General features: G+C 72.3%; 101 protein-coding genes and 4 tRNA genes (1 of these 105 running past the window's edge). 53 read left to right on the top strand and 52 right to left on the bottom strand.

What is annotated here, in order from left to right:
• From EMA17_RS29585 to EMA17_RS29575, 3 genes are all read left to right on the top strand, one after another.
• Positions 1-197 carry the 3' portion of a bacterial proteasome activator family protein gene (locus EMA17_RS29585; protein WP_078976350.1) on the top strand. The gene continues 337 nt to the left of window position 1, outside the view, so the window shows 197 of its 534 coding nt (coding positions 338-534); its start codon lies beyond the left edge, outside the window; the stop codon is at positions 195-197.
• A 217-nt stretch (positions 198-414) separates the two neighbouring features.
• Entirely contained in the window at positions 415-1554 is a 1140-nt protein-coding gene (locus EMA17_RS29580) for a protein kinase domain-containing protein (protein ID WP_126640209.1), read from the top strand.
• A gap of 405 nt (positions 1555-1959) precedes the next feature.
• Positions 1960-3525, top strand: a complete 1566-nt coding sequence (locus EMA17_RS29575; RefSeq protein WP_126640208.1) for a protein kinase domain-containing protein — start codon at positions 1960-1962, stop codon at positions 3523-3525.
• A gap of 76 nt (positions 3526-3601) precedes the next feature.
• Here EMA17_RS29575 and EMA17_RS29570 read toward each other — a convergent pair whose 3' ends face one another.
• The 5 genes from EMA17_RS29570 to EMA17_RS29550 all read right to left on the bottom strand — a co-directional run bounded on the left by EMA17_RS29570 (position 3602) and on the right by EMA17_RS29550 (position 9261).
• The gene (locus EMA17_RS29570) at positions 3602-4576 is read right to left on the bottom strand and encodes a phosphotransferase (RefSeq protein WP_126640207.1); all 975 of its coding nucleotides are present in this window, start codon (positions 4574-4576) and stop codon (positions 3602-3604) included.
• A 169-nt stretch (positions 4577-4745) separates the two neighbouring features.
• A complete protein-coding gene (locus EMA17_RS29565) occupies positions 4746-5522 on the bottom strand; it encodes an HAD family hydrolase (protein ID WP_126640325.1) in 777 nt (258 codons plus the stop codon).
• 251 nt (positions 5523-5773) lie between these two features.
• Entirely contained in the window at positions 5774-6988 is a 1215-nt protein-coding gene (locus tag EMA17_RS29560) for a CynX/NimT family MFS transporter (protein ID WP_126640206.1), read from the bottom strand.
• Positions 6985-7773, bottom strand: a complete 789-nt coding sequence (locus tag EMA17_RS29555; protein ID WP_126640205.1) for a FadR/GntR family transcriptional regulator — start codon at positions 7771-7773, stop codon at positions 6985-6987. The genes EMA17_RS29560 and EMA17_RS29555 overlap by 4 nt, the downstream gene beginning before the upstream one ends.
• A gap of 96 nt (positions 7774-7869) precedes the next feature.
• Complete coding sequence (locus tag EMA17_RS29550) at positions 7870-9261, bottom strand: MFS transporter (RefSeq protein WP_126640324.1); 1392 nt, start codon at positions 9259-9261, stop codon at positions 7870-7872.
• A 208-nt stretch (positions 9262-9469) separates the two neighbouring features.
• Between EMA17_RS29550 and EMA17_RS29545 the strand changes: the two genes are divergently transcribed.
• Together EMA17_RS29545 and EMA17_RS29540 are read left to right on the top strand one after the other, a co-directional pair.
• Entirely contained in the window at positions 9470-10066 is a 597-nt protein-coding gene (locus tag EMA17_RS29545; protein WP_371863058.1) for a TetR/AcrR family transcriptional regulator, read from the top strand.
• Between the two features lie 50 nt (positions 10067-10116).
• Positions 10117-11013, top strand: a complete 897-nt coding sequence (locus EMA17_RS29540; RefSeq protein WP_126640203.1) for an LLM class flavin-dependent oxidoreductase — start codon at positions 10117-10119, stop codon at positions 11011-11013.
• Between the two features lie 13 nt (positions 11014-11026).
• On the opposite strand, the gene EMA17_RS29535 is transcribed toward EMA17_RS29540, so the two are convergent.
• Positions 11027-11824: an HAD family hydrolase gene (locus EMA17_RS29535; RefSeq protein WP_126640202.1), complete on the bottom strand. Its 798-nt coding sequence runs from the start codon at positions 11822-11824 to the stop codon at positions 11027-11029.
• Positions 11821-13098: a serine--tRNA ligase gene (serS, locus tag EMA17_RS29530; RefSeq protein WP_126640201.1), complete on the bottom strand. Its 1278-nt coding sequence runs from the start codon at positions 13096-13098 to the stop codon at positions 11821-11823. The genes EMA17_RS29535 and serS overlap by 4 nt, the downstream gene beginning before the upstream one ends.
• Positions 13099-13228: 130 nt before the next feature.
• On the opposite strand from serS, the gene EMA17_RS29525 reads away from it, so the two are divergent.
• Positions 13229-14044: a phosphatase PAP2 family protein gene (locus tag EMA17_RS29525; protein WP_126640200.1), complete on the top strand. Its 816-nt coding sequence runs from the start codon at positions 13229-13231 to the stop codon at positions 14042-14044.
• A gap of 30 nt (positions 14045-14074) precedes the next feature.
• A complete protein-coding gene (locus tag EMA17_RS29520; RefSeq protein ID WP_160161609.1) occupies positions 14075-15742 on the top strand; it encodes a bifunctional phosphatase PAP2/diacylglycerol kinase family protein in 1668 nt (555 codons plus the stop codon).
• Positions 15743-15765: 23 nt separating this feature from the next.
• On the opposite strand, the gene pheA is transcribed toward EMA17_RS29520, so the two are convergent.
• Complete coding sequence (pheA, locus tag EMA17_RS29515; RefSeq protein ID WP_126640198.1) at positions 15766-16722, bottom strand: prephenate dehydratase; 957 nt, start codon at positions 16720-16722, stop codon at positions 15766-15768.
• A 201-nt stretch (positions 16723-16923) separates the two neighbouring features.
• Here pheA and EMA17_RS29510 point away from each other — a divergent pair, with 201 nt between their 5' ends.
• Complete coding sequence (locus EMA17_RS29510; RefSeq protein WP_246126988.1) at positions 16924-17691, top strand: ABC transporter permease; 768 nt, start codon at positions 16924-16926, stop codon at positions 17689-17691.
• Here the strand turns inward: EMA17_RS29510 and EMA17_RS29505 are convergent.
• The gene (locus EMA17_RS29505) at positions 17661-18485 is read right to left on the bottom strand and encodes a BRO family protein (protein ID WP_126640196.1); all 825 of its coding nucleotides are present in this window, start codon (positions 18483-18485) and stop codon (positions 17661-17663) included. The genes EMA17_RS29510 and EMA17_RS29505 overlap by 31 nt on opposite strands.
• 362 nt (positions 18486-18847) lie before the next feature.
• On the opposite strand from EMA17_RS29505, the gene EMA17_RS29500 reads away from it, so the two are divergent.
• Both EMA17_RS29500 and EMA17_RS29495 read left to right on the top strand, forming a co-directional pair.
• On the top strand, positions 18848-19141 hold the full coding sequence (locus tag EMA17_RS29500; protein ID WP_126640195.1) for a hypothetical protein: 294 nt from the start codon (positions 18848-18850) through the stop codon (positions 19139-19141).
• Positions 19135-20751 carry an alpha/beta hydrolase gene (locus EMA17_RS29495; protein ID WP_126640194.1) on the top strand — a complete coding sequence of 539 codons (1617 nt, stop codon included), beginning with the start codon at positions 19135-19137 and terminating at the stop codon, positions 20749-20751. Before EMA17_RS29500 ends, EMA17_RS29495 begins: the two co-directional genes overlap by 7 nt.
• A 4-nt stretch (positions 20752-20755) precedes the next feature.
• On the opposite strand, the gene EMA17_RS29490 is transcribed toward EMA17_RS29495, so the two are convergent.
• Positions 20756-22840: an FGLLP motif-containing membrane protein gene (locus EMA17_RS29490; RefSeq protein ID WP_126640193.1), complete on the bottom strand. Its 2085-nt coding sequence runs from the start codon at positions 22838-22840 to the stop codon at positions 20756-20758.
• Positions 22841-22935: 95 nt separating this feature from the next.
• A complete protein-coding gene (locus EMA17_RS29485; RefSeq protein ID WP_126640192.1) occupies positions 22936-23688 on the bottom strand; it encodes a TetR/AcrR family transcriptional regulator in 753 nt (250 codons plus the stop codon).
• 131 nt (positions 23689-23819) lie between these two features.
• On the opposite strand from EMA17_RS29485, the gene EMA17_RS29480 reads away from it, so the two are divergent.
• From EMA17_RS29480 to EMA17_RS29470, 3 genes are read left to right on the top strand one after another with little or no spacing between them, the layout of a single operon-like run.
• On the top strand, positions 23820-24899 hold the full coding sequence (locus tag EMA17_RS29480; RefSeq protein ID WP_126640191.1) for an ATP-binding cassette domain-containing protein: 1080 nt from the start codon (positions 23820-23822) through the stop codon (positions 24897-24899).
• Entirely contained in the window at positions 24896-25720 is an 825-nt protein-coding gene (locus EMA17_RS29475) for an ABC transporter permease (RefSeq protein WP_126640190.1), read from the top strand. The genes EMA17_RS29480 and EMA17_RS29475 overlap by 4 nt, the downstream gene beginning before the upstream one ends.
• Positions 25721-25778: 58 nt before the next feature.
• Positions 25779-26267: a MarR family winged helix-turn-helix transcriptional regulator gene (locus EMA17_RS29470; protein WP_126640189.1), complete on the top strand. Its 489-nt coding sequence runs from the start codon at positions 25779-25781 to the stop codon at positions 26265-26267.
• Between the two features lie 63 nt (positions 26268-26330).
• On the opposite strand, the gene EMA17_RS29465 is transcribed toward EMA17_RS29470, so the two are convergent.
• Positions 26331-26738: a winged helix-turn-helix transcriptional regulator gene (locus EMA17_RS29465; RefSeq protein ID WP_126640188.1), complete on the bottom strand. Its 408-nt coding sequence runs from the start codon at positions 26736-26738 to the stop codon at positions 26331-26333.
• A 65-nt stretch (positions 26739-26803) separates the two neighbouring features.
• Here EMA17_RS29465 and EMA17_RS29460 point away from each other — a divergent pair, with 65 nt between their 5' ends.
• On the top strand, positions 26804-27766 hold the full coding sequence (locus tag EMA17_RS29460) for an NADP-dependent oxidoreductase (RefSeq protein ID WP_246126973.1): 963 nt from the start codon (positions 26804-26806) through the stop codon (positions 27764-27766).
• Between the two features lie 106 nt (positions 27767-27872).
• On the opposite strand, the gene EMA17_RS29455 is transcribed toward EMA17_RS29460, so the two are convergent.
• From EMA17_RS29455 to EMA17_RS29425, 7 genes are all read right to left on the bottom strand, one after another.
• A complete protein-coding gene (locus EMA17_RS29455) occupies positions 27873-28325 on the bottom strand; it encodes a cupredoxin domain-containing protein (RefSeq protein ID WP_126640187.1) in 453 nt (150 codons plus the stop codon).
• Positions 28325-29647 (bottom strand): iron uptake transporter deferrochelatase/peroxidase subunit, encoded by a 1323-nt coding sequence (gene efeB / locus EMA17_RS29450; RefSeq protein ID WP_126640322.1) that lies wholly within the window; start codon positions 29645-29647, stop codon positions 28325-28327. Before efeB ends, EMA17_RS29455 begins: the two co-directional genes overlap by 1 nt.
• Before the next feature lie 1175 nt (positions 29648-30822).
• The gene (locus EMA17_RS29445) at positions 30823-32628 is read right to left on the bottom strand and encodes a copper resistance CopC/CopD family protein (protein WP_126640186.1); all 1806 of its coding nucleotides are present in this window, start codon (positions 32626-32628) and stop codon (positions 30823-30825) included.
• Positions 32615-33256, bottom strand: a complete 642-nt coding sequence (locus EMA17_RS29440; RefSeq protein ID WP_126640185.1) for a copper chaperone PCu(A)C — start codon at positions 33254-33256, stop codon at positions 32615-32617. The genes EMA17_RS29445 and EMA17_RS29440 overlap by 14 nt, the downstream gene beginning before the upstream one ends.
• Positions 33253-33972, bottom strand: a complete 720-nt coding sequence (locus EMA17_RS29435; protein ID WP_126640184.1) for an SCO family protein — start codon at positions 33970-33972, stop codon at positions 33253-33255. The genes EMA17_RS29440 and EMA17_RS29435 overlap by 4 nt, the downstream gene beginning before the upstream one ends.
• A gap of 171 nt (positions 33973-34143) precedes the next feature.
• Positions 34144-34899 carry a YcnI family copper-binding membrane protein gene (locus tag EMA17_RS29430; RefSeq protein WP_126640183.1) on the bottom strand — a complete coding sequence of 252 codons (756 nt, stop codon included), beginning with the start codon at positions 34897-34899 and terminating at the stop codon, positions 34144-34146.
• 120 nt (positions 34900-35019) lie between these two features.
• On the bottom strand, positions 35020-35733 hold the full coding sequence (locus tag EMA17_RS29425; RefSeq protein WP_126640182.1) for a hypothetical protein: 714 nt from the start codon (positions 35731-35733) through the stop codon (positions 35020-35022).
• A 298-nt stretch (positions 35734-36031) separates the two neighbouring features.
• Between EMA17_RS29425 and EMA17_RS56335 the strand changes: the two genes are divergently transcribed.
• From EMA17_RS56335 to EMA17_RS29405, 4 genes are all read left to right on the top strand, one after another.
• On the top strand, positions 36032-36472 hold the full coding sequence (locus tag EMA17_RS56335; RefSeq protein ID WP_126640321.1) for an ATP-binding protein: 441 nt from the start codon (positions 36032-36034) through the stop codon (positions 36470-36472).
• Between the two features lie 70 nt (positions 36473-36542).
• Positions 36543-37328 carry a nickel pincer cofactor biosynthesis protein LarB gene (gene larB, locus EMA17_RS29415; RefSeq protein WP_126640181.1) on the top strand — a complete coding sequence of 262 codons (786 nt, stop codon included), beginning with the start codon at positions 36543-36545 and terminating at the stop codon, positions 37326-37328.
• 165 nt (positions 37329-37493) lie between these two features.
• Positions 37494-38687 (top strand): nickel pincer cofactor biosynthesis protein LarC, encoded by a 1194-nt coding sequence (larC, locus tag EMA17_RS29410; protein WP_246126972.1) that lies wholly within the window; start codon positions 37494-37496, stop codon positions 38685-38687.
• A gap of 81 nt (positions 38688-38768) precedes the next feature.
• Positions 38769-40895, top strand: coding sequence for a hypothetical protein (locus EMA17_RS29405; protein WP_126640179.1), 2127 nt, complete (start codon positions 38769-38771; stop codon positions 40893-40895).
• On the opposite strand, the gene EMA17_RS29400 is transcribed toward EMA17_RS29405, so the two are convergent.
• On the bottom strand, positions 40828-42303 hold the full coding sequence (locus EMA17_RS29400; protein WP_126640178.1) for an MptA/MptB family glycosyltransferase: 1476 nt from the start codon (positions 42301-42303) through the stop codon (positions 40828-40830). The genes EMA17_RS29405 and EMA17_RS29400 overlap by 68 nt on opposite strands.
• Positions 42304-42352: 49 nt before the next feature.
• On the bottom strand, positions 42353-43114 hold the full coding sequence (locus tag EMA17_RS29395) for a glycosyltransferase family 2 protein (RefSeq protein WP_126640177.1): 762 nt from the start codon (positions 43112-43114) through the stop codon (positions 42353-42355).
• 414 nt (positions 43115-43528) lie between these two features.
• On the opposite strand from EMA17_RS29395, the gene EMA17_RS29390 reads away from it, so the two are divergent.
• Together EMA17_RS29390 and EMA17_RS29385 are read left to right on the top strand one after the other, a co-directional pair.
• Positions 43529-44275: a bifunctional DNA primase/polymerase gene (locus EMA17_RS29390; protein WP_371863049.1), complete on the top strand. Its 747-nt coding sequence runs from the start codon at positions 43529-43531 to the stop codon at positions 44273-44275.
• A gap of 247 nt (positions 44276-44522) precedes the next feature.
• On the top strand, positions 44523-45146 hold the full coding sequence (locus EMA17_RS29385; protein WP_126640176.1) for a hypothetical protein: 624 nt from the start codon (positions 44523-44525) through the stop codon (positions 45144-45146).
• A 348-nt stretch (positions 45147-45494) separates the two neighbouring features.
• Here the strand turns inward: EMA17_RS29385 and EMA17_RS29380 are convergent, their stop codons facing one another.
• Positions 45495-47735 carry an MMPL family transporter gene (locus tag EMA17_RS29380; RefSeq protein WP_126640175.1) on the bottom strand — a complete coding sequence of 747 codons (2241 nt, stop codon included), beginning with the start codon at positions 47733-47735 and terminating at the stop codon, positions 45495-45497.
• Between the two features lie 159 nt (positions 47736-47894).
• Here EMA17_RS29380 and EMA17_RS29375 point away from each other — a divergent pair, with 159 nt between their 5' ends.
• Both EMA17_RS29375 and EMA17_RS29370 read left to right on the top strand, forming a co-directional pair.
• On the top strand, positions 47895-48641 hold the full coding sequence (locus EMA17_RS29375; protein ID WP_126640174.1) for a response regulator transcription factor: 747 nt from the start codon (positions 47895-47897) through the stop codon (positions 48639-48641).
• Positions 48638-50449, top strand: a complete 1812-nt coding sequence (locus tag EMA17_RS29370) for a sensor histidine kinase (RefSeq protein ID WP_246126971.1) — start codon at positions 48638-48640, stop codon at positions 50447-50449. The genes EMA17_RS29375 and EMA17_RS29370 overlap by 4 nt, the downstream gene beginning before the upstream one ends.
• A 112-nt stretch (positions 50450-50561) precedes the next feature.
• On the opposite strand, the gene EMA17_RS29365 is transcribed toward EMA17_RS29370, so the two are convergent.
• The 3 genes from EMA17_RS29365 to EMA17_RS29355 form a co-directional block, all read right to left on the bottom strand.
• Positions 50562-51533, bottom strand: a complete 972-nt coding sequence (locus EMA17_RS29365; RefSeq protein WP_246126970.1) for a DUF5926 family protein — start codon at positions 51531-51533, stop codon at positions 50562-50564.
• Between the two features lie 147 nt (positions 51534-51680).
• The gene (locus tag EMA17_RS29360; RefSeq protein WP_126640318.1) at positions 51681-52154 is read right to left on the bottom strand and encodes an ATP-binding protein; all 474 of its coding nucleotides are present in this window, start codon (positions 52152-52154) and stop codon (positions 51681-51683) included.
• A gap of 202 nt (positions 52155-52356) precedes the next feature.
• Positions 52357-53196, bottom strand: coding sequence for a glycerophosphodiester phosphodiesterase (locus EMA17_RS29355; RefSeq protein WP_126640173.1), 840 nt, complete (start codon positions 53194-53196; stop codon positions 52357-52359).
• A gap of 263 nt (positions 53197-53459) precedes the next feature.
• On the opposite strand from EMA17_RS29355, the gene EMA17_RS29350 reads away from it, so the two are divergent.
• A complete protein-coding gene (locus EMA17_RS29350; RefSeq protein ID WP_126640172.1) occupies positions 53460-54983 on the top strand; it encodes a S1C family serine protease in 1524 nt (507 codons plus the stop codon).
• Positions 54984-55095: 112 nt separating this feature from the next.
• Positions 55096-55184 (top strand) — tRNA-Ser (locus EMA17_RS29345).
• Positions 55185-55410: 226 nt separating this feature from the next.
• Here EMA17_RS29345 and EMA17_RS29340 read toward each other — a convergent pair.
• Positions 55411-56163: a serine/threonine-protein kinase gene (locus EMA17_RS29340; protein ID WP_160161608.1), complete on the bottom strand. Its 753-nt coding sequence runs from the start codon at positions 56161-56163 to the stop codon at positions 55411-55413.
• Between the two features lie 280 nt (positions 56164-56443).
• Here EMA17_RS29340 and EMA17_RS29335 point away from each other — a divergent pair, with 280 nt between their 5' ends.
• Both EMA17_RS29335 and EMA17_RS55475 read left to right on the top strand, forming a co-directional pair.
• A complete protein-coding gene (locus tag EMA17_RS29335; RefSeq protein WP_126640170.1) occupies positions 56444-58264 on the top strand; it encodes a serine/threonine-protein kinase in 1821 nt (606 codons plus the stop codon).
• 975 nt (positions 58265-59239) lie between these two features.
• Positions 59240-59977, top strand: a complete 738-nt coding sequence (locus tag EMA17_RS55475; protein WP_281290547.1) for a LysM peptidoglycan-binding domain-containing protein — start codon at positions 59240-59242, stop codon at positions 59975-59977.
• A 318-nt stretch (positions 59978-60295) separates the two neighbouring features.
• Here the strand turns inward: EMA17_RS55475 and EMA17_RS52010 are convergent, their stop codons facing one another.
• On the bottom strand, positions 60296-60472 hold the full coding sequence (locus EMA17_RS52010) for a hypothetical protein (RefSeq protein ID WP_160161607.1): 177 nt from the start codon (positions 60470-60472) through the stop codon (positions 60296-60298).
• 137 nt (positions 60473-60609) lie between these two features.
• Here EMA17_RS52010 and EMA17_RS29325 point away from each other — a divergent pair, with 137 nt between their 5' ends.
• From EMA17_RS29325 to EMA17_RS29315, 3 genes are all read left to right on the top strand, one after another.
• Positions 60610-62046, top strand: coding sequence for a VWA domain-containing protein (locus tag EMA17_RS29325; RefSeq protein WP_126640168.1), 1437 nt, complete (start codon positions 60610-60612; stop codon positions 62044-62046).
• Between the two features lie 199 nt (positions 62047-62245).
• Positions 62246-63148, top strand: coding sequence for an MmgE/PrpD family protein (locus tag EMA17_RS29320; protein WP_126640167.1), 903 nt, complete (start codon positions 62246-62248; stop codon positions 63146-63148).
• 415 nt (positions 63149-63563) lie between these two features.
• Entirely contained in the window at positions 63564-64250 is a 687-nt protein-coding gene (locus EMA17_RS29315; RefSeq protein WP_174861447.1) for a hypothetical protein, read from the top strand.
• 53 nt (positions 64251-64303) lie between these two features.
• Here EMA17_RS29315 and EMA17_RS52005 read toward each other — a convergent pair whose 3' ends face one another.
• A complete protein-coding gene (locus tag EMA17_RS52005; RefSeq protein WP_160161606.1) occupies positions 64304-64975 on the bottom strand; it encodes an ATP-binding protein in 672 nt (223 codons plus the stop codon).
• Positions 64976-65148: 173 nt separating this feature from the next.
• On the opposite strand from EMA17_RS52005, the gene EMA17_RS29305 reads away from it, so the two are divergent.
• Together EMA17_RS29305 and EMA17_RS29300 are read left to right on the top strand one after the other, a co-directional pair.
• Positions 65149-66432 (top strand): helix-turn-helix domain-containing protein, encoded by a 1284-nt coding sequence (locus EMA17_RS29305; protein WP_160161605.1) that lies wholly within the window; start codon positions 65149-65151, stop codon positions 66430-66432.
• Positions 66433-66448: 16 nt separating this feature from the next.
• Complete coding sequence (locus EMA17_RS29300; RefSeq protein WP_160161604.1) at positions 66449-67000, top strand: GNAT family N-acetyltransferase; 552 nt, start codon at positions 66449-66451, stop codon at positions 66998-67000.
• Positions 67001-67113: 113 nt separating this feature from the next.
• On the opposite strand, the gene EMA17_RS29295 is transcribed toward EMA17_RS29300, so the two are convergent.
• Positions 67114-67186 (bottom strand) — tRNA-Arg (locus EMA17_RS29295).
• 470 nt (positions 67187-67656) lie between these two features.
• Positions 67657-67745, bottom strand: a tRNA-Ser gene (locus EMA17_RS29290).
• A 144-nt stretch (positions 67746-67889) separates the two neighbouring features.
• On the opposite strand from EMA17_RS29290, the gene EMA17_RS29285 reads away from it, so the two are divergent.
• Positions 67890-71252 (top strand): PAS domain-containing protein, encoded by a 3363-nt coding sequence (locus EMA17_RS29285; protein ID WP_246126969.1) that lies wholly within the window; start codon positions 67890-67892, stop codon positions 71250-71252.
• Positions 71253-71427: 175 nt separating this feature from the next.
• Here the strand turns inward: EMA17_RS29285 and EMA17_RS29280 are convergent, their stop codons facing one another.
• On the bottom strand, positions 71428-71745 hold the full coding sequence (locus EMA17_RS29280; protein WP_126640163.1) for a hypothetical protein: 318 nt from the start codon (positions 71743-71745) through the stop codon (positions 71428-71430).
• A 371-nt stretch (positions 71746-72116) separates the two neighbouring features.
• On the opposite strand from EMA17_RS29280, the gene EMA17_RS29275 reads away from it, so the two are divergent.
• Positions 72117-73772 (top strand): long-chain fatty acid--CoA ligase, encoded by a 1656-nt coding sequence (locus EMA17_RS29275; protein ID WP_126640162.1) that lies wholly within the window; start codon positions 72117-72119, stop codon positions 73770-73772.
• 103 nt (positions 73773-73875) lie between these two features.
• On the opposite strand, the gene EMA17_RS29270 is transcribed toward EMA17_RS29275, so the two are convergent.
• The 6 genes from EMA17_RS29270 to EMA17_RS29245 all read right to left on the bottom strand — a co-directional run bounded on the left by EMA17_RS29270 (position 73876) and on the right by EMA17_RS29245 (position 79724).
• Positions 73876-74682 (bottom strand): DUF1906 domain-containing protein, encoded by an 807-nt coding sequence (locus tag EMA17_RS29270; RefSeq protein ID WP_126640161.1) that lies wholly within the window; start codon positions 74680-74682, stop codon positions 73876-73878.
• A 129-nt stretch (positions 74683-74811) separates the two neighbouring features.
• Positions 74812-75993, bottom strand: a complete 1182-nt coding sequence (locus EMA17_RS29265) for a lipid-transfer protein (RefSeq protein ID WP_126640160.1) — start codon at positions 75991-75993, stop codon at positions 74812-74814.
• Entirely contained in the window at positions 75990-76439 is a 450-nt protein-coding gene (locus EMA17_RS29260) for a MaoC family dehydratase (RefSeq protein WP_126640159.1), read from the bottom strand. The genes EMA17_RS29265 and EMA17_RS29260 overlap by 4 nt, the downstream gene beginning before the upstream one ends.
• Complete coding sequence (locus tag EMA17_RS29255) at positions 76436-77563, bottom strand: acyl-CoA dehydrogenase family protein (RefSeq protein WP_126640158.1); 1128 nt, start codon at positions 77561-77563, stop codon at positions 76436-76438. Before EMA17_RS29255 ends, EMA17_RS29260 begins: the two co-directional genes overlap by 4 nt.
• Positions 77563-78534, bottom strand: a complete 972-nt coding sequence (locus EMA17_RS29250) for a bifunctional MaoC family dehydratase N-terminal/OB-fold nucleic acid binding domain-containing protein (RefSeq protein ID WP_246126968.1) — start codon at positions 78532-78534, stop codon at positions 77563-77565. Before EMA17_RS29250 ends, EMA17_RS29255 begins: the two co-directional genes overlap by 1 nt.
• Positions 78535-78542: 8 nt before the next feature.
• Positions 78543-79724, bottom strand: a complete 1182-nt coding sequence (locus EMA17_RS29245; RefSeq protein WP_126640156.1) for an acyl-CoA dehydrogenase family protein — start codon at positions 79722-79724, stop codon at positions 78543-78545.
• A 246-nt stretch (positions 79725-79970) separates the two neighbouring features.
• Between EMA17_RS29245 and EMA17_RS29240 the strand changes: the two genes are divergently transcribed.
• Positions 79971-80576 (top strand): DUF4291 domain-containing protein, encoded by a 606-nt coding sequence (locus EMA17_RS29240; protein WP_126640155.1) that lies wholly within the window; start codon positions 79971-79973, stop codon positions 80574-80576.
• Between the two features lie 45 nt (positions 80577-80621).
• Here the strand turns inward: EMA17_RS29240 and EMA17_RS29235 are convergent, their stop codons facing one another.
• Complete coding sequence (locus EMA17_RS29235) at positions 80622-81407, bottom strand: SDR family NAD(P)-dependent oxidoreductase (protein ID WP_126640154.1); 786 nt, start codon at positions 81405-81407, stop codon at positions 80622-80624.
• Between the two features lie 145 nt (positions 81408-81552).
• Here EMA17_RS29235 and EMA17_RS29230 point away from each other — a divergent pair, with 145 nt between their 5' ends.
• The 4 genes from EMA17_RS29230 (at position 81553) to EMA17_RS29215 (ending at position 86159) form a co-directional block, all read left to right on the top strand.
• Positions 81553-82098, top strand: a complete 546-nt coding sequence (locus tag EMA17_RS29230; protein WP_160161603.1) for a nuclear transport factor 2 family protein — start codon at positions 81553-81555, stop codon at positions 82096-82098.
• 556 nt (positions 82099-82654) lie between these two features.
• Positions 82655-83641 carry a GlxA family transcriptional regulator gene (locus tag EMA17_RS29225; RefSeq protein ID WP_170222264.1) on the top strand — a complete coding sequence of 329 codons (987 nt, stop codon included), beginning with the start codon at positions 82655-82657 and terminating at the stop codon, positions 83639-83641.
• Positions 83642-83778: 137 nt separating this feature from the next.
• The gene (locus tag EMA17_RS29220; RefSeq protein WP_170222263.1) at positions 83779-85233 is read left to right on the top strand and encodes an amino acid permease; all 1455 of its coding nucleotides are present in this window, start codon (positions 83779-83781) and stop codon (positions 85231-85233) included.
• On the top strand, positions 85230-86159 hold the full coding sequence (locus tag EMA17_RS29215) for a universal stress protein (RefSeq protein ID WP_126640152.1): 930 nt from the start codon (positions 85230-85232) through the stop codon (positions 86157-86159). The genes EMA17_RS29220 and EMA17_RS29215 overlap by 4 nt, the downstream gene beginning before the upstream one ends.
• A gap of 46 nt (positions 86160-86205) precedes the next feature.
• Here EMA17_RS29215 and EMA17_RS29210 read toward each other — a convergent pair whose 3' ends face one another.
• Positions 86206-87390, bottom strand: a complete 1185-nt coding sequence (locus EMA17_RS29210; RefSeq protein ID WP_126640151.1) for an MBL fold metallo-hydrolase — start codon at positions 87388-87390, stop codon at positions 86206-86208.
• A gap of 427 nt (positions 87391-87817) precedes the next feature.
• Between EMA17_RS29210 and EMA17_RS29205 the strand changes: the two genes are divergently transcribed.
• Positions 87818-89248, top strand: a complete 1431-nt coding sequence (locus tag EMA17_RS29205) for a WGR domain-containing protein (RefSeq protein WP_126640150.1) — start codon at positions 87818-87820, stop codon at positions 89246-89248.
• 115 nt (positions 89249-89363) lie between these two features.
• Here EMA17_RS29205 and EMA17_RS29200 read toward each other — a convergent pair whose 3' ends face one another.
• The 3 genes from EMA17_RS29200 to EMA17_RS29190 form a co-directional block, all read right to left on the bottom strand.
• Positions 89364-91328 carry a phosphatidylglycerol lysyltransferase domain-containing protein gene (locus tag EMA17_RS29200; protein ID WP_126640149.1) on the bottom strand — a complete coding sequence of 655 codons (1965 nt, stop codon included), beginning with the start codon at positions 91326-91328 and terminating at the stop codon, positions 89364-89366.
• A 285-nt stretch (positions 91329-91613) separates the two neighbouring features.
• Positions 91614-92045, bottom strand: a complete 432-nt coding sequence (locus EMA17_RS29195) for an ATP-binding protein (RefSeq protein ID WP_126640148.1) — start codon at positions 92043-92045, stop codon at positions 91614-91616.
• Positions 92046-92172: 127 nt separating this feature from the next.
• Positions 92173-94329, bottom strand: a complete 2157-nt coding sequence (locus EMA17_RS29190; protein WP_126640147.1) for a bifunctional glycosyltransferase 87/phosphatase PAP2 family protein — start codon at positions 94327-94329, stop codon at positions 92173-92175.
• Between the two features lie 227 nt (positions 94330-94556).
• Here EMA17_RS29190 and EMA17_RS29185 point away from each other — a divergent pair, with 227 nt between their 5' ends.
• The 3 genes from EMA17_RS29185 (at position 94557) to EMA17_RS29175 (ending at position 96345) form a co-directional block, all read left to right on the top strand.
• Positions 94557-95132 carry a GNAT family N-acetyltransferase gene (locus EMA17_RS29185; protein ID WP_126640146.1) on the top strand — a complete coding sequence of 192 codons (576 nt, stop codon included), beginning with the start codon at positions 94557-94559 and terminating at the stop codon, positions 95130-95132.
• Between the two features lie 208 nt (positions 95133-95340).
• The gene (locus EMA17_RS29180) at positions 95341-95637 is read left to right on the top strand and encodes a hypothetical protein (RefSeq protein ID WP_126640145.1); all 297 of its coding nucleotides are present in this window, start codon (positions 95341-95343) and stop codon (positions 95635-95637) included.
• 159 nt (positions 95638-95796) lie between these two features.
• Positions 95797-96345 carry a transglycosylase family protein gene (locus EMA17_RS29175; protein ID WP_126640144.1) on the top strand — a complete coding sequence of 183 codons (549 nt, stop codon included), beginning with the start codon at positions 95797-95799 and terminating at the stop codon, positions 96343-96345.
• A gap of 4 nt (positions 96346-96349) precedes the next feature.
• On the opposite strand, the gene EMA17_RS29170 is transcribed toward EMA17_RS29175, so the two are convergent.
• Together EMA17_RS29170 and EMA17_RS29165 are read right to left on the bottom strand one after the other, a co-directional pair.
• Positions 96350-96421, bottom strand: a tRNA-Val gene (locus EMA17_RS29170).
• A gap of 43 nt (positions 96422-96464) precedes the next feature.
• Positions 96465-96812, bottom strand: coding sequence for a hypothetical protein (locus tag EMA17_RS29165; RefSeq protein ID WP_126640143.1), 348 nt, complete (start codon positions 96810-96812; stop codon positions 96465-96467).
• A 194-nt stretch (positions 96813-97006) separates the two neighbouring features.
• Between EMA17_RS29165 and EMA17_RS29160 the strand changes: the two genes are divergently transcribed.
• On the top strand, positions 97007-98260 hold the full coding sequence (locus EMA17_RS29160) for a metallophosphoesterase family protein (RefSeq protein ID WP_126640142.1): 1254 nt from the start codon (positions 97007-97009) through the stop codon (positions 98258-98260).
• Positions 98257-101766: a YhaN family protein gene (locus EMA17_RS55470; protein WP_160161602.1), complete on the top strand. Its 3510-nt coding sequence runs from the start codon at positions 98257-98259 to the stop codon at positions 101764-101766. Before EMA17_RS29160 ends, EMA17_RS55470 begins: the two co-directional genes overlap by 4 nt.
• 37 nt (positions 101767-101803) lie before the next feature.
• On the opposite strand, the gene EMA17_RS29150 is transcribed toward EMA17_RS55470, so the two are convergent.
• Positions 101804-102241, bottom strand: a complete 438-nt coding sequence (locus EMA17_RS29150; protein ID WP_126640140.1) for an ATP-binding protein — start codon at positions 102239-102241, stop codon at positions 101804-101806.
• A gap of 185 nt (positions 102242-102426) precedes the next feature.
• On the opposite strand from EMA17_RS29150, the gene EMA17_RS29145 reads away from it, so the two are divergent.
• Positions 102427-102729, top strand: a complete 303-nt coding sequence (locus EMA17_RS29145) for a DUF397 domain-containing protein (RefSeq protein WP_307721567.1) — start codon at positions 102427-102429, stop codon at positions 102727-102729.
• Between the two features lie 3 nt (positions 102730-102732).
• Here EMA17_RS29145 and EMA17_RS29140 read toward each other — a convergent pair whose 3' ends face one another.
• The 4 genes from EMA17_RS29140 to EMA17_RS29125 all read right to left on the bottom strand — a co-directional run bounded on the left by EMA17_RS29140 (position 102733) and on the right by EMA17_RS29125 (position 105033).
• A complete protein-coding gene (locus EMA17_RS29140) occupies positions 102733-103314 on the bottom strand; it encodes a Dabb family protein (protein ID WP_160161601.1) in 582 nt (193 codons plus the stop codon).
• Positions 103311-103664 (bottom strand): NIPSNAP family protein, encoded by a 354-nt coding sequence (locus EMA17_RS29135; protein WP_160161600.1) that lies wholly within the window; start codon positions 103662-103664, stop codon positions 103311-103313. The genes EMA17_RS29140 and EMA17_RS29135 overlap by 4 nt, the downstream gene beginning before the upstream one ends.
• On the bottom strand, positions 103661-104569 hold the full coding sequence (locus tag EMA17_RS29130) for an LLM class F420-dependent oxidoreductase (RefSeq protein WP_126640136.1): 909 nt from the start codon (positions 104567-104569) through the stop codon (positions 103661-103663). Before EMA17_RS29130 ends, EMA17_RS29135 begins: the two co-directional genes overlap by 4 nt.
• A gap of 215 nt (positions 104570-104784) precedes the next feature.
• Positions 104785-105033 (bottom strand): hypothetical protein, encoded by a 249-nt coding sequence (locus tag EMA17_RS29125; protein WP_126640135.1) that lies wholly within the window; start codon positions 105031-105033, stop codon positions 104785-104787.
• Positions 105034-105201: 168 nt separating this feature from the next.
• On the opposite strand from EMA17_RS29125, the gene EMA17_RS29120 reads away from it, so the two are divergent.
• The 8 genes from EMA17_RS29120 to EMA17_RS29085 all read left to right on the top strand — a co-directional run bounded on the left by EMA17_RS29120 (position 105202) and on the right by EMA17_RS29085 (position 113144).
• Complete coding sequence (locus EMA17_RS29120; protein WP_126640134.1) at positions 105202-106368, top strand: glycosyltransferase; 1167 nt, start codon at positions 105202-105204, stop codon at positions 106366-106368.
• Positions 106369-106455: 87 nt separating this feature from the next.
• The gene (locus EMA17_RS29115; RefSeq protein ID WP_371863057.1) at positions 106456-107133 is read left to right on the top strand and encodes a GntR family transcriptional regulator; all 678 of its coding nucleotides are present in this window, start codon (positions 106456-106458) and stop codon (positions 107131-107133) included.
• Positions 107134-107273: 140 nt separating this feature from the next.
• Positions 107274-108398 carry a TIGR03364 family FAD-dependent oxidoreductase gene (locus tag EMA17_RS29110; RefSeq protein WP_126640133.1) on the top strand — a complete coding sequence of 375 codons (1125 nt, stop codon included), beginning with the start codon at positions 107274-107276 and terminating at the stop codon, positions 108396-108398.
• Between the two features lie 55 nt (positions 108399-108453).
• Entirely contained in the window at positions 108454-109131 is a 678-nt protein-coding gene (locus EMA17_RS29105) for a phosphonatase-like hydrolase (RefSeq protein ID WP_126640132.1), read from the top strand.
• Positions 109132-109158: 27 nt separating this feature from the next.
• Positions 109159-110247 carry a 2-aminoethylphosphonate ABC transporter substrate-binding protein gene (locus EMA17_RS29100; protein WP_126640131.1) on the top strand — a complete coding sequence of 363 codons (1089 nt, stop codon included), beginning with the start codon at positions 109159-109161 and terminating at the stop codon, positions 110245-110247.
• A gap of 50 nt (positions 110248-110297) precedes the next feature.
• Entirely contained in the window at positions 110298-111443 is a 1146-nt protein-coding gene (locus EMA17_RS29095; protein ID WP_126640130.1) for an ABC transporter ATP-binding protein, read from the top strand.
• Positions 111440-112354 carry a 2-aminoethylphosphonate ABC transporter permease subunit gene (locus EMA17_RS29090; protein WP_126640129.1) on the top strand — a complete coding sequence of 305 codons (915 nt, stop codon included), beginning with the start codon at positions 111440-111442 and terminating at the stop codon, positions 112352-112354. Before EMA17_RS29095 ends, EMA17_RS29090 begins: the two co-directional genes overlap by 4 nt.
• On the top strand, positions 112335-113144 hold the full coding sequence (locus EMA17_RS29085) for an ABC transporter permease (protein WP_126640128.1): 810 nt from the start codon (positions 112335-112337) through the stop codon (positions 113142-113144). Before EMA17_RS29090 ends, EMA17_RS29085 begins: the two co-directional genes overlap by 20 nt.
• Before the next feature lie 21 nt (positions 113145-113165).
• Here the strand turns inward: EMA17_RS29085 and EMA17_RS29080 are convergent, their stop codons facing one another.
• From EMA17_RS29080 to EMA17_RS29070, 3 genes are all read right to left on the bottom strand, one after another.
• Positions 113166-114035 carry a spermidine synthase gene (locus tag EMA17_RS29080; protein WP_126640127.1) on the bottom strand — a complete coding sequence of 290 codons (870 nt, stop codon included), beginning with the start codon at positions 114033-114035 and terminating at the stop codon, positions 113166-113168.
• Between the two features lie 31 nt (positions 114036-114066).
• Positions 114067-114519, bottom strand: coding sequence for a hypothetical protein (locus tag EMA17_RS29075; protein WP_126640126.1), 453 nt, complete (start codon positions 114517-114519; stop codon positions 114067-114069).
• A 101-nt stretch (positions 114520-114620) separates the two neighbouring features.
• A complete protein-coding gene (locus tag EMA17_RS29070; protein WP_126640125.1) occupies positions 114621-114914 on the bottom strand; it encodes a hypothetical protein in 294 nt (97 codons plus the stop codon).
• Between the last annotated feature and the right edge of the window lie 429 nt (positions 114915-115343).

Raw genomic sequence — 115343 nt, 5'->3', positions numbered from 1 at the left:
AGTCCGAGCTGCGGATCGCGCAGGCACAATTGGTGGGATGGCTCGAAGGGCTGTTCCACGGCATCCAGACCGCGCTGTTCGCCCAGCAGATGGCGGCGCGCGCGCAGCTGGAGACGATGCGTCGGGCGCTGCCGCCCGGCGTGGGACCCGGGGGACAGGGCGAGCCGCCGCACACCCAGTCGGGCCCGTATCTGTAGCCTCCGGCCCCGTCCGGAGTCCTCGGGATCGTCCGGACGACGGGTCCGGACCCCCGCCGTCGCGGGGCGGACCGGGGCGGCGCCTGCCCGGCGCCGCCCCGGTGCGCTCGCGTCGGGTCTCTGACAGGCTGTCGGCGGTACGACGGGAGCGCTGTTCGGTAGGTCGACTCGCGGGGCCGTCGTGCCCGAGTCGTGAAGCGTGGAGGGCGGCCTGACGGTGACCGTTTCGGGGGACCCGGCTCGGGCGAGCGGGCGCGTCTTCGGTGGCGGGCGGTATCGCACCGGACGGCGGATCGGCGGCGGCGGGATGGCCGTGGTGCACGAGGCGCACGACCTGATGCTCGACCGGCTCGTCGCGGTCAAACGGCTGCGCAGCGACCTGGCCGAGGACACCGTCGCGCGTTCGCGCTTCGCCCGAGAGGCCGAGCACGCGGCCGCGCTCGACCATCCCACCATCGTGCGCGTGTTCGACACCGGTGCCGATCCCGGCGAGGACGGGGTCCTGGTGCCGTGGATCGTGATGGAGCTGGTGCGCGGGATCACCCTGCGCGACCTGCTGGAGGCGCACGGCCCGGTGCCCTGGCCGCGTGCGCTCGCGATCACCGCCAAGGTGCTCGACGCGCTGGAGTACAGCCACGATCGCGGCCTGGTGCATCGCGACATCAAGCCGGTCAACGTGATGATCACCCCGGACGGCGCGGTCAAGGTGATGGACTTCGGCATCGCCCGCGCCCTGTTCGTCACCGACGGCGCGCTGACCGACCCCGGTCGGATCATGGGCACCCCGCAGTACTTCTCGCCCGAGCAGGCGTTCGGGCATCCCGCCTCCACCCGCAGCGACCTGTACTCGGTGGGCTGTCTGCTGCACGAATTGCTTGTCGGCGTGCCCCCGTTCGACGGCGGTACCGCGGTGCACATCGCGTACCGGCACATGCGCGAGGACCCGACCCCGCCGTCGGCGTACCGCCCCGACCTGCCCGGCGCGGTCGACGACCTGGTGCTGCACGCGCTGCGCAAGGACCCGCACCTGCGCTTCGACACCGCCGGGCGGATGCGCGAGTCGGTGCGGCGGATCCTGCCGGAGAACGTCTGGGACTCGGTCCTGTACGGCGCGGGCGGGCCACCGCCGGCCGGGCCGGTGCCCGTGCCGGAGCCGATGGCGCACCGCCCCGGCCGCCCGCCGACCGGTGGTCCGCCGTGGGCGCGGGTGTTGTCCGGCTTCGGGCCGCGGGCCCGTTCGGCGGGCGCGCACAGCGCACCGGGCGGGCACGGTCGCCGGGCCGGCGCCGGTGCCGCGTTCGCGGCGACGGTGGTCGGCGTACTGGCCGTGCTCGCGTCCATCCTGATGTTGCGCTGAACCCGGGGCCGCGCCGACCGGGTCGCCCGAGGCCGGGGTCGGTCCGGCCCGCGGAAGCCCTCGGCCGGGAATCCGGAATCCCGTTACCATGGCCTCTCCGCACCGGAGTACCGCCGATCCCGGTATCGTTTCGGGACTTGACGCGAGGATGCACCACATTTCATCAGCACATGGGCGCGGGCCCCAGCCCCGACGCCACGTGAGGGGACTGTCGAGGATGATCGCCGAGTCCCCGGTCACAACCCCGACGCCCGACACGGCGTGCCTTTGTGGCCGGCCGATCGTTGGAACCGTCGTGCTCCCCCGCTCCCGTGGTGTTTTCCGCTCCCCCCTGCTCGCGGCGGACCGCATCGCCACAGTTCGGCGGCCCCGAGCGGGTCGCCCCGACGCGCAGGGCGAGGAGCGATGACCGCGCCGAAGGGACCGGACGACCGCGAGGCGTCCGGCACACAGGTGAAGACGGTCGGATCCGGCCGCTACGAACTCGGTCGCCAACTCGGTCGAGGCGGCATGGCCGAGGTGCTGATGGCCCACGACGTGCGGCTCGGCCGTACGGTCGCGGTCAAGACGCTGCGCCCGGACCTGGCCCAGGACCCGGTCGCCCGCTCGCGGTTCGGTCGCGAGGCGCAAAACGCCGCGTCGCTGAACCACCCCGCGATCGTGTCCGTCTACGACACCGGTGAGGACCGGGTCGGCGACGAGTTGGTGCCGTTCATCGTGATGGAGTGCGTCGAGGGTCGCACCGTCCGGGAACTGCTCGGCGAAGGCAACCCGATACCGCTGGAACAGGCGCTGCGGGTCACCGAGGGGATCCTGGAGGCGCTGGAGTACAGCCACCGCCACGGCATCATCCACCGCGACATCAAGCCCGCGAACGTGATCATCACCAACTCGGGCGCGGTCAAGGTGATGGACTTCGGGATCGCCCGCGCGATGCACAGCGCGGCGACCACGATGACCCAGACCGGCATGGTGATGGGCACGCCGCAATACCTGTCGCCGGAGCAGGCCCTGGGCCGGACCGTCGACGCGCGCAGCGACCTGTACTCCAGCGGTTGCCTGCTCTACGAACTGCTGGCGCTGCGTCCGCCGTTCAACGGGGACACCCCGCTGTCCGTGGTCTACCAGCACGTGCAGGACGATCCGCGCCCGCCGTCGATGATGGATCCGCGCGTGCCGCCGCACCTGGACGCGATCGCGTTGAAGGCGTTGGCCAAGAATCCCGACGATCGTTACCAGACGGCCGACGAGATGCGGATGGACATCCGTCGCGCGCTGGCCGGTCAGCAGGTGTCGGTGGCGGTTCCGCCGCGGGTGCCGACCCAGCAGGGTCAGCGGCCCGAGTTCGGCTCGTGGAGCCAGGTGGCCCCCGGGGCGACGGCGGTGTCGCCGCAGACCGGATCGCCCGAGGCCACCGCGGCGATGCCGCCGTTGGCGGGCCGGCCGCCCGGCGGGCGGCAACCGGGCGCCAACGACGGCGGCACCGGGCAACTGCCGACCGTGGCGCCCGCCTCGGAGCGGCCCAAGCGCAAGGTGCCGATGTACCTGGTGGCCGCGCTCGCGGTGGTGCTGATCGCGGTCGGCGCGGTGTTCCTGGTCAAGGGTATGCCGGGCGGCGACGACAGCCCGTCGAAGACGGACGAGAAGCAGGGCGGCCAGACCTCCGGTGGCGAGGGCGCGCAACCGGCGGCGTCGGTCGGCGCCACCGCGGACACCAACAACAAGTCGTCCGCGAGCCCGCCGCCGAGCAGCCCGCAGCAGACCTGGCGGACCACCTCGACGCCGTCGAACACGTGGCGGGATACGGGCGGGACGTCGTCGGGACAGTCGCACGCGCCGAGTTCGCCGCCGCCGACCAAGCCGTCGGAGACCAGCCAGATGACCACGCCGCCTCCGACGAAGCCCGGCGACAGCACCAAGGGCGGTTCCTCCGGTGGCGGGTCGCCGCCGGCGACCGGTACCGCCAACTGACGTCCGAACCCCCGGAACCCGCGCGGATCACGATCGGTGACCCGCGCGGGTTCTCGTCTTCCGTCAGGGGCGCCGCTCAGCCCAGGAAGGCTTCCAGCACCTCGTCGTAGGCCATCGTCCACCACACGATCAGCGCGGCGGAGGCGGGAAACAACGGGGCGCAGCGCGGGTCGTGTTCGAGGTAGTGCCGGGTGAGCATCCAGAAGTCGTTCAGCCGCTCCCACCACAACCGGTGCACGGCGGCGGCGAGTTGGGTCGGCCCCGGATCCAGGATCGCCCGGTATCCGGCGACGAAGCCGCGCACCCGGTCGAGGTCGAGCGTGCCCGAGATGCGGTCGGTGAAGAAGATCAGCGCGGCCCGGACCAGTTCCTCGGTGTCGGGCAGTGCGGCGAGCCGGTCCCAGTCGATGATCGCCACCGGGTCGTTGCCCTGGTAGAGCACGTTGAGCGGGTGGAAGTCGCCGTGTACGTAGCCCGTACGCGGCGCGTCGTGGTCGCGCGGTCGCCGGTGCGCGTGCCGCAGCAGCAGCGCGCGCCGCTCGATCAGGCGCAGTTCGGCGAGTCGGTCGAAGGAGTCGCCCTCGGGTCGGGCCCGGACCCTGGTGAGCAGGCGCTCGATGGTGGCCAGGGATTCGCGCGGGTCGGCGGTCGGGACCAGGAGCGGCTGTTGGACGGGGGGCAGCAGGCGCGGCAGCGTGACATGCACGCCGCCGAGCAGCGCGCCCACCCGCACACACCCCCGGGCGTCGAGTTCGGCGCCGCGCCGATGGATGCCGTCCACCCAGGGATACAGGGCGAACCAGCGGCCGCGCGAGGACAGTACGGTGCGCCCGCGCCGGTCGGTCACCGGTGCGATCGCGGGTATGCCGCAGGCGGCGAGCCGCTGCGTGGTCCGGTGCTGGAACCGGATCGTGTCGGGTCGTTGGTCCAGATAGTGCTTGAGAAACCAGCGTCCCCTGGTGGTGACGACCTCGTAGCCTCGGTTGAGCAGGCCCTCGGCGATGGGCCGGAACGAGAGAGCCTGGCCGACCCGATAGCGGTCGATCGTCACAGCCAGTGGGGACCCTGGCCGGGAGGGGGAGTACACGGCGTCAATCTATGTCACGGAAAGCAATCACGTAACTACTCTGTGCAACCTTCACGCGTAAGCGTGTTTTTGGCGTCACGCGTTCGTGGAGCCGGTTGGTCCGTACACCGAAACCGGCCGCCATGCCGCCCCCTCAGCCGAACAACTTTTCCAACACCTCGGCCACGCCGTCGTCCTGATTGCTCCCGGTATGCCGGGTCACCGCCGCCAGGACGTCGGGATGTGCGTTGGCGACCGCGTACGCCTGCCCGGCCCAGGCGAGCAGCGGCAGGTCGTTGGGCATGTCGCCGAACGCCACCACGTCCTCGGTGCGGATACCGCGCTGCGCGCAGAACCAGGCCAGCGTACTGGCCTTGCTGATACCGAGGGCACTGATCTCCACGAGAGCGATCGAGGAAGAATGGGTGAACTCCGCGTACGCCCCCGCCCGGTCGCGGGCCAGCGCGAGGAACACGTCGGGGTCGAGGCTGTGGTGTCGGGCGAGCAGCTTGAGCACCGGGCCGGTCAGCAGTTCCTCGACCGGGCCCACCGCGTGCACGATCGACACGTCGCGTTCGAGCGTGGGATAGGTCGGCTCGTGCATGAAGCCGGTCTCGGTCTCCACCGCGAAGGTGACGTCGGGCACCGCCTCGCGCAACAGCCGGCTGACCTTGCGCGCGGCGGTGACGTCCATCGTGTGGGTGCCCACCACTCGCTCGCCGCGCAGGTCGTAGACCACCGCGCCGTTGCCGCAGATGGCCAGCCCGCGGTGGCCGGTGACCTCCGCGACGCGCTTCATCCAGCGAGGCGGTCGGCCGGTGACGAAGACCACCTCCGCGCCCGAGGACTCGACCAGCTCCAGGGCGGCGAGCGTGCGTGCGGAGATGGACCCGTCGTCGCGCACGATGGTGCCGTCGAGGTCGGTGGCCACTAGGCGTGGGCGATTCGTGATGGTCACGGGTACATCCTCGCTCGGAAACGTTTCCTCCGGCGCGCCGGTCCCCATCCGATCGGGGCGGGAACCGCCCCGCGGCACGTCGGCGCCCACGACCCGGGCCGCCCACGAGATCGACGCGCCGGACGAGGGTGACCAAGCGGAACGGTCCGAACGAAAACCCCGACCCCGAGCGAGGGGTCGCTCTCTCATCGGAGGAGTGGGCGGGCGGTGGGCACGAAAGCCCCTCAGCCCACCCGCACATGCCCGGGCCGCGAAGCCCCCACCCCGCACGCCACCGCACAGGCGCACAGCACCAGCATCACCACGATCGGCACCGTCCACCCCCCGGTGACCTGACGCAGCGCCCCGGCGGCCAACGGCCCGAACGCGGCCACCACGTAGCCGACCGCCTGGGCCATCCCGGACAGCTGCGCCGCCGTGTTCGGATCGGGCGAGCGCAACACGATCAGGGTCAGCGCCAGCGACACCGCACCCCCCTGCCCGAGGCCCAGCAGCACCGCCCAGAGCCACGCCCCGCCCGTCGGCGCGAGCATCAGCCCCACGTACCCGGCCGCGACCAGCCCGACCGAGCCGACCACCAGCGCACTCTGGTTGCGCATCCGGCCGGCGATGATCGACCCCACGAGCGAGGACGGGATCTGGACAAAGGTGTTGAACGCGAAGATCGCCGCAGCGGTGCCCTTGCTCATCCCGTGGTCGGTGAGGATCGTCGGCATCCAGGCCAGCAGTACATAGAACAGCAGCGACTGCAGACCCATGAAGCCCGTCACCAGCCAGGCCAGCGGCGACTTCCACAACCCCGCCACGTGCGGCATCGCGGCCGCCTCGGCCCCACGCCGGCGCCGGACGTGCGGCAGCCAGACCGCCACCGCCGCCACGGCGAGCAGTGCCCAGCAGCCCATGGCCGGTTGCCAGCCGTGTCCGATCGCGTTCTCCAGCGGCACGGTCGCGCCCGCCGAGACGGCGGCGCCGAGCACCATGGCCGCGCTGTAGACCCCGATCATCACCGCCGCCCGATCCGGGAACTCGCGCTTGACCACGCCCGGCATCAGCACGTTCAGCACCGCGATCCCGCCCCCCACGAGCGCGCCGCCCGCGAACAGCGCGCCCAACTCGGGCACCATCCGCAGCAGGATCCCGGCGCCCACCACGACGAGCGCGCCGAGCAGTACGAGTTCGGTGCCGAACCGCCGCGCCGCGACCGGCGCGAGCGGCGAGATCAGGCCCAGGAACAGCACGGGTATCGCGGTGATCAGGCTGCCCGTGGTCGCGGACAGGTGGAACACGTCGCGCAGTTCGCCCACCAGCGGCGACACGCTGGACAGTCCGGCCCGCATGTTCAGCGCGATCAACACGATGCCCGCGAGCAACAGCGCGCCGCCGCCGGCCTTCGCGGTGGTCTTGGCGTTCGGGGACATCCGCAGGTCGGTCGTGCTCATGCGTCGTGCTCCATCGGATGGTGCTCGGTCGGATGGTCGTGCGCGGCACGGTCGTGCAGCAGGGTGTCCAGGGCCACCACGGCGGGCTCGAGGATGTCCCGTACGGCCCGCTCGGCCGCGTCCGGATCGCCCGCCTCGATCGCGTCGGCCAGGGCCACGTGCAGCGCGTGCGACGCGTCCGGCAGGGTGCCGTCGCCCACCACCGTGCGGATGGCGCGCCACAGCGAGTCGCTGAACCAGCGGTACGTGGCCACCATCGCCGAGTTGTGCGACGCGAGCGCGATCGCGGTGTGGAAGGCCACGTCCTGCTCGACCAGGTCGTCCAACTCGCCCTCGGCCACCTCGCCGCGGTCGAAGTCGTGCGGCTCCGGGGTGTCCGCGCTGCCGTCGGCCGCGCCGCGCCTGGCCAGGGCGCGGCGAATCCGGTCCAGGTCGTCGAGGTCGCGCCGCTGGGCGGCGAGCCGGGCGGCCTCCACGTCCAGCGCCCGGCGCATCTCGAAGATGTCCCGCAGGTCCGCGTGCTCGATCCGGCGGACCAGGTCGCCGGGGTCGGTGAGGGAGCGCACATAGGTCCCGTCGCCCTGGCGGGACTCCAGCATCCCCGCGTGCACCAGCACCCGGATCGCCTCGCGCACCGTGTTCCGGCCGACCCGCAGCCGCTCGGCGATCACGCTCTCGCTGGGGATGCGCGCCCCCACCGGCCAGGTCCCGGCGGTGAGTTGGGCGCGGAGCTGGTCGATCGCGTCGTCGACGAGCGAACGTCTGCCGGCGGCCTGGAGCGACATGGACCCTCCTGGATTTGTGGGATTGCCCAGTCATCCTACAAGTACCTGCACATCACACGCGATGCCGAGGTGGGGGCCGATCCCGGCCCCCCACCCTCAGACCCGGTCGCGGTCCCGGCGCGGCGCCAGGAACACCGCCGCGAGCAGGGCGCCGAGCAGGACCAGGGCCGAGTCGACGAGGATCGCGACGGCGACCCCGGACAACACCGCGTCGGGCCCGGTGTCGCCGAGCGAGCTCATCCGCGCGGTGGCGATCGCGCTCATGATCGGGATGCCCATCGTGATGCCGACCTGCTGGGTCATCGTGGCCAGGCCGGTGGCCAGGCCCTGTTCGGCGTCCGGCAGGCCGGAGGTGGCGGTGATCATGAAGCCGACGATCATCAGCATGTTGCCCACCCCACCGACGAAGGTGGCCGCGAGCAGCAGCCAGATCCAGCCGCCGGAGCTGCCGAGCGCGACCAGCGACAGGGTGGCCAGGGCCTGGACCACGCCGCCCGCGACGATCGTGGTGCGGGTGCCGAAGCGGCCCACCACCCGGCCGCCGAGGGTGCCGCCGAGCACGGTGCCGATGCCCAGGACACCGAAGGCGAGTCCGGTGGCCAGCGGCGAGTAGCCCAGGACCTCCTGCAGGTAGAGCGTGAGCAGGAAGACCAGCGAGGTCTCGGTGACGAAGGCGATCAGGCCGGTGATGTTCCCCCACAGCACGGTGCGGCGCTTCATGATGCCGACCGGGACCAGCGGCGAGGCGGAGCGCTGCTCGATGAACCAGAACGCGACCAGGAGCACCGCGCCGGCGACCAGCGCGCCGAGCGTGGTGGGCTCTCCCCAGCCCTCGGCACCCGCCTGGGTGAGGCCGAACACCAGGGCCAGCAGTCCGCCGGTGACCGCGATCGCGCCGGGCACGTCGAGCCGGGGCCGCCCGCTCGGCCGCGAGTCGGTGATCGCCGAGGGCGCGAGGATCAGCACCAGCGCGGCGACGGGCACGTTGACGAAGAAGGCCCAGCGCCAGGACAGCAGATCGGTGAGCAGCCCGCCGAGCACCGCGCCGGCGGTGAAGCCGGCCGACATCAGCGCACCGTTGAGACCCAGTGCCCGATCCCGCTGTGGCCCCTCCTTGAACGCGGTGGTCAGCAGCGACAGGCCGGCGGGGGTCACCGCGGCGGTGGCCAGTCCCTGGAGCACCCGGGCGATCAGCAACATCTCGGGGGACGTGGCGAAGCCGCCGAGGGCGGAGGAGGCGCCGAGCAGGGCCATGCCGCCCAGGAACAGGCGCTTGCGGCCGAACAGGTCGGCCACCCGACCGAACAGCAGGGTGAAGCCGGCGGCGGTCAGCGCGAACGCGGTGGCCACCCACTGGAGGTTGTTCAGCGAGAAGCCCAGGCCCTCGCCGACCACCGGCAGCGCGACGTTCAGGATCGAGAAGTCCACCGCGATCATGAACTGGGCGCCGAGCAGCAGGGTCAGCACCAGCTTCTGCTGCCCGGTCATCCGGGCGCCGGTCGAGCCGGCCGCGTCGGTCGGCTCGACCGGCTCGGCAGGTGAGACGGGTGGGGCCTCGACGGGCCTGGTGCGGTGATCGAGCGTGGACATGTGCGCCTCCCGAGCGGATCCAGGGTATTAACGGGTCTGCTTTCCCGTTAAGATGCTCAGAAGGTAGCACGATGGATCGACTTAATGGAACAGGAGTCCCGTTATGATGTCGGAAGGCACCGTCCGCCCCGGTGGACGCACCGCCCGGGTGCGCGAGGCGGTCCTGCGCGCGGCCGGGGACCTGCTCGCCGAGCGGGGCTTCGCCGGGCTGGACCTGGCCGAGGTGGCACAGCGCGCCGAGGTCGGCAAGACCACCGTGTACCGGCGCTGGGGCAGCGCCACGGGCCTGGTCGCGGACCTGCTGGTGGAAATGGCCGACAGCTCGGTGTCGCGCACCGAGACCGGCTCGCTGCTCGGCGACCTGCGGACCAACGCACACCTGGTCCGCCGCACGCTGGTGGACGAGCGCCAGGGCGCGCTGTTCAAGGCGGTGATCGCGGCGGCGACCTGCGACGCGCGGACCGCGGCGGCGCTGCACGCCTTCTACGCCACGCGGGTGGGCGAGTGGGCGCCCTGCGTGACGGCCGCGATCGAACGCGGCGAGGCACCGGTGGGCACCGATCCGCACGAGGTGATCAGGGCGGTGTCGGCGCCGCTGTACTACCGACTCCTGGCCAGTGGCGACCCGCTCGACGAGGCGAGCGCGGAGCGTGCGGCGGCGGCGGCCGAGGCGGCCACCCGGGCGGGGGCGTTCGTGCGGTAGCGGTGGGCCGGGCCGAGGGGTCGCCCCGGCGGGGCACGTATGGTCGACGGATGCGTTTGAGCACTGTGATCCTCCCGATCCACCGTTGGACCGAGGGCCGAAAGATCTGGCTGCGGGCCGAAGACCTGGGCTTCCACGCCGCGTACACCTACGACCACCTGTCCTGGCGCAGCTTCCGGGAGCACACCTGGTTCGGCGCGGTCCCCACCCTCACCGCCGCCGCGGCGATCACCGAGCGGATGCGCCTGGGCACGATGGTCACCTCGCCGAACTTCCGCCACCCGGTGACCCTCGCCAAGGACCTCGCGGCCGTCGACGACATCTCCGGCGGCCGGTTGATCGCGGGAGTCGGCGCGGGCGGCAACGGCTTCGACGCCACCGCCCTGGGCGGGCAGCCGTGGACCCCGAGGGAGCGCGCGGATCGGCTCGCCGAGTTCGTCCCGTTGCTGGACCGGCTGCTCTCCGAGCCGGCCGTGACCTCCCGGGGCGCCTACTACACCGCCGAGGACGTGCGGATGATCCCGGGCGGCCGGCAGCGGCCCCGGGTGCCCATGTACATCGCGGCCACCGGGCCGCGCGGGATGCGCCTGGCCGCCCGGCACGGCCAGGGGTGGATCACGTACGGGGACACCCGCGACCCCAAGGGGGTGCCGGCGGAGGTCTGCCCGAAGGTGATCGCCGACCAACTGGCCCGGCTGTCCGACATCTGCGCGAGCGAGGGCCGCAAGCCGGAGGAGCTGGAGCGGGTCCTCCTCCAGGGTTCGACCCTGGAGCGACCGCTCGACTCGATGGACGCGTTCGTCGACTACGCGGGCCGCTATCGAGAGCTGGGCATCACCGAACTGGCCATCCACTGGCCGGTCCCCGACTCGATCTTCGCCGCCGACCTGTCACTGTTCGAGCGCATCGCCCGAGAGGGCCTGCGCCAACTCGACCGACTCGCGTGAGGGGGAAGGCCGCTCAGGGGGTGGGGAACAGGCGTTCCAGGACCACCGCTACGCCGTCGTCCGTGTTGGACAGGGTGACCTCGTCCGCGATGGCGAGCAGTTCGGCGTGGGCGTTGGCCATGGCCACCCCGTGGGCCGCCCAGCGGAACATGGTGACGTCGTTGGGCATGTCGCCGAACGCGATGGTGTCCGCGGCCTTGGCCCCGAGCCTGCGCGCCGCCAGGGACAGGCCGACCGCCTTGCTCAGGCCCACCGGCAACGCCTCGACGATGCCGGTGCCGGCGTGCGTGACATCGACCAGACCGGCGCAGATCTTCCGGGCGCACGCGGTCAACCGGTCGTCGTCGTAGTCCGGGTGGTACAGGTAGAGCTTGAGGATCGGCTCGGACCACAACTCCTCCCGGTCCGCCACGGTGTGCACCGGCAGCGGGGATTCGTAGCGGTAGCCGTCCTCGATCACTACCCGACCGGCCAGACCGTCGCGGCTGACCGCGAACCGCACCCCGCCCAGTTCGGCGGTGAGTCGCTCCACGGCCAGCCGGGCCAGTTGCCGGTCCAGGGTGACCGAGGTCAACAGCCGGTCCTCGCCCGCGTGATAGACCTGCGCGCCCTGCCCGCACACGGCGAGCCCCCGGTAGCCGAGCGCGTCGAACACCGGACGGGTCCACCCCACGGCGCGACCCGTCACTATCACGTGCCGCGCACCGGCCTCGGCGACCCGGACGAGCGCCGCGCGATTGCGCGCCGAGACCGTGTGGTCCTCGCGCAGGAGCGTGCCGTCCAGGTCGGTCGCGATCAGGGTGAAGGTCACGCCTGCACCGGTTCGAGGACCTCACGACCGCCGAGGAAGGGCCGCAGCGCCTCGGGGACGACCACCGAGCCGTCCTCGCGCTGGTGGTTCTCCAGGATCGCCACGATGGTGCGGGGCACCGCGCACAGCGTGCCGTTGAGCGTGGCGAGCGGGCGGGTGCCCTGCTCGTCGCGCATCCGCACCTGGAGCCGGCGGGCCTGGAACTCGGTGCAGTTCGAGGTGGACGTGACCTCGCGGTACTTGCCCTGGGTCGGGATCCACGCCTCGATGTCGAACTTGCGCGCGGCGGAGGCGCCGAGGTCGCCCGACGCGACGTCGATCACCCGGTAGGGGAGTTCGAGCCGGTTCAGGAACTCCTTCTCCCACGCGAGCAGGCGGCGGTGCTCCGCCTCGGCCTCCTCCGGCGCGACGAAGGAGAACATCTCCACCTTGTCGAACTGGTGCACCCGGATGATGCCGCGCGTGTCCTTGCCGTACGTCCCGGCCTCGCGGCGGAAGCACGGCGAGAAACCGGCGTAGCGCAGCGGCAGTTCGGCGGCCGGGATGATCTCGTCCATGTGGTACGCCGCGAGCGGTACCTCGGCGGTGCCCACGAGGTAGTAGTCGTCGGCCTCCAGGTGGAACACGTTCTCCGCGGCCTGGCCGAGGAACCCGGTGCCCTCCATCGCCGCCGGACGCACCAGCGCGGGCGTCAGCATCGGCGTGAAACCGGCCTCGGTCGCCTGCGCGACGGCCATGTTGACCAGCGCCAGTTCGAGCAGCGCGCCGACGCCGGTGAGGTAGTAGAAGCGCGAGCCGGACACCTTCGCGGCCCGCTCGACGTCGATCGCCTTGAGCATGCGCCCGAGTTCGACGTGGTCGCGCGGCTCGAAGCCCTCGACCGCGAAGTCGCGCCGGGCGCCGATCTCCTCGATCGTGACGAAGTCCTCCTCGCCGCCGACCGGTGCGTCGGGGTCGATCAGGTTGGCCAGCGACTTGAGCAGCCGGTCGGTCTCCGCCTTGGCCTCGGCCTGCTCGGCGTCGGCCGCCTTGACCTCCGCGGCCAGCGTCTGGGCCCGGGTCAGCAACTCCTGCCGCTCGTCGCCCTTCGCCTTGGAGACCTGCTTGCCCATCGACTTCTGCTCGTTGCGCAGCGCGTCGAACCGGGAGCCGGACGAGCGGCGGAGCTCGTCCGCGGCGAGCAGCGCGTCGACGATGGTCTCGTCCTCGCCGCGGGCACGCTGCGAAGCGCGGACACGGTCGGGATCCTCACGGAGCAGTCGCAGGTCGATCACGGGCAAAGCCTACCGGGGCCCCGCCAACGGATTTCGCGACCGCGGCGTACCGGCACGATTTCGGGCGTCCGTGTGCGACTTCGGCCGCGGAAGCGAACGCGCGGGACCGGATTCGGGTTATGAATGAACAATGACCTCCTCCCCAGGCTGGGTCGGCAGGCGCCTCGACCCCGACCGGCGTTTCGGGCTCAGGATGACCCTGGCCGCGCTCGCCCTGCTCGTCGGCGCGTTGCCGTTCGGGGTGCTCGCGGCACTGGTGGAGACCAAGTGGTCGCCGCTGCTCGACCTCGACCGGGACGTCGCGACCGACCTCAACGACTGGGTCCGGGCGCACCCCGCCTGGCAGCACACGCTGCTGTTCCTGACCGACTGGGTCTGGGATCCCAACGTGTACCGGGTGCTGGTCGCGATCATGTGCGGGTGGTTGTGGTGGCGCGGCGCGCGACGGCTCGTGGTGTGGGCCGTGACGAGCATGCTCGTCGCCGGGCTGCTCGGCGCGCTGCTCAAGTTCGTCTTCACCCGGGCCCGGCCCGACCTGCCGCATCCGGTGCACCACTCCGACGGCTGGTCCTTCCCGTCCGGGCACGCGCTGACCGGCGTGGTCGGCCCCGGCGTGCTGCTGTTGGCGCTGCTGCCGCTGATCCCCCGGGTGTACCGGCCGTTCGCGTGGGTGCTCGCGATCGGCTCGGCGGTGGGCGTCGCGTTCACCCGGGTCGCGCTCGGCGTGCACTACGTGACGGACGTGGTGGGCGGCTGGGTGCTCGGCCTGGTCGTGCTCGCGGTGACCTCCGCGGTGTTCGAGTGGTGGCGCCGCGACGCCGGACTGCGCCCGGTGGACGCCACCGACGAGGGCCTGGAGCCGGAGCTCGACGGCGACGATCCGGACCCGGAGATTGCGCACATTCGCCCCGGAACCGACCGTGACTCCCCGCACGGGCGGAACTGAACGATCCGTCGCCGGGTAAGAATGTCGGTCATGCTGACCGAAGCAGGACGGTTCCTGCGCCGTATCGTCCTGCCTCTCGCCATATTGACGTTCGTCATGGTGGGTCTCGGTCTGCTCGTCACCAGGACGCTCGACGGCGTGTGGCCGTTCACCACCGAGGACGACCTGGAGCGCACCCTCGCCGAGCACCGCTCGGGGACCTGGAACGACGTCACCCACGCGTTCTCCACGCTGGCCGACACCCGTGTGATCATCGCCACCACGCTGGTCGCGGTGGTGCTGATCCGGATCGTCGGCCGTTCCTGGCGCGGCCCGCTGTTCCTGGCCGGCGCGGTGGCCGGGCAGGCCCTGGTGTTCTGGCTCGTACAACTCTTCGTCTCGCGCGATCGCCCGGGCGTCCCGCGTCTGGAGCACGCCGCCGCGACGTCGAGCTTCCCGTCCGGGCACACCGGCGCCGCGTTCGCGCTCTACGGCGGCTTGGCCGTGCTGTTGGCGAGCCGGTTGCGCCCGCGCGCGGCGGTGGTGTCGGTCTGGGCGCTGCTCGGCGCGATTCCGCTGGCGGTGGCCGGGAGCCGGATGTACCGGGGCATGCACCACCCGAGCGACGTGCTGACGTCGCTGCTCTACGCGGGCGTCGTGCTGGTCGTGATGAACCGTGCGCTGCTGTCGCCGAAGTCGATCTGGGGGTACTGGGGACGTCGTGCCCGGCGTGAGGCGCCGACGGGGGCCGACGGCGGGCGGCCGCGGGCGGCCCTGGTGGTCAATCCGATCAAGCTGGACATCGCCGAATCACGCACCCGGATCGACCGGATCATGCACGACACGGGCTGGGCCGAGCCGCTGTGGCTGGAGACCACGGTGCTCGATCCGGGAGCCGGGGTGACCGCGAAGGCGCTGGCCGAGGGCGTGGACCTGGTGATCGCGGCCGGCGGCGACGGCACCATCCGCGAGTGCGCGGGCGCGCTGGCCGGTACGGACACCCCGCTCGCGGTGATCCCGGCCGGCACCGGGAACCTGCTCGCCCGCAACCTCGGCCTGCCGATCGACATCGCCGACGCGCTGCATGTGGCCATGCACGGGCGCGATCGACGGATCGACCTGGGCATGGTGGAGGCGAACGGGGACGCGGACGGGGACGCGGACGCCGGGCCGGGCACGGCCGAATCCCGCTGCTTCACCGCGATGGCCGGCATCGGCCTGGACGCGGCGATGGTCGCGGACGCGCCGGACGCGCTCAAGAAGAAGGTCGGCTGGCCCGCCTACGTGGTCTCCGGCGCCCGGCACCTGCGCGACCGGCGGATGCGGGTGACGCTGACCGTGGACGACGGCGAGCCGATCCGCCGGCGGGCCCGGATGGTCCTGGTGGGCAACGTCGGCGCGCTCCAGGCCGGCATGCAACTGCTGCCGGGGGCCGCGCCGGACGACGGGCTGCTCGACGTCGTGGTGTTCGCGCCGTACGGGATGACCGGCTGGGCGCACGCCACGGTCCGGGTGATAGGCCGGCGGCGCGACCAGGAACCGGCCGTGGTGCCGGTCAAGCAGCAACGGCTGCGCCCGATCGAGCACTTCACCGGTCGTACGGTGCTGATCGAGACCGATCGCCCCGAGCCGCGCGAGGTGGACGGCGACCCGATCGGTCCCGGCACCCGGCTGGCGGTCCGGGTCCGGCCCGGGGCGCTGACGGTGCGCGTCCCCTGAGCCGGCCCCGGCGGGTGGTCGGGTCAGATCTCGCCGCCGCCGCGAGCACGCGCGAGCCATTCGGCGGCGTTCGCGAACTCGGCGTCGGAGGTGCCGCGGCGCAGTTGCGGACGGACCCGGTCGGCGCGCGGGTAGGAGCCGAGGAAGCGCACGGCGGCGCACACCCGGCGCAGCCCCATCAGGGCCTCGCCCACCCGGGCGTCGGCGACGTGGCCCTCGGCGTCCATCGAGAAGAAGTAGTGGCCGAGGCCGTCCCCGGTGGGGCGCGACTCGATCCGGGTCAGGTTGACGCCGCGGACCGCGAACTCCTGGAGTATTTCCAGGAGCGCGCCCGGGTGGTCGTCGACGATGTAGGCGACCACCGTGGTGCGGTCCGCGCCGGTGGGCACGGTGGGCCGGTCCGGGCGCTCGACCAGGACGAACCGGGTGACCGCGCCCTCGACGTCGTGGATGTCGGTGACCAGCGGCACCAGACCGTACGGGCCGGCCGCGAACTCGCCGGCCAGGGCCGCGTCGTAGCGGCCGTCCTGGACCAGGCGCGCGGCGTCGGCGTTGGACGCGGAGGAGAACCAGTGCGCGTCGGGCAGGTTGGCCGCGAGCCAGTTGCGCACCTGCGGTTGGGCGTGCGAGTGGCTGGAAATGGTCTTGATGTCGTCCAGGGTCGTGCCGGGACGCACGAGCAGCGCGAAGGCGATCGGCAGCAGGATCTCGGCGGTGATCACCAGCGGCGCGCCGGTGGCCAACTCGTCCAGCGTGATGGACACCGCGCCCTCGACCGAGTTCTCCAGCGCGACCACGGCACCGTCGGCGTCGCCCCTGCGCACCGCGTCCAGGGCGACCGGCACCGACTCCATCGGCGTGGCCTCGGCGTGCTCCGCTCCGGGCAGCATGCGCAGGGCGGCCTCGGTAAAGGTGCCCGAGGGGCCGAGATAGGTCCAGCGGGGCGCGGCTGCGGGGGCGTGGGCGGGTGCGTCGGACATGTCGTCACTGTACTGAGCCGGGCGGTGTGCTCGTCGTGCGTTCCGTGGTGTGGACGCGGGGTGCGCGGCGGGGTGGGGGCGGGGACGCGAGGTGGACGTGGTGTGGACGTCAAGGGGATGTGACGGAGACGTGATGGGGACACTCGCACTGCGCGGTACCGCCGAGGGGGTGAGGCTGGGCCTGTGGAAAACGCCTCGACATTGTTGCCGGTGACACCGGCCCTGGGGGTTGTCGCCGTGGTGCTCCTGGCCGCCGCGACGGCGGTGGCCGCACTGGCGCGGCTCGGCCACGGGCGGGCGGTGGTGCTGTCCGGGGCGCGGGCGACGGTGCAGTTGCTGGCGGTGTCGTTCGTCATCACACACGTGGTGAACCGGCTCGGGTTCGCGGCGCTGTTCGTGGTGACGATGTACACCGTCGCGGCGCTGACCGCGGCCGGGCGGGTGACCGCGACGCGCCGGTTGTTCTGGCCGGCGGTGCCGATCGTGGCGGCGACGGGGCCGACCCTGGTGCTGCTGTGGGCGAGCGGACTGGTGCCGGCGAAGGGCATCGTGCTGATCCCGGTCGCGGGGATCCTGATCGGCGGCGCGATGACCGCGACGGTGCTGGCGGGACGCCGGGCGCTGGAGGAGTTGACACAGCGTCATGGCGAGGTGGAAGCCGCTCTGACCTTGGGTTTCACCGATCGGGACGCGGCGATGGAGATCTGTCGGCCGGCCGCTTCGGGGGCGCTCATCCCGGCCCTGGACCAGACCAGGACGGTGGGGTTGGTGACGCTGCCGGGGGCCTTCGTGGGGATGCTGCTCGGCGGTGCGACGCCGTTGCAGGCGGGGGCGGTGCAGCTGTTCGTATTGGTCGCGCTGCTTCAGGTCCAGGCGGTCGCGGTGGCCTTGACGATCGAGTTGGCGGCGCGGGGGCGGCTGGTACGGGCGGCCTCGGGTCAGGGGGACGGGGGCGGCTCGGGCACGTAGCGGTAGGTCTGCCCGCGCACCGCCGAGCGCATGGTCGAGTCGCTCACGCCGTACTCGCGGGCGAGCCGATAGACCGACACCCCGTCCCGGGCCCGACGCCGGCAGGTGGCCACGGCCTCGGGGGTGAGGCGGCGTCGATCGCCGGGTGTGGGGAAATCCACGGGCCTGTGGATAACCCTGTGGAAATCGCTGTGGAGAACCTGGGGATCGCTGTGGGTTTCCGAGGTGGGAGGGGTCGTGTCACGAGTGTCTGTGGACAACGGGGCGGCCGACTCGAACCCGGCGGTGAGACGGGCCACGGCCATGGTGTTGATCTCGACGGCCTTGGTGAGGTCTCCGGTGCGCTCGGCGAGATCGGCGATCGAGCCGATGGCGCGGGAGAGGAGGGCATCCATGTTTTCGCTGGCGGCGGGCGTGTAGCGGCCGGTGCGGCGGATGGTGGGGAGGACGTCGCGGGTCACCCAGCGGCGGAAGGGCCTGGCTTCGGGCTTGTTGCTGCGCAGGATCAGCGTGTAGAGGCCGGACTCGCTGACGAAGGTCATGTTCGGGTTGCCGCCGGGATCGGAGGTTCCGTAAGGATTGCTTACGGAACCTCTCTGAGCTGCGGTTTTCTCAACACGGAGGCTGGTCTTTTCGTCTTGGTCGAGGTTTGCCACCGCCATCCGCGAGTTGGTGTGGTTCAGTGCCGCACACACGTCGATGGCACAGAACCATGGGTCACCGTCGATCACGGCGACGCGTACCTGGCTCTCCGGTCCGTAGGCGAAAACCTCGATGATGTTCTCGTGGCTCATGCCGGCTCCCTCGGCTCTGGTGATGTGCTGTTTGTCCTGATCAATTCCGTACGGATTTGCTGCGGTATTCGTCTGACCTGCAGTTTCGAGGACTTTGTGCGTCGCCGCGCTGTGCCCGCACGGTTGCCTTCGTCCTTGCTCGGTCGATTCACCCGTGTCCCCCGAACGGCTGATTGCGTTCGCCCATACGTATGAACGAGCAGGGCGTGGTTCGGTCACGCGTTGGTTGGCGGGTTTGTTCGCTCTCCGGGGATTCGCGGGATCCGGCGGTCCGATGAGGGCCTCCCGTGGCTATCGTTTGATCTCGGTGCGTAACCAGGCGACCACGGGGAGGGGTCTTGGCTGGTGGCGGGGGTGGTTCGATGCGGATCCAAGTGGAGACCGGGGCGTTGCGGCAGGGGGCGGGGGTGGCTCGTGACGTCGCGGACGGGTTGCGGCGGGCGGCCGGTGGGCCCGGTGGGGTGGTTGCCGGATGTCCGGGGTTGGCGATCGTGGCGGCGGTCGAGGCGGTGACGGCCGCGTGGGTGGCGCATGTGCGGGCGCTTGCCGACGGGTATGCCGGGATGGGCGACCTTCTCGTGGCCAACGCCGACGCGCATGATCGGGCCGATCGGGCGGCGGCCGGGGTGTTCGCCGAGGGCGGGCGCCGATGGTGACGGTGTCCGGCCTGCGGGACGCCGCCTTGGGCGGGCTGGATCGGGTGGTGGCCGAGTGGGCCGAACTGGCCGCCGGGTTGGACGCGTTGGCCGGGCGGGCGACGACCGGTGTGGCCGGCCCGTTGCGCGCCTCGCAGTGGACGGGCGCGGATGCCGACGCGGCGGCGCGGGCGGTGGCCGAACGGGGTGAGCGGGTCGCGGTGGCGGCGCAGGAGGCGCGGTGTGTGCTGACCGTCCTGGACACGGCCGCCGAGCGGCTTCGGGCCGCCCAGCGCGACCTGCGGGTCGGCCTGACCGAGGCGGCGAGCGGCGGGTTCACCACGTCCGAGGACGGGCGGGTCGCGCCGGCCGACCCGGGCCAGGGGGCCGACGCGGCGGCCGTCGAGCGGCGCCTGGCCGAGCCGGTTCGGCGGGCGGCCGAGATCGACGACCGTTGTGCGCGGGCGCTGGCCCGGTTGTATCCGACCCCGGCGGCCGACTGGGCGGACACCGCCGCCGACCGGGTGGCCGTGACGGCGTTGGCGGGGTTGCGCCCCGGCGCCGTCCCGAAGGGCGATCCGGCCGCGGCGGCCCGCTGGTGGGCGGGGCTGAGCATGACGGACCGGGCGCGGTATCAGGCCGCGTACCCGGCGCTGCTCGGTGCGACGGACGGGCTGCCCACGGAGGTGCGGGACCGGGCCAACCGGGTCGCGTTGGCCGAGGCGAAGGCCGCTCTGACCGCCGAACTCGCGACGGCCCGGGCCGAGCGGGACGCGGCGGGTCGGGTCGACGACGCCCGGCGGCGATTTCGGGTCACCGAACTCAAGGGCCGCCTGGCCGCGATCGGGTCTCTTGAGGCCGTGCTCGGCTCCGCCGCCGACCTGTTCCTGATGGGTTTCGACGCCCGGGACGACGGCCGGGCGATCGTGGCCATCGGCAACCCCGACCGGGCCGCCCACACCGCTGTGTACGTCCCGGGCACCGGCGCGCGCCTGGCGCACATCGGCTCGGACGTCGCCCGGATGCGCGGCCTGTGGCAGGCGGCCGGTCGGCTGACCGACCCCGGCGAGGTCTCGGCGATCACGTGGGTCGGCTACGACGCGCCGGACACCCTGGTCCACGCGATGACCACGTCGTACGCGGACACCGCCGCGCCCGCCCTCGCGACGTTCCTGCGCGGCGTCGGGGTGGCCCAGGGGATCGAGACGAACCGGCATCTGACGGTGATCGGCCACAGCTACGGCTCGGTCGTGCTCGGGCAGGCCGCACAGCGCGACGAAGGGCTGTTCGCCAGGGACGTGATCGTCGTCGGCAGTCCCGGGATGCACGTGACCCGTGCCGCGGATCTCGACCTCGATCCGCGGCACGTCTGGGTGGGGGCCGCGCACGACGACATGGTCGTCGCCCTCGGCTCCGGAGCGCACGCCCCCGCCGTGGACGGCGGGAGCGGCAGGCCCCGGCGGGTCACCCCGGACGATGCGGGGTTCGGCGCCAACCGCTTCACGACCGACGGCGCCGAGGGGCACAGCGAATACTGGTCCACCCGCCGGCCGACCGCCCTGGACAACCAGGCCGCGATCGTCGTCGGGAACTACGCGGCCGTCCGACTCCTGTGGGGAGTGCGTCCGTGACGGGTCAGGGCGTCACCGGCGGCCGAGCCGGCCGAAGGCGGAAGGTCGCCCAGAAGAGCACGGACAGCACGGCCGCCCCGGCGAAGAGATACATCGAGCGCAACCACATGGTCCGGGTCGTGCCGCCGGCGACGCCCGTGGGGTCGAGCAGGGTCAGCGTGAACAGGAACAGCGCCGCGACGTAGATCGCCGCCCAGGCCCAGCGGTTCCACCGCCACAGCGCGTGACCGTCCATGAAGCGCATCGGCAGCAGGCCGAAGACCAGGCCGACCACCGAGGCCACGAAGCACTGGGTGAGCAGGTCCTCCGCGAGGACCCACCCGAAGGGGGCGCCGTCGGAGTCGTTCAGGACGTGGGTGACCGGGATGCGCCACACCCACGAGACCACCGCGAGGCCGGCCAGCGACCACGAGCCGAGGGCGATCGCGCGGCCCTCGTCGGCCGGCGACATTCGGCGCAGGCCCGCCGAGGTGAAGGCCAGGAACAGGCCGTACACATAGCCCGGCGCCAGGCCGAGCAGTCGGGACGCCGCCGCGAGGAGCACCGCGACGACCAGCGCCCCCGGCACCAGATGCGGCAGGGCGCGGACACGCGAGATCCGGCGTCGATACGCCTCGGCCGGGCCCTCGTACACCAGCACCCCGAGCGGCACCGCCGCCACCAGCGCCAGGGCCAGCGCACCGGTCCCGGCGTTCCAGCCCGTGCCGGGTTCCACCGCCACGCACGTGGCCGCCGAGAGCACGATGAAGGCCAGCACCTGCAACTCGGGCACCCGGGGCTGCGATCGTGGTCGGGCCGCCCCCGGCCGCAGTCGGCGTCGGATCCGCAGCCGGTTCTCCGCCCACGTGCGGTTGAACAACTCCGCGGAGAAGCCCAGCACCGGCAGCGCCGCCAGCGCGGTCGCGCCCGCCACGACCACCGGCCGGGGCTCGTCGAACAGATCGGCCGGACTCGGCAGGTTCACCGCCGCCTCCGAACGGTCCCCGACCGGCTCCGCGTCCTTCGTCGCGGCCACCACCGCGAGTTGCACCGACACGTCGCCGTCGTACCCCGCTCCGCCCGCACACGCGACCGTCAACGCGCCCGCCCCGTCCGCCAGTCCGCTCGGCACCACGACCTCGCCCGCGAACCGCCCGTCGGCCGCCACCGGCACCCGCCCGAACTCGTTCGTGCCGTGCCGCACGGTCAACACCCCGGCCCCGCCGTCGATCGGCCGTCCGCATCCGACGAACCCGCTGCCCTCGACCCGCAGCGGCCGACCCGCCGTCGCCTGCGCGGGTGTCACGGTCAACTTCGGTTCGGGAACCTGGAATTCGGTCCGCAGCGTGACCCCGTTGTCCGGCATTCCGGGGCCCTGGGCGAAGCAGCTCACGGTGATCGGCCGCGGTCCGCGCGTCGGGCCCTCGGGCACGATGAAGCGATACGACTCGCCGGCCGGGTTCGCGATGCTGAGCTTGGCGAGGAAGTGCCCGTCCCACGTCACCTCGGCGTCGTCGCTCGCGTTCGCCTGTCCACAGCGCAGGTTGGTCCACAGCGTGACCTCGGTGCCCGGCAGCCCCGTGGCGGGCTCCACGAGGATGCGCCGGGTGCGCAGATCGGCCGGCGGGCTCGCGGTCCCCTCCCTGCGGAATTCGTTGATCTCGATCGGCGTCTGCGCGAGGTTCTTCTCCTGTCCCGGGCAGCGCACCACGATCCGGTTCACCGCCTGGACGATCTGCCCCGTCGCCCCGTTCGAGCTGTAGATCGGAGCGGGCACGGCATGCCGGAAGGCGATCGAGTTCCCGTGCGCCGGGTCGACCGGGAGTCCCGCAGCGAGCAGGTCGTCGTATTCGCCCGAACTGCCGCCGTTCACCGAGGCGAGGTACACGTCCACCGTGTTCGAGGGGCAGCCGGTCAGCCCGGAACCGCGGATCGTCACCACATCCCCCGGTCGCACCGCCCCGGTCGGCCCGCTCACCGAGGGCCCGTCGGCCGCCGACGCCGCCGATCCGCCCACCCCGATCGGCGCGAGCGTCAGCGCGATCGCCCCGATTCCCCATCCGACCGCCACCCGGAGCGCGGTTCGCCGCCGCGCCGGTGTCTCGTCCATGATCCCCGCCGTCCCCGACCCCCGTGGCCGAGCACCGATGATGACGCCGGCGGGCCCGGGCCACAACCGTTCCTGGCAGTGGCCACCCTCCCGGGTCAGGTCCGGCGCTCGACGAACGCCTCGAGGCCGTCCAGAAGCAGTCCCAGGCCGAACTCGAACTCGCCCTCGCCGTCCGCGGTGAAGCTGTCCTGGGACAGCGCGGCCAACTCCGGGTAGTCCCCGCTCGTCATGGCCGCGCTCAGGATCGGGGCCTGGGCCGCCCAGAACTGCTCGTCGCTCACCCCGGTGCGCTGCGCCGCGTGTTTGGCGTTGAAGTGGGTGCGGGCCATGCCGCTGACGTAGCCGCCGTCGATGATCGTCAGGACGGTCATCTTCTCCCGGTCGCTCAGCGCCGCGTCGCCGATCGCGGCGAGGGTGAGTTCCAGGGCCCGGAGCGAGTTCGGGCCGAGTACCGGCCGCGCCTGGTCGACGTTGAGCAGCCACGGATGCCGGTTGTACATCTGCCAGATCCCGCGCGCGACCCGCTCCAGCGCGCCGCGCCAGCCGAGTCCGGGCGGGAACTCGCTCTCACAGGGGCTGTTGACCTTGTCGACCATCAGGTCGAGCAGTTCGGCCTTGCCGGGCACGTAGCGGTAGAGCGACATCGTGCCCGCGCCGACCTCGGCGGCGACCCGCCGCATGGAAAGCGCGTCCAGCCCCTCGGCGTCGGCGACGGCGATGCCCGCCCCGACGATCCGATCCAGGGTCAGCGCCGGCTTGGGGCCTCGGGTCGGCTTCCGGTCCAGGCCCCACATCAGTTCGAGACTGCGGGCGAGGTCGCCGCTGCCGGTGTGGTCGGTGCTCGTCATGGTGCCCCCATCGTAGGAGCCCCCGCCCGCACCGGCCCGAAGCGGCGTACGGGCTCGCGGGTCACCGGCGGATTTAAAACTGGGTACTGTGTACGCGAGTCGGGTACGGTGTACTCGATTCAAGGAGGGTGATGGAAACGACGAGTCACGCGGTCCTCGCCGAGGGCCTGACGAAGCGGTACGGCGCCACGTGCGCCCTCGACGATTTCGACCTCACCGTGGCCCCGGGCACGGTTCAGGGGCTGCTCGGCCCCAACGGCGCCGGCAAGACCACGGCGGTGCGGATCCTGTCCACCCTGCTGCGCCCGGACGGCGGTCGTGCGCTGGTCGCCGGGCACGACGTGGCCAAGGACCCCAGGCGGGTGCGCCGGCACATCGGCCTGGTCGGCCAGAACGCGGCGTTGGACGAGGCGGTGACCGGGCGGCGCAACCTGATCCTGTTCGGCCGCCTGTTCCACCTGGACAAGCGCCGCGCCGCCCGCCGCGCGGACGAACTGCTCGAACGTTTCGACCTGGTCGAGGCCGCCGATCGGGGTGTCAGGCAGTACAGCGGCGGCATGCGCCGACGGCTCGACCTGGCCGCGAGCATGATCCTCGCGCCGACCGTGCTCTTCCTCGACGAACCGACCACCGGGCTCGACCCGCGCGCCCGCAACGAGGTCTGGGAGGCGGTGCGTTCGCTGCTCGCGGGCGGTACCGCCGTGCTGCTGACCACGCAGTACCTGGACGAGGCGGACAAACTCGCGGACCGCGTCGCGGTGCTGGACCGGGGACGCAAGATCGCCGACGACACCCCGGATCGGCTCAAGCGCGAACTGGGCGGCGACCGGATCGAGGTCGTGGTCCGCGAGGCCGCGCACCTGCAGCCCGCGCTGCGGGTGCTGGCCCTGGTCACCGAGGCCGGCGGCGAGCCGCTGGTCGACGCCGAGGAGCGGCGGGTGACCGCTCCGGTGGAGGACCGGGTCGCGGCGCTGACCCACGTCGCGCGGGTCTGCCGGGAGGAGGGCATCGCGATCGAGGACATCGGCGTACGCCGACCGACCCTGGACGAGGTCTTCCTGCGCCTGACCGGGCACCGGGCACACGAGGGCGACCCGGATCCGACCACGCCCGCGCGGCCCGATCCATCGGCGGATCCGGGTGGTCGGGGCGACCCATCCGCCCCACCCGATCCGTCCGCGCCGTCCGGGAAGGAGGTGGCGCACCGGTGAGCGCCGCGACCGTACCCGCCGAGGCCCCCGAGCGTCGGCTCTACTGGGCGATCGCGGACTGTCTGACCGTGGTCCGCAACGAACTCGTCCACATCGCCCGCCAACCGAGCATGCTCGCCTGGCAGTTGGGCTTTCCGATCGTGTCCGTGCTGCTGTTCGTGTACGTCTTCGGCAGCGCCATGGACGTGGGCGCGAGCGTCGACTACAAGGACTACGCGCTGCCGGGGATGTTCGCGATGACCATGGCGCAGGGGTTCATGAACACCGCGACCATCGTCGCCTTCACCCGGCAACTCGGCGTGATGGACCGCTATCGCTCGATGCCGATGGCCCCCTCGGCGGTGGTCAGTGGACGCGGGGTGGCCGACGTGCTCGGGGCGAGCCTCGACCTCGCGGTCCTGGCGTCGATCGCGCTCGTGGTCGGGTGGCGGCCGCACGGCGGTGTGCCGCGGATCCTGGCCGCGTTCGCGCTGCTCCTGCTCCTGCGTTTCGCGCTGACCTGGGTCGGGGTGTACCTGGGACTGCTGGTGCCGAACGCGGAGGCGGCGGGCAACCTGTTCGCGGTGGCTCTGCCGTTCGGCATCGTCTCCAGCGTCTTCACCCCGCCGTCGATGATGCCGCAGTGGCTGGGCACCGTGGCGATGTGGAATCCGGTCTCGTCCACCGCGAACGCGATCCGGGACCTGTTCGGCGATCCGGCTCCGCACGGCGGCAGTTGGATCGAGACGCACGCGCTGCCGATGGCGATGGTCTGGCCGCTGGTGATCACCGCGATCTTCCTCCCCCTCGCGGTACGGCGGTTCCAGGCGCTGGGGCGCTGAGTCGAGCGATCCATTACGAAACAATCTGTCGGTTTACCTATCTTGTTACGCTGATCGCATGACCACCGAGCCCCTTGCCCCCACCGTCCTGGATGTGACCGGCATGGTCGTGCACGCCGGGCACGTGCTGAACACCCGGCTGGCGGCGGCCCTCGCGGTGATCGACGTCTCGCCGCGCAACTACTGCGTGCTCGTGCACGCCGTCGATCGCGACCTGACCCAGGCCCAGGTCGCCGAGCTGTCCGACCTGGACAAGACCACGATGGTGGTCACGATGGACGAGTTGGAGCGGGCCGGGCTGGCCGAGCGGCGACCCGCGCCGAGCGACCGCCGGGCGCGGATCGTCGTGGTGACCGACGCCGGCCGCGACCTGATCCGGGCCGGGCGCGGGATCGTCGACGGCGTGCACGACGAGGTGCTGGGCACGCTGCCCGAGGACGAACGCGCGGTGTTCCTGTCCGCGCTGTCGCGCCTGGTCGGCGGCGTGCTCGCGAAGCCGGTCGAGTCCGAGGTGAACGTACGCCGGGCCAGGACGCCCAAGCGTTAGCCCGACCGGTCGCGCCGGGGCCCCCGCGGCGAGCGACGGCGGGGGCCCCGGGCGCATGTCGGCTCAGAGTGCCGCGACCCGATGCGCCTCCGCCTCCGCGTAGGCCAGCTTCGCCGCCGCGATCTCGTCGATGTGGCTCTCGGACCAGGTGCGGATCTCCGCCATCAGGCCGCTCACACTGATCCCGAGTTCGGTGAGCGAGTATTCGACCTGCGGCGGCACCGTGGGATGGACCGTCCGGCGGACCAGGCCGTGCCGTTCCAGGTCCCGCAGGGTCTGGGTGAGCATCTTCTTGGTGATCCCGCCGAGCCGCCGGCGCAGCTCCGCGTAGCGCAGGGTCTGCGGGTGGAGGGCCCCGACCACCAGCGCGACCCACTTGTTCGCGATCAGGTCGAGTACGGCGCGGGAGGCGCAGTCGCCGAGATAGACGTCGGCGCCTCCGAAGGGGCGCAGGTCGGGAGGGGTATGCATAAGGTACCCAGGTACCAGGAAGGTGCCTTCTTCACAATGGTGACCGCCACGTCGATGCTTGCCGCATGACGACGAACACGATGAACACGACGGCGAGGATGCGCAAGGTACACCAGGACACGCTCGGCGGACCCGAGGTCCTGCGCGTGATCGAGACCGGGATACCCGCGCCCGGACCCGGCGAGGTACTGGTCGAAGTGCGCGCCGCGGGGGTCAACCCCATCGATACCAAGATCCGGGCCGGCGGAATGTGGCTGGTGCCGCCGTTCACGCTCGGCTGGGACGTATCGGGCGTGGTCGCCGCGGTCGGCGCCGACGTCTCGCGTCTCGCGGTCGGCGACGAGGTGTACGGCATCCCCGACTTCCCGCATCTCGCCGGTGGCTACGCGGAGTTCGTGGTGGCCTCGGAGCGGTCGTTCGCGCCGAAGCCGAGCACCCTCGACCACGCGCACGCCGCGGCCCTGCCGCTGTCCGGCTCGATCGCCTGGCAGGCCCTGGTCGAGGTCGCGCGGGTGGGTCCGGGTCAGCGGGTGTTGATCCACGCGGCGGCGGGCGGCGTCGGGCACCTGGCGGTACAGATCGCCAAGTCGCGCGGCGCGTACGTGATCGGCACCGCGAGCGCGGCCAAGCACGCCCTGCTGGGCGAGCTGGGCGCGGACGAGGTCGTGGACTACACCACCGTCGACTTCGGTGCGGTCGTGCGCGACGTCGACGTGGTCCTGGATCTGATCGGCGGCGAGTACGAGGACCGCTCGCCGGCCACGATGCGGCCCGGCGGCATCCTGCTCAACATCACCGATCCGCCCGCGGCCGACGCCACCGCGGCCAAGGCCGAGGCGGCCGGCGTCCGGGGCATCACGGTCGACCTGGACCCGAACCCCGCGCGGCTGGCCCTGTTGGCCGAGCTCGCGGAGGCGGGCGGGCTGCGTACGATCGTCGCCGAGACCTTCCCGCTGGACGAGGTGGTCAAGGCGCACGAGACGGCCGAGGCGGGCCGCACCACCGGCAAGATCGTGCTGATCCCCTGAGGCCGACCCGCGCCCGCACGGCGCATCCCGGCGGTGCCGCGGTCGGACCACCCGGCCGCGGCGCCGCGAGCCGCGGCGGGCCGCGCACCGAACGGGCTCGCGGCGGCTATTCGGAGATCTCGATCGTGCCCGCCATGCCGCTGCCCACGTGATACATGCAGTTGAAGGTGTACGAACCCGCCTTGCCGAAGCTCAGCTTGATGTCCTGCGACGTGCCGCCCTCCGACGGCGCGACCGGCGCACCGCCGGGCAGGATCATCTGATGCGGGGTGATCCCGGTGTCCGCGAGGGTGATCACCAGCGGCCCGGTCCGGGCCCGGATCACCGACGGCGAGAAGCGCAGTTTGTCGTCCACCCGCAGGACGATCCGCTGCACACCGTCGGCGCCCAGCGCCGCGACGCCCTCGGACGCGGCGGCGGTCGCCTCGGCCTCGCTCATGTAGGAGCCCGGCCCGCCCTCCGCGCCCCAACTCCCGCAGCCGGTGAGCAGGAACGGCAGGGCGAGCGCCCCGACCCACCATCGACGCCGGTTCGGCATCGGCCCCACGAGTCTCGGCATCAGCCCTCCAACAGGGATTGACCGACGTATCCGCCGGGGGCGCACCCCGGCGGCACCACGAACAGCGCACCGGCCTCGTGTCGCAGGAACGGGGACAGCGCGTCGCCTCGGGCCAGTTTGCGCTGGATCGGTACGAAGCCGTCGTCCGGGTCGTGCTGCCACGCGACGAACAGCAGCCCCGCGTCCGGCGCGCCGTCGGTGCCGAAGCCGTCGTGGTAGGAGTAGCCGCGGCGGAGCATCGTCGCGCCCCGGTTGAACTCCGGCGCCGCGACGCGCATGTGGGCGTTGGCGGTGATCACCAACTCGCCGTCGGGACCACGCTTGCCGAAGTCCGCCGCGCTGTGCTCGCCGCCGCCGGTCAGCGGCGCGCCGGTGTCCTTGCTCCGGCCGATCACCCGCTCCTGATGGGCCTTGTCGATGCCGTCCCAGGCGTCCAGCAACATCCGGATCCGGCGGAAGACCACGTAGGAGCCGCCGATCAGCCAGCTCTGCTCGGCCCCGGCGGCGCCTACGAAGACCTTCTCGTCGAACTTCGGGTCGGACTGCTTGGGGTTGTTGCTGCCGTCGATCTGCCCCATCAGGTTCCGGTGCGTCATCGGCTTGGCGGTGGCGCCGGGCGAGCGGGCGAAGCCGTTCATCTGCCAGCGGATCCGGGCCACGCCCTTGGCCAGCTTCTGCAACGCGCGGACCGCGCCGAAGCCGACCAGGCCGTCGTCCGCGCACACCTGGACGAACAGGTCGCCGTCGCCGCGGGCCGGATCCAACGCGTCGTCGGGGAACGGCGGCAGCGGCTTGAGCGCCGAGGGCCGCCGGGCGGCCAGCCCCAGCTTGTCGAACAGGCTCGCGCCGAACCCGAAGGTGACGGTCAACGAGCAGGGCCCGGCGTCGGCCGCGACCTGGTCGTCGCCCGGCGCCGACCGCCCTGCGGTGAGCCGCGCGGCGGTGTCCGACCAGCGCCGCATCAGCGCGGCGACCGCGGCCCGGTCCGCGCCCGGCTCCAGGTCCCACGCCAAGAAGACCGCCTTGGCCTGGGCCGGGGTGGTGATGCCGGCCTGATGTTTCCCGTGAAACGGCACCACGGTGGCCCCGAGCCGGGTCATGGCCGGGCCGCCGTCCTCGCCGGACTCGCCCGCGAACGCCACCGCGCCGCCGGTCGCGCCGACCACCAGGCCGCCCGCGCCGGCCACGCTCGCGACACCGACGAAACGACGCCGCGAGACGTCGGCGCCGGTGCCCGCCCGGTCGGCGGACGGGTCCGCCGAGTCGGGCGACCCGCTCGCTCGGTCGGCGGACTCGCTCGTTCGATTTCGGGGGCTGCTCATCACGTCGTCCCTCACAGGTTCCACCACGTCTTCCACCGCGTCGTGCGCACCGACCGGCGCGTCGGACACGTTCGTCGGCGCCACGCCCGACTCGACCACCACGCCCGACTCGGCCGGGGTCCCCGCGCCCGCCGGCAGCGCCCGGCGCGATCCACGCCGCACCACCACGACCAGGGCCAGTGCCGTGCCGAGCCCGGCGCCGAGGACCAGCACGGTCAGCGCGCGATCGAGCCCGATGCCGCCCACGAACGGCGACGACGAGCGCCACAACACCGGCAGGTCGTACCCGGCCACCCGCAACGCCAGCACGCCGAGCGCCGGCGCGGCCAACCACGCCCCGCCCGTCCGGCGCCGGACCAGCAGCACCGCGCCCGCGAACGCCACCGCGCTCGACAACAGTTGCAGCAGGTTGCCGCCGAGGAAGGCGGCCGCCCACGCGCCCGCCCCGCCCGCCCGAGCCCCCGCGACCAGGGCCAGGTGCAGCACGCTCGCCGCCGCGACCACCCCCGCGAGCAGGCCGTAGCCGAGCAGGGCCCGGCGCCGGACCGGCGGCAGCCACACCGCCGCGAACACCAGCGCCGCGAGCCCGATCGAGCCGACGACGCCCGGCCACGGACTCGGCCCCGGCACCCAGCGCAACTCGCCGGTCGCGGCCACCTCGCGCTCGCCGATCCGCATCGGCACGGTCCAGGTCTGGACCTTCTGCGCCCGGTCCGGATCGGCCATCACCCGTGGTGGCAACCGCTGTTGCACGATCCAGTGCACCCGCTGGTCGTACCAGCGCGCGACCGGCTCGGCGGCGATCCGGTGCCACTGCGGCGCGCCGGTCGGTTGCAGGTTCGACTTCTCGTCGACCGAGCCCCACCGCTCGCTGCTGAGCTGCACGGCCGGGGACTGGCGGTTCTCGAACACCCCGTCGGGGCCGATCCGCAGGAACGGCTCGCTCATGTAGCCGAGCACGATCACGTCCTGCGGACCGGTGTTGCGCACCTGCATGCGCGCGCCGTTCTCGATCACCCGCACCGTCAGGCCCGGCGCGAGATCGCCCGGCGAGGTCATCACGGTGTGGAAGTTGCTCGGTCCCTGGCCGGACAACTCCTGGGCCATCGCACTGCCGGCCGGCGCCAGGCACGACAACACCCCGACGCACAGCAGCAGGATCCGGCGTACGTGCCTCACCTGACCTCCACGGGCACCGTCACGGTGATCCGGTCGACATCGGAGGTACGGATCGCGAACGACAACTCCCAGCGACCGGCCATCGGCATGGACAGATCGCCCAGCCAGTGCCCGGGACCGCCTCGGCGCACCTGGACGTCGGCGCCGTCGATGCCCTTGCCCGGCAGCGCCATCGACACGGTCAACTCCTCGACCTCGCGGATCTGCCCGATCGGGTCGGCGAGGTAGATGTGCAACTCGTTGGGGCCGACTCGGGCCGGGTCGACGGTGATGTCGAGCCTGCCCTTGCCCGTCGCGCCGCCGGCGTCGAACGGGACGCTGCGGCTGACCGGTCCCGCCGCCTCCACCTGCTTGCGCTCGTGCGCGGTGCGGCCCGGCTCGGTGTCGGTGAGCACCGTGGTGACCCCGAGCACCGCGATGGCCAGCGCGGCCTCGATCGCCACCGACTTGCGCAACACCGCCCACTTCGGGCCGCCCGCCGCGCCCTTGCCGATCGGGGACCGGCCGGCCGTCGCCTCGATCCGCCGCATCAGCCAGCGCCGGGACACCCAGGCACCGGCCAGCATCAGCAGCACCAGGTCGACCTTGAACACCAGAAGCAGGCCGAACGTGGTGTCGAACAGCGCGGCGAACGAACCCACCTGTCGCCAGGCCGCGTACAGCCCGGTGGCCACGAGCGCGCACACCGACGCGAACGCGGTCCGGGAGAAGACCCGTACCGAGGGCACGTCGAGCCCGGTGCCCGGCGCCGGATCACCCGGCCGCACCACCAGGGTGACCACCATCGCCAACCCGCCCAGCCAGGTGGACATCGCCAGCAGGTGTACGACGGCCGTGGCCATCGCGAGCTCCACCTGACGACCCACCGACGCGTGGTCGGCGATCGGCCAGGTGATCGCGATCGCGGTGCACAACACCGCCCAGCCGCCGACGACGATCCGCCGGGTGCGCACGGAGGCGTACGCGAGCGAGGCGATCAGCCAGCCGAGCAGCGCGCCGGCGGCGCCCAGGAGCAACACCCGCGCCGCGATCGCCTTGCCCAGCTTGGTGTCCAGGGTGGCGCGCAACACGTCCGCGTCGAACGCCGAGGACAGGCCCAGACCGGACGCGTTCGGGCCGTGCAGCATCAACACCGCGAGCGAGGACAGCAGCAGCCCGCCCCACGCGCCGGACACGAGCAGCCAGACCCGGAAACGACTCATCGCGGCGGGCCGGGCGATCAGCAGGAACAACACCGCGCCGCCGAGCACCGCGAAGGACAGGTACGCGACCCCGGTCGCGGCCCGCTCCAGCACGTCGGTCGCGGTGGAGCCGTCGTCGGTCAGATCGCCGACGTTCACCCCACCCGAGGCCTGGCCGATGTTGAAGGTGAACGCGCCGGAGATCGGGTGCGAGTCGGCCGACACCGCGCGCCAGGCCACGGTGAAGGTGCCGGTGGGCAGGCCGCCCCGGAGCGGGGTGACCACGGTGGTGTCGCCGTCGGGGCCGTGCTTGGTCTGGTTGTTGTCCACCCGGGTGCCGCTCGGGTCGAACACCTTGACCCCGCCGAGCCCGATCTCCACGCCCTCGCTGAACCTCAGCGTGACCGAGGCGGGCGCGGCGGTCAGGGTCGACCCGGACGCCGGGTTGGACGACTCCAGGACGGCGTGCGCCGACGCGGCCCCGGCGCCGCCGAACACGAGCGCGGCGAGCAGCACGGGCAGCGCGAGCGCCCACGCGAGCACCCGCCGGCCGCCCCCGGCGCGCACCGGGGACGGAGCCGACGCCGGGACCGGCCGCCCGGCCGGGTCAGTGGCCCGCATGACCCGTGTGGTCTTCCGCGGGCGTGCCCGTCGCCGGAGCGGGCGGCGCGGCGGGCGTACCGGTCCCGGATGCGCCCGGCGCGGACGCACCCGGGGCCGGCGCGTCGCCGGGCCGTTCGGTCACCCCGAGCACCGGCACCTGCACGGTGACCGGTCCGGTGTGTTGGAACGTGAGCGTGAGCGGCACGGTGTCGCCCTTCTTCACGGACTTGTTCGGATTCATGAACATGATGTGGTTGCCGCCGCGGGCCAGGACACCCTTGCCGTGCGCGGGCACGTCCAGGCCCGGCACGTGCTGCATCGAGTTCCCGCTGGTCCGGTGCAGCATCACCTCGCCGGAGAGCGGGCTGGCCACCGAGAGCAGGCGGTCGGCCGTGTCGCCGTCGTTCTGCACGATCAGGTAGCCCGCCGCGACGTCCCCCGAGGAGGGTTGCGGGATGTAGGGGTCGACGATGCGCAGCCGGGGCGCGTCCTGGGCGGCACCCGCGGCGGTCTTCCTGTCGTCCGCCTTCGACGACGAGGAGGAGCCGGAGTCGGCGCAGGCCACCAGCACGCCGCCGATCCCGAGCGCCAGCACACCGCCGACCGTGAGTGGGACGGCCTTGCGGGGGAGGGGGAAGAGCTTCACTTCTTGGTGTCCTCGGGGTGGATCAGCAGGGGCAGGTCGTGCGCGAAGTCGTCGGACGAGTTGCCGTTCGGCGTGCCGTCCGGGGTCAGCCCGCTGCTCGCGCTGTACATGACCGGGCCCTGGTTGTCCGGGCCGAACGCGATCACCTGGGTGCCGTGGGTGCTGACGACCTTGCCGTCGGGACCGGTGGTCGCCGGGTCGATGGAGACGCCGACCTGGCGGGCCGCGGCCTGGATCCTGTCGAACGGGCCGGTCAGCCCGACGAACGACTTGTCCAGCGAGTCGAGCCATTCGCGCAGGGCCGCCTGGGTGTCCCGCTCCGGGTCGGTGGTCACGAACACCACGTCCACCGTGGCCCGGTCCTGCGGGGGCAACTTGCCGAGCGCGCGCACGATGTCGCCCATCACGGTGGGGCACGCGTCGGGGCAGTGCGTGTAGCCGAAGTAGAGCAGGGTGGTGCGCCCGGCCGTCTTGGCCCGGAAGTCGTACGGCTGTCCCGAGGTGTCGGTCAGCGTGAGTTCGGGCTTGGTCCACGGCGGGTCGACCGCGATGCCCTTGTACTTGGACTTGCTCTCGCGCACCTTCACCGGGGCGCCGCCGTCGCTCTTGCCGGAGTCGCCGCAGCCCGTGGCGAGCAGCAGCCCGGCCGCGGCCAGGGCGGCGAGGCGAAGACCGGTGCGGCGGCCCCGGCCGAGGGACTTGCTTGCGTTGCTCATCGTTCTCCAGGTCGTTGCTGCCGGGGGCTCGTGCCCGACGCGTCCGGCGTCGGCGCGGGCCCGGTGGCCCGGGTCGCGGGCACGGAGCACATCCGTGCGGGGCGACCCGGGCCGGGACGTTCGCGCCGCGGACCGCGGTGGCGACCGCAGTCCGCGGCGGGACCGCGAGGATCAGGCCGAGCCGGGGCGCCGCGACGCGCGCAGGACGGCGAACAGACCGGCACCCAGGCCGAGAACGCCGACCACGATGCCGACCACGCCGAGGGTGCGCGCGGTGGAGTCGTCACTCTTGTCGTCGGCGACCGCGGCGACGCTCGCCTTGCCGTCGGCGGGCTTGGTCGCCGCGGCCGCGGCGGGGGCCGAGGGTGCCGAGGCTCCGGCCTTGGGGGTGAGCTTCAGCACCGGCGCGGGGTACTGCGGCTCCTTGCCGTCGGCGCCCGCCAGGTCGATCCAGCGCACCACCTCGCCGCTGTCGTAGGTCTGCACCGCCTTGAACACCAGCTTGTCGGTGTCGGTGGGCAGCTTGCCCATGGACACCTCGAAGTCCTCGAACGTGCCCGGGTTGACCCGGGTGCCGGCGTCGGCGGTCCAGGTGATCTTGGAGACCACCTCGGTGAGCGGCTTGCCGTGGTTGTCGATCGGGGTGGTCAGCTTGGTCTTCTCGACCTCGGCCTTCCAACCGGGCATCGCCCGGGTCTGCACCGAGGTGAGCGGCTTGTCGGCGGGCAGGGTGACCTCGAGCTTGGTGGTCCCCGCGTCGTCGCGCTCGTTGGGGACCCGGAAGGCGACCTTGGCGTACGAGCCCTGGTCGGCGGTGCCCGGCTGCACGGTTACGTGCGCGGCGGCGGAACCCGCGAACAGCAGCACGCCGGCGCCGGCCGAGGCGGCGATCACGGACAGGCGGCGACGCGTGGTGGACATGGTCATGGGATGTCTGCTCCATGGATGATCCCGGCCGCAGGCGCACGAGGGCACCCCGCGGTACGGGTGGGGACGACGGGAAGGCGGACGCGCGCCACCGCCGATCCGGCACCCGATGGGGCGGGATCAGCAGGCGAGCGCGTACTCCACCGGCGGCCCGCGCCGGGTCACCGCGTGCCGGAGCAGGGTCTGATCCGTGGCCGGGTCCGCCGCCGCACCGGTGCGCCGGGCACGGCCCGGGGTCGCGGCGACCGGGACGACCGGGCCGAACAGCACCGCGAGCACCACCCGCAGCGGCGCCGAGGCCAGTGCGATCAGGGCGAACAGCGCGGCCTCGCCGCGCCGCAACCACCAGCCGGTGAGCAGGGCCGCGACCAGGTGCGCGCACAACATGCCGGTGCCGCCGTCGAGCAACATCGGCCCGGAGCCGGACATGTGGTGGTGTCCGCCGGCCGATTCGCCCGTGAGCAGCGTCGGATCCACCCGGGTGCTGCGCGCGATCGCCTCGGGGGTCCAGCCGGCCGGCAGCAGGATGTGTCCGGTCGAGTCCCGGGGCCCGCACAGGAGCCGGTCGAGCAGACCGCTCGACGTCGCGCCGTTCGCGCCGGCCGTTCCGGCGGCCGCCCAGGCGAAGAGGGTGTGCAGCGCGAGTTGGCCCATCGCGAGCAGCGCGGTGATCGAGCCGAACGAGCGTTGTCGGCCCGCACCGGCGAAGGCCGACACGAACACCACGCCGAAGCCGGCGACCGGCGCCCACAGGGGCAGCGGCTCGGTCGACATCCACGCGTGACCGCATGCCGCGAGCGCGGCGCAGACCGCCGAGAACACGGCGGCGCGCACAGCGCGGAAAGGTACGGACACGGCCTGCATGACGCCCCATCGTCTCATCGCGCGGCGCGCCATCGACCCCGGGGCCGAAAATTTCCGATGCGCCCCGGTGGGCGGCCGAGACCGGGCCCGACGGCCCGCGAGATCCGCGCGATGCGGCCGAACGAATCGTCTTTACAGCGTATTGACGACCGATCGAGCGAGGCGCGCATACCGGGACCGACCGGCGGCAATAAAACCAGGTGTGCCCGGCCCGTCGGTTCGACGGGTCGGATTCGGCCGCAGTTCCGGAGATGTCGAAAGGCCGCTCATGGACATGAGGTGGACTGTCCACCTGCCACGGGATACGGCGAGCGTGCCGATGGCGCGCAGACTTCTTGTCGGCGCGATGGAAACGGCGGGGGTGGATCGCGAGATCGCGATGGAGATCGGCCTCGCCCTGTCCGAGGCCTGCGCGAATGTCGTGGAGCACGCCAGGGGCGGACCGTATTCGGAATACCAGATCCGGGCCGGTATCACCGGTGACTGCTGCCGGGTCGAGATCATCGACGGCGGCCCGGGGTTCCCGGTGGAGCGCCTGCGCGGCCTGTCGGCGATGGCCGGCCCGGGCGCGGAGAACGGGCGCGGTCTGATGCTGATCCGGGCGATGACCGATCACGTGCAACTGAGCAACCATCCCCGGCGCGGTGCGGTGCTGCGCTTCGAGAAGACGCTGCGCTGGCGCAAGGACGCGCTGGTCCCGGTCTCCTGAGCGGACGCCGGTGCGGCCGCAACGAGTGGGCGTGGCGGGCCCGTTCGGGCCCGGGGCTACGATCGGGGCAGTGAACCGGGCCGAGGTGAGGGAACTGCTCGACCGCGTGGCCGCCGGGGAGGCGGGCGTGGACGAGGCGCTCGACGACCTCGTGCGGGCGCCGACGGCGGGTTTCGCCGATCTCGGCTTCGCCCGGGTGGACACCCACCGGGAACTGCGCACCGGAGACCCCGAGGTGGTCTTCGCGGCCGGGAAGACCCCGGAGCAGACCGTCGCGCTGTTCCACCGGCTGCGGGCGACGAGCCGGCGTCCGGCGTTCGCGACGCGCGCGTCGGCCGCGGTGGTCGACGCGGTGCACGCGGCGTTTCCCGGCGAGGCGTACACCGACGACAGCGGCACGTGCGTCGCGGTGGGCGAACCACCCGCCACGCGCGGCCTGGTCCGGGTGGTCTCGGCGGGCACCTCCGACGTGGCGGTCGCGGGCGAGGCCGCGTTCACCGCGCGGCTGTTCGGCGCCGAGGTGGAGCGGATCGAGGACGTGGGCGTGGCCGGCCTCCACCGGCTGCTCGCGGTACACGCCGAACTCGACGCCGCGGACTGCCTGGTGGTGGTCGCGGGCATGGAGGGCGCGCTGCCGAGCGTGGTGGCGGGCCTGGTCTCGGTGCCGGTGCTCGCGGTGCCCACCAGCGTGGGCTACGGCGCCTCCTTCGGCGGACTCGCCGCGCTGCTCGCGATGCTCAATTCGTGCGCCCCGGGAGTCGCGGTGTGCAATATCGACAACGGATTCGGCGCGGGCGTGTTCGCCGCCCGGGTCGCGCGCGCCGCCGGTCCGAAGCGAAGCGGCGCGACGCCGTAGTCGGTATCCGAATATTCGGCGGGACCGCGAATTTCGGACGCACCGCCAACTGCGCAGCGAAATGCGCAGCCAAGGGCAAGAAACCGGTCGCTTTCGGTCGTTTCGCCGTTTTTCCGGCAGGACCTCCCGACGGCTGCGAAAGTGGCCGCGACGGGAGGTGTCCGCTTGGCCATCGCATGGTTTCAGTGCCAGGCCGGTGCGAGCGGCGACATGCTGCTCGGGGCCCTGATCGACGCCGGCGCCCCGCTGGAGGCCGTCCAGCAAGCCGTCGACGCGGTGGGCGTCGAACCGATCCTGATCACCGCCGAGCGCACCGATCGACACGGGATCGCGGCCACCCGCGCCCGGGTCAAGACGGTGCACAGCCACGTGCACCGCACGTGGCACGACGTGCGGGTCCTGCTCGACGGCGCCGATCTGCCGGAACCCGTGCACGAGCGCGCGCACGACGTGTTCGACCGGCTCGCGCGCGCCGAGGCCCGGGCACACCGGTGCCTGCCGGAGGAGGTGCACTTCCACGAGGTCGGCGCGCTCGACGCGATCGCCGACGTGGTCGGTACGTGCACGGCGCTGCACGCGCTCGGGATCGAGGAGGCGGTCGGCTCGCCGGTCGCGCTCGGCAACGGCAGCGTGCGGGCGGCGCACGGTGTGCTCCCGGTCCCGGTGCCGGCCGTCCTGGAGTTGATGCGGATGGCCGCGGCCCCGGTCTACGCGGGCCCGGCCCCGTACGAGATGTGCACGCCCACCGGGGCCGCCCTGCTCACCTCGGTCTGCCGGTCCTGGGGGCCGCTGCCGGCGCTGCGGATCACCGCCGACGGGACCGGCGCGGGCAGTCGGCGGGTCGAGGAGGTGCCGAACATCCTGCGGGTCGTGCTCGGCGAGCGCCACGCGCTCGACCGGGAGCGGCCGGCCGGCGAGGACGTGTTGATCGAGACCAACGTGGACGACCTCGACCCGCGGCTGTGGCCGGCGGTGCTCGCCAAACTGCTCGCGATCGGCGCCGGCGACGCGTGGCTGGTGCCGATCCTGATGAAGAAGGGTCGGCCCGCGCACACCCTGTGCGTGCTGGTCCCGGCGGATCGGGTGGACGTGGCGCTGCACACGGTGTTCGTGGAGACCTCGACGATAGGCGCGCGGATCGTGCCGGTGGCGAAGCGGGCCCTGGATCGCGAGTTCGGCACGGTCCGGGTGGAGGGCCTGCCCGTGCGGGTCAAGACCGCGATGTTCGAGGGTCGTGTGGTCAACGCCCAGCCGGAATACGAGGACGTGGCCGCCGCGGCGGCCACGCTCGGCCGCCCGGTCAAGGTGGTGATGGGCGCGGCGACCGCGGCGGCGTACGCGGCCGGTCTGCTGCCCTGAACGTGGCGGCGTACGGCGACGCATAGCCTGGGGCGACCATTCGTCCCCGTGTAGGCCGCGTACGTCGAGGAGCAGGCACCCGTGATCGCTCGTCCCTTCCGGTTGCTCGCCGTGCTCGCGGCGCTGATCGCGCTCGCGGCGCCGCCCGCGAGGGCGGATGCCGCGCCGGCCCGCGCGGCCGGCGCCGACCATGTCGTCCTGCTCGGGATCCCGGGGCTGAGCTGGGCCGACATCGACGGCCGGGACACCCCGGCGCTGGTCGCGCTGGCCGGTCGTTCGACCTCGGCCGCGATGTCGGTACGGACCGTGCATCCGCGCGCGTGTCCGGTCGACGGGTGGCTCACCACCGGCGCCGGGGCACGCTCGACGGACAACCGGACCGGCGCGAAGAGCGCCGAGCCGTGTGCCGAGCCGCTGCCGCCGACGCTCGCCCCGGACGGGTCGGCGACCGTGCCGAACATGCGCGCGATCGTGAAGCGCAACGACTCGTTCGGCTACAACCCCCGGTTCGGGCAACTCGCCGCCTCGGTCGCCGAGCACGGCGGGGCGGTCACCGCGGTCGGCCCCGGCGCGGCCTACGCGAGCGCGGACGCGACCGGTCGGGTGCGCGCCGACTACCGGCCGGACCCGGCCGCGGTGGACACCGCGCTGATCGAGCGCTCCGCACTGACCCTGGTCGACCTCGGCGGCCTGACCGGCCCCGGTGCCGCGCGTGCCGACCGGCTGCGGGCGGTGGACGCCCAGGTGGCCCGGATCGCCGCCCTGCTGCCGCCGCGCACCCAGCTCGTGGTGGCCGGTCTCGCCGACGACACCGGCACCCCGCACCTGCGCGCGCTGCTCGTGTCGGGCCCCGGCACCTCGGCGGGTCGTTCCTTCGACTCCGGCCGGCTGACCGCGACCTCGACCCGCGACGACGGCATGGTCCAGCTCACCGACCTGGCCCCGAGCCTGCTCGCGCCGCTGGGCGTCGACGCGCCGAGCGAATTGGTCGGCGCGGTGTACACGCGCGTCCCCGGATCCTCCGGGCAGGGCGCGATCGACGAGTTGAGGCTGTTCGACGTGGGCGCGCAGGCGTCCCGCACGGTGCGCGAGGTCTGGTACTTCTTCACCTGGATCACCCTGCTGCCGCTGGTCTGCGCGGCCGTGGCGCTGTGGCTCGCCGTCCGGTTCGGCCGCCGGGGGCGCACCCGGGCGCGCGCCGCGGTGATACGCGCCGCGACCGGGATCGGGGTGTTCTTCGGCGCCATCCCCGGCGGGTCCTTCCTGGTCGGTCTGGTGCCGTGGGAGAAGAGCGGCGACCCGGCGTGGGCGCTGCTCGGGCTCACCGTGGCGTTCGCCGCCGTGCTGACCGCCGGCGCGCTGCTCGGCCCGTGGCGCCGGCACCCGTACGGACCGGCCGGTGCGGTCGCCGCGGCCACCGCGGTGATCCTGGCGGGCGACGTGATACTCGGCTCACCGCTCCAGATGAACACCCTGTTCGGGCTGTCCCCGCTGGTCGCGGGCCGGTTCTACGGCTTCGGCAACGTCGCCTGGACGATCTTCGCGATGGCCGTGGTGCTCGCCGTCGCGTGGCCCACGGCACACCTGCTCGCGGCGGGTCGGCGGCGGGCGGCCGTCGTGGTGCTCTCGGTGGTCGGGGCGGTGGCCGTCCTGGCCGACGGATGGCCCGCGTTCGGCAGCGACTTCGGCGGTGTGCTCGCGCTGATCCCGGGCCTGGCGGTGCTCGGCCTGCTGCTCACCGGGACCCGGATCTCCTGGGGGAAGGTCGGCCTGGTCGCGCTCGGCGCGGTCGTGGTGATCGGCGTCATCGCGGTGCTGGACTGGCTGCGCCCGGCGGCGAGCCGCTCGCACCTGGGCCGATTCGTCCAGGAGGTCCTCGACGGCGCCGCCGGCGACACGCTCCACCGCAAGGTGATGGGCAACCTGCACTCGTTCACCACACCGTTCACGCTGCTGATCCCGGTGGCGTTCGTGCTGCTCGTGCTCGCCGTGCGCGATCCGCTCAAGTGGCGCGCGCCGGCCCTGGAGCGCGCCTTCGCGGCGGTGCCGTGGCTGCGTTCGACGCTGATCGCGTGCTGGGTGACCGCGGTGGTCGGCTACGCGGTGAACGACTCCGGCATCCAGATCCCGGCGGTCGCGCTCACGATCGCGGCACCGCTGGCGATCGCGGTGATCGCGGCCGTGGAGGCCCGCCCGCGCGTCGACTGACCAGCACCACCGCGACCAGGATCGCCGCGCCCGCCCACGGTCCGACGGTGCCGCGCACGGTGCGCTGGAGGGTGTCCACCACGTCGGGCAGCGGGACCACCCGCCCCGGGACGTAGGCGCACACCAGGAGCGTGGTGCGGGCCAGGAGCAGTCCGTCCAGCGCGGACGGGGCCAGCAGCACCAGCGGCGCCCACGCCGCCACGTCGTACCAGGGCAGGCTGTACGGGGTGGTCAGCAGCCAGGCCAGGGACAACAGCGCGGCCGCGGCGGCGCTGTCGCGCAGGACCCGGTCCATCGCCGCAGGCCGGGCCCGGGCGGCGGTCCGGGCCAGCAGCCATACCACCAGCGCGCCCAGCGCCCAGCCGAGCAGCCCGATCAACGAGCGCGCCGTGTCGTGACCGAAGGCGGACTCCATCGGCTTCAGCACCAGCCGCAGCGGGACCGCGAGCGAGACCAGCTTCGTGTTCTCCCGCATCTGGTCGAACGCGCCGAGCCCGACCGGCAGATAGGTCGCCACCCCCACCGCGAGCGCCGAGCCGAGCAGCGCGGCGAGCGCGCGCGGACGCCCGCGCAGGCCCCACGCGAGGGCGAGGACGTACAACCCGAGCGACGCCTTCGCCGCGCAGGCGAGACCGACCAGGACACCCGCGAGCACGGGCGAGCGGCGCACCGCGAGCAGCGCGCCCACCGCGAACACCAGCGCGAACGCGTCCACGTGGCCGGCGTTGACCGCGACGAACAGCAGCAGCGGATTGAGCGACCACAGGATCGCCACCCGGGCCCGGGCCGCGCGATCCGGGCCGGCCGCCCGCTGGAGCAGCAGCCCGGTCAGCACGAACGCCGCCGCGCCGAGCAGGGTCAGCACCAGCACGATCGTGTGCACGGAGGAGCCGCCGATCCGGGCGGCGAGCCACTGCTCCGCCGTGGCCACCGGCCCGTACACCGACGGCACGTCCGTCCACGGCGCCTCGACCGCGCGGCCGACCGGATCGCCGTCGCGCGCCAGCGTCGCGGCGGTGTCCCGATACGGGTCGCCCCCGCCGGCCGCGAGTCGCCCGTAGGCGGCGTAGACCAGGTGGTCGGCCGACCCCATCGGCGGCACGCACACCACCGCGAGCGCGGCCACCGCCCCGCCGACGGTGAGCCGACCCGGATCCGGCGCCCAGCCGCGCCCGAGTTCGCGCAGCGCCAGGCCCAGACCGAGCGCGCCGAGCAGGGCCGACGCGAGCAGCAGCCCGGTGACGGTACCGGCGGCGGGACGGGCGGTGAACCGATACGGCGGCAACCACGACGGCCCGCCCGGCAGCGGCGGCTGGGCGGCGGAGGGCCCGAGCAGCCCGGTCAGCACGAGCAGGCCGACCGCGAGCGCACACAGGCCGAGCGCGATACACCCAAACGGGTGTTCCACGTGAAACATCGACGGCCGACGTGCCCGGGTGCGCTCTGCGGTCACCGGTTCAGCCACGCCCGCGGATCGCCCCGGGCAGGGCCCCGGCCGCACCCCGCGCGGCCAGCGCGCGGGCCACGTGCGCGTACTGCCGGGCCCGATGGCGCTGCGCGGCGAAGTCGGTGCCGGTGACCCGGTGGTGCAACTCGACCTCGACCTCCTCGACCGCGAACCCCTTGCGCACCAGGTCGATGGTCAGCCCCGTCTCCACGCCGAACCCGTCGGCGAGCGGCAGCGCCGCCTCGAACGCGTCGCGGGTCAGACAGCGCTGCCCGGACAGCGGCTGGGTCGCGGCGAACCCGCTGGCCCGGGCGATCCCGTCCCGGGCGGCGCGCACCACGAACCCGTGCCCGCCGCCGGCCCGCGCCTGCGGCGGCAACACCGCGATGGTCATCGCCGCCTTCCCGGCCCGCACTGGCTCGACCAGCGCCGCCGCGGCGGCGGCCGTACCCTCCAGGTCCGCGTCCAGGAACAGCAGGTGACGCGGCTGCTCCCGGTCCTCGCGCAGGTCGATCGCGGCGACCACGGCGGCGCCGGTCTCCATCGCGCCGGCCTTGCCGCGATTGCGGCCGTGCCGGGCGATCACCGCGCCGGCCGCCCGGGCGAGCCCGGCCGTGTCGTCCGTGGACCCGTCGTCCACCACCACCACGAGATCCACGCCCACGATCGAGCGTGCCGCGTCGACCGTGGCGGTGATCCGCCGTGCCTCGTCGTATGCCGGGATCACCACGGCCGTGTCGCCGGTCGGTGTGCCGGTCGTGTGCTCCGCCATGGCGTGATCCTACGAGTCGCTCGCCATTGATCCGGATGGCGCGGGTTCCACCCGTACTGCCCAACGCCGCGGCGCGGCGGCGTGAAGGTCCGAGGGGATGGGGGTACAACGGAAGGGAGCCACATCGCGGGTATGCTCCAGGAGATCCTGTGATCGCGGTCTCGTGACATCTGCGGAACCTCCGAGGGCCGGCCGTTCGTCGTCCTCGGTGAGGAGTGCTGGAACAGGCGCGGTGTCGATTCGGACGCGGTGCCGGCGCAGGCAGAGACCAACTGACCCAACCGCAGCGCAACCGCAGCAACGGATGGCACAACGGTCCGCTCGGGAGCCCCCATCTCCCGCCTCGGGGCCGATTCGCGAGGGCAACACCCGTACCGGGCGCCGTAATTCGCCACCCCTGCGCCACCTCGCGCCATGTGCCGCCAAGCGGCCTCGTCATGGTCGGCTGCGGAGTACCTGAGTATCACGCATAGTGCTTCCACGTTCACGGAAAGGAACGAGCGCATGCTGCGCGAGATCCTCGGAAGACGACGGAGGGAACGCACCGCACTGATGTCGGCCGTGCTGACGTGTGCGAGATGGCGCTGGCCCGTGGTTCCCGGCGTCGGATACGACCGCTGGTCGGGCGTGTGTCGATGTGGTGCGACCGATTGCCGCGTGCCGGGCGCCCATCCGGGTGAACCTCCCCTGCTCGCGGCCACCTGTGACGAACGTATGGCGCGTTGGTGGTGGCAGCAGTCACCGGACGCGTCGGTGATCCTGGCGACGGGTGGGCGGGTGGCGGCGTTGAGCGTGCCGTCGGAAGCCGGAGCCCGCTCGCTCGATCAACTCGCCCGGCTCGGTGTGCGTACCGGACCGGTCGTCGCCGCGCCGGGCCGCTACGCGTTCCTGGTCGAACCCTACGAGTTGGGCGAACTGGGCGACCTGCTGGACCGATACGGGCTCGATCGGTACGGCACGGTGCCCTCCACCCTGCGCTTCCACGGCGACGGCGGCTATCTCGCGCTGCCGCCGTCGCGGGTGCAGGGCGGCCAGTTGCGCTGGGCCCGACCACCGGCGCCGTCGGGTGATCCGACGGCGGGCGGGCCGTGGTTGCCCGCCGTGGCGGACCTGGTCCGCACCCTGGTGGACACCTGCCAACACGCCGAGCCCAGAGCCTGATCCGGACCGCCCGACCCGCACAACACGACCTGCACAGCCCGATCCGTACAGCCCGATCCCGGGCGCGAAGAGGGAGCGCCGTCACGCGGTGGAGTGATCGTTGTGGCGTAACCGCAACATGTGGTGATCGCTGCACGTCGTGGCGGCGCGATAGGCTCGGCGCGCCGATCATTCCGGCCCCGTTCCGCACCGAAGTCCCGCTCGTCGGGCCGGATGTGGAAGGGGGCTTCGCGCGCTAGGAGACACCATGCAGCGCCCACGCACCGGTCACGTCCGCACCGTGGCCCTGGGCGCGGTCGTGGGCCTGTGCCTCGTCGTCCCGCTCGCCGCCGCGTCCGCGGATTCGGTGGGCCCGGACAAGGGCCGCCACACCGCCGACTCGGGACCGAGTACCCGCCCGAGCGCGAACAAGGCCGCCGACTTCGGCAACGGTGTCGCCGAGGGCGACCGTTCCGGCTCGGCCGGACTGCTCGAACTGCTCGGTGGCAAGCCCGCCGCGAAGTCCGGGACACCCGCGGCCACTTCGCTGGCCGCCGGCACGGAGAGCGTGTGCGGCAAGGCGATCGACGGCCCCAAGGGCGTGCGCGCGCAGACCTGTGTCGAGCGCGACGGCTCGGAGGCATGGGGCCGGGTCTACTACCGAAACCCCACGCCCGAGCCGCTGTTGCTGGTGATGAGCGTGCTCCAGCCCGGCGGCACCACGCTGCGGGTGACCTGCGCGGTCGAGGCCAAGGACACCGAGGGCCGCTGCGACGGCCCGCGCGTGCGCACGGCCAAGAGCCTCGACGGCTGGTCCGCGGTGGCCGAGTTGGCCTCCAAGGACGGCCTGACCAAGCTGCTCCGTTCGGGGTCGGCGACCGCTCAGCGCTGAGCCCGCGGGATCGCGAAACGTGGTTCGGCGCCACGCCGAATGCGACCCGGACCGCAGCCGACGAATGCGAAGAATTCACTGCGGAACGGTGCAGGAATTCCCAGTCGGTCGATGCGGAAAGAGCGCGGCGCGAAAGCGGGAAAAGACCCGGAAAATCGAAAGGCCCGGCCGCTGAAGACGGGGGATGCATCAGCGACCGAGCTGCTTCAAAGGTAACAACAAGCCGGCGGATCTCCAATCCGGGGGCCTCGTCGGCCGGTCGTGACCGAGCCCGCACGCCCGTTCGCCGGGCGTGCGGGCGACTTTCGGACCGGCGCCGACGCGGGCGCCCCGGCCGGACCCGGTCCGCTATCGACCGGCCGGCACCATCTCCTCGCGCGGGTCCTCGGCGCCGCCCGGCGAGCCGCCGACGGGCCGCTCGGGCGGGTCCACCGCCACATGCGGCAATACGCGGTCGAGCCATCCGGGCAACCACCAGTTGGCGCGGCCGAGGAGGTGCATCAGGGCGGGGACGAGCAACATGCGCAGGATGAACGCGTCCAGTGCGACCGCGCCCGCCAGGCCGAGCCCGGCCATCATCGCGCCGCGGTCGCCGCTGAGCACGAACGAGGAGAACACGAAGATCATGATGAGCGCGGCCGAGTTGATCACCCGCCCGGTGCCGGCCTGACCCACACGCACCGCCCGGGCGTTGTCGCCGGTGTGCAGCCACTCCTCGTGCATCCGGCTGACCAGGAAGACCTGGTAGTCCATCGAGAGCCCGAACAGCAGCGGCAGCATGATGACCGGCAGGAAGGAGATGATCGGCCCCTCCTTGCCCAGCCCGAGCAGGTCCATCCCCCAGCCCCACTGGAAGATCGCGACCAGCAGGCCGAACGACGCGCACGCGGCGATCAGGTTCATCAGCGCGCCGGTCAGCGGTACCAGCAGACTGCGGAAGGCGATCAGCATCAGCAGCGCGCCCAGCCCCACGATCAGGGCGATGAACCCCGGCATGCGGTCGCCGACCACGGCGGCGAAGTCCTTCTGCAACGCGGTCTCGCCGCCGATGTGCACCTTCAGCGTGCTGCCCTCGGCGGCGGTGGGCACGGTGCGGTCGCGCAGGGTGTCGATCAGCTTGTCGGTGGCCTCGGCCTGCGGCGAGGTGGACGGTACGACCTGGATGGCCCGGGTCTCGGCGGCGAGGCCGCCGGCGTCGGCGGGCACCGGCGCCTCGACCACGCGCACCACGCCGGGGGTGCGGCGGACATCGGCGATCAGCGTGTCCAGCGCCTGCCGGTCCTGCGGACCGTGCAGCTCGGCGACCATCAGCAGCGGGCCGTTGAAGCCCGGGCCGAAGCCCTCGGCGAGCATGTCGTAGGCCTTGCGCACGGTCTGGGAAGTGGGCTGATTGCCCTGGTCGTTGGCGCCGAGCCGGAGTGACAGGGCCGGGATCGCCAGCAGCCCCATGACCACCAGCGCGACCAGTCCCAGGGTGCGGGGGCGACGCTGCACCAGGCGCGCCCAGCGCGCGGCGGCGCGCCCGACCTCCTCGCTCGGCAGGGCACCGCCGGCCGCGGACCGCTCGGCCAACTGCCGACGTTCCCGGCGGCTGAGCACACGCGGGCCGAGCAGGCCGAGCAGCGCGGGCAGCAGGGTGGAGGAGGCGAGCACGGTGAGCACCACGACGAGCGTGGTGCTGATCGCGATGCCGTCGAACAGGGTGATGTCGACGGTGAACAGCGCGAGCAGCGCGATGCACACCGTGCCGCCGGCGAACACCACGGCCCGGCCGGAGGTGTCCAGCGCCCGTATCGCGGCCTTCTCGGGGGTGAGCCCGGCCTTGAGGCCGTTGCGATGCCGGGTCACGATGAACAGGGCGTAGTCGATGCCCACGCCGAGCCCGATCAGGCTGCCGAGCAGTGTCGCGGTCTCGGGGATGTCGGTGACGTGGCTGAGCAGGATCACCGACGCGATCCCGGTACCGACCGCGAACACCCCGCTGATCAGCGGGAGCAGCATCGCGAACAGGGAACCGAAGGCGAGGAAGAGGATGACGCCCGCCGCGACCACACCCACGGTCTCGGCGAGTCCGGCCGGCGGTTCCTGGGCGGCCTCGATCGCGGGCCCGCCGAGTTCGACGCGCAGTCCGGGCGCCCGAGCCGCCTCGGCGCGATCGATCAGGTCCTTGAGATTCCCGGTCTCCAGCTCGAACTGCTGCTTGACGAAGGTGACCTGGGCGAACGCGATCCGGCCGTCCTTGCTCACCTGGGCGGCACCCTCCGCGTCGTACGGCCCGACCACGCGGCCGACGTCGGGCATCCGCGCGATGTCGGCGAGCAGCGCGGTCATCCGGTCGCGGACCGCGGCGTCGTGCACGCTGCCCCGTTCGGTTTGCCACACCACGTTGTCCACATCGCCGGACGCGTCGGGAAAGGCCTTCTGCAGGCGCTCGTACGCGGTCGACGACTCGGTCCCGGGGATCTTGAACACGTTGGAGTACGCGCTGCCCGCGGCCGCGCTCGCCGCGACCGTTCCGAACAGCGCGGCCGCCCACAGCAGCAGCACCGTCCACCGATGTTTGAGACACCATCGCGCCCAGGCCGCCATAGTCGATTCCTTCCTCGTGCGGGCCTCGCGGCCCGGTCGTGCGTCCTGGGGCCAGACTGGTCGGGCGCGGTGGGTCGCCCGGCCGGCGCACGATCGACTCACAGGAAGCTCTCAAGCTGTCCCATGGGGTTCCGCAAACTTCCCCCGGATACTGGGCACATGAGCAGCAGTCAGCCGCGCGCGGGCGCCACGGTCCTGGTCGTCGAGGACGAGCCGAGCATCGCCGACGTCCTGGCGATCACCCTGCGGTTCCACGGGTTCGAGGTGGTCACGGCCGACGGTGTGCACGCGGCTCTGGCGGCGGCCCGTACGGCGCGGCCCGACGTCGTGCTCCTCGACATCTCGCTCCCCGACGGCGACGGACGCCAGGTGTGCCGCGTGCTGCGCGCCGAACGACCGGAGATCGCGGTCGTGTTCCTCACCGCCCGGGACTCGCCCGCCGACGTGGTCAAGGGGCTCACCCTCGGCGGCGACGACTACATCACCAAGCCGTTCAACGTCGACGAACTGGTCGCCCGTACACGTGCGGTGCTGCGGCGCACCCGGCCGACGCCGGACGAGAGCACGCCGCCGCCCCCGCCGCCGCCCGTACTGCGGCACGGCGACCTGGAGTTGGACGAGGCGACGTACACCGCGCGCCGGGGCGGTCGCGGCGTGGAGCTGACCCCGACCGAGTTCGCGCTGCTGCGCCACCTGATCCGGCACGGCGACCGGATCGTGCCGAAGGAGCAACTGCTGCGCGAGGTGTGGCGGTACGAGCACGTGGTGGAGTCGACGGTGGTGGAGACGTACATCTCCTATCTGCGCCGCAAGCTCGATCCGCTCGTGCCGGACGGGCCGCCGCTGATCACCACGCGGCGGGGTGTGGGGTACGGGCTGCGCCGGACGGCGGATCGCGGGGCATGAGCGGCGGGCGCGGGGAGCGGGGTGACGCGGGCACGTCGGGCGGGCCGGGCGGGTCGGGCGGGCGACCGCGCGGGCGATTTCGGCGCCGCGAGGGGAAGCGCCGGAAGGAGAGCTGCAACGAGCTCGTGCCGCCGGGTTCGCGGGGGCGGGGGTTCCTGCGCCGGGCCCGGCAGCGCCCGCACATCGTCGCCATGCGGGCGCACCTGGCGCTGAGCAGCATCGCGGTGCTCGCGATCGGACTGGCGCTGCTGATCTGGTTCAGCATGATGGGCATTCGGCACTACCTGGAGTCCCGCGTCGACGAGGACCTGATCGCGGGCCGGACCGGCATCGAGCGGACCGGTATCAACACCGCGCAGTTGTCGCTGCTGTCCTCGACCGCGAGCCTGCGTGAGGCGCTGATGTCGGCCGGTCTCGACGGCAAGACCTTCGCGGTGGTGGACGGGCGGGGCACGGCCCTGGCGGTCGGCGTCCGGGGACCCGACTCCCTGCAGCGGGCCCTGGCGGCCGTGGTCCGGAATCCGGGCGACCCGGCGTGGCACGACCGACCGCGCGCCATCTCGCTCGCGGGCGAGCACTACCGGGTCGTCTCGGCACGCCTCGGCGACGGCAACCACATCCTGCTCGCCCACTCGACCGAGGACGTCGACCGCGTGGTGGACAAGGTGGTGCACTTCGAACTGTTGGCCGGAGGCGCCCTGTTGGTGCTGCTCGGCGCATTCATGTACTTCGGTGCCCGGTGGCGGCTGCGACCCCTGGAGGACATGGTCGAGACGGCGTCGGGCATCGCCGAGGGCGGCCCGGACCGGCCCGACCTGTCCGCGCGTGTGGGTACGCGCAAACGTTCGTTCAGCGAGGTCGAGCAGCTGCGGACCGCGTTGAACGCGATGTTGCAGCAGGTCGAGTCGGCGTTCGAGATCCGCGAGCACGCGGCGTCGCATCTCAAGCGGTTCGTGGCCGACGCGTCGCACGAGCTGCGTACGCCGCTGGCGGCGATCCGCGGTTACCTGCAGCTGTACGAGAAGGGCATGTTGGCGTCGGAGGAGGAACGCACCCGGGCGCTGGGCCGGATGGCGGCCGAGGCGGAGCGCATGGCCCGGCTGGTCGACGAACTGCTGGCGCTGGCCCGGCTGGACCAGCGTCCGCGGTTGTTGTCGCGGCCGATCGACCTGGTGTGCGTGGTGCGCGACGCGGTCGCCGACCTGAGCGCGCAGCAGCCGGACCGGCCGGTGCACGTGGACACACCCGACGCGTGTGTGGCGCTGGCCGACGAGACGACGCTGCGCCAGATCGTCGGCAATCTGCTGGCCAACGTGCGCACGCATACGCCGGTGTCCGCGGCCGTGCACGTGTCGGTGTCCGAGGGCGAGGGGAGGGGCGACCGCCGGGAGCGGCGGGTCGTGTTGCGGGTGCGCGACGAGGGGCCGGGGATGCGACCGCAGGATGCCGAGCGCATCTTCGACCGCTTCTTCCGGGCCGCGCGGGAGCACGGTGCGAACGGCCCGGCGGGCGCCGGTTCGGCCACCGGCAGTGGGCTGGGCATGGCCATCGTGTGGGCGGGCGTGGCCGCCAACCGGGGCGAGGTGCGGATCGAGACCGAGCCGGGGGCGGGCCTGACGGTCGTGGTCGAGCTGCCGGCGGCGGTCGTGGAGGCACGCTCGGAGGACGGCGCGTCGTCTTCCGGGACGAAGACGGAGGCCGTCGGGGCGAAGGCGGAGGCCGTCGGGGTGAAGGGCGAGGGCTCCGGGGCGAAGGGCGCGGTCGCGGGCTCGCCGTCGCTGGTGCCCCGAGTCGCGGAATCCGGCTAGGGCGCGGTTTGGGCCGGCCGCCCGTCCGGTGTTCGGTCGGCGCGGCAGGCGCGGATCACGCGAGCACCCGGATCGGGGTCGATCCGGGTGCTCGCGTACGGGTCGGTTCGGTTCAGTTCAGGGTGATCTGGCGGTTCAGCAGGCCGTTGCGGGCGCTGCGCTGACGCGGCGTCAGCGGGCTGGTGTCCGCCATCGCCGCGGCCAGACGTTCGCCGAACTCGCGCGCCGGCTTCTCCACGTCCTCGGCGGACATCGATGTCGGCAGGTCCCACACCGGGACGAGCAGCCCGTGCGCGCGGAACGAGCCGACGAAGCGGGTGCCCTCGCCCAGACTCGACTCGCCGGCCGCGTGCAGTCGGGCGATCGCGTCGAGCAGTTCCTCCTCCGCGTGCGGCATCACCCAGCGCAGGTGGTTCTTCTCGGTGGTCCCGCACCAGTACGCGGCGTCGACCGAGGTCAGCCGTACGGTCGGCATCGCCGCGGCGTTCGCCCGCTCCAGCGACGCGCTCACCTCGGCGTTCATCGCGGTCGGGTCGTCCACCCAGAAGTCGAAGCCCTCGTGGACGGTGATCTCCAGCGGGTGGGACGGGTCGAGCAGGTCCTGGAGGCGGTCGCCGGACTCGGGCAGCGGGCCGGGGGCCACCGACGTGCCGTCCTCCTGCGCGAGCGCCCGCTCCAACGCGTGTGCCAGGTCCCGGGAGACGTCGCCCGAACTGGTGTGCGTCTGCAGGCCGACCAGGATGGTGCCGTCGGCGCGACGCAGCGCGGGCCAGGCCATCGGCAGCACGGTCGCCAGCGTGACGGTCTGCTCGGCGTGCTCGCCGGTGAGCCGGAGCCGCGCGGTCGCGGCCGGGACCAGTTCGCGCAGCGCGATCCAGTCGCACTCGTTCGGCAGTCCCTGGAAGGGACGCAGAACGAGCGTCTCGGCGGCGGAGGCCGCCTCGCGCCCGTGACACGCCTTGTACCGGCGGCCCGAGTTGCACGGGCAGGGTTCGCGACCGCCGACGGCCGGGACGGATCCCGTGGCGGCTGCGGTCTGGGTCTTGTTGCCGGTGTGGCCCTTCAGCGCGGCCTTCTTGCCCATGCTGCGGTCTCTCCGCCTCGGTGTCGGGGGGATGGTGGTCGACGACTCACCGGGTCCGAGGGTACTGAGTTCCGCGGGCATGGGGTGACGCTCGAACACGCGGCCGAGGGCGAGCGTGCGGTCTCCGTGCCTCGGTGTCGGGGCGGGTCAGTCGAGCGGGTCCACCGCGTCCAGGTCGAATTCGTCCCACAGCCGGTCGGCGGCGCGCGACTCGATCGGGACCAGTGCCCAGACGGTGACCTCGTCGGGGGTGCCGCGCACGCCCCAGTCGGCGGCGAGGGTGCCGATGATCGACAATCCTCGACCGCCGTGCGCGCTCAGGGACGGACTGGCCTGGCGCGGGCGGGTCGAACTGCCGCCGTCGGTGACCTCGATGGCGAGGAGGCCGTCGGGGCGCACCCACCACGCGGCGCGGACGTTGCCGGAGGGCAGCGCGCGGGCGTGCCGCAGCGCGTTGCTCAACAATTCGGAGAGGATCAGCACCGCGTCGTCCACGACGCCCCGGGCGATGCCGCGGTCGTCGAGGTCGGTGGCGAGACGGTGCCGAGCCGCGGACACCCCGACCGGAGCGTGCGGTACCAACACCGCCGCGGAATCGGGCACCCCACGGGCCACGACCATTGCCACCCCCGGCCTCCTTCGTGCACACGCCTGCCTCGCGCACATGTCTCGCGCGTCGGGCTTGAGATGCCCGATGCCGACGGACGGGAAACGGGGGCGCGCCACGCGCTCCGACTCGTGCAGGGGCGTGTAGGGGTATGCGATCCCGCCAAGACGGATATAACGGCGCGAAAGGCTACCAGCGTACGCCCCCCAATAGGGTCTAACCGGACACCTGGGCCAAGACCTGTCGTGGCCGATTCGTGATGATCGCGTCCACGCCGAGCCGCAGGCACAATTCGACGTCCTCGGGGGTGTCCACGGTCCACACGTGCACCCGGTGCCCGGCCCGGTGCAGGCGGGCGACGTAGCGCGGATGGGCCCGGACGATGTCGATGCTGGGGCCGGCGATCCGCACGTCGCGGGGCAGCGTGCCGTCGCGGAAGAGCAGCGGGACGTGCTCCATCAGGAACACGGTGGGCAGCGAGGGCGCCATCAGCCGCATCCGGCGCAGGGACAGCTGGGAAAAGCTCATCACCCGGATCAGCGACGGGTCCTCGTCGGCCGGTTCGGCCAGGCCGAAGCGCTCCAGCAGGTCGACGAGCCGGCGCTCGACCAGGCCCGCGTACCGGGTGGGGTGTTTGGTCTCGATCGCCAGGCGCACCGTGCGCGGCGCGTCGACCACGAGTTCGAGCAGGCGTTCCAGGGTGAGCACGGAGGTGCGGTCCCAGTCGGGTGCCTCCGGCTCGTCCGGGTGTTCGCGTTCGACGCCGGATTCCCCGCCGGATTCCTTCCAGGAGCCGAAGTCGAGCGCGGACAACTCCGCGAGTTCCAGCGTCGAGACGATGCCGCGGCCGTTGGAGGTGCGGTCGACCTTGCGGTCGTGCACGCAGACCAGGTGGCCGTCGGCGGTCAGTCGCACATCGCATTCGAGTGCGTCGGCGCCGTCCTCGATGGCCTGGAGATAGGCCGCGAGCGTGTGCTCGGGGACGATGTCGGAAGCGCCTCGGTGGGCGACGACCTGCACGTTGGCGCGCAGTGGGCGCGCTCCGGTGGTGGACACGCCACAATCGTGCCATCCCGAGGTGGGCGTGGGCCGCGGGTCGGCTCCCGCCGGACCGGGGATCGGCTTTCGCCGCGCCGACGGCGGTGGAATTTCCGCCGATTTTCGCGCCGTTTCCGTTCCGGTACGGGCGGTCCGACCTGCGTGGATAACCCCGGGATAAGGGGCGCGGGCGGCCCGGGCCTTCGGCGCTTACGGTGTTCAGACAGCGCGTCGGGAAGGCTGTGACCAACAACTATTCCGAAGTGTGTGGGAGGAAGACCGTGAGTGACGATCGCGACGTGACCGGCGAAGTCGGTTCACCGGTGCCGGGGGAGGCCCACGGATCGTCTCCCGCCACACCGCAGCCGGCTCGCCCGGAGGGGCTTTCCGACGTGTCGGCGGAGCCGGAGTTCCGGGCCGAGGTGCCGGCCAAGCCGGCGCAGGCGCCCACCGTGGGGCAGCCGCAGGGCGAGGCGGTGCCGCCGACGCCGGTCGGGCCGCCGACCGCGCAGCTGCCGCCGACGGGTGAGCCGGGCGCCGAGGTGCCGGCGGCGTTCGCGGCCGGGTCGGGTGCGGGAGGTGCGGGGGCTCCGCCGTTCGGGACGGGCGGTGCCTATCCCGGCTACCCGGGCTACCCGGGCTTCGGTGCGCCGCCCAAGCCGAAGCGCCGCCCCTCGGGGATCCTGGTCGCGGCCGTGGTGGCCGCGCTGCTCGCCGGCGGGGTCGGCGGCGGCGTGGGCGCGTGGATCGTGGACCGCGACGACAAGCCGGCCTCGGCCGGCGTCAGCCCGTCCTCGTCGCCGGTGGACCCGGCCTCGCTGAACCGCTCGCCCACGAGCGTGGCGGGCATCGCCAAGCAGGCGGTCCCCAGCACGGTGACGATCAAGACCAAGGGCAAGGTGTCCGGGCAGGGCACCGAGACCGGCACCGGGGCCGGCTTCGTCTACGACAAGCAGGGCCACATCCTCACCAACAACCACGTGGTGTCGCTGGCCGCCGCCGGAGGCGAGCTGTCGGTGACCTTCTCCGACGGCACCACCAAGCCGGCCAAGATCGTCGGCCGCGCCGAGGGCTACGACCTCGCCGTGATCAAGGTCGACGACATGCCGGCGAGCGTGCAGCCGCTGCCGCTCGGCGACAACGACAAGGTCGCGGTCGGCGACCCGGTGATCGCGATCGGCGCGCCGTTCACCCTCTCCAACACGGTGACCACGGGCATCGTGAGCGCCAAGGACCGCCCGGTGGCCTCGGGGGACCAGCAGAAGGTCTCCTACATGAACGCGATCCAGACCGACGCGGCGATCAACCCCGGCAACTCCGGCGGCCCGCTGCTGAACGCGGCCGGCGAGGTGATCGGGATCAACTCGGCGATCCGCTCGACCGGTGGCGGCGGCCAGTCGCCGTTCGGCCAGCAGCAGGAGTCGGGCAGCATCGGCCTCGGCTTCGCCATCCCGATCAACCAGGCCCGGTGGGTCGCCGACACCCTGATCCAGGGCAACAAGCCGGTCTACGCCCAGATGGGCATCCTGCCCGACTCGCGCTACACCGGCACCGGCGCGCAGATCGTCGCCCAGAGCCCCAACGGCCAGGACCCGGTCACCGCCAACGGCCCCGCGGCCAAGGCGGGCCTGAAGCCCGGCGACGTGATCACGAGGCTCAACAACCGCGCGATCGGCTCCTACGAGGACCTGTTCAGCGAGATCTGGAGCCACCGCCCGGGCGACAAGGTCAAGGTCACCTACCAGCGCGACGGCAAGGAGGCCACCACCGAGGTCACCCTGGGCCAACGCGTCGGCGACAACTGACCCCCACCCCGACCTCCGCCGCCCGAACAACGTCGCCCCGGAATCCCCGATGATCCCAGGCATCGCTCATGAGAGACTGATGCCGCCCACACCCCGACGGGGTCGCGGCACTGGAGGACTCGCCTAGTGGCCGATGGCGGCAGTCTTGAAAACTGCTAACAGGGGTGACTCTGTTCGTGGGTTCGAATCCCACGTCCTCCGCAGGAAGCAGGAGAACAGCGGAAACCCGCAGGTCGGCGGCACCTGATCGAGGCAAATCGATCAGATGCCGCCGACCTTTGCGTTTGTCGCTGTGAGCCCGCCGACGACGAGGGCGGAACGTGGGCAGCCGGCCCGTCGCGGACGTGCCGCTCACCCTCGCCGGGTGCGCCGGTTCTTCTCGGTACCGGTGTCGGTGCGATCGCGGCACGGCCTGCTGAGGGGAGGGTTACGGGACTCGGCAGCGGCCGGGGTCGAAGCCGGCGGCTCGTCGGCGGCCCCGGGCGCGTCGGTGGTGAGTGCGGCGGCGGCCGGCGCCGGCTCGGGGGATTCGGCCGGGAAGGTCGTGCGCGGGTTCGCGGATGTGGCGGAGCACCACCTCGAATACCGCGTCGCCCGTGAACAGGGGCTCGCCGGTCGGCAGTTCGTAACAGACCGCGCCGATCGCGTACCGGTCGAACGCGGGCACCGCCCCGTGGCCCCGGACCTGTTCGGGGGCGATGTAGCGGGCCGTGCCGAGCACCGGGTGCGACGCGGTGAGCCTGGTGCCCGCCGTCGTGGAGTGGGCGATCCCGAAGTCGGTGACGGTCACCCGGTCGTCGGCGCCGATCATCGGGTTCGACGGCTTGACGTCGTGGGGCACGATGTCGCGCCGGTGGGCCGCGTGCGGTGCGTCCAGGGCCGGCGCGACGATGTCGAGCGCCGGGTCGGCGGGCATGGTCGCGCCGGTGGCGGCCGACACCGCGTCCGGCGGCATGCCTTCGACGAGTTTCATCACGATGTAGGCGACGCGCGGCTCCGATTCGCTCTTGCCGTAGTCGTGTACGTCGACGAGGCCCGGGTGGTCGAGTGCCGCCAGGACCTTGGCCTCATGCCGGAACCGCTCGGCGAACTTGGCGTCCTCGAGCAGCGCGGGCAGCAGGATTTCGACCGCGACCCGCCGTTCCGGCACGCCGTCGTAGGGGCGCCACGGCTTGCCCATGGCGCCACCGCCAGTCGCTCGGCCGGTGTGTGGCGGTCGCCCGGGACCGTGATTGAGTTCCGCGCGTCGGCGACGCGCGATTCGGCGGGGTGTTTCTCCGGGGTCGGGGGGCCGGAAGTGCCTTCGGGGGGCGATCGTTTCAGCGCATCGTGGCGCCGGGGTCGTGTGGGTTGCCTCGGCCGGCTTCGGGATCATGGGTCCGGTCCCGTCGCCGACGGCACGCGGTCGCATCCGGGCCGGGGCAGGCCCGGGTTCGGGCGGACTGAACGGGGAAGTACGCATGATCGATCCGTTGCTACCCGACGACCCTCGCGACGTCGCGGGATACGTGCTGCGCGGCAGGCTCGGGCAGGGCGGCATGGGCAGCGTCTACCTGTCGCACACCCGCGGCGGGCAACCGGTCGCGCTCAAGGTGGTCCGGCCCGATCTGGCCCGGGACGCCGAGTTCCGCAGGCGGTTCGAGCGGGAGGTACAGGCCGCGCGGCGCGTGCACGGGCCGTACACGGCGCCGGTCCTGGACAGCGATACCGACGGCCCGTTGCCCTGGCTCGCCGGCGCGTATGTCGCGGGCCCGCCGCTGTCCGAGGCCGTTCGGGTACACGGGCCGCTGCCCGTCGAGTCGGCGCTGTTGCTGGTCGCCGGGGTGGCGGAGGCGCTCGAGGCGGTACACGCGGCCGGCGTGATCCACCGCGATCTCAAGCCGTCCAACGTGCTGTTGGCCGCCGACGGGCCGCGCGTGATCGACTTCGGCATCGCCCGGGCGGCGGACACCACCGCGCTCACCGGCTCCGACGTGATGGTCGGCACCCCCGCGTACATGTCGCCGGAGCAGGTACTGGGCAAGCCGGTGGGGTTCGCGAGCGACGTGTTCTCGCTCGCGTTGGTCGGGCACTATGCCGCGACCGGGGACCACCCCTTCGGGCAGGGCCACGCACAGGCGTTGATGTACCGGATCGTCGGCGAGGCCCCGGACCTGAGCGCGAGCCCGGCGGTGCTGCGCGACCTGTTCGCGGCGTGCCTCGCGAAGGAGCCCGCCGACCGGCCCTCGCTCGCGGACGTGATCGAGGGTTGCCGGCGCGGTGCCGACGTGACCGTCCTCGTGCGGGGCGCGAACTGGCTGCCGGCGGGCGTCGTCCGGGAGATCGCCGAGCGCGAGGCGGCCCCGTCGCACCGCGCCGTGGACCGGGTCTCGGCCGGCCCGGCGATCCCACCGCCGCCCATGCCGGCCGGGCGGCCGTGGGCCCCGCCGAAGCCCTCGACCGGGCCGTCGACCTCGCCGCCGCCACTGGTGGGCCCGCCCTCGGTGGGCCCGGGGCCGTACGCCGCCGGTGTCGGCCCGGTCGCCCCGACGCCGGGACCCGTCGGCTTCGCCGGCCCGCCGCCTCCGCCCCTGTTCCCGCCGGCCCACCCCCTCCCCGTCGGCGGCACCCGACGCCCGTGGGCCCGCGTCGCGATGGCTGCGGGCGCGGCGGTGGCCGTGGTCGTGGCTGCCGTCCTGATCGTCCCGCCGTTGCTGGACGGGGACGGTGGCAAGGACTCCGGATCGGCCGACGGCTCCGGCGCCGACCCCGCCACCGGTCTGAGGCAGACCCGCGCGAAGGTCCCCATGGTGATCGAGGCCCCCACGATTCCCACGGCCTCGTTCCTCGACGACGACGTCTGCAAGGAAGGCTTCGCCACGCGGATCGACCTGGAGAAGCTCTCGGTCACGACCCGCCTGCCGGACGCCGAGGATCGGGAGTTGCTGCCGACGACCACGCTCAAGTACGTGGCGTGCCATACCGAATCGGGTACCGACGCCGACCGTTCGATCACGGCCGAGCTGCGGTTCCTGGATCCCCGAGCCGTCGCGGGCTTCGTCGGCCGGCCCGACGCGACCGCCGCGGAATGCCGTATCGCCGCCCGCACCGCGGCGTTGCCGGCGTCGGTGCCGCTGACCGTGCTCAATTCGAGTGCCGCGTCGGCCAACGTGGGGATCTGCGTCGAGACCGGTCGGCAGACCCTGGTGCTGGTGTGGCTCACCGGAGTCCGGGACGCCGAGGCCGGACACGGCCTGCGCACCTTCACCGCCGTCGCCACCCAGTGGAAGCCCGGATCCTGACGGAGCCCGGAGCCCGGAGCCCGGAGCCCGCGCCTCGCCCCGATCCGTACCCAAGCGGCGCGGGTGCTCGGCGTTCCGCGCCGGGGCGCGCCGGATCCCGGTGGAGCGCGGCGGAGCACGCGCGGAGCACACGTATATATAGGGGTGCTCCGGCGCGACTTTCGGCGCGAGGGAATCCGCTTTCCCGACGGCCCGGATCGTGATAACACCGGCCCTTTCCCAGGGCCCCGGCTTCCGGAAGGATGTCTTCCGTGCCGGTGTCCTTCGAAAGGGGCGCAAATAGCCCCTCGGACGGGTGAAAGTGGCGCGGGTCACAACTTTCGATGTGGCCTGGATCGCATTCGGCATACTTTTCCGGCCGGTGGCGGCCCGCTCTCGCAGCGTACATATGCCCAGGTTGGAAAGGGTGTCCCGGTCTGCTGCCGGCCGGTTATACCCGCTGTGCCGACCGACTGCCATGGTGGGATTTGTGATGCCGCTCACGCCACACGTGTAAGTCGGACATAAAGGTGTTTAAGGCTCCGTCGAAATACCGGCGCCGGGGCGCCCGGTCGCGTGATCGACCGGTCGCATGCGGTAATAATTCGACACTGTGTCACGAGACGAACGCGTAGCGTGTAGAGCTGGTGGTCAAAACGGGCAAAAGGTTCCCAGGTTTGCGGCCCGGTAAACGCGAATCCGGCCCGGAAGAGGCTCCCGAGCGGTGCTCTCGGCATTTCCGGTACCTATCCTGACCTGCGTAAATGCAAGAGCGGGTTGATAAGGGCCGGATCACCTGTTTATGGTCCTGGCGATGTGCAAATCGCACCTCCTGGGTTCCCGCCAGCACGGCATGGCGGAACTCGCGGTCTGGGAGGGCCGCGGGGTTGCGGCATCGGACATCACGTCTTGGGCGTGAACGTTCGGTTCCGGGCGGGGGTGATCCGCGAGGATCGCGCCGGTCCATCCGCCCCAGGGGAATTCCGAGAGGAATGTATGTCTCTCCGCAACGCTTTCGGTCGCACCAACACGCACCGCGGCATGGGCCGTACCCAGCGCCGCCTGCGCACCGCGACCATCGTCGGCGTCGTCGCCGCCACCCCGCTCGTCGGGCTCGCGACCGCGACCTCGGCCGGCGCTGCCACGACGTCCACCTGGGACAAGGTCGCCGAGTGCGAGAGCGGTGGCAACTGGTCCATCAACACCGGCAACGGCTACTACGGCGGCCTGCAGTTCACGCAGAGCACGTGGCGCGCCAACGGCGGTACGGGCAGCCCGCAGGGTGCCTCGAAGGCCGAGCAGATCCGGGTCGCCGAGAACGTGCTCAAGTCCCAGGGCCCGGGCGCCTGGCCGGTGTGCTCGAAGAAGGCCGGTCTGACCCGCGGTGGCGGCAGCCCGTCCGACTCGGGCAGCACCACCTCCTCGAAGAAGGCGTCGACTCCGAAGAGCACGACGGCGAAGACCACGCCGAAGAAGGCCGCCGTCGCGCCGCAGAGCGAGACGCCGAAGAAGTCCGCTCCGGTGACCAAGTCGGAGCCGACGACCGCCAAGGTCGAGACCACCACCACGGCGACCGAGGGCACCTACGTCGTCAAGACCGGTGACACCCTCAGCGCGATCGCCGCGGCGAACAACGTGGGCGGTGGCTGGCAGTCGCTGTACGCCAAGAACCAGGGCGTGGTCGGCACCAACCCCGACCTGATCCTGCCGGGCCAGAAGCTGGTCCTGCGCTAGAACCACCCGGGGCCGGGTGCCCCGAACGGTTCGGCGTACGCCGTGTGTCGATCGCGACGCGGTGCACGGCGGTCGAGTGAAGAGCGCGAAGACGGTCGGGGCGGCCGCATCTCCCGTGTGTACACCGGGAGATGCGGCCGCCTCCGGTCGTTGTGGGAAGACGGTCGCCCGCGGCCGTCGTGGGGCGGATGTTTCCGGTTCGGTCACCACGGCACGGGCGGCACCACGGCGTGCCGTGGAGGGGACGGAACGTCGCGAGGGCCTCGGACCCGTCTTGGACAGGGCCCGGTGGTCCGTCGGTCGGCCCGGGCGGCACCCTCAGGTGCGGCCCGGGCCGCGCTGCGTCGCGGCCGCCTCGGCGGCGCACAGCGACTCCAGGCGGCGGGCGATCGAGGCCGCGCGCTCGACCAGCAGCCGCGCACGCTCGTGGTCGGCGTCGCTCCACTCGCCGGGGTCCGCGCGATGGCCGCCCGGATGATGACCGTTGTTGCCCATAACCGCTTGGTTCCCACCGGATGGGGAAATTCATTCACGATGTGCCGGCCGATTACTCGTGATGCCGATCACGTACACCCCCGAGGCGGTGCGCACACCTCTGCGGGAGGCCGCCCGTTCGGGCCACACTGGCGACCATGACGACTCTGATCGCCGGGGCGAACATCCCGGTTCCCGCGGGTCCGTTGACCCTGGTGATCCGCCGTGCGGCGGACGCGCCGAGTGTGGACGCCTCGGCGCTGCTGCTCGGCTCGCGCGGCAAGGTGCGTACGGACGCGGACTTCGTGTTCTACAACCAGCCGACCGGCGCGGACGGCGCCGTGCGCCACGTCGGTTCGAACGCCGAGGGCGAGAGTGTTCGGGTCGATCCCGGCGCCCTGCCCGCCGATGTGGAGCGGGTGGTGCTGGCCGCCTCCGTGCACGAGGGCACGTTCGCCGGGGTGGGCGGGCTGACGCTGGTGGCCCTGGATGCCGCGGGCGCGGTCGCCGCGACCTTCGAGGTGCGGGCGGGCGGCGCCGAGACGGTGATGGTGCTCGGCGAGTTGTACCGGCGGCAGGGGGCGTGGAAGTTGCGCGCGATCGGTCAGGGGTACGACAGCGGGCTCGCCGGGCTCGCGAGCGACTACGGCGTGGACGTGGGCGAGGAGGACGAGGCCGCGGGGGTCGGGGCGCCGATCGAGCCCGGGGCCGGGGTGCCCGTCGGGACGTTGCCGGTGGTGCCGGCGGGCGGCCCGCCGTTGGGTGTCACGCCCGGGTGGGCGCCGCCGCCGTACAGCGACGAGCCGACCATGCGGCTGCCCGCGCCCTCGGAGGACCCGCAACTGGCCGGACTGCCGCCGGAGGTGGGCGCGCGGATCTCGCTGCGCAAGGAGGCGGTGCGGATCTGCCTGGAGAAGAAGGGCCTGCACGGGGCGCGGGCCCGGGTGGCGATCGTGCTCGACCGCTCCGGCTCGATGCGCGCGCAGTACGCCGGGGGCGCGGTGGGGCGCCTGGTGGAGCGCATGGCACCGATCGCGGCCCGGCTCGACGACGACGGCGAACTGGACGCGTGGATCTTCGCCGACGAGTACGCGCCGCTCGACCCGGTGCGGATTCCGGAACTGCCGCGCTGGATCGCGGACAACGTCTACATCGACGGTGGTGGCCGCCGCCCGCAGTCGCCGCCGCTGCCGGACGGATCGCAGCGCTCGCCGGACCTGTTGGCCGGGGTGTACGGCGGCAACAACGAGCCGGCGGTGATCGAGGACATCATCGCGCGCTACCGGCGCGAGCCGGGCGCGCCTGTGCTGGTGTTGTTCTTCTCGGACGGCGGGGTCAACCGGAGCAAGCAGATCCAGCGGCTGCTGACGGATGCCGCCGGGCTGCCGATCTTCTGGCAGTTCGTCGGCCTCGGTCGGTCCAACTACGGGATCCTGGAGCGGATCGACACGATGCCGGGGCGGCTGGTGGACAACGCCGGGTTCTTCCAGGTGGACGACATCGATCGGATCTCCGACGTCGAGTTGTACGAGCGCATCCTCTCCGAGTTCCCGCAGTGGTTGACCGCGGCGCGAACGGCGGGCGTGGTGCGCTGAGTCGGGGCGCGGGCGGGTTCGCCTACGCCGGGAGCCGCGCGGTGCCGGGTGCTGCCGTGTGGCTGCCGTGCCTTTGCCATGCGCCGTGTGCCCGACGTGATTGGGGGCTGACGCGACGTCACCGGGGCGGTCACAATGAGACATTGCGCCGTCCTTTCACACCACGTCGTCGGGCAGTCGAGGCACGCGGAGGGATTCCATGGTGGTATCGGGCGAATTCGCCGACTGGGCCACAGAATTGACGATGCGTCATATACCGGTGACGGTACGGCGGGCGACGGGTCGGCGGATCCTGAAGGCGATCGCGGGCGGGGTCGGCGCGGCCCGGGTGGGCGTCGTCGACCCGGCCGTGCACGTCGCGGTCGGCATCGGCGGCCCGCCCGAGGCGGAACTGATCGGCCATGCCGCCGGCCGGCTCGCGGCGCCCGCCGCCGCACTCGCGAACGGGATGTTGATCGGCGCGGCGGGACCGGAGCCCGCCGATCCCCCGGCCGGCGCGATGGCCGTGGTGCTGCCGGTGGCGCTCGCGGTGGGCCAGGAGGTCAAGGCGCGCGGCGACGAGGTGTTGGTGGCGGTGGTCGCCGGGCACGAGATGGCGTGCCGGCTGGCCGACCGGGACGGCTCGCCCTCGATCGGGATGCTCGGCGCGGCGCTGGCGGCGGCCCGGCTGATGACGCTCGACCGCCGTCGGATCCGGGACGCGGTGGGCATCGCGGGGGAGTTCGCGGGCGGCCCGCTCGGCCGAGGCGGCACCGTCGGGGTGGCCGAGGGGGTCGCGGCCGGCAACGCGGTGATCGCCGCCCGCCTGGCCGCCTCCGGCGCGAGCGGCCCGGTCGGTGGCATCGACGAGCTGTGCCGGGCCCGACGGCTGCGTCCGGAGGCGGTACTCGACGGCCTGGGCGGTCTCGCCGGCCGCTGGGTCTGCGAGCCGCACCCGGCGGCCGAGGTGACGGATTACCAATTCGATCTGGAAACCTGCGAACTCCTCGGCGGCCGGCGCCGCGACGCCAGGGCTCTGGTCGCCGAAATCCGCGCCCTGGCCTTCGCCCCGTCCCTCGACTCGATCCTGTCCCTGACGGTAAAGGTCGCGGCGGGCACGTGACAATCGGCGCACCCCTTCGGAGCCATTGATCCGACGACCCGATCGGCAACCCCCGGCGCACGGGGAAGATATGGATTTCCCGAACGATTCGCGGACCACACGCGGGCTCACCGAGGGCCGGCGTCGCACCCAAATCCCGTATGAGGCAAGGCTGTACATCCAGGCCACCACGGCCCGAACGACTCGTCCGAGAAACCCGCATACGCCCTTGGCCGGAAATCGGATGGCCGATGTGTTCCGGCCCGAGTGGGGCGGTCAATCATTTTCACGAGTTTTCTTCACCACGACCGATCAAGGTGCGCGCTGTCCTACTCTCGGCTGATCCTCGGTCGTCCGAGGATATGGATATCGAGCGAGCACATCGATGGGACTGGTGTAAATGAACGGTACATTCCGTCAATTGTGGAGCCACCCGATGATCGCGAGCGTCCGGAGCCGGTTCGCCGCGTTACTCGGAGCGGTCGCGTTGCTCGCGGCCGTCGTCCTGACCGGTACGGCGACGGGTACGGCCGCCGCCGCGACGCAGACGTCGTCGTCCGCCGTGCGCGAGGGAGGGTGGTCCTGTTCGGGGGCGCCCGTGCCGGCCGGGTACGTCATCACCGCGTACGACCGCACCGGCTGCGACGGCCGGGGATCCTGGTACCAGCAGCCTGCCGGCGATGGGCTCTGGACCTGCTCGGGCTCACCCATCGTGACGGGGTACGTGATCACGCAGTACGACCGCAACGGGTGCAGTGGCATCGGCGCCTGGTACCACCAGCTTGCCCGTAACGGGCTCTGGACCTGTTCGGGTTCACCGGTCGTGTCCGGCTATGTGATCACGCAGTACGACCGCAACGGGTGCAGCGGTATCGGCGCCTGGTACCACCAGCTGGTCAGCAACGGCATCTGGACCTGCTCGGGTTCACCGGTCGTGTCCGGCTACGTGATCACGCAGTACGACCGCAACGGGTGCAGCGGCATCGGCGCCTGGTACCACCAGCTGGTCAGCAACGGCATCTGGACCTGCCCGGGTTCGCCCATCCCGCCCGGCTACCGCAGCACCACCTACGACGCGACGGGCTGCAACGGCATCGGCGCCTGGTACACGGTCCGCGCGTAACACCCTCGCCGGCGCCTCATCCGCCCGGCCCGGGCGGATGAGGCGCCGGCGCGTCACCAATCGCAGCCCCAGTCGATGCGGCGCAGGGGGTTGCCGATGTCGTGGCGGGTGACGCGGTGGGTGTTCTCCAGGCCGCGCAGGTGGAGGAGTCGGCGGTCGTCGAGCAGTCGGGCACGCTCGGGTGAGACGTCGCCGACGATGAACCACGACGTCGGCCCGTGCTTCGGGGTGAACCACCCACACTCGTGATGTGCCCAACCTTCGGTGAGCGATGCGACCACGGCGAGGCCCCGACCGGATTCGAGCCGCCGGTGGGGCAAGTGGGTGAGCCCGACCTCACGAAACACCACGGCCAGCACGGGCCGCCCCTCGTCGGTGGCACCCGTGACGTCCAGGACATAAGACGTCGCCTCGGCCGCACCAAGCGCCGCGCTCACCAACTCGGTGACCATCAACCCGACATCGCCCCGCCGCTCGCCGTCGACCCCGATCCCGTCCCCCACTTCCCACACGAGTCGCCGCGCGGCCCCCGCCGCCTCCACAACGGCCGGAAGCGACCGCGAAACGGTGATGAGCACCGGCCCCGGCACAGACGTGCCCGGTGTCGTGACGTGTCCGAATGATGTGAAGGGCCGGTTCACGACGAGTCCTTGTCCGGCGCCTTGTTCGTCGAGGCGCGGCACGGGCAGTGGCGGAGGGTCGGTGCGGGGTCGGATCTCGGTCATGGGTCGTCCACCTGGCGATTCGAGTCGAGTGGTGAGTCGGGTCGAAGCCGGCATCGACATCGAAACCGATGCGGCCATGCGACAACGAAACCGTTTTCCACCACCTCGTGTGCAGGGCCACTAAAGGGGCCGGTCGGCGGACAAGGGGCCAGAAAAGGGGCCAGACTCGGACCGTGGAGAACCAGAGCTTCGGCAATCTGCTTGCGAGCCTGCGTTTGCACGCGGGCCTGACTCAGACCGAACTGGCCGAGGCCCTGAACCAGCTCGCCGGCACCTACGCCCTGACGCGGTGTGAAATCGGGCGCTACGAACAGGACAGACGCATCCCTTCACAGTGGTTGCCCCTGATCGCCGACGTGTTGGGAGCGGATCGGACCGAGCTGGAGCGTGCCGCGAAGTTTGCCCGCAGTCGCCGACGACTTGCCCGAACAGGGCCTGTGCGTGCGTCGACCGTCAGTCCTACGCTCGAACGACAGAGTGCGGCGGACGAGGGCGGACACGTGGATCGACGATCGTTTCTGGCGTTGAGTGGTGCCGCGGCCGCAGGTATGACTCTGTCGGGAGCATCGGACGATGTCGCTCCCGTGGAGGTGATGCATCGCCTCGTCGCGCAGTTCCGGTCGGCGGACCAACAGCGAGGCGGCGCCGGAATCTATCGTGACGGCGCCCGTAGCCTCGCCGAGGCATTCCGCTGGTTGAACCGCAGCCGAAGCCCCGAACTGAAGCGGGCTTCCGCCGGACTCGCACTCTCCGTCGGGTGGCTGGCGCATGACGCGACGCGGTACGCCGATGCGAGAGCCTGCTACAGCGAAGCTCAATCGATTGCTCGCGCCCTCGATGACTTGGACCTCGAAGTCCATGCCCTGTGCAACCTGTCGGCGCTGGCCGTGATCAGTGGTCGGCCGCGCGAAGGACTTCGCTTGGCCGAAGCCGCTCAGCACATTGCCCGGCCCATCGCGACGCCGTGGCTCATGTCCTTGCTGACGCTCCGCGAAGCGGGTGCGTGGGCAGCCCTGGGGAATGCGCATGAGACCGACGCCGCGCTCACGACTGCGCACCGCCACTTCGAGTGTGGGCGCGGCGAACGTGATCCGGTGTGGATTGCGTTCTTCGGATCGGGCGAGATCGCCGCACGTGAAGCGCAGTGCCGGCTTCACCTCGGTCAGCACGGGACCGCGGGCGTATTGTCGACGCGCGCCGCACATCTCACCGGCAACGGGTTCGTTCGGGACCGTGCCATTCACCTGACCCGTGCTGCGCGGGCATGGCACGCGGCTGGGGATCGAGACGCTGCGGCCGAACAGGTCGACGCAGTCCTACCGTTGCTCGACAACGTTGCGTCTGCTCGTCTGGCCTCTCGTCTCCAGGACCTCGTCACCACGACCTCGTACGCGGAGCGGGATGAGATCCGGTCGTACCTTGCCCGGCACGCGCTCGAACCGACGACTTCGCTGTGATTGGGAGGCAGACACCATGACGAGTCGATTCGCGCTTCGCCCCGGTGGGGTCGCCGAGGTGACAGCGATGCACGGTCTGCTGGTCGAGGTCTACACCGACGCCTACGCGCACCGCGTTGCCACGGGCAACCCCTTCGCCTCGCCCGGTTCGTTCGCCGAGCGGCTGGAACGCCATCGGGCCCGGCCGGGGTTCTCCTGGGTCGGGGCGTGGTCCGACGGCGAACTCGTCGGCTACTCCTACGGCCAACGACCGGATCCGCGCTACTGGTTCGGCGACGAGCTCGCGGACGAACACGAACCCCTCACCGAAATGCGGCTCTTCGTCACCAATGAGTTGATGGTGCGTCAGGCATGGCGGGACCAGGGCATCGGTCGGCTCCTCCACGACGCGCTGATCGACGCCCGGGAAGCCGTGACGCACCTGGGTCTCTACGTCCGGCCCGACAACGAACCTGCGGTGCACCTATACACACGACTCGGTTACGAACGCATCGGGACGCGGCAGCTCGCCTACGAGGGCGCACCCCTGTTCGACGTCATGCTGCGCGCGGTTTCGAAGGGCTCCTGAAGCAAGGTTGCGATGTAGCTCACGTGCCGGCGCCGGTGCCTCGCGTAGGGCCGGAAACGCAAAACAGGTCAGTCCCTGATTCAGGGACTGACCTGTGCTTTCTTGCAATCTTGTGCGCTCGGCAGGATTCGAACCTGCAACCTTCTGATCCGTAGTCAGATGCTCTATCCGTTGAGCTACGAGCGCTTGGTCGGCTTGACCGAGGTCAACAATACATGGTCCCCCGCGTGGGGTGAAATCCATTGTCCGGTGGTGGTGCGAACCCGGGCAATCAGTGAGCAATGGGGTTCGTTTGGTGGGGGATCGGCCGCCGAACGGGTGAGGGGGCGGGGAGGGTCGGTGGTCGGGGGAGGTGCGGCGGGGTGGCGCGGCGCGCGCGGGTGTGGGCCGGTTGTGTTCGCTGCCGGCTGAATTGGGCCTTTCGGGCATGTGGGCGGACGGGGGGTATGGCGGGTGTGATCGTCCGGAGGGAAGTCGCGGTGATGTCCGCTGTGATGGCGGGTGTGCGCGGGTCCGGGCGAGGGCTTCGGATATGAGCCCTATATCGGACATCGTGGCCCGAGTCGTGACCCGGGGTCGTCGCACGGTCACGGAAAGGTCACGACGATGGACGCGAAACAGCCCGCCTGGTGGGACCAGGCGGGCTGTTCGTCGAGCGGAGGCTCCGGGATTTGAACCCGGGATGGGGATGAACCCAAACCGCATTAGCAGTGCGGCGCCATAGACCGGACTAGGCGAAGCCTCCATCGGTGTTTGCCGACGAGGAACAGATTACTAGGCTCGTCAACGTGACTGCAAAAACAATGGGATAGTCGGTCGTGACATGCCCCGGCGGCGACGGGCAAGATGGCCGTCGCGCAGTCCGAGGACCGGAGGAGGTACGCGCTTCGTGAGCAGCAGGCCATCCCGAGGCGCTGCTCGCCTCGCCGCCATACTCGACGCCCTGCCGGACGCCCTCCTGCTGGTGAATCGCAACGGCACCGTCGTCAACGCGAACGCCATGGCACTGGAAGTCCTCGAGGCGCCGGGCACTCCCGTGGTGGGTCGCGGTCTCCTCGACCTGCTCCCGTCGTTCGACCACCGGCGCATCCCGGGGTCGGTACGGGCCACCAACGACACCCGCGACACCCGGACCAAGCCGACCCGGATGTCCGCGCACCGCACCGACGGCGGGGTCTTCCCGGTCGAGGTGACCAGTGCCAACCTGCCGGCCGGATACGACGACGAGTTGCTGATGATCGTCGTGCGCGACCTCACCGGCAAGGTCGACGTCGAGGCCGAACTCGCGCGCCAGCAACGGCAGACCGAGATGATCCTGCGCGCGGCCTGCGAGGGCATCATCGGCATCGACGCCGAGGGCGACATCGTGCTGGCCAACCCGGCCGCCGCCCGGATCCTCCGCCACCGGGCCAGCGACCTCGGCGGCCGGAACGTGCACGAACTGCTCATGCACGCCCGCGCCGACGGCACCCCGCTGCCCGCCGGGGAGTGCCCGCCGCTGGTGACCCTGGGCAACGGCCGCCGGCAGCGGCTGCGCGACCAGGTGTTGTGGCGCGGCGACGAGGGCTTCGTGACGGTGGACATGATCACCGCGCCGATCCTGCTCGGCGGCGCCGTGGTCGGCGCCGTGATGACCTTCAGCGACACCGCCCGCGAGAAGTCGCTCGGTGAACGTCGGGCCCAGCTGGCCGAGTTGGTGGACACGGAGATACTGGGCCGACTCGAGGCGGTACGCGGTCGGCTGAAGAAGGTGGCCGACGGCGGAGCCGGCGAGGTCGGTCACGGCGCCCGCCGGATGGTGCGTCAGGTCGCGGGCGAGTTGGAAAGCCTGGAGGAACTCGCGAGGGAGGTGCTCGCCCATCAGGCGGCCGACCTCGACCCGACCCCGGCGCCGGACGACGCGGATACCCCGGCCGAACCCGAGCGGGTGCCGACCACGGTGGACGACCTGGTCGACCGTGCCATGGAGACGGTGACCTATCTCGCCCGCGGCGCGGGCGTGGAGTTCGCGGTCAACGCGTCCCCGGTCGGCGTACGGGTGGACGTCGACGCGATGACCCGCGCCCTCGGCCACCTGCTCGCGGACGTGGTCGCGGCCGGCCCCGAGGGCTCCACCGTCGTGGTCGCGGCGGCCCAGCGCGGCGCCCTCGCCCGGATCGAGGTACGCGGCCCCGAGAGCCGCAACAGCACCGTCCGCGTGCCGCTCGCCCGCGCCGTGGTCGAGGCGCACGGCGGCACGGTCGAGTCGCACACCGTGGCCGGCCGGGGCAGCACGTACGTCGTCGAACTGCCCGCCGACGAGGAGGCCGCCGAGCTGGTGGTCAGCTCCGGCGAACACCGCGCGGCCAAGGGCCGCCGCGCCCGCCAGTCGGGCCGCCCGGACCCGAGCGCCGACAAGGCCGGCAAGAGCGATAAGACGGAAGAGACGGGCAAGGCGGACAAGGACGAGCAGGGCGCGGCCGACAAGGCGGACGGCGACGAGGCGGCGCAGGCGGGCAAGGCCGCCGACGGCGCCCCGAAGCAGGCCGACGAACCCGACGGCGCCACGCCCGACGCGGACGAATCACCCGACTCCGCCGACTCCGACCCCGACTCCGCGACCGCGTCGACCCCGGCGAAGCAGTCGGCCCCGGCGAACACCGACCGCCCCGCCGGGTCCAAGCGTCGAATCGGCTCGGCCGTCGCCCCCCGCAAGCCCGCGACCCCCATCGCACCGGCCGCCGCCGACCGCGACCGCGATCCCGCCGACGCCGCCCCCGAGGACCGCCCCGCGCCCGGCGCCGGCGTCGAACTCGCCGTCCGCGGCCGAGGCGCCCAGCCCGCACGGGCCCGCCTGGAGCCGGTCGGCTCGTCCACCCCGCCCGTACCCGCGCCCCCGCCGCCCGGCTCGGTCGCCCCCGCGCCGCAGGGCCCGTTCGCCCTGCCGGCCGGCACCGTCGCGCCGGTGCCCCTGGTGCCCGCGAGCGGCGGCTCCGACGAGGGCCGGCACGAGCGGCCCGACACCGACGAATACGACGAGGCCGAGGAGGCCGCGCGCAACAACAGCGGCGCGTTCGAGGCGGTCTACCCGCCCCGTTCCCGCCGCGGCCGCGCCGCCCGCGAGTTGCCCGAGGCCGCGGAAAACCCCGCCGGAGCGTCCGGTTCGCACCGCGGCGCCGCGCACCCGGACCCGTCCGCCACCCCGGGTCGGCAACCCGCGACCCCGGTGCCCCCCGCCGCCCCCGCTCCCGCCGCCGGCGGCCGGCTCAACGGCACGCACACCCCCCAGGGCGCCCAGGCCCGCCGCCGCCTGTCCACGCCGCCCGCGCCGATCCCGGCGCAGAACCGCGCGGCCGACGGGCGCACCACCAGCGTGCAGGACCGCCCCGGCCGCCCGGCCGCCGCCGACATGCCGACCGAGGTGTTGCCGCCGATCCCGGCCGCGCCGGACCAGCCGATCCCGTTCCAGGGCCGCCGGCCCGGATTCCCGGCCGGCCCGCCCGGTGACGCCGAGGCGATGTCCGGCGCGGACCTGCCGACCATGGTCAGCCCGGCGCCCGACGGACAACCGCGCCGCCTCCTGGTCTGGCCCGAACCGGACACCGCGACCGCGGGCGCGCTGACCGCGCGCGGCTGGAGTCCGCTCCTGGTGCGCTCGCGCGAGGAGGTCGACGCGAGCGTCCCCGTGCAGCCGGCCGCGTTGTTCGTGGACCCGCTCACCGGCCCGATCACCCGTACCGCGCTCCAGTCGCTGCGCACCGCCGCGACCGCCGCGCAGATCCCGGTCCTGGTCACCGCCGGCCTGATGCAGGCCACCCGCGACGCCGCGTTCGGCGCCGACCCGGCCGTACTGCTGCGCTCGCTCGCACCCGCGGACAGCGCCGGACACGCCTCGCGGGTGCTGCTCGTCGAGGCCAACCCGGACATCGCGGCGGCGTTCACCGCGTCGCTGGAGCGGCGCGGGATGGACGTGGTGCACGCGGCCTCGGAGAGCGAGGCGGTGTCCAAGGCGTCCAGCGTCGAGCCCAACCTCGTGGTGCTCGACCTGATGCTGGTGCGCCGGCGCCGGATGGGCGTCGTCGACTGGCTGCGCAACAACACGCGGCTGCACTCGACGCCGATCGTCGTCTACACCACGCTCGACCTCGTCGAACACGACCTGCACCGGCTCCAGACCGGCGAGACCGTGCTGTTCCTGGCCGAGCGCTCGACCCGCGAGGACGTACAACAGCGCATCGTCGACCTGCTCGGCAAGATCGCCTCACCCAAGTAGGGGACGACCCCGAGCACCCCGTCCGCCCCGATCGGGCGAACCGGCCCGCCCGCTTACCCGCACCGCCGCCCGGGCACCCCGGCCCGGCAGCGCGGAATCGTGCACGTCCGCACCCGGATCGCCGGCACCCGCGGTCCGCACGGCACCCGCCTTATCCGCACCGACCCGCAACGCCTCACCATGCCGCCGGCCCCCGCGCGTGCAGTCGGCGACTCATCTCACCGACGGTCAGCCCCAGTTCGGTGCCGAGGTCGATCGCCTGCGGGTGATCGTGGTGTTCGCGCATCCACCAACACATGACCTGCACGATAGGCCCGGCGGACTCCGGATGTCCGATGATCGCGGTGCGGGCACACAGCGGCCGGGCCGGCCCGTCCCGGCCGATGTGGAACCAGTAGCCGTCCCGGAAGCCGAGTACGGGGTGGCCCAACGCGTCCGGCAGCACGACGTCGTACGGCGGGTGCGGTTCGGGTCGGACCTCCAACGGGTACACGAGGTGCTCTCCAGGGGGCGTCGAGGGCTCGCCGGTCCCCCTCCGGAAGAGCGGAAAAACGGGAGTTACGGAACGCTCGCGGCGTTCCGTCGAAAACGATGTGCCAACCGGAGCAACCGGGACACCGTCGCATTCTTCCGCCCGGCTAGCCCGATCGGCCGATCGCCACGCCTGGTTCACCCGTACGGGCGCATGGCGGATCGCGACGGGCGCGTGAGTCGGCGCGTGTTCCGGCGTCGGTCCGGAAACCGAGCCTCCCCGTCCGGAAACCGAAACGCGCCGCTCAAAGGGCTGACAACGACCCGATCGGCGAGAAAGAATCCCCTACACCTCGACCGGTCCCCGTCCGGCGAACGCAGGGAGGCTCCACTGTGCTGAGCACGATGCAGGACGTGCCGTTGACGATCGCTCGCATCATGCGACACGGCACCACGGTGCACGGCGGCTCGGAGGTGGTGACCTGGACCGGCGGCGCGCCGCGCCGGACCACCTACGCCGAGGTCGGCCGACGATCCGCGCAACTGGCGCACGCACTGCGCGAACTCGGCGTCACCGGCGACGAGCGGGTCGCCACCTTCCTGTGGAACAACCAGGAGCACCTGGAGTGCTACCTGGCGGTCCCGTCGATGGGCGCGGTGCTGCACACGCTCAACCTGCGGCTGCCACCCGAGCAGCTGGTCTACATCGCGAACCACGCCGACGACCGGGTCCTGATCCTGGACGGCTCGCTGGCCGCGCTCGCCGCCCCGCTGCTGCCCATGCTGACCACGGTCGAACACGTGGTGGTCACCGGCGCGGACACCGACCTGACCCCGCTCGCCGAGTGCGGCAAGCCGGTGCACCGCTACGACGACCTGCTCGCGGGCCGGCCGACCGAGTTCGACTGGGCCGAGGACATCGACGAGCGCCAGGGCGCCGCGATGTGTTACACCTCCGGCACCACCGGCAACCCCAAGGGCGTCGTCTACAGCCACCGGTCGACCTACCTGCACAGCATGCAGGTGTGCACGATGGAGGGCTTCGGCCTGGGCCCCGGGGACCTGCTGCTGCCGGTCGTACCGATGTTCCACGTCAACGCGTGGGGCCTGCCGTACGCCGCGATGTTGTGCGGTGCGTCGATCCTGATGCCGGACCGTTTCCTTCAGCCGGGGCCGCTGGCCACGATGATCGCGGCGGAGAAGCCGACGTTCGCCGCCGCGGTGCCGACCATCTGGACCGGGCTGCTCGACTACCTCGACGTGCACAAGACCGACGTGTCCTCGCTCGAGGAGGTCGTGGTCGGCGGTTCGGCCTGCCCGCCCGGCCTGATGCACGCCTTCGAGGAGCGGCACGGGGTCCGGATCATCCACGCGTGGGGGATGACCGAGACCTCGCCGCTGGGCTCGGTGGCCCGCCCGCCGGCCGGGCTGACCGGCGACGAGGCGTTCCCGTACCGGATCTCGCAGGGGCGCCTGCCCGCGTCGGTGCAGGCCCGCCTGGTCGGCCCGGACGGCACGGAGATGCCGTTCGACGGCGAGTCGGTGGGCGAACTGCTGGTGCGCGGACCGTGGATCGCGGGCGCGTACATCGGCGACGAGGGCTCGGCGGACGCCAGTGGCGGCGGCCGGTTCAAGGACGGCTGGCTGTACACCGGCGACGTCGGCACGATCACCGCCGACGGCTTCCTGCGGCTGACCGACCGGGCCAAGGACGTGATCAAGTCGGGCGGCGAGTGGATCTCGTCGGTCGAGTTGGAGAACACGCTGATGGGCCACGCGGACGTGGTCGAGGCGGCCGTGGTGGGCGTGCCCGACGACAAGTGGGGCGAACGCCCGCTGGCGACGGTGGTGTTGCGCGAGGGCGCGGAGACCACCGTCGAGCAGTTGCGCGACTACCTCGCGGGACAGGTGGCCCGCTGGCAGGTGCCCGAGCGGTGGAGCCTGATCGCCGCCGTACCGAAGACGAGCGTCGGCAAGTTCGACAAGAAGGTGATCCGCCGGCAGTACGCGGAGGGCACGCTGGAGGTCAGCGAGGTCGACCGAGGCTGACCCGGGGCACCCGCCGGCCGACGGGTCCCCGGCACCCGCCGGCCGCGGGTCCCGGACACCCGTCGGCCGGGCCCACCCGGCCCGGCCGACGGTCCCGGGGTGCTCAGAACGCCCCGACCGGCCCGTCCACCGCGTTGCGGTCGATGGACAGGGTCCGGCCGCCATACGTCTCGGTGACGTTGCCGCTGTACTGGTGCACCCGGTTTCCGTGCCAGTACCCGTCGGGCAGCGCGCCGTCGCCGCTGGTCACCGCCTTGTCGTCCCAGCGGGCGTACCAGATCGCGTCCGGGACCGAGCGGCTGCCGACCGCCTGGACCAGGTCGGCGACCCCGGAGTCCAGGCTGCTGTAGTAGCCGGCCACGAAGCCGCGCTCGCGGACCCGGTCGGACCACGCCGAGACGAAGTCGAGCACCGCGGCGCGGCACGCGGCGTCGGTGTTGTCGTACGCCTCCATGTCGAACCAGACCGCGCTGCCCCGCCGGAACCCGAGCGCGGTGCTGCGGTCCACCATGTCGTCCGCCTCCGCGACACCCTGCCGCGCGGCCTGCGCCGGATCGATCCGACCCGGCTTGCGCGCCTGCGAGCACGGCGCCTGCGAGCCGACCTGGATGGGCAGGAAGTCCCAGCCCTGGCGATGCACGGCGGTAACCCAGTCGCGGGTCAGCCGGGTGCTCTTGCAGGCCCGGTTGTCGCCCGCGACATAGATGCCGACCACCTTGTACGGCGACTCGCGCCAGGCCTGCATGGTCTCCACGGTGGGTGTCTCGCAGGTGTCGAAACCCGGGCCGGAGACGAAGAATGACCGTCCCGACCGTGCGGTGGCCCCCTCGGCGAGCCCGGCGGGGAGCAGGCCGAGTACGGCGACGAGTAACACGGTCGAGGCGATCCGACGAGTGAGCAGAGCGCGCACGAGACCTCCTGGCCTGGCGGGAACGGACTCCCACCACGCTGGGCACGGCCGACGGCGAAACCGGCGGACCGCCCGGACGACACGCCGAAGCGTCACCCGGGCGGCCCAGTGGGGGCAGGTCGTCGCCCGCTACTCCACGCCCAGCACCAGTCCTGACGTCGGCACCCCGGTACCCGCGGTCACCAGCACGTTGTGCACGTTCTCGACCTGGTTGACCGAGCTGCCCCGGATCTGCCGGACCCCCTCGGCGATGCCGTTCATCCCGTGCAGGTACGCCTCGCCCAACTGCCCGCCGTGCGTGTTCGTCGGCAGCTTGCCGCCCAGCTCCAGGCCGCCGTTCGCGACGAACGCCGGTGCCTCGCCGCGCCCGCAGAAGCCGAACTCCTCCAGCTGCATCAGCACGAACGGGGTGAAGTGGTCGTAGAGCACCGCGGTCTGGATGTCGTCGGGGGTGAGCCCGGACGTCTGCCACAACTGCTTGGCGACCACGCCCATCTCGGCCAGCCCGGTCATCCCGTCCCGGTAGAAGCTGGTCATCTGGTCCTGGAGGCGGCCCGCGCCCTGCGCCGCGGCGTTGATGACGGCGGGCTTGTGCCTCAGATCCCTGGCCCGCTCGGCGCTCACCACCACGATCGCCTGCGCGCCGTCGGTCTCCTGGCAGCAGTCGAGCAGGCGCATCGGCTCGACGATCCACCGCGAGCTCTGGTGATCCTCGAGAGTGATCGGCTTGCCGTAGAAGTACGCCTTCGGGTTGTTCGCCGCGTGCTTGCGGTCGGCCACCGCGACGTGGCCGAACGCCTCGGTGGTCGCGCCGTACACGTGCAGGTAGCGCTGCGCGAACATGGCCACCCACGAGGCCGGGGTGAGCAGGCCGTGCGGCATGTTCCAGCCCAGGCCCACCCCCTCGACCGTGGGGTCGCGCTGGAGCACGCCGGAGCCGAAGCGGCGGCCGGAGCGCTCGTTGAACGCGCGGTAGCAGACCACCACGTCGGCGACACCCGTGGCGACCGCCATCGCGGCCTGGGCGACGGTGGCGCAGGCCGCGCCGCCGCCGTAGTGGATCCGGCTGAAGAAGGTCAGGTCGCCGATCCCGGCCGCGGCGGCGACCGCGATCTCGGGGTTGGTGTCCATGGTGAAGCTGACCAGGCCGTCCACCTCGGACGGGGCGATCCCGGCGTCGGCGAGGGCCGCGCCCACCGCCTCGACGGCCAGGCGCAGTTCGCTGCGGCCGGACTCCTTGGAGAACTCGGTCGCGCCGATCCCGGCGATGGCGGCCTTCCCGCGCAGGTTGTCGGCATGCTCGAGGCTCACGCGTCGGCTCCTTCCGGCAGCTTCACCGTGACCGTGCCGGTGACGTGGTTGCCGAGCTTGTTGGCGCCGACGACCGCGATCTCCACGAGCGGGGTGCCGTCCTCGGCGGTGGGCTTGGCGGTCACCGTGCCGGTCAGGGTCATGGTGTCGCCGGGGTAGTTCGGGGCGCCGAGCCGGATCGCGACCTTGCGCAACTCGGTCTCGGGACCCGCCCAGTCGGTGATGTAGCGCCCGACCAGGCCGTTGCTGGTCAGGATGTTCATGAAGATGTCCGGCGAGCCCTTGTCCGCGGCCAGTTGCGGATCGTGGTGCACGTCCTGGAAGTCGCGGGTGGCCAGGGCCGTCGCGACGATCAGCGTGCGGGTCAACGGAAGGACCAGCGGCGGCAGTTCGTCGCCGACGGACACCTCCGCGTGGGTCAGGCTCGCCGGGTTCGCGGTGGTCATCGGTTGCCTCCCTGGGCGGGCACGTGGGCGAGCAGGTCGCCGAGCGCGGCGAGGTGCTGGATGCCGCTGCCCAGGGTCACGTCGATCTGACGGCCCCACAGGAAGTGGCGGTGGATCGGATGGTCGATGTCGGAGCCGGTGCCGCCGTGCAGGTGCTGGCACGCGTGCACCACCCGCTTGCCCGCCTCGGAGGCGTACCAGCGGGCCACCAGCGCCTGTTCCGTGGCCGCCTCGCCGCGGTCCATGCGCCACGCGGCCTCGAGCGTGGTGACCCGGATGGCCTCGGTGTCCATGTACGCCTCGGCGGCGCGCAACATCACGCCCTGCTTGGTGGCCAGCGGCTTGCCGAACTGCTCGCGGGTGTTCACGTGTTCGACCGTGCGGGCCAGGCCGCGCTCGCACACGCCCACCTGCTGCGCGGCCAGCGCGACCCGCGCGCGGTCCACGATCCAGGCGGCGATCTCCGCGCCCGCCTCGGCGTCGCCGAGCAGCGTGGCCGGCGCGTCGGTCAGCGTCAGGTTGCCCGACGCCCACGGCGCGGTGGTCGGCGCGGCCTCGATCGCCACGCCCGCCGCGTCGGCGTCCACCGTGAACACCGCGAGCGCACCGTCCAGCGACGCGGTGACCAGGACCCGGTGGGCCACGGTCAGCCACGGCACCGCCCGCTTCGCGCCGTCGAGCCGAAAACCCGCCCCGTCGCGGCGGGCGGTCGTCCTCGGCACGGCCGGCAGCGCCGCGCCGACCTCGGCGAGCGCACCGGCCACGATCCGCGAACCGTCCAGCAGGCCGGGCAGTTCGCGCTCGACCGCCGCCGACGTACCGAACCGCAGCAGCGGCAGCAGCCCGTAGACGACCGTGTCCAAGAGCGGGATCTGCGCGGTGAACCGACCCTGCTGCTCCAGCAGCAGCGCGAGCCCGACCAGGCCCAGGTCGCCGCCGCCGTGCTCCTCCGGGATCAGCGCGCCGACCAGGCCCGCCTCGGCGACCCGGCCCCACAGCTCCGCGTCCAGGTCCGCGCCGGACTGGGCGAGCTTCTTCAGCCGCTCGTCGGTGGACTGGTCGGCGAGGATGCGCTCGGCCAGCGCGACCAGGTCCCGCTGGTCCTCGGTGAGGTTGAAGTCCATCAGTTCTCCCCGACCACTCGGAACGCGGGCACGGTCAACTCGGCGTCGTGGGTCACGAACTCGACCTGCACCCGCTGTCCGATCCGCACCTCGTCGTGCGTCACGCCCAGCACGTTGCCGAGCATCCGGACACCCTCGTCGAGTTCGATCAGGCCGACCGCGTAGGGCATGTCGAACGCCGGGAACTTCGGGTAGTGCATGGTGACGTGCGAGTAGACGACGCCCGCGCCGGCCGACTCGACGCTCTCCCACTCCAGCGACGCGCAGTGGTTGCATCCGGGCGCGAACGGGAAGCGCGGGGTGGCGCAGGCCGTGCACTTCTGGAACAGCAGCTTTCCCTCGGCCACGCCGTCCCAGTAGGCCCGGTTGTCCCTGTTGACCACCTTGCGCGGGCGCAGCGCACGCTCCGCCGGCGCGGCCTTCGGCTTCTTCCGGTGCGGTGTGTAGCGCAGGATCCGGAAGCGGTGCGTGCCGATCAGTTCGCGGCCGGCCTCGCCCTCGACGTAGATGTTGACCAGCGTGGTGATGAAGTGGCCGACGCCGAGACCCGTGGTCTTCTCCTCGGACACCGTCTCGATCAGCTGGTCGTACTGCACCACCTCGCCCAGCCGCAGCGGCCGGATGTACTCCTGCTCGCAGTTCGTCGCCACGACCGAGCCGAAGCCGTTGTCGGTGAAGTGTTTGTACAACTCGCCGGTGACCGTGTTGACCGCCAGGCCCGCGTCCATCCCGCGCATGATCCACACCTGGAGCATGGTCGCGGGCGCGACCACCTCGCCGAAGTGGGTCGCCGCGGCGGCCTCGGGATCGGTGTAGACCGGGTTCGTGTCGCCCATGGCCTCGGCCCAGTGCCGGATCATCGGCCCGTTGACCGGATCGAGCGCGACTATGCCCGACTGGTCGTGCACACCCTCGTACTTCTTGACGACCGCGAGGAAGGCGGCCTTGTCCCGGCTGGTGGTGTCCGTCATCTCGTCCTTCACCGCTTCACTCGCGTCATGCCAAGGCGGACCATGGCGACGATCTCCCGCTGGACCTCGCTGACGCCGCCGCCGAAGGTGTTGATCTGGGCGCGGCGGTTCATCGCCTCCAGGAGTCCGTCGCCGAACGCGCCGGGCGATCTCGGTCGCAGCGTCGCGTCGGGGCCGACGATCTCCATCAGGTTGCGATACACCTCGATGGCACCTTCGGTGCCGAAGAACTTCACGCCCGACGCGTCACCGGGGTTGAGCGTGTTGTTGCCGACGTCGTGCACCAGGCGCCAGCTGAACATGCGTACGGCGGACAGGCGCGCGTAGGTCTCGGCCAGCTTGAGCCGCACCCACGGCTGGTCGATCACCTTGACGCCGGGTTCCACCTCGGTCTCGCGCGCCCACGCCAGCACCTCGGCGAAGAAGTCCTCGGCCTGCATGCCGAGCGCGGCGAGCGCGACCCGCTCGTGGTTGAGCTGGTTGGTGAGCAGCTTCCAGCCCGAGTTCTCCTCGAACACCAGGTTGTCGTAGGGCACCCGGATGTCGTCGTAGTACGTCGCCGTGGTGGTCATCCCGCCGACGGTGACGATCGGGGTCCAGGAGAAGCCCGGGTCGGTGGTCGGCACCAGGATCATCGTGATGCCCTTGTGCTTGGGGGCGTCCACGTCGGTGCGGCAGGCGAGCCAGATCCAGTCCGCGCCCTGGGCGGTCGAGGTGAAGATCTTCTGCCCGTTGATCACCCACTCGTCGCCGTCGCGCACCGCGCGGGTGCGCAGCGAGGCCAGGTCGGTGCCGGCCGAGGGTTCGCTGTAGCCGATCGCGAAGATGATCTCGCCGGACAGGATGCGCGGCAGGTAGTAGCTCTTCTGCGCCTCGGTGCCGAACTTCATCAGGGTCGGGCCGACGGTGTTGAGGGTGACCATCGACACGGGCGCGCCGGCGCGATACGCCTCGTCGAAGAAGATGAACTGCATCTCCGGGCCCTTGCCCTGCCCGCCGTACTCGGTCGGCCACCCGATGCCGAGCCAGCCGTCGGAGCCCAGTCGTCGGCGCACCCGCCGGGTGGTCGGACCGCCTGCCTCGCCCTCGCGGTCGAGGTCCGCGCGGACGTCGGGGGTGATCAGCCGGGTGAAATAGTCCCGCAGCTCTGCCCGCAGAGCGTCCTGCGCCGGGGTCGGGGCGAGATGCACGTCACTGCTCCTTCACGTGCGTGGATCGCGTGGTCGCGACGCGGGTCGACGCCCGCCGGGCACGGAAGGGTCGCGGTCGGGTCTGCCCCGCGCTGCACATCGATACGGACCGGGAACGCGTGTCACCCGGCACGTCGAATCTCTCCGACTCGGGATCGCTTGTCAATATCAAGCATTTTTTCGATGCCGGCCGGCGCGCGGAAAACGGGTGGATCGGGCCCGGGCGGGGCCGCCACACTTGCGGGCATGGACGTACCCCATCGGCAGATACGCGCGCTGTGGAGCGAGGACACGATCACCGTGTACCAGGCGTACAAGCCGCAGATCGCCGACGCGGCCGTCCGGGACGGGCGATTTCCGGACACCTGGAGCCGGGAGCGGATGACCTGGGTCAAGCCCAGCTTCACCTGGATGATGTACCGCAGCGGGTGGGCCGGGAAGCCGCGCCAGGAGCGGGTGCTCGCCCTGGAGATCGACCGCGCGGGTTTCGAGGCGGCGCTGGCGGGGGCGTGCCTGAGCCACTACGAGCCCCGCACCCACCCCGACCGCGACGCCTGGGGCCGGCGGCTGCACGCGACCGCGGTGCGGATCCAGTGGGATCCCGAACGCGACCTGGATCTGCGGCCGTTGGCGCATCGTTCGTTGCAGCTCGGGCTGGCCGGGTGGGCGACGCGCGCCTACGCCGACGAGTGGACGCGCCGGATCACCGACGTGACCGCGCTCGCGCATCGGGTGCGCGACCTGGTCCGCGTCGGTGATCACGACGCCGCTCGGGCGTTGTTGCCGGTCGAGACGGTGTATCCGCTGCCGGCGGAGCTGGTGCCGGTGATCGGGGCCTCGCCGGTGGGCTGACGACGCCGCGTCGCCGGCACTTCGCGGCCCGGGGCGGCGGGCGGCTCAGTGCACGGTCAGCCCGCCGTCGATGCTGACGATCTGTCCGGTCATGAAGCTGCCCGCGTCGGACGCGAGCAGCAGGGCCAGGCCGGTCATCTCCTCCGGCGCGGCGATCCGGTTCAGCGGTGCCGCGCCGCGCATCCGGGCCATCGTCTCCGGGCCGGTCTTGCGGACCATGTCGGTCTCCACCGCGCCCGGGGCCATCGCGTTGACCCGGATGCCGTGCTCGGCCAACTCGCCCGCCATGGTGCGGGTGAACGCGACGAGGCCGGCCTTGCCCGCGGCGTACAGGCCCTTGCCCTCGGCGCGGGTGAACACGGCCGCGCTGACCACGTTGACCACCGACCCGCGCCCGGACGCGATCAGGTGCGGCAGCGCGTACTGGACCAGGAACACCGGTCCGCGCAGATTGACCGAGAACGACTTGTCCCACGCCTGCGGGGTGATCGCGCCGAGGGGCTGGGCGAGTTCGTTGGCCGCGTTGTTGACCACGATGTCGATGCCGCCGAAGTGCGCGACGGTCGTGTCCACCAGGGCGGCCAACCGCTCCAGTTCCCCGCAGTGTGTGGCCACCGCGAGCGCCCGGCCGCCGGCGTCGGTGATCTCCTTCGCCACCGCCTCGCAGGCGTCCGCCTTGCGGCTGGCGATCACCACCGAGGCGCCCGCCGCGGCATAGGCGTGCGCGATGGCCCGCCCGATCCCCCGACTGCCCCCCGTGACGATCGCCACCCGACCGCTCAGGTCGAACATCGCGTTCGCGTCCCGTACTTCGCTCGTTTCGCCGCTCATCGGCCACCCGTCCCGTCCGCCACCTCGGTGGCTCGTCCTCCGTGCGTGCCCGTCGATGCGACACGTGTGTGCAGATTTGTATTGCACAGTCAACTACTTCGGGGCAAGGTGTCGGGCGAATCGACGACCGGCGGAAGGCACGCACATGACGGGGCTGATCGACGCGCGACGGACCTGGGAACTCGCCGAGAAACGACTGGCCGAGGAGAGTGATCCGCGCCGCCGCGCGATCCTGACCACGTTGGTCGCGCACATGCACGCCGAGCACGAGGGCGATCTCGACGCGCTGATGGCGACCGTCGCGCCGAACGCGTGTTACCACCAGTGGGGCGCGTCACCTGTGGACAGGGCCCCCAAGAGTCACGCCGAGGTCCGCGAGTTCTATCGTGCCGTGGTCGAGAACGACTGCGGCCGACTCGCCCACCACATCGACCGGTTGACGGTGGATCGCGACACCGTGGTCACCGAGGGGATCCTGCGGATCGCCTACCCGGGCCGGATCCTGGTCGGGATGGGTCGGTCCGTGCCGGACGTCGACGCGTTCTACCTGTACGAGAGCCGCATGGCGATCGTGTGGGCCTTCGACGAGCAGGCGCTCGTGGTGTGCGAGGACAGCTACTCCACCGGCGACGGGTTCGCCGAGATGCGCAGGCTCGGGCCGGACGAGGTGCCCGCGCGGATGGGCGTCTGACGGCGTGTCACCGGGGCCGGCGGCGGCGCCCCGGCCCACCATGGGACTCCCGCGCGGCGGGGTGCGGTCCCGTCGCGGTCCTGTCGTTGTCCACAGGAGCCGCGCGGCATCCCCCACATGTTTCCACAGCCTGTGGATAACTTATGCACAGATGGGATCCCGATCTGTCGGTGGGCTGGCGGATCGGTGATCGCTCGTGTCCACAGGCCTTGGCAGGAATACATTCATGGTTGGCATTTCCGCCACTCACCCCGGCTCCGCCGCACCGGTCAGGATCGGAGGCGAGCCGGAGGCCCCCCGCTCACCTCCCGACCGCAGGTGCGTTCCGGGGTGAGGACGCCGATCGGCTCGCTCCCTCCATCGAGCACGGGGTCGTTGGAGGAGAGCGCTCCACAGGGGATGGGTTCGCGAACACACACCGTCGCGGACCGAGGTGCGGCCGTTCCCCGCATCTCCGCGCCGGCCGCGGCCGAGACCGTGATCCACCCCCGGATCGCGGGTCGCACCGGGCCGGCGCGCACACCCTCCGCACCTTCGTGAGGGATAGGTTGCCGCCATGCGTCGCGTGGGGATCGTGCTGTTCGACCCGGTTCGAGTGTTCGAGTACGCGGTGGCCTTCGAGGTCTGGGGCGTCGACCGTACCGACCGGGGTGTGCCGCCCTTCGAGGTGCGCGTGTGCGGGCCGGGCCGAGCGGGGGTCCGGCTGGGCGCGGGAGTGGTCTGCGTCCCCGATCACGACCTCGACGGCCTGGCCGACTGCGACCTCGTCGTCGTCCCGGGCAACGAACACCGGACCGCGCCGCGCCGCGAGGAATTCCCCGAGGACGTCCTGGCCGTCCTGCGCGCCGCGCACGCCCGCGGCGCCACCATCGCCTCGCTGTGTTCGGGCGCCTTCGTCCTGGCCGCCGCCGGCCTCCTCGACGGGCGACGGGCGACGGCGCACTGGATGGACACCGAGGAGCTGGCCCGACGCCACCCGGAGGTCGCGGTGGACGCCAACGTGCTGTTCGTCGGCGACGGTTCGATCTGGACCTCGGCCGGCTCCGCGGCCGGCATCGACCTGTGCCTGCACCTGGTCCGCCTCGACCACGGCGCGGCCGCCGCCGCCGAGATCGCCCGCACGATGGTGACCGCGCCGTTTCGCTCCGGCGGCCAGGCCCAGTTCATCGACAACCCGGTGCCGGCCGCCCCCGCCGACCCGGGCGACGCGCTCGACCGGCTGCGCGGGCGGGTGCTCGACGACCTGGGCCACCCCTGGACGGTGACCGAACTCGCCGCGTTGGCCGGGATGTCCGAACGCAGCTTCGCCCGCCACTTCGTCCGCGGCACCGGTACCTCGCCGCTGCAATGGTTGTGCACCCAGCGGGTCCTGGCCGCCCAGCGCCTCCTGGAGATCGGCGACCTCTCGATCGCCGCCATCGCCCGCCACTGCGGCTTCGGCTCCCCCCTGACCCTGCGCCAACACTTCACCCGCCGACTCGGCGTGGCCCCCAGGGACTACCGCGCCGGCTTCCGCGGCGTCGGGCCCGCCCGACACGGGTAGCCGGACGAACCGCGGCGACGACCGCTCCGCCGATCGACGCCGGCGCCACCCGGGCCGAATGGCTGAAAGGCCGTTCGAGCGCCCCGTGTCGGGGCACCCCTCCCTTCTCGGACCGTGTTTTTCCAGGGAGGCCGGATTTGCCCGCCAGTCATGTCGCACCCGGGTCGCGCTCGGGCGTGCTGCGGACGAAGCCCGTGGACGCCATCCTCGCGGAGAGCGGCGGCGGCGAGGGGGAGGAGGGCGGCCTGCGGCGCTCCATGGGGCTGCTCGAACTGACCTTCTTCAGCGTCGGCGCGACCCTGGGCACCGGGATCTTCGTGATCCTGGCCGAGGCGGTGCCCAAGGCCGGCCCGGCGGTGGTGATCTCGTTCGTGCTCGCCGCGATCACCGCCCTGTTCTCGGCGCTGTCCTACGCCGAACTGGCCGGGACCATCCCGGTGTCCGGCTCGTCCTACTCCTACGCGTACGCCACGCTCGGCGAGGGCATCGCGTGGGTGTGCGGGTGGTGCCTGCTCCTGGAGTACGGCGTGTCCATCTCCGCCGTCGCGGTCGGCTGGGGGCAGTACGTCAACGAACTGCTCGACTCCGCCTTCGGGGTGAGCCTGCCCGACGCGATCAGCCAACCCCCCGGCGACGGCGGCACGTTCAACGTGCCCGCGGTCATCGTCGTGCTGCTCGCGGTGATCCTGCTGGTGCGCGGGGTGTCGGAGAGCGCCGTGGCCAACACGATCATGGTCTTCATCAAGCTGCTCACCCTGGCGTTCTTCTGCGCCATCGCGTTCACCGCGTTCGAGCACGGCAACCTGACCCCGTTCGCGCCGCTGGGCGCGGCCGGGATCAGCGCCGGCGCGTCCCAGGTGTTCTTCTCCTACATCGGCTTCGACGCCGCCTCCACCGCCGGCGAGGAGGCCAAGAACCCGCGCCGGGACCTGCCGCTCGCGATCCTGATCTCGCTCGCCATCGTCACCGTCGTCTACGTCGCGGTCGCCCTCGCCGCGCTCGGTGCCATGCCCTGGGAGGAGTTCAAGGGCAGCGAGGCGACCCTGGCGCAGATCGTCACCGACGTCACCGGCGGCTCGTGGGCGTCGACCATCCTGTCCGCCGGGGCGATCATCTCGATCGCCAGCGTCGTGCTCACCGTGCTGTACGGACAGACCCGGATCCTGTTCGCGATGGCGCGCGACGGCCTGATCCCGCCGATCTTCGCCAAGGTCGACAGCCGCACCCAGAGCCCGGTGGCCAACACGCTGATCACCGGCGCGTGGGTGGCCCTGCTGGCCGCCCTGGTCCCGCTCGGCCAACTCACCGAGGCGACCAGCATCGGCACCCTGTTCGCCTTCACCCTGGTCAACATCGGGGTGATCGTGCTCCGCCGCACCCGCCCCGACCTGCCGCGCGGCTTCACCTCGCCGTTCTTCCCGATCACCCCGCTCCTGGGCGTGGGCTTTTGCATCTACCTGATGGCCCGGCTCTCCGGGACCACCTGGCAGGTCTTCCTGGTCTGGATGGCGGCCGGCGTGGCGATCTACTTCCTGTACGGCTACCGCCACTCGCGCTGGCGCGCCGAAGCCGGCGCCGAGGCGGACCGGTGAGCGCGGACATGCGGATCGTGGTGGGCTGTCGGCCCGAACCGCGCGGACAGGACGCGCTCGCGCTGGGCGCGCTGCTCGCCCGCCAGGCGGGTGCCCGCGTGGTGCTCGCGCACATCCGCCCGCCCGCCCAGCCCGGCGCCGGGGTCGGCGCGGTGGACGCGGAGTGGCGCGCGTTCCTGCGCGAGCAGACCGATCGGCTGCTCGACGACGCGGAGCGGCAACTGCGGGAGCGGGACCCGGACCTGCCGGTGGAGCGCGCGATCGGCGACAACCGGGGCAGCGGCCGGGGACTGGCCCGGATCGCCGAGGAGCACGACGCCGCGCTCGTGGTGATCGGTCCGGCACCGGGCGGCCGGGCCGGGCGGGTCGCGCTCGGCAGCACCGCCGACCAACTCCTGCACGGCTCGCCGGTGCCGGTGGTGCTGGCGCCGCGCGGCTTCGCCGAACATCCGCCGCCGCGCGTCGCCCGCTGCACGATCGCCTACCAGCGCGCCGCGCAGTCGGCCCAGGTCGCGGCCTGCGGCGTCGCGTTCGCCCGGCTCCTGGACGCCGACGCGCGGCTGCTCACACTGGTGTTGCGACCGGTCCGGCTCTACTCGGGCAGGCAGCACCAGGCGGCCGAGCAGCAGGTGATGCGCTCCGTGCGCGAGCAGGCCCGGCAGGACCTCGCGGCGGCGATCGCCGACCTCGACGGGGTGGTCGACGGCGAGACGGTCGAGGGCGACGACGTACGTGCCGCGCTCGACGCCGTCACCTGGGCCGACGACCTGCTGATCTGCGCGTCCGGCACGGTCGGTCCGGTCAAGCGGGTGTTCGTCGGCGACGTCTCGCACAAGATCGTCCGCAACGCCCGCACCCCCGTCATGGTCCTCCCGCGCGGCGTCCGGGCCGACGCCTGGAGGACATCCGCCCCGTCCGCGCCCTGACCCACCGCCGGCCGTCCCGGCCGGCGGGTGTACCCCGCTCCGCGCCTCAGCCCGCCGACACCGCGGATCCGCTCGACACCGCCGGAATCACCAGCCCGACCGGCTCCACCGCCGCCGGTTCGGCCGCCGTCGTCGGCGCCCAGCGCTCCGGCGCCGCCGACACCTCGCGCCACCACGGCTCCACCTCGGCCCCGTCCACCAGGGCCGGTTCGAACAGCGCGCCGGGCCGAGGGATCACCAGACCGGTGCCCAGCGCCCGAGCCGCCGCCACCGACCGCTCGGCCGGCTCCTCCCACGCGTGCGGCGCCAGATCGAACGTGCCCCAGTGGATGGGCAACATCAGCCCGCCGCCCAGATCCGCGTGCGCCCGCACCGCGCCCTCCGGGTGCAGGTGCACCTCGGGCCACGCCTCCGCGTACGCCCCGGCCTGGATCATGGTCAGGTCGAACGGCCCGTGCTCGCGGCCGATGTCGGCGAAACCCGGGAAGTAGCCGCTGTCCCCGCTGTGGAACACCCGGTGGCGGGGCCCGGCGACCACCCACGACGCCCACAACACGGTGCCGAGCACCCGCGCGCCGCGATTGCAGTAGTGCCGCGCGGGCGTCGCGGTGAAGGTGAGCCCGGCGACCTCGCCCGACTCGTGCCAGTCCAACTCGGTGATCCGGTCCTCGGCGACGCCCCATCGCTCCAGATGCGCGCCGATGCCCAACGGCACCACGAACAGCACCCGCTCACGCCGGGCCAGCGCCACGATGGTGGCCAGATCCAGATGGTCGTAGTGGTCGTGCGAGACGACCACGACGTCGGGGTCGGGCAGATCGGCGAAGCGCACCGGCACCGCGTGCAGCCGGGCCGGGCCGAACGCCGCCGACGGCGAACATCGGGTGCTCCACACCGGGTCGAACAGGACGCGCACACCGTCCATCTCCACGAACACGGTCGCGTGCCCGAGCCAGGACGCCCGCAGCCCGGTCGCCGGCGCCTTCGCGAAGTCCGCCGCCGACGCGGTGACCAGGGGAATCGCCCCCGCCGGTCGACGCAGTCCGGACGCGGCCCGCTGCGCGCGCATCATCTTGCCGAGCGCGCCCGGACTGCCACGGCGCGTCGGCACGGGATTTCGGAACGAGCCGTCGCGGAAGTGCGGCGATCTGCGGACCCGCTCCAGGCGCTTGCCGGCGGGTCTGGCGCCGAACGCCACGGGAGCCAATGACGTGAAGACGTGCCCGGCCACATGGACTCCTCGGGCAAGCGGGGTCTTCGGCCGACCGTACTGGGGTCGAACCGGCGACCGGTGATCGGGACGAGTGGAGATTAACCCCGCGCCCGACGCTGAAACGTCGTCCACGGGGAGGGGCCGCGGCCCCGGTGATCCTCCCGGCGGAGTAGGGGTCGGGAGTACGTCGGGGCACTTTGCCCGACAACGAAACCGTCGGTCCCGAGATGCGCCGGCCGGGTGAACGGGCCCACCCGGCCGGGGGAATGGACGCCGCGCCCGGGCAACCGCCCGGCCGCCCCCATGCTGTCGGCCGACGTGAGTAGTGTTCGAGTCGTCGCCACCGGGGATGACGGGGCATCAGCCCCCTTGCAACGGCACGGTTTTCCCGCCCCGTCGTGGATGTTCGGCATCCCCCAACCACTCAGCGGAGCCAGGAGTCGTCATGCCCGAGACCCGTACCTACCTTGAGCTGTCCGAGGAAGGCGACGGCGCGCACAAGTACTACGAAGTGGTCGTCGACGGCTGCGACGTCACGGTCACGTACGGGCGGATCGGGGCCAAGGGCCAGACCGGGACGACCACCCACGCGACGCCGCAAAAGGCCGAGGCGGACGGCAAGAAGAAGGTCGCCGCGAAGCTGCGCAAGGGCTACGAGCCGGCCGTCCAGGGAGTGCGCAAGCCCAGGGCGATCACCCGCCGCGAGATCGTCTCCCGGCCCAGCACGGCCCGCAACTCGGCACCGGTGTTGTGGCGCTACCGCACCGGCTCCTCCGCGTTCGGCATCTTCGTCGACTCCGAGCGGGTCCTGGTCGGCAACCAGCGCGGCGACGTCTGGTTCCTCGACCACGCCGGCGAGGTCACCGGCCGCTACCAACTGCCCGACGGCGTCAAGTGCATCGTCGCGGACGACTCGTGGATCTACGCCGGGTGCGACAACGGCAACGTGTACGACGTCGGCGGCAAGGCCCCGCGCGTGGCCTACGAGATCACCGACAACATCGACATCTACTGGCTGGACATCCACGACGGCGTGCTCGGCGTGTCCGACTCCAACGGCGGCTGCACCACGATCGACCACGAGGACGAGTCGCTCTGGGCGGCGGCCACCAACGGCACCGGCGCATGGATGGTGCGCTGCGACGAGAACGCGATCTACCACGGACACAGCGCCGGGGTGCAGGCGTTCGCGGCCGGCGACGGCAAGGAGTTGTGGACCACCAGGACCAAGGGCGGGGTGCTCTTCGGCTGGCAGGAGCGCGACGACGTGTACGCGGGCACCAGCGGCAACAAGGTGCACCGGATCGCCAAGTCCGACGGCGCCATCCGCACCACCTACGACTGCGACGCGTCGGTGTTCTCCTGCGCCACCGCCGAGAACGGGAAGTACGTCTTCGCCGGGGACAGCTCCTCGACGGTGTACTGCTTCACCGAGGACGGCAAGCGGCTGTGGAAGCTGGGCACCACGTGCGGCTCGGCCTTCTCCATGCAGTACCACGACGAGAAGTTGTACATCGTCACCACCGACGGCTCGCTGGCCTGCATCGACGTGAGCGAGGCGGCGATCGCGGCGGCCCAGGGCGGCACCGTGCCGCAGGTGCGCGACGTCAAGGTGGCCGCGATGGAGGCCGTGGTGCCGACCACCGAGGTCGCCACCACCACCGAGGCCGGCACCGGCGTGGTGGTCGAGTGCGTCGACCAGGGCAACGGCCGGCTGCGGGTGCACGTGGTCACCGCGGGCTACGAGAGCGGCTGGAACGTGCAGTTCCCGAAGAACGTGCGGGTCGCGGGCGCGCGCTACGTGGTGGACGCGGTCAGCCCGGCCGACCGCGGCGGGTTCTACCGGGTGCGCGGCGAGATCCGCCGCCTGGTCTGAGCCGACCCGGACGACCCCGAGGGCCCGGACCACACCGAAGAGCCGAACGACCGAAGGGCGGCACCCCCGCGAGGGTGCCGCCCTTCGGCGTGGTCGGCGTGGCCGAACCGGGTGATCAGGGCCGCTTGTGCTCGGCCGGCTCGCGCTGCTCGGCCGTCCAGCCGTCCAGCGGCGGCGTCGCGTCGGCGGCCTTGCGCTTGGTCATCGAGGCCACCCGCTGCTCGTGCCGGGCGCCGAACAGCTGCGGCAGCGTCGGCGTGGTCAGGAAGCCCTCGGCCCGGGCGCTCGCGATGCCGATCCGCGGCAGCTCGCTCGCCTTGCGGAAGCAGATGTAGCGCGGCTCCCAGATCGGGCGGTACTTCTCGTTGGCCCGGTACAGCGACTCGATCTGCCACCAGCGGGAGAAGAACACCAGGACCGCGCGCCACAGTCGCAGCACCGGCCCGGCGCCGAGCTTGTTGCCGCGCTCGAACACCGAGCGGAACATCGCGAAGTTGAGCGAGATGCGCTCGATGTCGATCGGCGGGGACGCCTCGGCGGGAGCCTCGGCCGCCGGCTCGGCCGGCTTGCCCTTCCCCTTGTTGCCCTTGGCGGGCTTCGCGTTCGCCGCGGCGTACGCCTTGGCGCCCTCTATGACGTCGAGCACCATGAACTCGATCAGCCCGTTGTCCGACTCGCGGTCGCGGCGCATCAGGTCGAGCGAGACGCCCTTGGCGCCCCACGGCACGAAGCTGAGCACCGCGCGCAGCCGTCCCTCGTCGTCCATGCATTCGACCATCAGGCAGCGCCCGTCGTCGGGGTCGCCGAGTCGGCCGAGCGCCATCGAGAAGCCGCGTTCGGTCTGCCCGTCCCGCCAGTGGTCGGCGAGGTCGAGCAGTTCGCGCATCTCCCCCTCGGGGATGTCCTCGTGGCGGCGCACCCGGGTGGTGTACCCGGCGCGCTTGACCCGGTTGTACGCCTGCCGGACACCGCGCATCGCGCGGCCCTCCAGGCTGAACTCGGACACCTCGACGATGGCCTCGTCGCCCAGCTCCAACGCGTCCAGACCGTGCCGGGCGAAGATCGTGCCGGCCTCCTCGCTGGCCCCCATCACGGCCGGCACCCAGGCGCGGTCCTCGGCCTCGGCGAGCCAGCGGTCGATCGCGCCGGGCCACGCCTCGGGGTCGCCGATCGGGTCGCCGGAGGCGAGCGAGACGCCGCCCACGACCCGGTAGGCGACCGCCGCCTTGCCGCTCGGCGACCACATCACCGCCTTGTCCCGGCGCAGCGCGAAGTAGCCGAGCGAGTCCCGCTCGCCCTGCTTGTCGAGCAGCTCGCGCAGCAGCACCTCGTCGTCGGGGGTGAGCAGTTCGCGACCCTTGGGCGCGCGGAAGAGCACGTAGAGCACCAGCAGGAACAACATCACGCCGGCCACGTTGATCACGATGTCGACCCAGCGCGGCACCGAGACGCTGCCCAGGTCGCTGTCCGGGGCGAGGGTGAAGATGCGCAACACCGCGTACAGGATCCGGTCGCCCATGCTGGAGTCGGCGATCCGGTCGGTGGCGTTGACCAGCGTCGAGCCCAGGACCACACCGACCACCGCGCCGCCGGCCAGCACCAGACCGGCCTTGAGCACGTTGCCCCGGTCGCCCTTGGCGCCGAACTCGGCGAAGCTCAACAGCAGCGCGACGCAGATCACGAACGTGAGGATCGTGGAGAACCAGTTGAACGGGTGTTGCCGCAGGTCGTCGAACCACAGCGCCCAGATGTAGACCGCGGTGGACGGGACGAGCAGGATCGCCGTGAACGCCCAGGCGGCCCGCTTGCGGCGGGCGAGCATGATGGCCAGGAACGCGGCCAGCGCGGCCGACGTGAAACCGGACGTGACCAGGAACGGCGTGTAGTACTCACCCGTGTCGTGGTGTCGCACCCGGTCGCGCAGCGGCACCGAGACGGCCGACACGAAGTCGAGTGCCGCCACGATCCGCAGGTACCAGATCAGCACCCCCGCCGAGATCCCGCGCACGCGCTCGGCAGCCGGGGTGCCGGTGCCGTTCTTGTTGTGGCCGTTCGCGGCGGCCCGCGTCGTGGCAGACACCGTGCTCCTCGATTGTGGGGTGGTGGAAGAGTCCCGTGTCCCTATGTCCACAATTGCGACTCTTCGTAACGCTCGCAGAACAGCGTAGACACCCACGAAGTAATTTGGATGCGCACGATGGCCCTTTGGTACGTCATCCCACGGAGGGATACCCGATCGTTTGCTAATCCCAATGGTGGACAAGCGCGCTTCGGACATACGGCGGGGCCGGTGCGGCATCAATGGACACGCCGCACCGGCCCCGCCGGTTTCACCGGGCTCTCGACCGAATGAGAACCGGTTCGATCAACCCCCGATCGGGAGTCCGCCGAGGGAGGGCACGGCGGGCAGGGACGGCGCCGCGGGGACGCCGCCGGCGGCGAGCTGACCGGCCGCGGGGGCGGCCTGGCCGACCGTCTGGCTGGCGGCGGGAGCGGCCGCCGCGGCGCCGTCGCCGACCGTCCTGTTCGCGTTCGACGCGGTGGTACCGGCCGTCTGACCTGCGGTCTTCGAGGCCGCGGGGACAGTCTTGGACGCCGTTCCACCGGCCGCGTTGCCCGCGCCCTCGGAGGCCGCGGGGAGCTTGTCGGCGAGGCCGCCGACGTCCGGCTGGGTCAGCGCGCCGAGGCCACCGGTGGGCAGTTCCGCCGCGTGCGCGGCGGACGCGCCCAGGATCGGCGCGGCGCCGGCGGCGATCAGCAGGGCGGCCCGGGCTACGCGGCGCGAGATGTGCGTCATGGTGCTCCTCGTGGTGTCACGGTGAGGTCGGGCCCCTCCGGCGCCGACCACACTGACTACCGCTCGAAGCACGATCGGGATGCGGGCGCTGTTGGCAAAGTGTTGGCAATGAGCAGGCGTATCATCACTATTTGCGACTGACCGGCTGTATGTCTGGATCATCCCGCGAATCGGAATCATCCGGCTTTGACTCCGACGAACGAGTGATCACATCCGACTCACCGGCCCCAACCGTCACCGGTGTGCTAATCGCGTCGGCGACCCCGACCCCCGGTCCGATCCCCGCCGCGACGGCGACCGGCTCGGCGACGGGCGCGGCGACCGGGTCGACCGAGAAGGCGGAGCGGCCGGTCAGCAGGTACTGGACCACGAAGCCCAGGGTGACCACCGCGGCGCCGCCGACGGCGTCCATGATCCAGTGGTTGGCGGTGCCCATCACGACGATCGTGGTGGACAGCGGGTAGAGCAGACCCAGCCAGCGCCAGCCCTTCGGCGCGATGGCCAGGATCATCAACCCGCACCACAACGACCAGCCCACGTGCAGCGAGGGCATCGCCGCGTACTGGTTGGAGATCTTGGTCAGCGCGCCGAAGTCCGGATTGTTCAGGTCCTGCACACCGTGCACGGTGTCGATGTAGTCGTAGCCCGGCATCAGTCGCGGCGGCGCGAGCGGGTAGAGCCAGAACCCGACCAGGCCGGTGAGGGTGGCCACGCTCAGCACGGTGCGCGCCGAGCGATAGGCGGCGGGCTTGCGCACGTACAGGATGGCCAGGATGGTCAGCGGCACGATGAAGTGGAACGTCTCGTAGAAGAAGTTCATGCTGCTCTGCAGCCAGCCGATCCCGGCCACGAAGTGGTTCAGGCCGCGCTCGACGTCGACGTGCAGGAACTTCTCCAGGTCGATGATCTGCTGCCCGTGCTCCTCGGCCACCTGCCGCTGGTCCGGCACCGACGCCCGGATGAACGAGTAGACCTGGTAGCCGACCCGGATCATCAGCAGTTCGAGCAGCAGGTTCGGCCGGGACAGCGGACGCCAGCCGAACGGCAGCGCCGGGATCCAGGCGAACCGGCCCTTTTCCGCGACGCCCTGCGGCACCGCCCGCGGGCTCCACTCGGCCGACGCCTTGGTGATGAACGGCACCGCGCACGCCGAGGCGATCGCGAGCAGCAGCGGCCCGTTGTCGGCGATCGTGCGAACGGCGGCCAGCTTGCCCCAGACCAGCGTCTTGCTGTCGAAGGTCATGATCATGAAGACCGCGACCGGCCACACCATGCGGTCCGTCTGCCGGGCGCCGAGCCGGGCGACCGCGACGAGCAGGATCCACAACTGCTGGTGCTGCCAGGAGACGGGGGAGACCGCGACCATCACACAGCCGGCCAGCGCGGCACCGAGCAGCGCCTGTCCGTCCTTGGCGTAGGCCACCGCGCGCGGCACGCCGAACCACAACACGGCGGCGGACAGCAGCACCACGAGCGCGATCTCCAGCGGCCCGGACAGGCCGACGCGCAGCAGCAGTCCGTGCAGCGACTGGTTGGACAGCGCGTCGGCGTCGCCGCCCAGGCCCGCGCCGGCGACGTGGTGCACCCAGTACGTGAAGGAGTCGTGCGGCATGGTGACCCAGGCCACCGCGGTACAGCCGAGGAAGGTGGCCGTCGCGTTCGCGGCCGCGCGCTGCTTGCCGGTCAGCCACAGATAGACGGCGAACAACAACATGGCCGGATGCAGCGCGGCGGCGACACCCATCGCGATCGAGGCGACCCGGCCCGGGGCGGCTCTGAGCATCGCGGGCAGCGCGAGCAGGACCGGGAGCAGGCTGAGTTGGCCGAGCGACAGGTTTCCGCGCACCGGCAGGGACACCACGAGCAGGGTGATGATCAGCGGCGTCGCGAGCAGCCGGGCGCGGCGGGTGCGCAGGCCGGGCACCGCCTGTGCGACCACCACCGCGATCGCGGCCACGATGAGCAGGGTGGCCACCGTCCAGGCGACGCCCAGCGTGTTCTCCGCGGCCCGGGTGAGCGGGCGCAGCACCCAGCCGGCGAAGGGTGTGCCCCCGAAGGTGGTGCCGCGCGCGTCGGCGTCGTAGAGCGAGCCCGGCAGGTGCAGCACGCCATCGGGACCGAGCCACGCGTCCAGGTCCGGCAGCCTGCGGTCCTCGGGTCGGTCGAGTACTTCGTTGGCCTGTCGGACGGCGACGCATGCGGCGAGCAGCCACAGACCCACCAGGGCCAGGGAGAGCCTGGTCCTCCGTATGTCCAGCAGCCGGCGAACGCCTGCCCTCACCATGTACGGCTTCTCCCGTTTTCCTGGAATTTCTGCGTTTCCCGGGCTTGGTCCGGATTCGTCGCCCGGTGACCCCCGATTCATGGCGGGGCCATCCGGTTGCCGGCTTCCGGACACCTTGTCACCGCCCGACCGCGACCGAAAGCGGAGGGCCCCTCGCGGGACCCACGCCGTACGCTCGGGGACGGCATGGAACACATTGCCGAATCGACGAGGGGCGAGAGACAACCATGGTGCCGCAGGACGCGTCGACCCGAACGCAGGAGTCCCCCGACGCGGTGGTCGCCGTCGGCTTCCGGCAGGCCGGACCGGCGGATATCCCTGCCCTGCTCGAACTGGTCGAATCCGCCTACCGCGGCGAGACGAGCCGCGCGGGCTGGACCACCGAGGCCGAACTCCTGGAGGGGCAGCGCACCGACGCGGACGGCGTCGCGGCGGTGGTCGAGGGCGTGGACAGTGTGATGTGGATCGCCGAGCGGGACGGCGTATTGCTCGGCTGCTGCCAGTTGGAGCGGCATCCGGACTCGGTCGTGTACTTCGGCATGTTCGCCGTGCGACCCGGTCGCCAGGGCGGCGGTCTGGGCCGAGCGCTGCTCGCCGAGGCCGAGCGGGTCGCGGTGCGGCGGTGGGACGCCAAGCGCATGCGGATGACCGTCATCCGCCAGCGCGAGGAGTTGATCGCCTGGTACGAGCGGCGCGGCTTCGCCCGTACCGGCGTGCGCACCCCGTTCCCGTACGGCAACGAGCGGTTCGGCAGGCCGCTGCGCGACGACCTGGAGTTCGAGGAGCTGACCAAGGACCTGTGAGCCGCGCCCGGGACGTGGCCGGCGGTCGGCGCGGTGCGCTCGTCCGGCGGCCCGCGCATCGGTGGTGGTCGGAGCGGGGATCCCCCTCGAATCGATGCTCACTTTGCCCGGACTTCGGCGGACCCGCTCCGGCACGTCCGGATCGTGACAGCATGGATGTTCGGGGACAGTTCGCCCCCGGCACCGGTCGCCTTGGGGGTCGAAGCCCGTGTCGCACCACGAACCGCCGCCGTATCCGCAGCAGCCGCACCGACCGCCGCCGACGCAGGGCGGCGGTCGCCGCGGCAACCCGTTGATCATGCTGGTGATCGCGCTCGTGCTGGTGGCGGGCGTGGTGACCGCAGTCATCCTGATCGGCCGCGGGGACGGCGACGACGACAACCCGAAGAAGACCCCCTCGACCCAGGGACCCAAGCAGCCGGGCCTGCCCTCGGGGGTGTTGCCGAGCGGGCTGTTGCCCTCGGACATCGACATCCCCACCGGCCTGCTGCCGGACCTGCCGTAGGCCGGGTCCGGCGGATCGACGGGCCGTTCTCGGCACGGCCTCGGTCGCGACGGCCCGACCGCCCGGTGTGGTGCGGGCGTTGCGACAGCCGGGTGATTCCGCGGCCCGCCCCCGGTCGGGTCCCCGGATCGGCGCGCGGGCTGCCTACAGTCGGCTGACATGGCCAAGCTGATCATCCGATCGTCCGTGGTTCTCCTGCTGGCCGGTGTGCTGGGCGCCGGGCTCGTCGTGGGTCCGGCCGCACCCGCCGAGGCGGTCTCGGACGACGTCTGGGATCGGCTCGCCGAGTGCGAGAGCAGCGGCCGCTGGAACCTCGATTCCGGCAACGGCTACTACGGCGGACTCCAGATCCTGCCGAGCACGTGGGACGAGGCCGGCGGACAGGAGTACGCCGACCGGCCGGACCGGGCCACCCGCGAGGAACAGATCGCCGTCGCCGAGCGGATCCTGAGCGTGCAGGGCTGGGAGGCCTGGCCGCAGTGTGCCCGCCAGATCGGCGTGCTCGGCTCGCGGTACACGGTCAAGGAGGGCGACACGTTGTCCTCGATCGCGCGCGACCTCGGCGTGATCGGCGGCTGGCAGGCGCTCTACGCGGCGAACCTGGACGTGATCGGCCCGGATCCGGACCGCCTGGTGCCGGGTACGGTCCTGAACGTGCCGAAGGCCGCTCGCAGGAGCGGCCCTCGATTGATCGGGATCACGAAGTGATCGGTGCTCACGACTGGGATCGAACCAGTGACTTCCTCGGTGTGAACGAGGCGCTCTCCCGCTGAGCTACGCGAGCGTGCGTAGTTGCGTGCCCATCTTAACCAGTAGCGGCGCCGGGGTTAACCGGCCCCGGGTGAGTGGGTCGCCCCCTCCCCGTGACGGGGCGGCCCGCTCGTACTCACCGCCGAGTGGCGGAGACTCCAGGGTGCGGCCTTCGGCGGGGTCGATTCAACCGGTTTTCCCCGCCCGGTCCGACCGCGCAGCGCCACCAGCAGACCGGACAGGCCGAACACCAGGGTGGTCAGTGGCGCCGGTTGCCGCAGCAGCCCGATCAGGTTCGGATTCGCCGGGAGCCCGGACCGATGGACCGCCGCCAGGCACAACACGGCACCGGCCACCGCACAGAGCGCGCAGGCGACGAGCGGGGTCGGAATCCGGTGCCTGCGGTCGGTCTGTCGAGCTGTCACGGTGAACTCCCGGACGGGCTTGGCGCGTTTCCTCCAGCCTGGCCGGACGGCCGCCGCGCGGCCAGGTAGGTGCCTGGCCGATCGGGGGTGGGGCCAGCCCCACCCCGTGCCGGGTCCCGTCGAAACCGCCACCGTGTCGGTGCCGTGTGCCTATCCTGGCTGCCCGTGATCGCCGACCGGAGGCGCCCCGCTTCATGAAGCTGTTGCACGCCGCCGACCTGCACATCGACAGCCCGCTCCGCGGCCTCTCCGGCTACGAGGGCGCGCCCGCGGCACAGATCCGCGGCGCGGCGCGGCGGGCCGTGGTCAACCTCGTCGACCTGGCGCTCGCCGAGGCGGTCGACGCGGTGCTGCTCGCCGGCGACATCTATGACGGCGACTGGAAGGACTACCACACGGGGTTGTTCTTCGGCGTGCAGATGCGCCGCCTGGAGGAGGCGGGCATCCGCGTCCTGCTGGTCGCGGGCAACCACGACGCCGACAGTCGGATCACCCGGGAGTTGCGGCTGCCGGCCAACGTGCACCGCTTCTCCACCGCGCGCCCCGAGACGGTCGCCTTCGAGGACCTGGGGTTGGCCGTGCACGGTCAGGGCTTCGCGGTCCGGGACGTGACCGACAACCTCGCGCTCGCCTATCCCGCGCCGCGCGGGGGGATGTTCAACGTCGGCCTGCTGCACACCGCGCTGACCGGCGCCGAGGGGCACGCCACCTACGCGCCGTGCAGCGTCGGGGATCTGGTCTCACGCGGCTACGACTACTGGGCGCTCGGCCACGTGCACGCGCGCGAGGTGGTGCACGCGCGCGAGCCGTGGATCGTCTTCCCGGGCAACATCCAGGGCCGGCACGCGCGCGAGACCGGACCCAAGGGCGCGACGCTGATCACCGTCGACGACCACGGCCGGGCCGCCGTCGAGCACCGCGACCTGGATGTGGTGCGCTGGGCCCGCCTCGACGTCGACGCCTCGGCCGCCGGCGGGGTCGACGACGTGCTCGACCTGGTCCGGCGTGCCCTGGCCGAGCAGCGCGGCGCGGCCGGCGACCGCCTCCTCGCCGGCCGGGTGCGGATCACCGGTGCCACCGACGCGCACGAGGCGCTGTGGCGCGACGAGCGCCGATTCGTCTTCGAGACCCGGGCGCTGGCCGCCGAGTTCTCCGGGGTGTGGCTGGAGAAGATCCGCCTGGAGACCCGGCACGCCGACCTGGCCGACGCCGGGTTCGAGGTGCCGACGCTGGTGGCGGACCTGGCCCGGACGGCCAAGGCGCTGCGCGCCGACCCGACCGCGCTGGAGCAACTGGTCCGGACCGTGCCCGGGATGCGCACACTCGACCCGAAGGTCGCCGAGGAGGGCATAGCGCCCGCCGACGCGGCCTGGCGCGCCGACATCTTCGATCAGGCCGTGGAACTGCTCACGGCGCTGGTCACCGGGACCGACGGGGAGCACGCGTGAGGATCGACCGGCTCGACCTGATCGCGTTCGGCTGCTTCACCGACCGCCACATCGAACTCGGCGCCCCGGGTGTGCACGTGATCAGCGGCCCGAACGAGGCCGGCAAGTCCACCGTGCGACACGCCCTGGACCAACTGCTCTACGGGATGGACCGACAGACCTCGTACGACTTCGTACACGCGATGCGCGACCTCAGGCTCGGCGCGCTGGTGCGGGACGAGCACGGGCGGGTGCTCGACGTGGTGCGGCACAAGCGCGACCGGGACCCGCTCACCCGCGCCGACGGCTCGGTCCTCGCCGAGGCCGAGCTGACCCGGTTGCTGGCGGGCGTGGGCCGCGACGACTTCCGGCAGGTGTTCGCGCTCGACCACGCCGGGTTGCGCGCGGGCGGGGCCGAACTGCTGCGCGGCGAGGGCGACGTGGGCCGGGCCCTGTTCGAATCGCGCTCGTCGGCCCGGCTCGGCGAGGTGCTGACCCGCCTCGAGGAACGTGCCGCGCAGTTGTACAAGATCCGCGGCAAGAACCAGCGGATCAACGCGGGCCTGGTCGAACTCGGCCGGCTGCGCAAGCGGGTGCAGGACGACGGCCTGGCCCCCGCGGTCTTCGGCGAGGCGGTCGAGGAGAGCCGGCGCGCCGAGGAGGAACGCGACAGGCTGGGCCGCGAGCGCAGCGACGCGCGGGTCCGGTTCGAGCGCCTCGACCGGGTCCGCCAGGCGCTGCCGGTGCTGGCCAAGCGGGCCGAGCTGGACGCCGCGCTGGCCGAGACGAGTGCGGGCGGACCGCCGGTGGGCGCCGACGTGGCGGCGACGCTGGCCGCGCTCGACGCGCGGACCGCGGAGACGGCGGCCGAACGCGCGCGGCTCGAGCGGGAGTCGGCCCGGGCCCGGGCCGAGTGGGCCGAACCGGGGGCGGATCGCGACCTGTTGGCGGCCGGCGCCGCCGTGGACGCGCTGCACGCCGACGTCGCGGCGATTCGCGACGCGGTCGAACAGGCCGACCACGCCGACGCCGAGGCCACCGAGGCCCGGGGCGTGGCCGCCGAACTGCTGGCCCGGGTGCGCCCGGACCGCGCCCTCGACGACCCGACCGCCTACGAGCTGCCCGCGGGAGTGGCCGCGCGGGTCACCGCGCTGCGCGACGACCTGACGGTGTGCGAGGCCCGACGCGCGGGCGCCGTCGAGCAGGTCGCGCACCGCCGGGCCCGGCTCGACGCGGCCCGTGCGGCCGGTGCGGCGATTCCCGAGCCCGCCGACCCGGCCGTGCTGCGCGCGCTGCTGCGATCGGTGCCGGGCGATCCGGTCGAGGACATCGCGCGCGACGAGCGTCGGCTGGCCGAACTCGACCACGAGGCTGCCGATCTGCGGGGCCGACACGGTCTCGCCGACCTGGACGTGCGTGCCCCCGATCACCCCGCGCGGCTGCGGCTGCCCGGGCGCGAATGGGTCGCCGATCGACTGGGTCGGCTGCTGCGGGTCCGGGCCGAACTGGACGAGACGGCGGCGGCCGAGCGCGCGCTGGTGAGCGAGCACGACGGGCGCCGCCGCGAACTGGCGGTGTCGTCCCTGGCCGATCCGCCGCCGACGCCCGCCGACTGGGCGGCGGTCCGGGCCGAGCGCGACCGGCTGTGGACGCTGATCCGCGCGAGCCCGGCGCCGGCCGACGACCGGATCGACGCCTACGAGCGGGCGGTGGCGGCGGCGGACGAGATCGCCGAACACATCGCGCGACGGGCCGAGGAGGCGGTACGACGCGGCCGCCTGGAGGCCGACCTCGCCCACGACGAGCGCACGCTGGCCCGGCTGGCCGAGCAACGGGCCGCGGCGACCGGGAGGGCGGGCGAACTCGCGGCGGACTGGGCCCGCGCGTGGGCGCCGAGCGGCCTGCCCGCCCCCGATCCGCACGACGCCGTCGCCGTCCTGGACGCGATCGGCGAGCTGGCCCGGGTCGAGGTCGAGGCCCGGGGCGTGCGCGAGCGACTGGCCGCCGGCCGGGCCCGGGTCGCCGCGCTGGTGGCCGATTTCCGGACCGCGCTGGCCGAGTCCGGCGCGCCCACCGGGACGAGCACGCTGCCCGCGTTGATCGCCCAGGCCGACGCGCGCCGCGACACGCTGGCCGACGCGGTGCGCGAGCGCGAGGCGGTGGTGGCGGCGGTGCGCGAGGCCGAGGCCGAACTGACCGAGGCGGTCACCGAGTCGGAGCGGGCCGAGGGCGAGCGGGCGGCCTGGGAGCGGCGGCGGCACGAACTGGCGCGCGAGCTGGACCTGCCCGAGGGCGGGCCGGACACGATCGCCGCCGCGGTGGCCACGCTGGCCGAGGTGGCGGCGGCGGTCGGGCGGGCCGCCGAGGCGGACCGACGGCGGATCCGCGCGGCCGACCGGGTGGCCGGATTCGGCGCCCGCACGGCCGAGGCGTTCCTCGCGTGCGGGCGTTCGGCGCCGAGCGAGCCCACCGGCCGACCCGCCTTCGCGGCGGTCCTCGACCTGCACCGCGAGCTCACCGCGGCGCGCGGCGTGGAGGCGGCCCGCACCGGCCTCGCCGAGCGCATCGCGGACCTGGAACGGGCGTTGCGCGCCGGCCGCGACGCCGCGGCCCACACCGAGGCCGAACTCGCCGCGCTGGTCGCCGCGTCCGGTGCCGCCGACCTCGGCGACCTGCGCGCCGCGGTGGAACGGTCGGCCCGGGTGCGCGACCTCGAAGCCGCGCTGGCCGACCACCGCGCGCTGCTGTCGCCCGAGGTCGAACAGGAGGCCGCGCGCTACGCCCCCGACGAACTCGACGTGGAGATCGAGGACGCCGCGCGCCGCGTCGAGGAGGCCGACGCCGCCTACGCGGCGGCCGGCGAGACGCTGGGCCGACGCCGGCAGAGCATGCTCGACCTGGAGCGCGAGTCGGTGGCCGCGGCGCGGGCGCAGGAGGAGGTGGCCGGCACGGTCGCCGCGATCGCAGAGGACACCGAGGAGTTCGTCCGGCTGCGGCTGGCCCGCGAGGTGCTGCTCCGGTGCATGGAGGACTACCGCAAGGAGAACCAGGCCCCGGTCCTGGCCCGGGCGGAGGAGGTCTTCGCCGCGCTCACGGGGGGCCGCTTCGACCGGCTCCTGGTGGAGACCGAGGGGCGCAAGGGCGCGCCGGTGTTGCGCGCGCGGCGCGCGGGCGGCGCCGGGCACGCCGGGTCGGGGGCCGGCGTGCTCGGGGTGGACGAGATGAGCGAGGGCACCCGCGATCAGCTCTACCTGGCGCTGCGGCTGGCCTCGCTCGACGCCTACGCCGACGCCGGGCGGGCGATGCCGATCGTGCTCGACGACGTGGCGATGACCTTCGACGACGGCCGCACCCGGGCGATGCTCTCGGTGCTGGACGCGATGGCCGACCGGTTCCAGGTGGTGGTCTTCACGCACCACCCGCACCTGGGCCGGCTGGCCGTGGACACGCTCGCGCCGGGCCGGGCCCACGTGCACGAACTGCCGGTCCACGTCCCGCCGTCCCGGGCGGGCGTACCCGGGGATTGACCCGGCGGCGCGGAGGTCGACGCGGGCCGGCGGCGGCTCAGGCGGTCATCGCGAGCCGGAAACGTACACACTTGCCGCCGGGCTCGGGCACCGATTCCCAGCCGTCGGACAACGATTCGACCAGTATCAGGCCGCGGCCCGTGGTGTCGTCGTCGGCGGCCTCGATCACCCGGGGTGTACGGGCGTCCGTGTCGTGCACCTCGATCCACACACAGGCGGCGCCGTCCGGCGCGCGATCTCGGCGGACCACGACGCTGAACGGGCGTCCGAGTCCCGCGTGCCGCACGGCGTTGGTCGCCAGTTCGGAGGCGAGAAGTACGGCGATGTCGGACAGGGAGTCGAGGTCCCAGACCCGCAGCGCCACGCGGACGTGTTCCCGCACGGCGGACACGCACGCGGGCATCGCCGGCAGCGTGATGGTCGGGCTGACCTCGTCCGCTTCGTCCGCCACTTCCGGATCGGCCAGGGTGGTCATGCGGCTACCTCCTGTTGCGCGGGCTGCGATTGCCCCCGCAAGCGGCCCCGCCCCGTTCCGTCGCTTTAAGTGATCTTGTAAGCGCGTAAAGTGAGGGTGCTCGGTAGGATGCTCCACGAAACCCGGCGGTGCAACTCTCGCCGCCACTTCGGTGTCCGCGTGTACACGGTTCACCCGATCGGGCGATGTCCCTGACCCTCACGTGGAGGTCGGCTCCCACCTGGGGGAGGGGTTCGAGTCGCCCGGCGGCGGAACCTCGACAAGTCAGGGGTGACGGGCCGATGGCGACCTGGTCGCAGGAAACCCACGCACCGACGTGGCGACGGAGCTCCTACAGCAGCGTGCAGGGAAACTGCGTCGAAGTGGTGAACCGTCGGCCCAGCGAGGTGGTGGTGCGCGACTCCAAGCAACGGGCCTGCGCGGTCCTACGGTTCACCGATCGCGAATGGACCCACCTGTTGGTTGCCCTTGTCGCACACCGGATTTGACGATCAGTCAGGTCCGACTCCGGGAAGATCGTCGGTGAGCACCGGGGATCGGCTCCAGCGGAAGACGTGAGCCAGTACGGGTTCCACGATCGCCCCGGGTATCTCGCCGTCGAACCAGCGATCCACATGCGCCCAGTGATACGGGTTCAGCAGATACTCGCCGGTCAACCCCTCGATCGTGGCGTACTCCTGTTCCCACGCGTGTGTCCACGCGGTGTCGCCCCCGACGGGGTCCACCCGGGACAGCGCCCAGGAGCGGATGGTCCCGATGTGCTCCGGCATCGCGATCAGATCCGACTCGAACTCCGCGAGCACGTCGGCGGGGGTGCCCGCGCGCACGGTCAGCAACAGGGTGCGTTTGATCCGCGGACCGGTCAGCGGCACGAACCCGGCGCGCACCGGCAGCAGGGCGATCGCGTCGGCGGACGCGGGCAGTTCGGGCCGGCCGTCGGCGCGCAGATCCCACGACCAGCCGAGCCCGCCGACGCTGCCGGGCAGATCCGGCCCCGCCGAGAGACCCGGAGCCGCGAGTACCGAGGATCCGGGAGCGGGCGGCCCCTCCGCCCGGACCACCCACCGCCTCACGCGGACACCCCCGAACCGGCCTCGGCCGGTTGCAGCGCCCGCCGCTGCCGCTCCAACGCGTAACCGTCGGTGGCCGCCCAGAACGCCGCCACCTCGGGATCGGCCGCCGCGGCCCCGCGCATCGCGTAGAACGCGCGGATCCCCGGCAGGATCCACAGGATGTGCACGGTGGTCGCGTCCCGACCCGCGGGCGAGCGCCAGACCCGCTCCAGGCGCATCCCGCGCCGTTGCGCGCCCGGCAGGTAACGATCATGGAACTGGCCCAGCCACCAGGCGACCTGATCGTTCGTCAGGGTCACGTGGTCGAGGATGCTCACGGTCTCCGAGGCGGGCGACGCGGGGGTGTTCACAGCTTGTCCGCGACGGTCTCGCGGTAGTGCGCGATCCGCTCGCGCAACACCCGCAGCCCCCGCGGCCCGGCCAGTTCGGCCGGGTTGGGGGCGAACACCAGGCGGCTCGCCCCCGCGTCGGTGAACCGGCGCACCCAGGTCGGGTCGTACTGGAGATCGCGATCACACGAGCCGGGCCACGCGGTGATCTCCACCGCGCCCGGGGTCCGACCGGCCGCGGCCGTGCTCGCGCGCAGCGACTCGGCGCGCACCTCGAACTCGTCGGGGGCGATCGTGTACGGGAACCAACCGTCGCCGATCCGGCCCGCCCGGCGCACCGCCGGCTCGCTGTTGCCCCCGAGCACCACCGGTACCGCGCCGCGTTCCGGACGCGGCAGACAGTGCACCCGCTCGAACGTGGTGAACCTGCCGCGGAACGTGGCGGGCGCGTCGGCCCACAGCGCGCGCATCGCGCCCACGCACTCCTCGAGCCGGGCGCCGCGCTCGGAGTACGCCGCACCGACCGCGGCGTACTCCTCCTTCTGCCAGCCGATGCCCAGACCGAGCGACAACCGGCCGTCCGAGTGCCGATCGATGGTGGCGGCCCGCTTGGCCAACACCACCGGACTGTGCAGCGGCGCGACCACCATCGCGGTGCCGAAACGCAGGGTGCGCGAGGCGCCCGCGAGGAAGGCGATGGTCTCCAGCGGGTCGGGCATCGGCACCACACCCGCCGCGCTCGGCGTGCGTCCGGAATCCGAGTACGGGTACAGGGGCTCGTAGTCCTCGGCGACCACGACGTGTTCGACGGTCCACACGGACTCCACGCCGCACTCCTCCAGCGTGCCCGCGAAGTCGCGCAGGAAGCCGCCGGAGGTGATCAGACCGTCCGCGAAGGGCGCCATCACGCCCAGCTTGATCGTCATTCTGACGCCCTTTCAGATCCCGTGCCCGCACCCTGCCCCGGTGGGCGTGCAAGCGCAAGGCCCGACCGACGGTGTCGTTGGACACGCGGTCGAGGGGGTCGTCCGGGCGGTACGCGCGTGGCCCGCCGCCGGCCGCGCGCGCCCACCGTCGGGGTGCGGGCGCACGCGGTGGCCGCGGGCGGGTCGGCCGGAGCCGGGGACGGGCGGGAGGCGACCTACGCGAGTTCGACCAGCTCGTCGTGGCGGTACAGCGGGCGCAGGCCGTCCGCGAAACGCACCGAATACCACTGATACGGGGACAGCGGCGGGCGGTGCGCGTCCGCGAACACCTCGCAGACCTCGCCGATGTGCCCGGTGCTCAGCCCCACCTGCACCCGCACCCGGGTGCCGACCTCGAATCCCTGCCAACGGGTCGCCCCGCCCCCGCGAACCTGCTCCCGGTCTCTCGTGGTCGTGTCGCCCATGACGGGCACCGCCCTTCTGCCGATGGGTAGTTCCTCAACTGTCGAGACAGCTCCCCTACCCGATATCGGCCCCGGCGGTCGCCCGCTTGACCGGAGGACTCCGTTCGCGCGCGGACTTCACCCGGAAGGAGCGCCCGAGTGGCGCGGCGGAGCCGGCAGGCTTCCGATGTGGACGTCTTGTTGTGGATCACCGCGGTCTCCGGTCTCGCCTGGGTCTATCTGACGCTGTTTCACGGCTGGTTCTGGCGCACCGACGTGCGTCTGGCGCGGCCCGCCGCGCCGCCCTCGGGCAGCGGGACGGTGGCGGTGATCGTGCCCGCGCGCGACGAGGCCGCGGTGCTCGGGGAGAGTCTGCCCACGCTGCTCGCGCAGGACTTCCCCGGCCGGGCGGAGGTGGTGCTGGTCGACGACGGCAGTACCGACACGACCGCCGAGGTGGCCCGCCGACTGGGGGCCGACGCCCGGGTGCCGCTGACCGTGACCTCGCCCGGGGAGCCCCCCTCGGGCTGGACCGGCAAGCTGTGGGCGCTGCGGCACGGCGTGGAGTCGGTCGGCGAGGTGGACTGGATCCTGTTCACCGACGCGGACATCGCGCACGCGCCCGATTCGCTGGCCCGGCTGGTCGGCGAGGCCGAGCGGGACCGGCTCGACCTGCTGTCGGTGATGGCCCGGCTGCGCACGCACACCCGGTGGGAGAAGTTGATCGTGCCGGCCTTCGTGTACTTCTTCGGCAAGCTCTTCCCGTTCCGCCGGGTGAACCGGCCGAAGTCCCGCGTGGCGGCCGCCGCCGGCGGATGTGTGCTGGTGCGGCGCACCTCGCTCGAGCGGGCCGGCGGGGTGGCGGCGATCCGGGACGCGGTGATCGACGACGTGTCGCTCGGCACCGCGCTCAAGCGCTCCGGCGGCCGGATCCGGCTGGTGCTCGCGGACGGCCCGGCGCGGCACGTGGACAGCGTGCGGCCCTATCCGGGGCTGGCCGACCTGTGGAACATGGTCGCGCGCAGCGCGTTCGCCCAGCTCCGGCACTCCTGGCTGCTGCTCGCCGGCACCGTGGTGGGCCTGGCGCTGGTCTATCTGGCCGCGCCGGTCGCGCTGGTCGCCGGGCTCGTCGGCGGCGATGTTCCGCTCGCGCTGCTCGGGCTCGCGGTGTGGGCGCTGATGACCGCGACCTATGTACCGATGGCGCGCTATTACGGACGGCCCGCGGCGGAGGCGGTGTTGTTGCCGGCGGCGGCCACGCTCTACCTGGGGATGACCGTGCACTCGGCGGTGCGGCACGCGCGTGGGCGCGGTGCGGCGTGGAAGGGTCGAACGTACCCGGCGCCGGCCGAATAGGCTCCCTTCGTGCCCAGACCGGACTCCACAGCCCGTCCCTATCGCGACGGCGTTCCCGAACACGGCCGCGTGCCCAAGTCGCACACGGTGAAGATGCGTCTGCTCCAACTCATGGACGAGTTGGGCGAGGACGCCCTGCTGCCCTCCGAACGCGAACTCGCCGCCGACTACGGCGTCGCCCGCTCCACGCTGCGCGCGGCGATCGGCGAGTTGGTGATGGAGGGCCGACTGCGCTCGGCGCGCGGACGCGGCACCTACGTCGCGCCGCCGAAGCTGATGCAGCCGGTGAGCATGGGCAGCTACACCGAGGCGGTGCGCTCGATGGGGCTCACCCCCAGCCGACGTGTGGTCACCCTCGAACACCATGTCGCCAAGCCCGACCTGGCCGAACGGCTGCGGATCCGGGCCGGCGACCTGACCGTGCACGTGGAGCGGGTGCTGCTCGCCGACGACGAGCCGATCGGCCTGGAGAGCACCTACCTGCCGCTGGACCGGTTCCCCACGATCCTGGACGTGCTGCGCCCGGAGGGTTCGCTGTACAGGTGCCTGCAGGACGATCTGGGCGTGGTCTTCGCGGAGATGCACGAGACGGTGGAGACCGTCCTGGCCGCGCCGCGCGAGGCGCTGCTCCTGGAGACCAACCCGGCGCTGCCGATGTTGCTGGTCATGCGCACCTCCTACGACCCGCAGGGGGTGCCCATCGAGCGGGTGCGGGCGCTGTTTCGTGGTGATCGGATGGGATTCGCGACGCGTATGCGGGCCTGATCGACCGACTTTGATAACGACGAGGTAACAGGTTCGGACCTTAACGGACTGTTCACCCGGACGACATACCGCCTCCGTGTGCTCGGCATCGGCCACTCCCAAGCTGGTCGCATTCGCCCCCGAGAACACGGAGGAAGCCGGTGCGAGTCATTGTCGTCGGAGGTGGCGTGCTGGGCACCATGCACGCCTGGCAGGCCATCGAGCGAGGCCACGAGGTCGTGCAGATCGAGCGCGAGCGCGAGGCGCGCGGTGCTTCGGTGCGCAACTTCGGCCTGGTGTGGATCGGTGGCCGGGCCGGCGGCGACGAACTGGACACCGCGCTGCGGGCCCGCGAGTTGTGGGAGCGCATCGGCGCGGACGTGCCCGGCATCGGTTTTCGCCCCAACGGCTCGCTCACCGTATGCCGCGGCGCCGAGGAGGTAGCGGTCGCCGAGGCGGCGCTCGCCCTGCCCGACGCCGCCGAACGCGGCCTGAAGCTGCTCACCCCGGAGGAGGCGCGCGGCCACAACCCGGCCCTGCGCGGTGCCTTCGACGCCGCGCTGTGGTGCGAGCGCGACGGCGCGGTCGAGTCCCGCGTCGCGCTGCCCGCGCTGCGCGAGCGGATGGCCGGCTCCGGCCGGTACACCTGGCTGCCCGGCCGCGAGGTGCGCGACCTGCTTCCCGCCGGCACCGGGGTGCGCGACGACCACGGGCAGACGCACGAGGGCGACCTGGTGGTGCTGTGCACCGGCGCGTGGCTGAGCGGGCTGGTCCGCGAGCTGGCCCCCGCACTGCCGGTGCGCCGAGTGCGCCTGCAGATGATGCAGACCGACCCGCTCGACGAGGCGCTGACCACCTCGGTCGCCGACGGCGACAGCTTCCGCTACTACCCGGCCTACGCCGGCACCGCGCTGGAGGCGCTGCGCGCCGCCCACCCGCAGGCACCGGTGCCCACCGAGCACCGCATGCAGCTGCTGATGGTCCAGCGCCTCGACGGCGGGCTGACCATCGGCGACACCCACGAGTACGACGAGCCGTTCACCTTCGACGTCGACTCCGCGCCCTACACGCACCTGGTCGAGGTGGCCGAGGCGCTGCTCGGCCGCCCGCTGCCGGCCGTGCGCCGCCGCTGGGCCGGGGTGTACGCGCAGACCGTCGACACCACCCGCGTCGTGCACCGCGAGCAGGTCGCCCCCGGCACCTGGCTGGTGACCGGCCCCGGCGGGCGCGGGATGACCTGCTCGCCCGCGATCGCGGAACGCACCGCCGACACCGTCGGCCTGTGACCCGGCCGCCCCTTCCTGCCCCACTCGTCGTCGAAAGCCCCCCGGAGCACCACTCATGACGAACTATCAGCTCGCCGTCCTGGACATGGCCGGCACCACCGTCGCGGACGACGGCCTCGTGGTCGAGGCGTTTACCCGGGCGATCGGCGCGGTCGGCGTCGAGCCCGGCACGGCCGACTTCGAGCGCAAGCTCGGCTACGTCCACGACACCATGGGCGAAAGCAAGATCACCGTCTTCCGGGCCCTGCTCGACGGCGACGAGGAGCGCGCACAGGCGGCCAACCTCGCGTTCGAGAGCGCCTACGCCGACCTGGTCGCCGAGGGCCGCTGCGCGCCGATCGAGGGCGCGGAGGACACCATCCGCGCCCTGCGCGCCGCCGGCGTCAAGGTCGCGCTGACCACCGGCTTCGGCCGCCCCACCCAGGACGCGATCCTCGGCGCGCTCGGCTGGGCCGACCTCGCCGACCTCACCCTGTGCCCGGCCGAGGCCGGGCGCGGCCGACCCCACCCCGACCTGGTGCTCACCGCGGTGCTGCGCCTGGGCGTGGACGACCTGCGGGCGGTCGCCGTGGTCGGCGACACCGCGTTCGACGTACTCACCGGACTGCGCTCCGGTGCCTCCATCGCCGCCGGTGTGCTCACCGGCGCGCACGACCGCGCCGCGCTCGAAGCGGCCGGCGCAACCCACGTACTCGGCTCCATCTGCGAACTTCCCGCCCTGCTCCAGGGCTGATTCGACGTCTCGAAAGGGCGATTCCCCATGCGACGCATCCTCGGCCTCACCGCCGCCGCCACCGTGGTCGTGCTCGGCGCGAGCGCCTGCGGCGGGACCGGCGGGAGCGGCTCGGACGACACCAAGCCGGCCGCCAACGCCGCCCCCGGCGGCGCGCCCGCCAAGGGCTCCGGCAGCGTCACCGTCTACTCGGTGGACGGCCTCGCCGACTGGTACACCAAGCGTTTCGCGGACTTCGAGAAGAAGACCGGGATCAAGGTCAACCTGGTCGAGTCCGGCTCCGGCGAGGTGGTCACGCGCATGGAGAAGGAGAAGGGCAACCCCCAGGCCGACGTGGCGATCACGCTGCCGCCGTTCATCCAGCGCGCCGCCCAGGCCGACCTGCTCACCGCATACGCCCCGGCCGGCTCCGACAAGGTGCCCGCCACCGGCAAGGACGCCCAGGGCCGGTTCACCGCCGTGGTGAACAACTACGCGTCCTGGATCTACAACCCGGACACGGCCAAGCCCGCGCCGACCAAGTGGGCCGAGCTCACCGACGGCCGGTTCAAGTCCAAGCTCCAGTACTCCACGCCCGGCCAGGCCGGCGACGGCACCGCCGTACTGATCCAGCTCCAGCACCTGTACGGCAAGCAGGGCGCGCTCGACTACCTCAAGCGGCTCGAATCCAACAACGTCGGCCCGTCCTCGTCCACCGGCAAGCTCCAGCCCAAGGTCGGCAAGGGCGAACTCAGCGTGGCCAACGGCGACTTGCAGATGAACCTGGCGTCGATCCACAACGACAAGTCCAACTTCAAGGTCTGGTTCCCGGCCGACGACGCGGGCAAGCCCTCGACGTTCGCGCTGCCCTACTTCATGGGCCTGTCCTCGGGCGCCCCGCACGCCGACAACGGCCGCAAGCTGATGGACTACCTGCTCTCCACCGAGGCGCAGACCTCGGTCTCCGCCGACGCGCTCGGCCTGCCGGTCCGCGAGGACGTCAAGCCGACCGACGCGAACGCCGCCGAGATCACCAAGGCCCTGGAGGGCGTGGAGATCTGGGCGCCGGAGTGGGACACCGTCCTCAAGGACCTGGACGCCGACCTGGCCGCCTACAACAAGGCCGTCGGTCGCTGAACCGCCGGCGCACACGTCCGGAATCAACCGCGGACAGGGAGGGAACCCGCATGACCGCACCAGCCATCGAGCGCACCGCGTCCGCCGTCGCGAGTGCCGCGCCGACCGAATCGGCGATCGGCATCCAGGATCTGACGGTCCGTTACGGATCCGTCACGGCCCTGGAGGGGCTGACCCTGGAGGTCGCCCGAGGCGAGACGGTGGCCCTGCTCGGGCCCTCGGGCTCGGGCAAGTCCACCGCGCTCAAGGCGGTCGCGGGTTTCCTCCGGCCCGCCGAGGGCCGGATCACCCTGGCCGGCCGCGACGTCACGTACGAGCCGCCGAACAAGCGCGGCATCGGCGTCGTGGTGCAGAACTACGCGCTGTTCCCGCACATGCGGGTCGCCGACAACGTGGCGTTCGGCCTCCGGGCCCGCCGGGTGCCGCGCGCCGAGGTGGGCCGCCGGGTCACCGAGGCGCTGGACATGGTGGGGATGGCCGGCTACGCCCGGCGCTATCCCCGCGAGTTGTCCGGTGGACAGCAACAACGTGTGGCGATCGCACGGGCGTTGGCCATCCGGCCGCCCGTACTGCTGCTCGACGAGCCGCTGTCCGCGCTCGACGCCACGCTGCGCGCCGACCTGCTCGGCGAACTGCAGCGGCTGCGCGGCGAGTTGCCCGACGTGGCGATCATGTACGTGACGCACGATCAGACCGAGGCGCTGGCGCTCGCCGACCGGATCGCGGTGATGCGGGACGCGCGCCTCGTCGACCTCGACGCGACGGATCGGTTGTACCGCCGGCCGCCGAGCGAGTTCACGGCGTCCTTCCTGGGCGCGGCCAACCTGCTCGACGCGCGGGTGCTGGCGGACTGCACGGCCGGGGACGACGCGGTGCGGGTCGCGGTGGGCGGGCTGACCGTCGCCGCCGACCCGACCGGGGCGTTCGCCGAGGGCACCCGGGCGTTGCTCGTGGCGCGTCCGCACACGCTGGGGGTGGCCGAGGTCGACCGCGCGGACACGCTGCCCGCGCGGCTGGTCGCCACCCAGTGGCGGGGCGCGGACTACCGGCTGACCTGCGTGTTGGAGGGCGACGTCGAGCGGGAGATCCGGATCGACGTCACCGATCTGGCCGCGGTGCCCGCGCTCGGCGAGCGGCTGGGCGTCGCGCTGCCCGCCGAGCCGTGTGTGCTGGTTCCGGCGGGAGCGGGCGGATGACCGCGACCCTGACCGAGCCGCCGATCGCGACGAAGCCGACCTCGGCCCCGGTCCGCGAGCGGCGGGGCCGCGGCGGCGCGACCCGTGCGTTGTGGGTGCTCCCGCCGCTCGTGCTCGCCGCCGGGTTCTTCCTCTATCCGCTCGCGCTCGTCGTCAAGCAGTCCTTCGTCGACAAGAACGAGAACGTCGGCCTCGACGTGTGGCGCGACGTACTGAACTCGCCCTCGTTCGGCGACGCGCTGTGGAACACGGTCAAGATCGCCGTGTTGTCCACGCTCGGCTGCCTGGTGGTGGGCTTCTTCCTGGCCCTGGTGTTGTCCTTCGTGCCCTTCCCCGGCTCGCGCGCGGTGAGCAGGATCGTGGACACCGTGCTGGCCTTCCCGTCCTTCCTGATCGCGTTGGCCTTCACCTTCCTGTACGGCACGGCGGGCGTGGTCAACGCGGCGGCGGACAAGCTCGGCCTGGGCGAGCCGCTGGTCGGCTTCCTGTACTCGCCGTGGTGCGTGGTGCTGGCCGAGATCACCTTCTACACCCCGTTCGTGATGCGCCCGCTGCTCGCGGCCTTCGCGCTGGTGCCCCGGGAACGCCTCGACGTCGCGGCCTCGCTCGGCGCGGGCCCGCTGCGAGTGATCCGGCAGGTGCTGCTGCCCGAGGCCTGGCCCGCGCTCGCGGCCGGCGGCAGCCTGACCCTGCTGCTCACCCTCAACGAGTTCGGGATCGTGCTGTTCATCGGCGCCAAGGACGTCACCACGCTGCCGATGCTGGTGCACGCCAAGGGCGCGGTCACCTTCGACTACCCGGGCGCGTGTGTGGTCGCGGTGGTCGAGGTCGCGCTGTCGCTGACGCTCTACACCGTGTACCGATTCGTCTTCTCCCGGACAGGAGCCGGCCGTGCTGGTCTGGTCGCGTAGCGGACGCGCCCTCGTCTGGGCGCTGTTCGCACTCGTCTTCGCCCCCCTGGTGCTCGCCCCGCTGGCGATCCTGGGCATCGCCGCCTTCGCCGGCGACTGGAACAGCGTGCTGCCGGCGTCCTGGACGAGCGAGAACATCCGCGAGGCCACCGCGGGCACCAACTACGACAGCCTCGTGGTGAGCATCGAGACCGCGCTGGGCGCCTCGCTGATCGCGATCGTGGTCGGCACGTGGGCGGCGATCGCCGCGCGCGGCGCACCGCGCTTCGTACGCCGGCTCACCGACGCGGTGTTCCACCTGCCCGTCGCGGTGCCCTCGGTGGTGGTCGGCCTCGGCATGCTGGTGGCCTTCAGCGACGGTCCGATCCTGCTCAACGGCACGAAGTGGATCGTCATCGCGGCACACGCGGTGCTCGTGGTGACCTTCGCCTACTCGACGGTCTCGGCGGGCCTGGATCGCACCGACGCGGCCTTCGCCGAAGTCGCCGCCTCGCTCGGGGCGAGCCCGGCCCGGGTGTTGTTGCGGGTGCGACTGCCGATGTTGCTGCCCTCGATCACCGCGGCGGCCAGCCTGGCGATCGCCCTGTCCATGGGCGAGGTGGGCGCGACGATCATGGTCTACCCGGCCGAGTGGCGCACGCTGCCGGTGTCGATCTTCACCCTCACCGACCGGGGCAAGGTGCTCCTGGGCTCCGCGGTCACCGTGGTGCTGCTGGTCGCGACCCTGGTCGTGCTCATGGTCGTCGGCCTGCTGAAGGGCCGTGTGGAGGAGCGCCGGCGGCGACGGTAGCGGGCCCGGGCCGGCCCCCGCTCAGTTCTTGCCGAACGTACGCGCGGGCGGAGCCGGCGACGCGACCGCCGTGGCGTCGTGGACCACGGCCGCGCCGCCGGTGAGGTCGGCCAACGCGGGACCGTGCTCGACCCGACCGGGAAACGGGTCGGCGGCGGTACGCCGGGCCAGCTCGGCGATCGGCAGTTCGCCGTGCGAGGCGACCAGCACGACATTGCCGAATCGCCGCCCGCGCAACACCGCCGGGTCGGCGACGAGCAGCAGGTTCGGGAACACCGACCGGATCGTCGCCACCTGCGTGCGGACGAAGGAAAGCCGCCCGCCGTCGGCCAGATTCACCGCGTACACCCCGCCGGGGGCCAGCGTCCGGGCCACCTCGCCGACGAACTCGGCCGAGGTCAGGTGCGCGGGCACCCGCGAGTCGGCGAACACGTCCACCACGGCCAGGTCGAACGCGGCGTCCGGCGCCCGGGCGGCCACCTCGCGGGCGTCACCGGTCCGCACCCGGATCTGCCAGGTGCGATCCCACGGCAACGCGCGCCGGACGAATTCGACGAGTTCCCCGTCCAACTCCACCACCTGCTGCCGCGAACGCGGCCGGGTGGCGGCCACGTAGCGGGGCAGGGTCAGCCCGCCGCCGCCGAGGTGGAGGACCCGCAGCGGCTTGCCGGCGTCCGCGATCAGGTCGACCAGATGGCCGAGCCGGCGGACGTACTCGAACTCCAGCCACGTCGGGTCGTCCAGATCCACGTGCGACTGCGGCGAACCGTGCAGCCGCAGCGTCCAGGCCCCGGCCCGATCCGGATCGGGTTCGAGCTCGACACTGCCGGACCCCACCTCGGCCCGGACCGGCTCGGGCGCGCGACCGCGTCGACGCTGCTTGTCTGCCATCGGTCCAGTATCGAGCCGCCGCGTTCGAGATCTAAACGTTACCGATGAGCTTCAGTCGAGGGCTCTCCGCGGGCGGCAGCGCCTGCCACGAGCAGCTCTCCGCGGCGAAGAAGCACTGCGACCGACCGACGACGTCGCCGGCGTCGACCGGCTCGTAGGCCCCGGGCCCGTCGACCGGATCGAAGTCCAGATAGAACAGATCGCCGTAGGTCTCGTCGGTGAATCGTGAGAGCACCGGGTCGAAATAGAGCATTCCGGAGAAACCCTTGCCGTGTTCGACTCGGTAGTCCCGAAGTCCCGTAAGAGTGAACTCCACGGGAATCCACGGCCAGCCGTGTTCGCGATCCCTGGCATCGACCAGGACACGTGCGGTGGCGCCGTTCGGACTGAACGGATCCTCGATGTGGACACGGGTGACACACCCGTTCCCGAAGTCGAACAAGCCCAGGAGGTCGCCCAGGCTGTCCGGGGTGAGCAGCGACATGGGGCCCTCCGGTCGGTGGCGGTGCGATGTGGTCCTTGCACCCATCATCGCGACTGGTGCGCCGCCACCGTACGGAAGTATCGAGCCGATCGTGATCGCGCTCAGACCCGGTGGGCCAGGCGCTCCAGCAGCGCGGCGGCCCCGAGGTAGACGAGAACGGCCAGACCGCAGTTCACCGTGACCCGGACCTTGGGGTTGTCGGGGGTGAAGAAGTCCTTCGCCCAGCGGGTGAGCCAGTCCGACCAGTCGGCGATCGTGTCCACCGCGTCGTTGGCGGGATTGGCCTCGAAGACGAACAGAACGATGTGCAGGACGATGATGACCACGATCACTGTGACCACGGCGCGGATGACGGTCACGATCGGGTTCGCTCGTCGTGCTCGGGAGGTCACCATGCCGGGAGTCTGCTCGCGTTCGAACACCCGAAACGGAGCCTGTGCACGCCGGTTTGCGGTCGGGACCGGGCCCCGGTAAGGTCCTCCAAGTTGCCCGACAGGGAGACCTGAGACAGACGCGAGCCTAGGTGCCTGCGCTGGCTGGTCCCGGGGCGGCGAATCCGATCATTCGAACGAAGTGTGCTGCGCCCTGCGCATCACACGCGTAGTTCCGTGTTCGGGTGCCCCCGCAGATCGCCGGAACGCGAATTTGTCACCGATTAGACGGTGGGAAATGCGATCCGCTAATGTTCGGGGGTCGCGGAAAGCAGTCGGGAAGAACAAATTTCCGAAGCCGAAGCGGTGAGCGAAGCGGGTCGGAAGACCTGCTAGGCTCGAAGGGCCGGAAGCCGAAGGAACGCGAGTTTCGAAGGCCGAAAGCAACGGACG

Source organism: Embleya hyalina, from assembly GCF_003967355.1.
GTDB classification, from domain to species: Bacteria; Actinomycetota; Actinomycetes; order Streptomycetales; family Streptomycetaceae; genus Embleya; species Embleya hyalina.
Note: the sequence above shows the minus strand (reverse complement) of the source record. Positions and strands in the feature narration are given on the sequence as shown.

Excerpts from the sequence above, each read along its gene's own strand:
- EMA17_RS29575 (WP_126640208.1), top strand. The coding sequence starts at position 1,960 with ATGACCGCGCCGAAGGGACCGGACGACCGCGAGGCGTCCGGCACACAG.
- EMA17_RS29560 (WP_126640206.1), bottom strand. The coding sequence starts at position 6,988 with ATGAGCACGACCGACCTGCGGATGTCCCCGAACGCCAAGACCACCGCG.
- EMA17_RS29555 (WP_126640205.1), bottom strand. The coding sequence starts at position 7,773 with ATGTCGCTCCAGGCCGCCGGCAGACGTTCGCTCGTCGACGACGCGATC.
- EMA17_RS29550 (WP_126640324.1), bottom strand. The coding sequence starts at position 9,261 with ATGACCGGGCAGCAGAAGCTGGTGCTGACCCTGCTGCTCGGCGCCCAG.
- EMA17_RS29545 (WP_371863058.1), top strand. The coding sequence starts at position 9,470 with ATGTCGGAAGGCACCGTCCGCCCCGGTGGACGCACCGCCCGGGTGCGC.
- EMA17_RS29540 (WP_126640203.1), top strand. The coding sequence starts at position 10,117 with ATGCGTTTGAGCACTGTGATCCTCCCGATCCACCGTTGGACCGAGGGC.
- EMA17_RS29525 (WP_126640200.1), top strand. The coding sequence starts at position 13,229 with ATGACCTCCTCCCCAGGCTGGGTCGGCAGGCGCCTCGACCCCGACCGG.
- EMA17_RS29520 (WP_160161609.1), top strand. The coding sequence starts at position 14,075 with ATGCTGACCGAAGCAGGACGGTTCCTGCGCCGTATCGTCCTGCCTCTC.
- pheA (WP_126640198.1), bottom strand. The coding sequence starts at position 16,722 with ATGTCCGACGCACCCGCCCACGCCCCCGCAGCCGCGCCCCGCTGGACC.
- EMA17_RS29505 (WP_126640196.1), bottom strand. The coding sequence starts at position 18,485 with ATGAGCCACGAGAACATCATCGAGGTTTTCGCCTACGGACCGGAGAGC.
- EMA17_RS29500 (WP_126640195.1), top strand. The coding sequence starts at position 18,848 with ATGCGGATCCAAGTGGAGACCGGGGCGTTGCGGCAGGGGGCGGGGGTG.
- EMA17_RS29495 (WP_126640194.1), top strand. The coding sequence starts at position 19,135 with ATGGTGACGGTGTCCGGCCTGCGGGACGCCGCCTTGGGCGGGCTGGAT.
- EMA17_RS29490 (WP_126640193.1), bottom strand. The coding sequence starts at position 22,840 with ATGGACGAGACACCGGCGCGGCGGCGAACCGCGCTCCGGGTGGCGGTC.
- EMA17_RS29485 (WP_126640192.1), bottom strand. The coding sequence starts at position 23,688 with ATGACGAGCACCGACCACACCGGCAGCGGCGACCTCGCCCGCAGTCTC.
- EMA17_RS29480 (WP_126640191.1), top strand. The coding sequence starts at position 23,820 with ATGGAAACGACGAGTCACGCGGTCCTCGCCGAGGGCCTGACGAAGCGG.
- EMA17_RS29470 (WP_126640189.1), top strand. The coding sequence starts at position 25,779 with ATGACCACCGAGCCCCTTGCCCCCACCGTCCTGGATGTGACCGGCATG.
- EMA17_RS29465 (WP_126640188.1), bottom strand. The coding sequence starts at position 26,738 with ATGCATACCCCTCCCGACCTGCGCCCCTTCGGAGGCGCCGACGTCTAT.
- EMA17_RS29460 (WP_246126973.1), top strand. The coding sequence starts at position 26,804 with ATGACGACGAACACGATGAACACGACGGCGAGGATGCGCAAGGTACAC.
- EMA17_RS29455 (WP_126640187.1), bottom strand. The coding sequence starts at position 28,325 with ATGCCGAGACTCGTGGGGCCGATGCCGAACCGGCGTCGATGGTGGGTC.
- efeB (WP_126640322.1), bottom strand. The coding sequence starts at position 29,647 with ATGAGCAGCCCCCGAAATCGAACGAGCGAGTCCGCCGACCGAGCGAGC.
- EMA17_RS29445 (WP_126640186.1), bottom strand. The coding sequence starts at position 32,628 with ATGCGGGCCACTGACCCGGCCGGGCGGCCGGTCCCGGCGTCGGCTCCG.
- EMA17_RS29435 (WP_126640184.1), bottom strand. The coding sequence starts at position 33,972 with ATGAGCAACGCAAGCAAGTCCCTCGGCCGGGGCCGCCGCACCGGTCTT.
- EMA17_RS29430 (WP_126640183.1), bottom strand. The coding sequence starts at position 34,899 with ATGACCATGTCCACCACGCGTCGCCGCCTGTCCGTGATCGCCGCCTCG.
- EMA17_RS56335 (WP_126640321.1), top strand. The coding sequence starts at position 36,032 with ATGGACATGAGGTGGACTGTCCACCTGCCACGGGATACGGCGAGCGTG.
- EMA17_RS29395 (WP_126640177.1), bottom strand. The coding sequence starts at position 43,114 with ATGGCGGAGCACACGACCGGCACACCGACCGGCGACACGGCCGTGGTG.
- EMA17_RS29390 (WP_371863049.1), top strand. The coding sequence starts at position 43,529 with ATGTGCCGCCAAGCGGCCTCGTCATGGTCGGCTGCGGAGTACCTGAGT.
- EMA17_RS29385 (WP_126640176.1), top strand. The coding sequence starts at position 44,523 with ATGCAGCGCCCACGCACCGGTCACGTCCGCACCGTGGCCCTGGGCGCG.
- EMA17_RS29380 (WP_126640175.1), bottom strand. The coding sequence starts at position 47,735 with ATGGCGGCCTGGGCGCGATGGTGTCTCAAACATCGGTGGACGGTGCTG.
- EMA17_RS29375 (WP_126640174.1), top strand. The coding sequence starts at position 47,895 with ATGAGCAGCAGTCAGCCGCGCGCGGGCGCCACGGTCCTGGTCGTCGAG.
- EMA17_RS29370 (WP_246126971.1), top strand. The coding sequence starts at position 48,638 with ATGAGCGGCGGGCGCGGGGAGCGGGGTGACGCGGGCACGTCGGGCGGG.
- EMA17_RS29365 (WP_246126970.1), bottom strand. The coding sequence starts at position 51,533 with ATGGGCAAGAAGGCCGCGCTGAAGGGCCACACCGGCAACAAGACCCAG.
- EMA17_RS29360 (WP_126640318.1), bottom strand. The coding sequence starts at position 52,154 with ATGGTCGTGGCCCGTGGGGTGCCCGATTCCGCGGCGGTGTTGGTACCG.
- EMA17_RS29340 (WP_160161608.1), bottom strand. The coding sequence starts at position 56,163 with ATGGGCAAGCCGTGGCGCCCCTACGACGGCGTGCCGGAACGGCGGGTC.
- EMA17_RS29335 (WP_126640170.1), top strand. The coding sequence starts at position 56,444 with ATGATCGATCCGTTGCTACCCGACGACCCTCGCGACGTCGCGGGATAC.
- EMA17_RS55475 (WP_281290547.1), top strand. The coding sequence starts at position 59,240 with ATGTCTCTCCGCAACGCTTTCGGTCGCACCAACACGCACCGCGGCATG.
- EMA17_RS52010 (WP_160161607.1), bottom strand. The coding sequence starts at position 60,472 with ATGGGCAACAACGGTCATCATCCGGGCGGCCATCGCGCGGACCCCGGC.
- EMA17_RS29325 (WP_126640168.1), top strand. The coding sequence starts at position 60,610 with ATGACGACTCTGATCGCCGGGGCGAACATCCCGGTTCCCGCGGGTCCG.
- EMA17_RS29320 (WP_126640167.1), top strand. The coding sequence starts at position 62,246 with ATGGTGGTATCGGGCGAATTCGCCGACTGGGCCACAGAATTGACGATG.
- EMA17_RS29315 (WP_174861447.1), top strand. The coding sequence starts at position 63,564 with ATGATCGCGAGCGTCCGGAGCCGGTTCGCCGCGTTACTCGGAGCGGTC.
- EMA17_RS52005 (WP_160161606.1), bottom strand. The coding sequence starts at position 64,975 with ATGACCGAGATCCGACCCCGCACCGACCCTCCGCCACTGCCCGTGCCG.
- EMA17_RS29300 (WP_160161604.1), top strand. The coding sequence starts at position 66,449 with ATGACGAGTCGATTCGCGCTTCGCCCCGGTGGGGTCGCCGAGGTGACA.
- EMA17_RS29260 (WP_126640159.1), bottom strand. The coding sequence starts at position 76,439 with ATGACCACCGCGAACCCGGCGAGCCTGACCCACGCGGAGGTGTCCGTC.
- EMA17_RS29255 (WP_126640158.1), bottom strand. The coding sequence starts at position 77,563 with ATGGACTTCAACCTCACCGAGGACCAGCGGGACCTGGTCGCGCTGGCC.
- EMA17_RS29250 (WP_246126968.1), bottom strand. The coding sequence starts at position 78,534 with ATGACGGACACCACCAGCCGGGACAAGGCCGCCTTCCTCGCGGTCGTC.
- EMA17_RS29240 (WP_126640155.1), top strand. The coding sequence starts at position 79,971 with ATGGACGTACCCCATCGGCAGATACGCGCGCTGTGGAGCGAGGACACG.
- EMA17_RS29235 (WP_126640154.1), bottom strand. The coding sequence starts at position 81,407 with ATGAGCGGCGAAACGAGCGAAGTACGGGACGCGAACGCGATGTTCGAC.
- EMA17_RS29230 (WP_160161603.1), top strand. The coding sequence starts at position 81,553 with ATGACGGGGCTGATCGACGCGCGACGGACCTGGGAACTCGCCGAGAAA.
- EMA17_RS29225 (WP_170222264.1), top strand. The coding sequence starts at position 82,655 with ATGCGTCGCGTGGGGATCGTGCTGTTCGACCCGGTTCGAGTGTTCGAG.
- EMA17_RS29205 (WP_126640150.1), top strand. The coding sequence starts at position 87,818 with ATGCCCGAGACCCGTACCTACCTTGAGCTGTCCGAGGAAGGCGACGGC.
- EMA17_RS29195 (WP_126640148.1), bottom strand. The coding sequence starts at position 92,045 with ATGACGCACATCTCGCGCCGCGTAGCCCGGGCCGCCCTGCTGATCGCC.
- EMA17_RS29190 (WP_126640147.1), bottom strand. The coding sequence starts at position 94,329 with ATGGTGAGGGCAGGCGTTCGCCGGCTGCTGGACATACGGAGGACCAGG.
- EMA17_RS29185 (WP_126640146.1), top strand. The coding sequence starts at position 94,557 with ATGGTGCCGCAGGACGCGTCGACCCGAACGCAGGAGTCCCCCGACGCG.
- EMA17_RS29175 (WP_126640144.1), top strand. The coding sequence starts at position 95,797 with ATGGCCAAGCTGATCATCCGATCGTCCGTGGTTCTCCTGCTGGCCGGT.
- EMA17_RS29160 (WP_126640142.1), top strand. The coding sequence starts at position 97,007 with ATGAAGCTGTTGCACGCCGCCGACCTGCACATCGACAGCCCGCTCCGC.
- EMA17_RS29150 (WP_126640140.1), bottom strand. The coding sequence starts at position 102,241 with ATGACCACCCTGGCCGATCCGGAAGTGGCGGACGAAGCGGACGAGGTC.
- EMA17_RS29145 (WP_307721567.1), top strand. The coding sequence starts at position 102,427 with ATGTCCCTGACCCTCACGTGGAGGTCGGCTCCCACCTGGGGGAGGGGT.
- EMA17_RS29130 (WP_126640136.1), bottom strand. The coding sequence starts at position 104,569 with ATGACGATCAAGCTGGGCGTGATGGCGCCCTTCGCGGACGGTCTGATC.
- EMA17_RS29125 (WP_126640135.1), bottom strand. The coding sequence starts at position 105,033 with ATGGGCGACACGACCACGAGAGACCGGGAGCAGGTTCGCGGGGGCGGG.
- EMA17_RS29105 (WP_126640132.1), top strand. The coding sequence starts at position 108,454 with ATGACGAACTATCAGCTCGCCGTCCTGGACATGGCCGGCACCACCGTC.
- EMA17_RS29100 (WP_126640131.1), top strand. The coding sequence starts at position 109,159 with ATGCGACGCATCCTCGGCCTCACCGCCGCCGCCACCGTGGTCGTGCTC.
- EMA17_RS29095 (WP_126640130.1), top strand. The coding sequence starts at position 110,298 with ATGACCGCACCAGCCATCGAGCGCACCGCGTCCGCCGTCGCGAGTGCC.
- EMA17_RS29090 (WP_126640129.1), top strand. The coding sequence starts at position 111,440 with ATGACCGCGACCCTGACCGAGCCGCCGATCGCGACGAAGCCGACCTCG.
- EMA17_RS29080 (WP_126640127.1), bottom strand. The coding sequence starts at position 114,035 with ATGGCAGACAAGCAGCGTCGACGCGGTCGCGCGCCCGAGCCGGTCCGG.
- EMA17_RS29075 (WP_126640126.1), bottom strand. The coding sequence starts at position 114,519 with ATGTCGCTGCTCACCCCGGACAGCCTGGGCGACCTCCTGGGCTTGTTC.
- EMA17_RS29070 (WP_126640125.1), bottom strand. The coding sequence starts at position 114,914 with ATGGTGACCTCCCGAGCACGACGAGCGAACCCGATCGTGACCGTCATC.